The 115,343-nt window shown below is 51.5% G+C and carries 82 protein-coding genes and 2 pseudogenes (1 of these 84 running past the window's edge); 61 read left to right on the top strand and 23 right to left on the bottom strand.

Features of this window, described 5'->3' with window-relative positions; translation table 11 throughout:
* Nucleotides 1-82: the final stretch of an MFS transporter gene (locus M1D61_RS17495; protein ID WP_458119889.1), read on the top strand. The gene continues 1,148 nt to the left of window position 1, outside the view; only the last 82 of its 1,230 coding nucleotides appear in the window; its start codon lies off the left edge, out of view; it ends in the stop codon at nucleotides 80-82.
* Nucleotides 83-160: 78 nt separating this feature from the next.
* Nucleotides 161-844: a ribonuclease H gene (gene rnhA / locus M1D61_RS17490; RefSeq protein WP_458119888.1), complete on the top strand. Its 684-nt coding sequence runs from the start codon at nucleotides 161-163 to the stop codon at nucleotides 842-844.
* A 200-nt stretch (nucleotides 845-1,044) separates the two neighbouring features.
* Here the strand turns inward: rnhA and M1D61_RS17485 are convergent, their stop codons facing one another.
* Nucleotides 1,045-1,317: a hypothetical protein gene (locus M1D61_RS17485; RefSeq protein WP_046213219.1), complete on the bottom strand. Its 273-nt coding sequence runs from the start codon at nucleotides 1,315-1,317 to the stop codon at nucleotides 1,045-1,047.
* A gap of 388 nt (nucleotides 1,318-1,705) precedes the next feature.
* Between M1D61_RS17485 and M1D61_RS17480 the strand changes: the two genes are divergently transcribed.
* The 4 genes from M1D61_RS17480 to M1D61_RS17465 all read left to right on the top strand — a co-directional run bounded on the left by M1D61_RS17480 (nucleotide 1,706) and on the right by M1D61_RS17465 (nucleotide 7,305).
* Complete coding sequence (locus M1D61_RS17480; RefSeq protein ID WP_458119887.1) at nucleotides 1,706-3,589, top strand: ATP-binding protein; 1,884 nt, start codon at nucleotides 1,706-1,708, stop codon at nucleotides 3,587-3,589.
* A 296-nt stretch (nucleotides 3,590-3,885) separates the two neighbouring features.
* Nucleotides 3,886-4,755 (top strand): ABC transporter permease, encoded by an 870-nt coding sequence (locus M1D61_RS17475; protein WP_458122548.1) that lies wholly within the window; start codon nucleotides 3,886-3,888, stop codon nucleotides 4,753-4,755.
* A 13-nt stretch (nucleotides 4,756-4,768) separates the two neighbouring features.
* The gene (locus M1D61_RS17470; RefSeq protein ID WP_052723616.1) at nucleotides 4,769-5,710 is read left to right on the top strand and encodes a carbohydrate ABC transporter permease; all 942 of its coding nucleotides are present in this window, start codon (nucleotides 4,769-4,771) and stop codon (nucleotides 5,708-5,710) included.
* A 50-nt stretch (nucleotides 5,711-5,760) separates the two neighbouring features.
* The gene (locus tag M1D61_RS17465) at nucleotides 5,761-7,305 is read left to right on the top strand and encodes an ABC transporter substrate-binding protein (protein WP_458119886.1); all 1,545 of its coding nucleotides are present in this window, start codon (nucleotides 5,761-5,763) and stop codon (nucleotides 7,303-7,305) included.
* 294 nt (nucleotides 7,306-7,599) lie between these two features.
* Here M1D61_RS17465 and M1D61_RS17460 read toward each other — a convergent pair whose 3' ends face one another.
* Nucleotides 7,600-8,661: a LacI family DNA-binding transcriptional regulator gene (locus M1D61_RS17460; protein WP_458119885.1), complete on the bottom strand. Its 1,062-nt coding sequence runs from the start codon at nucleotides 8,659-8,661 to the stop codon at nucleotides 7,600-7,602.
* Between the two features lie 346 nt (nucleotides 8,662-9,007).
* Here M1D61_RS17460 and M1D61_RS17455 point away from each other — a divergent pair, with 346 nt between their 5' ends.
* The 5 genes from M1D61_RS17455 (at nucleotide 9,008) to M1D61_RS17435 (ending at nucleotide 16,351) form a co-directional block, all read left to right on the top strand.
* Nucleotides 9,008-9,979, top strand: coding sequence for an ABC transporter permease (locus tag M1D61_RS17455; RefSeq protein WP_458119884.1), 972 nt, complete (start codon nucleotides 9,008-9,010; stop codon nucleotides 9,977-9,979).
* A 54-nt stretch (nucleotides 9,980-10,033) separates the two neighbouring features.
* Nucleotides 10,034-10,915 (top strand): carbohydrate ABC transporter permease, encoded by an 882-nt coding sequence (locus M1D61_RS17450; RefSeq protein WP_458122547.1) that lies wholly within the window; start codon nucleotides 10,034-10,036, stop codon nucleotides 10,913-10,915.
* Between the two features lie 123 nt (nucleotides 10,916-11,038).
* Complete coding sequence (locus M1D61_RS17445; RefSeq protein ID WP_458119883.1) at nucleotides 11,039-12,667, top strand: ABC transporter substrate-binding protein; 1,629 nt, start codon at nucleotides 11,039-11,041, stop codon at nucleotides 12,665-12,667.
* Between the two features lie 4 nt (nucleotides 12,668-12,671).
* The gene (locus M1D61_RS17440) at nucleotides 12,672-14,138 is read left to right on the top strand and encodes a glycoside hydrolase family 32 protein (RefSeq protein ID WP_458119882.1); all 1,467 of its coding nucleotides are present in this window, start codon (nucleotides 12,672-12,674) and stop codon (nucleotides 14,136-14,138) included.
* Nucleotides 14,139-14,173: 35 nt separating this feature from the next.
* Nucleotides 14,174-16,351, top strand: coding sequence for a GH32 C-terminal domain-containing protein (locus M1D61_RS17435; protein ID WP_458119881.1), 2,178 nt, complete (start codon nucleotides 14,174-14,176; stop codon nucleotides 16,349-16,351).
* Nucleotides 16,352-16,406: 55 nt separating this feature from the next.
* Here M1D61_RS17435 and M1D61_RS17430 read toward each other — a convergent pair whose 3' ends face one another.
* The 3 genes from M1D61_RS17430 to M1D61_RS17420 form a co-directional block, all read right to left on the bottom strand.
* Entirely contained in the window at nucleotides 16,407-17,189 is a 783-nt protein-coding gene (locus M1D61_RS17430; RefSeq protein ID WP_458119880.1) for a helix-turn-helix domain-containing protein, read from the bottom strand.
* A 212-nt stretch (nucleotides 17,190-17,401) separates the two neighbouring features.
* Entirely contained in the window at nucleotides 17,402-17,644 is a 243-nt protein-coding gene (locus M1D61_RS17425) for an NHLP leader peptide family RiPP precursor (protein WP_458119879.1), read from the bottom strand.
* A gap of 66 nt (nucleotides 17,645-17,710) precedes the next feature.
* Nucleotides 17,711-18,730 carry a hypothetical protein gene (locus tag M1D61_RS17420; protein ID WP_458119878.1) on the bottom strand — a complete coding sequence of 340 codons (1,020 nt, stop codon included), beginning with the start codon at nucleotides 18,728-18,730 and terminating at the stop codon, nucleotides 17,711-17,713.
* A gap of 255 nt (nucleotides 18,731-18,985) precedes the next feature.
* Between M1D61_RS17420 and M1D61_RS17415 the strand changes: the two genes are divergently transcribed.
* From M1D61_RS17415 to M1D61_RS17380, 8 genes are all read left to right on the top strand, one after another.
* A complete protein-coding gene (locus M1D61_RS17415; protein WP_458119877.1) occupies nucleotides 18,986-19,495 on the top strand; it encodes a sigma-70 family RNA polymerase sigma factor in 510 nt (169 codons plus the stop codon).
* A 336-nt stretch (nucleotides 19,496-19,831) separates the two neighbouring features.
* Nucleotides 19,832-20,794, top strand: coding sequence for a hypothetical protein (locus M1D61_RS17410; protein WP_458119876.1), 963 nt, complete (start codon nucleotides 19,832-19,834; stop codon nucleotides 20,792-20,794).
* Nucleotides 20,791-21,780, top strand: a complete 990-nt coding sequence (locus M1D61_RS17405) for an ABC transporter ATP-binding protein (RefSeq protein ID WP_458119875.1) — start codon at nucleotides 20,791-20,793, stop codon at nucleotides 21,778-21,780. Before M1D61_RS17410 ends, M1D61_RS17405 begins: the two co-directional genes overlap by 4 nt.
* Nucleotides 21,777-22,652, top strand: coding sequence for an ABC transporter permease (locus tag M1D61_RS17400; protein WP_458119874.1), 876 nt, complete (start codon nucleotides 21,777-21,779; stop codon nucleotides 22,650-22,652). Before M1D61_RS17405 ends, M1D61_RS17400 begins: the two co-directional genes overlap by 4 nt.
* A 146-nt stretch (nucleotides 22,653-22,798) precedes the next feature.
* Nucleotides 22,799-23,251: an OsmC family protein gene (locus M1D61_RS17395; protein ID WP_458119873.1), complete on the top strand. Its 453-nt coding sequence runs from the start codon at nucleotides 22,799-22,801 to the stop codon at nucleotides 23,249-23,251.
* 62 nt (nucleotides 23,252-23,313) lie between these two features.
* A complete protein-coding gene (locus tag M1D61_RS17390; RefSeq protein WP_458119872.1) occupies nucleotides 23,314-23,772 on the top strand; it encodes a cupin domain-containing protein in 459 nt (152 codons plus the stop codon).
* 34 nt (nucleotides 23,773-23,806) lie between these two features.
* On the top strand, nucleotides 23,807-24,106 hold the full coding sequence (locus tag M1D61_RS17385) for a hypothetical protein (protein ID WP_458119871.1): 300 nt from the start codon (nucleotides 23,807-23,809) through the stop codon (nucleotides 24,104-24,106).
* 463 nt (nucleotides 24,107-24,569) lie between these two features.
* Entirely contained in the window at nucleotides 24,570-26,306 is a 1,737-nt protein-coding gene (locus tag M1D61_RS17380) for a sensor histidine kinase (RefSeq protein WP_458119870.1), read from the top strand.
* A gap of 139 nt (nucleotides 26,307-26,445) precedes the next feature.
* Here the strand turns inward: M1D61_RS17380 and M1D61_RS17375 are convergent, their stop codons facing one another.
* A complete protein-coding gene (locus M1D61_RS17375) occupies nucleotides 26,446-27,645 on the bottom strand; it encodes an acyltransferase (RefSeq protein WP_458119869.1) in 1,200 nt (399 codons plus the stop codon).
* A 954-nt stretch (nucleotides 27,646-28,599) separates the two neighbouring features.
* Between M1D61_RS17375 and M1D61_RS17370 the strand changes: the two are divergent.
* From M1D61_RS17370 to nikE, 9 genes and pseudogenes are all read left to right on the top strand, one after another.
* Nucleotides 28,600-29,146, top strand: a pseudogene (locus M1D61_RS17370) (DNA polymerase beta superfamily protein).
* Nucleotides 29,147-29,281: 135 nt separating this feature from the next.
* Entirely contained in the window at nucleotides 29,282-30,712 is a 1,431-nt protein-coding gene (locus M1D61_RS17365) for an RtcB family protein (protein ID WP_458119868.1), read from the top strand.
* Nucleotides 30,713-30,949: 237 nt separating this feature from the next.
* Nucleotides 30,950-32,179, top strand: coding sequence for an AAA family ATPase (locus M1D61_RS17360; RefSeq protein WP_458122546.1), 1,230 nt, complete (start codon nucleotides 30,950-30,952; stop codon nucleotides 32,177-32,179).
* Between the two features lie 89 nt (nucleotides 32,180-32,268).
* The gene (locus M1D61_RS17355; RefSeq protein WP_046213196.1) at nucleotides 32,269-33,000 is read left to right on the top strand and encodes a nucleoside phosphorylase; all 732 of its coding nucleotides are present in this window, start codon (nucleotides 32,269-32,271) and stop codon (nucleotides 32,998-33,000) included.
* 347 nt (nucleotides 33,001-33,347) lie between these two features.
* Nucleotides 33,348-34,982, top strand: coding sequence for a nickel ABC transporter substrate-binding protein (gene nikA / locus M1D61_RS17350; RefSeq protein WP_458119867.1), 1,635 nt, complete (start codon nucleotides 33,348-33,350; stop codon nucleotides 34,980-34,982).
* A 43-nt stretch (nucleotides 34,983-35,025) separates the two neighbouring features.
* On the top strand, nucleotides 35,026-35,970 hold the full coding sequence (gene nikB, locus M1D61_RS17345) for a nickel ABC transporter permease subunit NikB (RefSeq protein WP_458119866.1): 945 nt from the start codon (nucleotides 35,026-35,028) through the stop codon (nucleotides 35,968-35,970).
* A gap of 2 nt (nucleotides 35,971-35,972) precedes the next feature.
* Nucleotides 35,973-36,797 carry a nickel ABC transporter permease subunit NikC gene (gene nikC / locus M1D61_RS17340; RefSeq protein ID WP_458122545.1) on the top strand — a complete coding sequence of 275 codons (825 nt, stop codon included), beginning with the start codon at nucleotides 35,973-35,975 and terminating at the stop codon, nucleotides 36,795-36,797.
* Between the two features lie 40 nt (nucleotides 36,798-36,837).
* Nucleotides 36,838-37,671 (top strand): nickel import ATP-binding protein NikD, encoded by an 834-nt coding sequence (gene nikD / locus M1D61_RS17335; protein ID WP_458119865.1) that lies wholly within the window; start codon nucleotides 36,838-36,840, stop codon nucleotides 37,669-37,671.
* Nucleotides 37,655-38,512 (top strand): nickel import ATP-binding protein NikE, encoded by an 858-nt coding sequence (gene nikE / locus M1D61_RS17330; RefSeq protein ID WP_458119864.1) that lies wholly within the window; start codon nucleotides 37,655-37,657, stop codon nucleotides 38,510-38,512. Before nikD ends, nikE begins: the two co-directional genes overlap by 17 nt.
* A gap of 24 nt (nucleotides 38,513-38,536) precedes the next feature.
* Here nikE and M1D61_RS17325 read toward each other — a convergent pair whose 3' ends face one another.
* Nucleotides 38,537-38,668, bottom strand: a complete 132-nt coding sequence (locus M1D61_RS17325; RefSeq protein WP_458119863.1) for a hypothetical protein — start codon at nucleotides 38,666-38,668, stop codon at nucleotides 38,537-38,539.
* A gap of 159 nt (nucleotides 38,669-38,827) precedes the next feature.
* On the opposite strand from M1D61_RS17325, the gene M1D61_RS17320 reads away from it, so the two are divergent.
* The 10 genes from M1D61_RS17320 to bioB all read left to right on the top strand — a co-directional run bounded on the left by M1D61_RS17320 (nucleotide 38,828) and on the right by bioB (nucleotide 50,757).
* Nucleotides 38,828-39,853, top strand: a complete 1,026-nt coding sequence (locus M1D61_RS17320) for a substrate-binding domain-containing protein (protein ID WP_458119862.1) — start codon at nucleotides 38,828-38,830, stop codon at nucleotides 39,851-39,853.
* A complete protein-coding gene (locus tag M1D61_RS17315) occupies nucleotides 39,843-41,813 on the top strand; it encodes a cache domain-containing sensor histidine kinase (RefSeq protein WP_458119861.1) in 1,971 nt (656 codons plus the stop codon). The genes M1D61_RS17320 and M1D61_RS17315 overlap by 11 nt, the downstream gene beginning before the upstream one ends.
* Nucleotides 41,810-43,045, top strand: coding sequence for a response regulator transcription factor (locus tag M1D61_RS17310; protein ID WP_458119860.1), 1,236 nt, complete (start codon nucleotides 41,810-41,812; stop codon nucleotides 43,043-43,045). The genes M1D61_RS17315 and M1D61_RS17310 overlap by 4 nt, the downstream gene beginning before the upstream one ends.
* 370 nt (nucleotides 43,046-43,415) lie before the next feature.
* On the top strand, nucleotides 43,416-46,346 hold the full coding sequence (locus tag M1D61_RS17305; RefSeq protein ID WP_458119859.1) for a Na+/H+ antiporter subunit A: 2,931 nt from the start codon (nucleotides 43,416-43,418) through the stop codon (nucleotides 46,344-46,346).
* Nucleotide 46,347: 1 nt separating this feature from the next.
* A complete protein-coding gene (locus tag M1D61_RS17300) occupies nucleotides 46,348-46,686 on the top strand; it encodes a Na(+)/H(+) antiporter subunit C (RefSeq protein ID WP_046213188.1) in 339 nt (112 codons plus the stop codon).
* Nucleotides 46,676-48,265 carry a Na+/H+ antiporter subunit D gene (locus M1D61_RS17295; RefSeq protein WP_458119858.1) on the top strand — a complete coding sequence of 530 codons (1,590 nt, stop codon included), beginning with the start codon at nucleotides 46,676-46,678 and terminating at the stop codon, nucleotides 48,263-48,265. The genes M1D61_RS17300 and M1D61_RS17295 overlap by 11 nt, the downstream gene beginning before the upstream one ends.
* Complete coding sequence (locus tag M1D61_RS17290) at nucleotides 48,266-48,742, top strand: Na+/H+ antiporter subunit E (RefSeq protein WP_458119857.1); 477 nt, start codon at nucleotides 48,266-48,268, stop codon at nucleotides 48,740-48,742.
* Nucleotides 48,742-49,056: a Na(+)/H(+) antiporter subunit F1 gene (locus M1D61_RS17285; RefSeq protein WP_458119856.1), complete on the top strand. Its 315-nt coding sequence runs from the start codon at nucleotides 48,742-48,744 to the stop codon at nucleotides 49,054-49,056. The genes M1D61_RS17290 and M1D61_RS17285 overlap by 1 nt, the downstream gene beginning before the upstream one ends.
* The gene (gene mnhG / locus M1D61_RS17280) at nucleotides 49,028-49,423 is read left to right on the top strand and encodes a monovalent cation/H(+) antiporter subunit G (RefSeq protein WP_458119855.1); all 396 of its coding nucleotides are present in this window, start codon (nucleotides 49,028-49,030) and stop codon (nucleotides 49,421-49,423) included. The genes M1D61_RS17285 and mnhG overlap by 29 nt, the downstream gene beginning before the upstream one ends.
* A 332-nt stretch (nucleotides 49,424-49,755) precedes the next feature.
* A complete protein-coding gene (bioB, locus tag M1D61_RS17275; protein WP_458119854.1) occupies nucleotides 49,756-50,757 on the top strand; it encodes a biotin synthase BioB in 1,002 nt (333 codons plus the stop codon).
* A 162-nt stretch (nucleotides 50,758-50,919) separates the two neighbouring features.
* Here bioB and M1D61_RS17270 read toward each other — a convergent pair whose 3' ends face one another.
* Complete coding sequence (locus tag M1D61_RS17270; RefSeq protein WP_458119853.1) at nucleotides 50,920-51,315, bottom strand: carboxymuconolactone decarboxylase family protein; 396 nt, start codon at nucleotides 51,313-51,315, stop codon at nucleotides 50,920-50,922.
* A gap of 231 nt (nucleotides 51,316-51,546) precedes the next feature.
* Between M1D61_RS17270 and M1D61_RS17265 the strand changes: the two genes are divergently transcribed.
* The 9 genes from M1D61_RS17265 (at nucleotide 51,547) to M1D61_RS17225 (ending at nucleotide 64,116) form a co-directional block, all read left to right on the top strand.
* Nucleotides 51,547-51,903 (top strand): MerR family transcriptional regulator, encoded by a 357-nt coding sequence (locus tag M1D61_RS17265; RefSeq protein ID WP_458119852.1) that lies wholly within the window; start codon nucleotides 51,547-51,549, stop codon nucleotides 51,901-51,903.
* Nucleotides 51,904-52,006: 103 nt separating this feature from the next.
* Nucleotides 52,007-52,927, top strand: a complete 921-nt coding sequence (cysK, locus tag M1D61_RS17260; protein ID WP_458119851.1) for a cysteine synthase A — start codon at nucleotides 52,007-52,009, stop codon at nucleotides 52,925-52,927.
* Between the two features lie 152 nt (nucleotides 52,928-53,079).
* Entirely contained in the window at nucleotides 53,080-54,063 is a 984-nt protein-coding gene (locus tag M1D61_RS17255) for an aldo/keto reductase (RefSeq protein ID WP_458119850.1), read from the top strand.
* Between the two features lie 368 nt (nucleotides 54,064-54,431).
* Nucleotides 54,432-55,532, top strand: a complete 1,101-nt coding sequence (chvE, locus tag M1D61_RS17250) for a multiple monosaccharide ABC transporter substrate-binding protein (protein ID WP_458119849.1) — start codon at nucleotides 54,432-54,434, stop codon at nucleotides 55,530-55,532.
* A 390-nt stretch (nucleotides 55,533-55,922) separates the two neighbouring features.
* Nucleotides 55,923-57,458 carry a multiple monosaccharide ABC transporter ATP-binding protein gene (gene mmsA, locus M1D61_RS17245; RefSeq protein ID WP_458119848.1) on the top strand — a complete coding sequence of 512 codons (1,536 nt, stop codon included), beginning with the start codon at nucleotides 55,923-55,925 and terminating at the stop codon, nucleotides 57,456-57,458.
* Nucleotides 57,459-57,581: 123 nt separating this feature from the next.
* Complete coding sequence (mmsB, locus tag M1D61_RS17240) at nucleotides 57,582-58,796, top strand: multiple monosaccharide ABC transporter permease (RefSeq protein ID WP_458119847.1); 1,215 nt, start codon at nucleotides 57,582-57,584, stop codon at nucleotides 58,794-58,796.
* Nucleotides 58,797-59,942: 1,146 nt separating this feature from the next.
* Entirely contained in the window at nucleotides 59,943-60,851 is a 909-nt protein-coding gene (locus M1D61_RS17235; protein WP_235338290.1) for an ABC transporter permease, read from the top strand.
* A 676-nt stretch (nucleotides 60,852-61,527) separates the two neighbouring features.
* Nucleotides 61,528-62,415, top strand: a complete 888-nt coding sequence (locus tag M1D61_RS17230; protein WP_458119846.1) for a carbohydrate ABC transporter permease — start codon at nucleotides 61,528-61,530, stop codon at nucleotides 62,413-62,415.
* A gap of 36 nt (nucleotides 62,416-62,451) precedes the next feature.
* Nucleotides 62,452-64,116, top strand: coding sequence for an extracellular solute-binding protein (locus M1D61_RS17225; RefSeq protein WP_458119845.1), 1,665 nt, complete (start codon nucleotides 62,452-62,454; stop codon nucleotides 64,114-64,116).
* Nucleotides 64,117-64,234: 118 nt separating this feature from the next.
* Here M1D61_RS17225 and M1D61_RS17220 read toward each other — a convergent pair whose 3' ends face one another.
* Together M1D61_RS17220 and M1D61_RS17215 are read right to left on the bottom strand one after the other, a co-directional pair.
* A complete protein-coding gene (locus tag M1D61_RS17220; protein WP_458119844.1) occupies nucleotides 64,235-65,275 on the bottom strand; it encodes a ketopantoate reductase family protein in 1,041 nt (346 codons plus the stop codon).
* 13 nt (nucleotides 65,276-65,288) lie between these two features.
* A pseudogene (locus tag M1D61_RS17215) lies at nucleotides 65,289-65,582 on the bottom strand (acetoacetate decarboxylase family protein); the annotation flags it as partial.
* Nucleotides 65,583-65,833: 251 nt separating this feature from the next.
* On the opposite strand from M1D61_RS17215, the gene M1D61_RS17210 reads away from it, so the two are divergent.
* From M1D61_RS17210 to M1D61_RS17195, 4 genes are all read left to right on the top strand, one after another.
* Nucleotides 65,834-67,723, top strand: a complete 1,890-nt coding sequence (locus M1D61_RS17210) for a cache domain-containing sensor histidine kinase (RefSeq protein WP_458119843.1) — start codon at nucleotides 65,834-65,836, stop codon at nucleotides 67,721-67,723.
* Nucleotide 67,724: 1 nt separating this feature from the next.
* Nucleotides 67,725-69,296, top strand: a complete 1,572-nt coding sequence (locus M1D61_RS17205; protein ID WP_458119842.1) for a response regulator transcription factor — start codon at nucleotides 67,725-67,727, stop codon at nucleotides 69,294-69,296.
* Between the two features lie 175 nt (nucleotides 69,297-69,471).
* Nucleotides 69,472-72,345, top strand: coding sequence for a CHASE3 domain-containing protein (locus M1D61_RS17200; protein ID WP_458119841.1), 2,874 nt, complete (start codon nucleotides 69,472-69,474; stop codon nucleotides 72,343-72,345).
* Nucleotides 72,346-72,683: 338 nt separating this feature from the next.
* Nucleotides 72,684-73,697 (top strand): hypothetical protein, encoded by a 1,014-nt coding sequence (locus M1D61_RS17195; protein WP_458119840.1) that lies wholly within the window; start codon nucleotides 72,684-72,686, stop codon nucleotides 73,695-73,697.
* A 125-nt stretch (nucleotides 73,698-73,822) separates the two neighbouring features.
* On the opposite strand, the gene M1D61_RS17190 is transcribed toward M1D61_RS17195, so the two are convergent.
* The 6 genes from M1D61_RS17190 to pruA all read right to left on the bottom strand — a co-directional run bounded on the left by M1D61_RS17190 (nucleotide 73,823) and on the right by pruA (nucleotide 85,738).
* Entirely contained in the window at nucleotides 73,823-75,622 is a 1,800-nt protein-coding gene (locus M1D61_RS17190; RefSeq protein WP_458119839.1) for an ABC transporter ATP-binding protein, read from the bottom strand.
* The gene (locus M1D61_RS17185; RefSeq protein ID WP_458119838.1) at nucleotides 75,619-77,358 is read right to left on the bottom strand and encodes an ABC transporter ATP-binding protein; all 1,740 of its coding nucleotides are present in this window, start codon (nucleotides 77,356-77,358) and stop codon (nucleotides 75,619-75,621) included. The genes M1D61_RS17190 and M1D61_RS17185 overlap by 4 nt, the downstream gene beginning before the upstream one ends.
* A gap of 295 nt (nucleotides 77,359-77,653) precedes the next feature.
* A complete protein-coding gene (locus M1D61_RS17180) occupies nucleotides 77,654-78,802 on the bottom strand; it encodes a GNAT family N-acetyltransferase (RefSeq protein WP_458119837.1) in 1,149 nt (382 codons plus the stop codon).
* 263 nt (nucleotides 78,803-79,065) lie between these two features.
* A complete protein-coding gene (locus tag M1D61_RS17175) occupies nucleotides 79,066-81,222 on the bottom strand; it encodes a molybdopterin oxidoreductase family protein (protein ID WP_458119836.1) in 2,157 nt (718 codons plus the stop codon).
* A complete protein-coding gene (gene nirB, locus M1D61_RS17170; RefSeq protein ID WP_458119835.1) occupies nucleotides 81,176-83,347 on the bottom strand; it encodes a nitrite reductase large subunit NirB in 2,172 nt (723 codons plus the stop codon). Before nirB ends, M1D61_RS17175 begins: the two co-directional genes overlap by 47 nt.
* Nucleotides 83,348-84,169: 822 nt before the next feature.
* Nucleotides 84,170-85,738, bottom strand: a complete 1,569-nt coding sequence (pruA, locus tag M1D61_RS17165) for an L-glutamate gamma-semialdehyde dehydrogenase (RefSeq protein WP_458119834.1) — start codon at nucleotides 85,736-85,738, stop codon at nucleotides 84,170-84,172.
* Nucleotides 85,739-86,147: 409 nt separating this feature from the next.
* Here pruA and M1D61_RS17160 point away from each other — a divergent pair, with 409 nt between their 5' ends.
* Nucleotides 86,148-87,890, top strand: a complete 1,743-nt coding sequence (locus tag M1D61_RS17160; protein ID WP_458119833.1) for a sigma-54 interaction domain-containing protein — start codon at nucleotides 86,148-86,150, stop codon at nucleotides 87,888-87,890.
* Between the two features lie 109 nt (nucleotides 87,891-87,999).
* Here the strand turns inward: M1D61_RS17160 and M1D61_RS17155 are convergent, their stop codons facing one another.
* Entirely contained in the window at nucleotides 88,000-88,914 is a 915-nt protein-coding gene (locus M1D61_RS17155) for a proline dehydrogenase family protein (protein WP_458119832.1), read from the bottom strand.
* Nucleotides 88,915-89,547: 633 nt separating this feature from the next.
* On the opposite strand from M1D61_RS17155, the gene M1D61_RS17150 reads away from it, so the two are divergent.
* Nucleotides 89,548-90,771: a nitrate/nitrite transporter gene (locus M1D61_RS17150; protein ID WP_458119831.1), complete on the top strand. Its 1,224-nt coding sequence runs from the start codon at nucleotides 89,548-89,550 to the stop codon at nucleotides 90,769-90,771.
* A 225-nt stretch (nucleotides 90,772-90,996) separates the two neighbouring features.
* Here the strand turns inward: M1D61_RS17150 and M1D61_RS17145 are convergent, their stop codons facing one another.
* Complete coding sequence (locus M1D61_RS17145; RefSeq protein ID WP_458119830.1) at nucleotides 90,997-92,544, bottom strand: methyl-accepting chemotaxis protein; 1,548 nt, start codon at nucleotides 92,542-92,544, stop codon at nucleotides 90,997-90,999.
* A 321-nt stretch (nucleotides 92,545-92,865) separates the two neighbouring features.
* Between M1D61_RS17145 and M1D61_RS17140 the strand changes: the two genes are divergently transcribed.
* The 6 genes from M1D61_RS17140 to M1D61_RS17115 all read left to right on the top strand — a co-directional run bounded on the left by M1D61_RS17140 (nucleotide 92,866) and on the right by M1D61_RS17115 (nucleotide 103,994).
* The gene (locus tag M1D61_RS17140) at nucleotides 92,866-94,101 is read left to right on the top strand and encodes an aminopeptidase (protein WP_458119829.1); all 1,236 of its coding nucleotides are present in this window, start codon (nucleotides 92,866-92,868) and stop codon (nucleotides 94,099-94,101) included.
* Nucleotides 94,102-94,478: 377 nt separating this feature from the next.
* Nucleotides 94,479-96,788 (top strand): glycoside hydrolase family 3 N-terminal domain-containing protein, encoded by a 2,310-nt coding sequence (locus tag M1D61_RS17135; RefSeq protein WP_458119828.1) that lies wholly within the window; start codon nucleotides 94,479-94,481, stop codon nucleotides 96,786-96,788.
* A gap of 207 nt (nucleotides 96,789-96,995) precedes the next feature.
* The gene (locus M1D61_RS17130) at nucleotides 96,996-100,694 is read left to right on the top strand and encodes an alpha-mannosidase (protein WP_458119827.1); all 3,699 of its coding nucleotides are present in this window, start codon (nucleotides 96,996-96,998) and stop codon (nucleotides 100,692-100,694) included.
* Entirely contained in the window at nucleotides 100,691-102,055 is a 1,365-nt protein-coding gene (locus tag M1D61_RS17125; protein ID WP_458119826.1) for a glycoside hydrolase family 125 protein, read from the top strand. The genes M1D61_RS17130 and M1D61_RS17125 overlap by 4 nt, the downstream gene beginning before the upstream one ends.
* Nucleotides 102,048-103,466, top strand: a complete 1,419-nt coding sequence (locus M1D61_RS17120) for an alpha-L-fucosidase (RefSeq protein ID WP_458119825.1) — start codon at nucleotides 102,048-102,050, stop codon at nucleotides 103,464-103,466. The genes M1D61_RS17125 and M1D61_RS17120 overlap by 8 nt, the downstream gene beginning before the upstream one ends.
* 99 nt (nucleotides 103,467-103,565) lie before the next feature.
* Nucleotides 103,566-103,994: a DivIVA domain-containing protein gene (locus M1D61_RS17115; protein ID WP_046213153.1), complete on the top strand. Its 429-nt coding sequence runs from the start codon at nucleotides 103,566-103,568 to the stop codon at nucleotides 103,992-103,994.
* Between the two features lie 282 nt (nucleotides 103,995-104,276).
* Here M1D61_RS17115 and M1D61_RS17110 read toward each other — a convergent pair whose 3' ends face one another.
* From M1D61_RS17110 to M1D61_RS17100, 3 genes are all read right to left on the bottom strand, one after another.
* On the bottom strand, nucleotides 104,277-105,164 hold the full coding sequence (locus tag M1D61_RS17110; protein ID WP_458119824.1) for a TetR/AcrR family transcriptional regulator: 888 nt from the start codon (nucleotides 105,162-105,164) through the stop codon (nucleotides 104,277-104,279).
* Nucleotides 105,165-105,310: 146 nt separating this feature from the next.
* Entirely contained in the window at nucleotides 105,311-108,433 is a 3,123-nt protein-coding gene (locus M1D61_RS17105) for an efflux RND transporter permease subunit (protein WP_458119823.1), read from the bottom strand.
* A complete protein-coding gene (locus M1D61_RS17100; RefSeq protein WP_458119822.1) occupies nucleotides 108,426-109,913 on the bottom strand; it encodes an efflux RND transporter periplasmic adaptor subunit in 1,488 nt (495 codons plus the stop codon). The genes M1D61_RS17105 and M1D61_RS17100 overlap by 8 nt, the downstream gene beginning before the upstream one ends.
* Before the next feature lie 323 nt (nucleotides 109,914-110,236).
* Between M1D61_RS17100 and M1D61_RS17095 the strand changes: the two genes are divergently transcribed.
* Nucleotides 110,237-110,395, top strand: a complete 159-nt coding sequence (locus M1D61_RS17095) for a hypothetical protein (protein ID WP_458119821.1) — start codon at nucleotides 110,237-110,239, stop codon at nucleotides 110,393-110,395.
* 315 nt (nucleotides 110,396-110,710) lie between these two features.
* Nucleotides 110,711-111,985 (top strand): TolC family protein, encoded by a 1,275-nt coding sequence (locus M1D61_RS17090; RefSeq protein WP_458119820.1) that lies wholly within the window; start codon nucleotides 110,711-110,713, stop codon nucleotides 111,983-111,985.
* Nucleotides 111,986-112,181: 196 nt separating this feature from the next.
* Here the strand turns inward: M1D61_RS17090 and M1D61_RS17085 are convergent, their stop codons facing one another.
* Both M1D61_RS17085 and M1D61_RS17080 read right to left on the bottom strand, forming a co-directional pair.
* Complete coding sequence (locus tag M1D61_RS17085; protein ID WP_458119819.1) at nucleotides 112,182-113,444, bottom strand: MFS transporter; 1,263 nt, start codon at nucleotides 113,442-113,444, stop codon at nucleotides 112,182-112,184.
* 372 nt (nucleotides 113,445-113,816) lie between these two features.
* Complete coding sequence (locus M1D61_RS17080) at nucleotides 113,817-114,782, bottom strand: S8 family peptidase (protein ID WP_458119818.1); 966 nt, start codon at nucleotides 114,780-114,782, stop codon at nucleotides 113,817-113,819.
* Nucleotides 114,783-115,343 lie beyond the last annotated feature (561 nt).

Raw genomic sequence — 115,343 nt, 5'->3', positions numbered from 1 at the left:
TATGGTAACGCGGCGCAGCTGGGAGCTGCCTGCTCATCCGGCGGCCGAACCGGTTGCCAAAGTACGTACCGACCAGCCATAATGGAGGGTACATAAAACGTACATGCTTTGTACAAGAACAGCCTGCCAGGGGCTGAGGCAATGGAGGCATACAAAAGATATGGCAAAGTCAAAATATTATGTAGTATGGGAAGGCCACAAGCCGGGCGTATATACGTCCTGGCCGGAATGCCAGAAGCAGACAAGCGGATACAAGGATGCCAAATACAAATCCTATGAATCCCGCATCGACGCGGACAAGGCCTACAGTGAAGGCTGGAAAAAGCATTGGGGACAGGGCAAATCCGGCGGTACAGGCGGCTCGTCGTCATCCGGGAGTTCCAAAGCAGGACGCTATGGCGGACGTACAGCGGCTGCGACAAATATACCGATGGACCAGATTGATTACGATAGCATCTCGGTCGATGTCGGCACAAGGGGAAACCCGGGGCCGGTTGAATATAAAGGGGTGGACACACGCACTGGACAGGTACTTTTCACCTGCGGTCCGATTGCCAAGGGAACCAACAATATGGGAGAATTTCTGGCGATTGTGCATGCGCTCGCCTATCTGAAGCGCCAGGGCAGCAGCAAAACGGTCTATAGCGATTCCGAGAATGCCCTCAAATGGGTCCGGCAGAAAAAGGCAGCCTCGACACTTGTGCGCGATGCTTCCACCGCCGAAATCTGGGAGCTGGTCGACCGTGCAGAACAGTGGCTGCGTACCAACACGTACAGCAACAAGCTGCTCAAATGGGAGACCCGCAGCTGGGGCGAGATCAAAGCTGACTACGGGCGGAAGTAATTCTTTTACGAGGCGAGTCATTCATATTCGGTATCGAACAATAAGCAGTACCGATAAGCATCACCAAAAAGCCGTAAGCGATGAATACATACCCATCGCTTACGGCTTTTATACATTTACAAAAGGATACAGCTCCAGAAGGATACTGCAAAAACATCCGGTCAGCGTTGTGCCGACCGGATGATCTATATATGGCCTGCTTATTTACCCTCATCCTGATCTTCTTCACGGGCAAGTGCCGCATCGGACTGAATGTCCTCGGGATCAGCCTGGGGATGTTTGCCGGCATCTTCTTCATCAGCGATGCTCTCATATTCCCGAGGGTCCATCCGCTCCGGATGGATTACGGCAAGCTCTGCATCTCTGGGTAATTCCACTTCGGTCTCTTCCCCAGCCAGCTGCGAATCCTCATCATCGATCAGTGAATTTCTTGTTTTCCAGAATACATCATCATAGTGTTTGTTGTCCGTCATACTCATCATCTCCTTCGGAATAGTGTTCCAGAGGAAATCGGTCCCCTTATGGGAGCTTACCCTTGTTGCTGCCGGGCCAAACACCGCCAGCCGTGACCAACTGTGTAGACAGCAGGGAGGGGAGGGCTGTTTTTGGCGAGAAGCAGTGGGTATTGGCGCAACTTACGCTCGCATACTTTTCATAATCCGTATGAATTTTACTGATTCTTCCGTAATTTATGTGTCTCAGAAATGCATGAACAAGTATAATAGTAGTTATGAGATTCCGCTATATAAGGTACAATAGGGAAATATACATATTTATCATAATTAAGTTCGTTCTGCTAACAATGAAGTATATTGGTATGACCAGGAAAGTATATGAATAATGAGGTGCACTATGAAGATCATGCCCAAAGCCTTAATTCTATTCCTACTCTTCATTATCATGGCTATGCTAGGGCTGTCTTTGTCTGCGAATGCCAGACAAGACCAGAAGTTCCAGCGTATCGATTATTGGCAGGTTCGCTGGCAGGCACAGAACAGCTTTACCTCCAAGCCCTGGAATGATGATCAGAACAGCTACTGGACATCTTCCCAGCTGATGAAGGACGGCAAGCCGGTAAACAGCTCTTCCGCATGGATACGAATTCCGCTGCCGGAGCTGAACTGGAACACTTCCGGTCTGCTGATCCGGGAGTTGCAGGGCAAGCATGTCATCGTCTATCTCGATGATAACAAAATCTATGAATCACGGCGTGGATACGCCTATGAACAGAATCAGCTGCTGCTGCCCCTGAACCGGCAGGATTCCTACAAGATGATCTATATCTGGGTCGAGTCGGCGCGCGAGAAGATTGGTCTGACCAACGGCATCTTGATCGGGGATTACCAGGAGATACTAACTACCTATGTCAGCTCGGACATGGTGGATGTGGTTATTGGGTTTTCATTTATTTTTGTGGCGTTTATTATGGCGTTTTGTTCGGTCTTTCTGGCAGGACGTTCTCGCAAGATGTGGGTCAGTCTCTGCATTGTGATTCTGGCTCTGGGCAGCGTGATTGTTACGTATTCACCGTTTCTGTTTACTTTTTATCCTGCCGGGGACAGATTGTATGCGCTCGGGTTTGATATCAGCCTGTTCGTGCTAGTACCCGCGTTTTACGAATTTTTCGAGAGTGTATTCGGCCGGGGCTACCGGGGGATGATCCACAAGCTGAAGCGGGTACAGTATTTTTATTCCGGATTCTGCGTGCTGGCTTTGATCGCCAATATGCTGACCCATGACCGGTATTTCAAAATTTATTATGTGATCTCGGTTCTTGTTCTCGGATTATTCATACTGGTAGGGCTAATCCTGTTTATGATCCTGGCGATCCGCTATGCCCTGCAGAAAAATCGGGCGGCTATTATTTTTGCTTCCGGGTTTACGACCTTTGCCCTGATTACCGCCAGCGAACTCATCTGGTTTTATCTGGAGGATGGCGATTACAAGCTGATGCTGTGGAAATGGGGAGTCATCTTCTTCGTCATCTCACTTATCGCCATCATGGGCAGGGTATTCGCGGAGAACCAGCGGCAGGTGCTGCAATATTCCCAGCAGCTGGAGCTGTTCAACAATGAACTGCAGCGCTCCGAGAAGATGGACATGATCAGCGAACTGGCCGCTTCGGTAGCGCATGAAGTACGCAATCCGCTGCAGGTGACCCGCGGCTTCCTGCAGCTGACGCAGATGAATACGGATGACAAAGGCCGGGAACATCTGAAAATGGCGTTGGATGAACTGGATCGTGCGGCCAATATTATTACGGATTTTCTCACCTTTGCCAAACCGCAGTTCGAGAAGACCGAGACGCTCAATTTGTATGAAGAATTCCAGCATATCGAGAATATTATGCGTCCGCTGGCCAGTCTGCAGGGCAGTGTACTGCAGATTCAGGTGCCGCAGCATCTGCTGATTCGGGGCAATTCTTCCAAGTTCAAGCAGGCCTGCATCAATATTATCAAGAACAGCATCGAAGCCGTGCAAAAGGAAGGTTACGTCAGGGTGTGGACGCTAGAGCATGAAAATCATATCGAGCTGCATATCAAGGATAACGGTTCGGGCATGGATGAAGAAGAACTGGCCCGGCTGGGGGAACCTTATTTCTCCAACAAAACCAAGGGTACCGGACTTGGCCTGATGGTCACCTTCCGCATTATTGAGGCGATGGATGGGAGTCTGGAGTTTTGCAGCAAAAAAGGTGAAGGCACCGAAGCCATTCTAACCTTCCCGATCGCGGCACGGAGCTGATGCGTGCCGCCGGCGGGAAAGTCAGGATGGCTTTTTCGCATGTCGTGCCGCAGGAAGGTTCAAACACAGCAGAATATTGAAAGGGTACAGCAGAATAGTGAAATAAAAAAGATAAAGAAAACGCTTACAATAAAAGAGCGAACCATACAGCTGCCTGCTGGTCCATTTTACACCTGACTCCATGAGCCAGAGTACAAAGGAGGAATCATTCATTGGATACCGCAAAATCAATCCCTGCCGTGCGTGTCAAGCGTTCCCGGCGCAAGCAGTTTCATAATAGCCGTGTACTCTTGCTGATGTGCTGTCCGGCCGTTATTTTTTTCTGTATATTTGCGTATTTACCAATGCCCGGCCTGTATCTGGCATTTGTTAAATACAACTATACGGACGGTATTTTCGGCAGTCCCTTTGTCGGGTGGGATAACTTCAAGTTCCTCATTATGACCGGTGACCTGTGGCGGCTGACCTTTAACACGATTGCGTATAATCTGGCGTTTATCCTGCTTGGCAATATCGCGCAGATTACGGTGGCGATCTTACTGAATGAAATTTGCAAGAAATGGTTCAAAAAAGTATCACAGACGCTCATGTTTCTCCCTTATTTTATCTCGGCTGTACTGGTTGGATTGCTGGCCTACAATATCCTCAGCTATGACTATGGTCTGCTGAACGGCATTCTCGGCGCACTCGGCATGGACCCGGTCAAAGCCTACTCGGAGCCGCATCTGTGGCCATTTATCATTATTATTACCTACCTCTGGCAGACGACGGGGTACGGTTCGATCATCTACTTTGCCGCTATTATGGGGCTGGATACGGAGATTGTGGAAGCGGCGGAGATTGACGGGGCCAATGCATTCCAGCGGATTATCCATATCGTTATTCCGTGGCTCAAGCCCACTTTCATTATTCTGTTGCTGTTCTCGCTCGGCGGCATTCTGAAAGGTAATTTTGGATTATTCTTCAACCTGGTCGGTGCCAATAACACGGCATTGTACGCCAGCACGGATATTATCGAGACTTATGTATTCCGCTCGCTGATGACCAACTTTAACTTCTCGATGGGCAGCGCGGTCAGCCTGTATCAGTCGATCTTCGGCTTTATCGTCGTCCTGACAGCCAACTGGATCGTCAAAAAAGTCTCCCCGGAAAACTCATTATTCTAGGAGGTGTACAGCGATGGATATCAACAGCAAAATGGATCTGATCGGCAGCAATCCTCCGCGGCCTGCGCGTATCCGCCAGGATAAGAGTGAAATTATTGTCCGCTGGGTTGGTTATATCGTCATCAGCCTGTTTGCCGTCTCCTGTCTGCTGCCGTTTCTGCTTATTCTGGGCACATCCTTTACGAGCGAGAGTGCGGTCAAGCAGCATGGCTTTAATATCTGGCCGCATGAATTCAGTACTTTTGCCTATCAGATTGTATTTGAGAATCCCAAGCTGATTATCGGTTCGTATCTGGTCACGATGGGCATCACGATTGTGGGTACGATTGTGGGATTGTTTATCGTAGCGATGACCGGATATGCGCTGCAGCGGCCGGATTTCTCCTACCGGAATGGAATCTCGTTTTTTATTTACTTTACCACCCTGTTCTCCGGTGGGCTGGTACCGTTCTATCTGCTGATTACCCAATACCTGGATCTCAAGGACAACTATCTGGCGGTACTGCTGCCGGGATTGCTGACCCCATTTCTGATTATTATGATGAAAAGCTTTGTCCGCTCCATTCCGCACGCGATTACCGAATCGGCCAAAATCGACGGAGCGGGTGATTTTACGATCTTCCTGCGTCTGATCCTGCCAATGTCCACACCTGCGCTGGCGACGATCGGTCTGTTTATCGCACTCGGCTACTGGAACGAATGGTACCATGCGATGCTGTTTCTGTCTCCGGATATGGATTATCGTCCGCTGCAGCTGTTCCTGTACAACGTTGTCACCAGCGCCGACTTTATCCGCAATTCGGCGGCTTCCTCCAATGTGGCGATGAGCGATGTACCGCTGGAGACGATGAAGATGGCAACCGCAGTAGTCGCGACCGGACCGGTCATTTTGTTTTACCCGTTTGTACAACGTTACTTTATCAAAGGAATCACGGTTGGTGCGGTCAAGGGTTGAATGGATGTTCATCATCTCATTTTGGTAACGATTCTAAAGGGGGCCAATATATGTGGAAATTCCGTAAGTTGATCTCGGCACTGCTGGTGGCTGTTATCGTATTATCGCTGGCTGCTTGCGGCGGCAGCAAATCTGGCGCCGGAGACGACAAATCGCAGTTCGTAACTGTCACTTTCGTCGCACTGGGTGACAAGCCCAAAAACGGACAGTTTGAAAAAGTAATGGAAAAGATCAATGCGATCATGAAGCAGAAGATCAACGCCGAAGTGAAGTGGAAATGGGTGGAGTGGGCAGACTGGCAGACCAAGTACAATTTGCTGCTCGCTTCCGGCGAGCCGGTTGATCTGATTACAATCGGTACGGACTGGCTGGATACATGGTCCAATGCGCAGCGCGGCGCCTTTATGCCGCTGGATGATCTGCTGCCCAAATATGCACCCGAAACATGGAAATCGATCCCGGCCGAAGATTGGGACCAGAGCAAATATAATGGCAAAATCGTCCTCATTCCCGAAAATGATTATACCCAGTGGATCAACCACGGCTTCTTTTATCGCGGTGACTGGGCCAAGCAGGCAGGCATCACCGAGCCGATCAAAGATTGGGATACAATCGGCAAATATCTGCAGTGGATCAAGGATAACAAACCTGGCGTGATTCCATGGGATGCACAGTCCAGCACCAGCATCTTTGGCGGCTGGGTACAGGCGCATACTTCGTATCTGGAACTGCCGATCTCGACCGGTTATCTGCCGGTATTTAATACCAAATCGTATGATGATCGCTATACCGTGGTCAGTCCGGTCTTCGAGGATACGTTCCTTGATTTCGCCACCACGATGAAGCAGTGGGCGGATAAAGGCTACTGGCGCGAAGATGTACTGAACAACAAAAATGATACCCGTGTTGCGCTGCAGGCTGGTCAGACCGGTATGGATCAGCATCATACCCAGACGTTCTCCGGTCTGCGTGTACAGATGGACAAAAAACAGCCGGGATCGGAACTGCAAATGTTCCCGTTCTCCCGCCAGAGCGGCAATCTGGTGGAAATGCCGATTACCCACGGCGGCGTATCCCTGGGCGCCCACAGCCAGAATCCGGAGCGTGCCCTGATGGCTTATGATCTGATGCGTAACGACAAGGAAATCTACCAGCTGATCAACTACGGCATGGAAGGGGTACAATACGAGATCAAGGATGGCAAGCGTGTGCTGCCAGCGAATTATAACGAGACCAATGATGCGTTCTATTCGGACTTCTGGGCCGGTCGGATGGACAAATTCGAGATTCCGAGCGATACGACATGGGACAAAATCGATACTCTGTACAGCGAATATGACAAAATCAAAAAGCCGTATCCATATGGACAATTCGTATTTGACAAAACCGCAGTCGAATCCGAGCTAACCGCTATTTCCCAGGTGACCGCAGAAATGGGCCCGGCGATCACCTACGGCAAAGCCGGTGATCCGGCGCAGGCAGTGCAGGATTTCCGCGACAAGCTGAAAGTGGCCGGTTATGACAAGGTTATGGCCGAACTGCAGCGCCAGCTGGATGCCTACAAAACGCAGATTGAAGCTGATGGTACGAAATGATCCTTGACCGGGTCTGGAACTGCATTTCAATTAAAGATGCAAAGTGACAGTCAGCAAGCCTGTTCAACAGTGTTACCATGTTATTCAGTCTGAAAAGCAGTAAATGAAATTTTTCGGAGAAAGACAGGGATCTGTATACAAAAAAACAAAAAACTGAACCGGACGGCAAGTACATTGCTGTTCGGTTCAGTTTTTTTGCGATGCATCCGGCTATGGAAATAACCTATCCCTCCATAGCCATTATCTATCAGTCAACAGACAGCATGAACATGCGTAAGCCTCAAATAACAGAGTTTACGCGTGCAGCACCGAAGAGGAAGAGGCATGATGCGCGGAGTCACGCAGCAGCGGCCGGGTCTGCACATGCACCACCTGATACGGCTGATCGGGATAACGAATCCGGGTGAGCAGCATCTCTGCGGCCTTGATTCCCATTTCACTGCTGTAAATATGTACGGTCGTCAGATGCGGTTCGACGATTCTCGATTCGGTAGCGTTATCAAAACCGGTCACGCCAATCTCTTCGGGAATGGACAGTCCTTTGGATTTGAGCGCTTTCATTAGACGGACGGCGATAAAATCATTGGCACATACAAAGGCATCCGGCAGTTCATCCAGCTGCTCCAGCCGCTTTTCCATCCAGTCTGTCTCGAACAGGAAAAAGCGGTCCTCGTCGAGGATCGAGAGAGAAGGGGATGCTGGTATACCATTTTCCAGCAGCGCACGGTTATAACCCATCCACCGCTCGCCAAAGCTTTTGCAATGTCTGTAATCGCCGACAAAGCCGATCCGATGGTACCCGTTATCCAGCAGATTCCGGGTCAGGTGGTAGATACTGTGCTCATTTTCCATCAGCAGAATATCTGCCTGGAAGCTGGAAAAGTCGATATCGAATGCGCAATCGACAAAGATCACCGGGATCTTCAAGCTGGTCAGCAGCTCGCTGTATTCCCGGTCAAACAGCTCAATACATACAATGCCATCCACCGCAGCCGCGTCAAAGTTATTTGGCAGCCGCCTGGCAGCACGTTCATCTTCCCGCACGATATGGATGGACAGATTATAGCCTTCCGCACTGATCCGCTTCTCCAGTCCGCTGATGACCGGCGAACCAAAGTGCGAGCTATCCGGCATATTGGTCGTCAGCAGGGCGATATTGCCGGTCTTGCGCGGAATCAGACCCTCGCTCTCCATATAGGCAAACTGTTTGTATTTGAGTTCAATGGCTTTGCGGATGACTTTACTGCGAGTCTCATCCGGGATGCCTTCATTTCCGTTCAGCGCTTTGGAAGCGGTATTGCGCGAGATACCGAGAGCATCGGCAATATGCTGAATCGTTACTTTTTCCTTGGTCATGGATGAAATCCACCTTTATGCTGTCGGATTTGCAGTCCTGTCGGACAGGACAGGTGCAGGGCAGCCTGATAATGCTGCATATACCTAAAATATAAAGGAGATGAGACGTAAAAGCAATCGCAAGTGTGCAAATGTAATATTATATTTGTGCAAAACAAACATTGTTCTAAATAAATGCACTATTTTTGTTTACAAAATATATTGACATATGAACAACCAGTCGTTTAAATTGTAAAGGAACAGGCTTACAAATGAAAATGTAAGCACTTACTTTTTACGCGGTCAACCAGCTGACCGGTACAACCGGCAAGCAAAAGCAGGGAAATAGCGAAATGGAGGGACGATTATGGAAGGTTCAGCCAAAGCCGGCAGACGCAGTGCCCATTCTGCAAATATGCAGAAGCAGCGGATCAGCCGTATACGCGGGGGGCAGATCAAGAAAAACAGCTTTTTGTATATTCTGCTGGCCCCGGCGCTGATCTTGACGCTGCTGTTCAAGTATGTGCCGATGTATGGGGCGATTATCGCCTTTAAGGATTTTAGTCCGATCCGGGGCATCATGAACAGTGACTGGGTGGGGTTCAAGCATTTCGAGAAATTTCTGACTTCACCCAATTTTGAAGTGATTTTTATGAATACGCTCAAATTGAGCGCGTTCGGTCTGATATGCGAATTTCCGATCCCGATTCTGCTGGCACTTATGCTGAATCAGGTCCGCCGCAAAGGAATCAAGAAAAATATCCAGCTATTCTTGTATGCGCCCAATTTTGTATCGGTCATTGTTATCGCCGGGATGCTGTTTATTTTCTTGTCACCTACCGGGCCGATCAATCAGATTGTCAGCTGGATCAGCGGTCAGCCGCTGATGTTTATGACCGATCCGGAATATTTTCGCTGGGTGTATATTTTGTCGGATATCTGGGCAACCGCTGGCTGGGCCTCGATTATCTATGTAGCGGCCCTCGCCAATGTGGACCCGGAGCTGCATAATGCAGCCAGTCTGGATGGAGCGAGCCTGCTGCGGCGAATCTGGCATATCGATCTGCCGACGATCAAGCCGATTATGGCGATTGTATTCATCCTGGCGGCGGGAGGTATTATGTCGATCGGTTTTGAAAAGGCTTACCTGCTGCAGACCTCGATGAATTTGCCTTCGTCGGAGATCATTGCCACCTATGTATACAAAATGGGTCTGCAGTCCGGGGATTATGCGTATTCGGCTGCTGTCGGACTGTTCAACTCACTTATTAATGTCATTTTGCTGCTTGGTGTGAATTTTATCGTCAAGAAACTCAATGACAATCAGGGATTGTACTAAACAGCGCGTGGTGCAAAGCAAGCAGCGCATGATGTGAAGAAAGGACTGAACTGCATGGTTGCCAAAAATTCTCCGTTTGACCGTTTCCTGCTGGTGCTGAACGGGCTGTTTCTCGGTCTGGGTGTACTGATCGTTGTCATTCCGTTTGGCTATATTATCGTGGCTTCATTTATGGACCCGACCGTGCTGCTGAACCGCGGGCTTTCTTTCCAGCCGGCGGACTGGAGCCTGGAAGGCTACCGCAAAATAATGGGCAATGAAGCGATGATTCGCGGCTTTTTCAACTCCGTACTGTATGCGACAGGCTTCTCGATTATTACGGTACTCGTATCGATCTGTGCCGGATATGCATTGGCAGAAGATTCGCTTGTCGGACGAAAATGGTTTATGACCCTGTTTATTGTGACCCTGTTTTTCAGCGGCGGTCTGATTCCGACATACCTGCTGGTAAGACAGCTGGATATGCTGAATACGCCGTGGGCGCTCATTATTCCGGGTGCAATCAATGTATGGAATATTATTCTGGCCCGTACGTTTTTCAAAGGTATCTCCAGGGAACTGAAGGAAGCTGCCAATGTGGACGGAGCGACCGAATGGACCATTTTCACCCGGATTGTCGTTCCATTATCCAAGCCGATCATGTTTGTGCTGGCGCTGTATGCCTTTGTCGGACAGTGGAATTCTTACTTTGATGCGATGATCTATCTGGATGATCCCAAGCTGTTTCCGCTGCAGCTCGTACTGCGCTCTATCCTGATCCAGAATCAGGCGGCCCCGGGCATGATTGGCGACCAGCAGGCGATGGCCGAGCTGAAGCGTCTATCCGAGATGATCAAATATTCTTCCATTGTCATCTCCAGTCTGCCGCTGATCGTGATGTACCCGTTCTTCCAGAAATATTTTGAAAAAGGCGTCATGGTCGGTTCACTCAAATAAATTCAGGCTCACTCTGCTGTTCCGTATTTCGGTCCATATCCCATTTTAATAACAGCGGTTCTCCAATCCGGCAGAAGCTCGCTCGCTGATCAAGCCGGAATATATGATTCGGGAGGGAATATAATGCGTAAAATCATCGGTCATTCAAAGGTACGTAAGGCTGCTATCGCATCGGCCCTGTCCGTCACTCTGCTGGCAGTGACAGGCTGCGGAGACGGCGGCAATGAACCGCAAAAAACAGCAGACGGCAAGCCCATTCTGCATATTATGACATCCAGTTCACCACTGGCCCCGGCAGATCCCAATGACAAGCTGATCCTGCAAAGGCTGGAACAGAAAACCGGCGTTCATGTGGAATGGAAAAGTTATACCACAGATGTATTCGCGGAGAAGCGCAATCTGGCGGTCGCGAGTGGCGATCTGCCCGATGCGATCTTCGCGGCGGAATACAGCGATTATGATCTGCTCAAGCTGGCCAAAGATGGAGCGATCGTGCCGCTCGAAGACATGATCGATCAGTATATGCCCAATTTCAAAAAAGTGCTGACCGAACGGCCGGAATACAAGGCGATGATCACTGCGCCGGACGGACATATTTATTCCTTTCCATGGATCGAAGAGCTGGGCACGGACAAGGAACGCATTCAATCCGTCGATGACATGCCCTGGATCAATGTAAAATGGCTCAAAAAGCTGGGCCTGTCCATGCCGACAACGACCGATGAACTCAAGCAGGTACTGACGGCGTTCAAGACGCAGGACCCGAACGGCAACGGCAAGGCTGACGAGATACCGCTGTCCTTTATCGACAAGCCGGGCGGAGAGAATCTGACCTTTCTGTTCGCTTCCTTTGGCCTCGGGGACAATCCCGATCATACGGTCGTGACCAATGACGGCAAAGTACTGTTCACCGGCAATCAGGAGGGCTACCGGGAAGCGGTCAAGTATGTGCATGATCTGTACAGCAGCGGACTGATTGATATTGAATCGTTCCAGCAGGACTGGAACACCTATCTTGCCAAAGGCAAGGATCAGCGCTACGGGCTGTATTTTACCTGGGACAAAGCGAATATTACCGGTATGAACGAGGATTATGAGCTGATGCCGCCGCTGGCCGGACCGGACGGAGAGGTCAATGTCACCCGCAACAATGCACTCGGCTTTATGCGGGGCAGCATGGTTGTCATGAGCAGCAACCAGCAGCTGGAACAGACCGCCAAATGGGTCGACCAGATGTATGACCCGCTGCAGTCTGTTCAGAATAACTGGGGAACCTACGGTGATACGAACCAGCAGAATATTTTCAAATATGATGAATCTAAAAAGATGCTGAAGCATCTGCCCCTGGAAGGTTCGGCGCCGGTAGAGGTACGCCAGAAGACGAGCGTAGGCGGTCCGCTGGCAGTGTTGAGTGATTACTTTGGCAAATATACAACGATGCCGGATGATGCCAAGTGGCGGATGGATCTGATGAAAAAGGTACTCGTACCGCATATGAAGGCAGAGCACACGTATCCGAATGTATTTTTCAGTATCGAGGAACTGGATCGTCTGTCGACGATTGAAGCGGATCTGTTCCCGTATATGCTGCGCAAGCGGACCGAATGGTACCAGAATGGACAGGCAGATCAGGAATGGACAGCTTATCTGCAGGAGCTGGATCGGCTCGGTCTGCAGGAATGGCTGAAGATCAGGCAGGACGGTTACGACCGCAGCAAGCAGCAGATGGCTGAACAGACGACAGGAGGCTAATCCAATGTCATTACAATTAAAACCCGATTACCGGGGAGCCTATCATTTCTCCCCATCACGCTGCTGGATGAACGATCCGAACGGAATGGTATATCTGGATGGCGAGTATCATTTATTTTTCCAGCATCATCCGTTTGGCGAGACCTGGGGACCGATGCACTGGGGACATGCGATTACCCGCGATCTGGTGCACTGGGAGGAGCTTCCGATTGCGCTGGAACCGGATGAGCATGGTACGATTTTCTCGGGCAGCGCGGTCGTGGACTGGCACAATACGACCGGATTTTTCCCGGAAGAGCCGGGGTTGGTCGCCATTTTCACCCATCATGACGAACAGCCGGATCATCCGGTACGGCAGAGTCAGAGTCTGGCTTACAGTCATGATCGCGGCAGAACCTGGCACAAGTATACAGGCAATCCGGTACTGAATGGAGAGGGGCAACCTGATTTCCGCGATCCCAAGGTATTCTGGCATGCAGCGTGCAGCCGGTGGGTAATGGTGCTCGCCTGCGGCCAGACGATTGCCCTGTATCATTCCTCTGATCTGAAAAACTGGACGGAAGGCAGTATATTTGGAGCAGACATCGGCTGTCATGATGGAGTATGGGAATGTCCGGATCTGTTCGAACTGCCTGTACAGGGTGCACCAGGACTCAGCCGCTGGGTGATGCTGGTCAGCATCGGTGATGCCGGCAAAGGGCGAGAAGGATCGCGTACCCAGTATTTTACCGGGCATTTTGACGGAAATGTCTTCCTGCCGGACGAAGCTTCGCGGCAGGTGCGCTGGCTGGATCATGGACGTGATAATTATGCCGGAGTGAGCTGGTCGGATATTCCGCAGCAGGATGGACGCAGACTGTACCTCGGCTGGATGAGCAACTGGCGTTACGCCAATGTGACGCCGACCGGCAGCTGGAGAGGAGCGATGACGATCGCCCGCGAGCTGCTGCTGGAGATGACGAATACAGGAACGCAGCTGCGGCAGCTTCCGGTCGCTGAACTGCAATCCGCGCGCCGGCCGGTACTGATCCTGGAACAGGCACCGCTGGAGCAGGTGCAGCAGGCGATGCAGGCACTGCGGCTGGACAGTTATGAACTGCTGCTTCAGGCAGGTCGGGATGTATCGCTTGAGCTGCAGGTACGTATCGGTGCATCATGCTGTACACGCATCGGTATGGATGCGAGAACGGATGAGCTGTATATAGACCGGACCGCTTCCGGGCAAAGTGCCTTTCATGAGCATTTTGCGGATCGGCATCACGCGACGCTTTACCCGATTCAGGGCAAGCGGGAGCTGCGGATTTTGGTGGATCGTGCATCGGTCGAGGTATTTGCCGATCAGGGGCGTACGGTAATGACAGATCTTATTTTCCCGGAACCGGATGCCGACCGGCTGATGCTGACTGCAGCGGATGGAGATACCGGGCTGTACACTATAGAAGTATATGATTTGTCCGGCAGGGAAGAGTAAATGTATCTCAAATCCGTTCATCAGGAGGAATGAAGATGCCATCCCGATTATTCAGGTTCACGGCTGCTACCCTTGTACTGCTGTTGGCAGGAGACATGTATGCTCCTGCCAACAGTATGGAGGCCGCCGGGCAAGCTGTCAGTAGACCACCCGTAGAGGAGAACAACATGAAGGAAAAGGACACCGATGACAACAGCGCAGACACAACAACCGGCACACCGATCGTCTGGAACAGCAATCTGACCGGCGAGCGTACCCATGGCACCGCGGTCTGGGCAATGGACCAACGCGGCATCCACGGGACTGCCGATGGGACAGCATCCGGCATACGGACCTATACGCTCCCCGGCGAACAGGGGGATGCCGTGATCATGACCGATCTGATGCCGGCAGAGGAACAGACAGAGGCTGGTTTATTTTTCCATGGTACGGCTGACGGTCAGCAGGGATATATCGCGCTGCTGATCCGTCAGGATGACCGGGTCCGGGTCAGGCTGCAGCAGGTCGATGGTACGGTACTGGCGACTTCGGCAGCCGATTATTACAGTGAAGATGGAGTGAGGCACCGGCTGGAGATTCATACGAAGGGCAGCCATATTCGCCTGTTCCTGGATGGCTATGCAGAGCCGGCGCTGGAGAGCGATGGAGTCGGCAGATATGGTAATGCAGCAGGAATCGCAATCCTGCAGGGAGCGGCTTCCTTTCAGGATACGTATGTGATAGCTGCCGGAGAATTCTATGGCGAGCCGCATCGTCCGGACTATCATTATTCTGCCCTGCGCGGCTGGGCCAGTGATCCGAACGGGCTGATCTATTACAAAGGTGAATATCATCTGTTCCACCAGGACGGCGGGCGCTGGGCCCATGCGGTCAGCGACGATCTGCTGCACTGGAAGAACCTGCCTTTTGCCCTGGAATGGAATGAACTCGGACATATCTGGTCCGGCTCTGCGATTGCCGATGAAGATAATGTGTCCGGTTTCTTTGATGACTCGGCGGAGGGAGGCGGACTGATTGCCTATTATACCTCCTACACACCGGATCGTCCGAACGGCAACCAGAAGATCGGGATTGCCTACAGTATGGATCGGGGCCGTACCTGGCATTACCCCGAGGATCGTCCTGTCGTCATTCCGAATCCGGGTCAGACGCCGGATGATCCCGGCAGCTGGGACTTCCGTGATCCCAAGATTGTCCGCGATGAAGCGCGGAATCGCTGGGTAATGGTCGTATCCGGCGGAGATCATGTACGATTGTTCACCTCGACCAATCTGCTTGACTGGAAGCTGACGGACAATTTTGGCTATGGCGATTATATTCGCGGCGGAGTATGGGAATGTCCCGATCTGTTTCAGCTGCCGGTAGAGGGCACCGATGAGAGCAAATGGGTGCTGATGATCAGCACGGGTGCGCACCCGGATACCGGCGGTTCGGATGCCGAGTATTTTATCGGACAGCTGAGTGACGAGGGGCGATTCATGAACGACAATCCGCCGGGGCAGGTGCTCAAGACCGATTGGGGCAAGGAATTTTATGCTTCCATGTCATTTGCGGGACTGCCCGATAAGCGCCGGATCGTGATGGCCTGGATGACCAACTGGGATTACGCCTTTGATCTTCCGACCGTTGATTGGAAAGGAATACTAAGCACTCCAAGAGAGCTTTCCCTGATCGATACGGCAGCAGGTACCCGTCTCGCACAGACACCGGCCAGGGAACTGGATACACTGCGCACCGGTTTGCGCAGCATCCGTTCAGCCGTAGTGAACGAATCTTCAGCCAATGTACTGGCAGGTCTTGTTTCCGGCAGTTATGAGATTGAAGCCGAGGTGGAGCTGCCCGCGCATCAGCCTGCGACCGAATTTGGCTTCCGGCTGCGGACGAACGAGAGCGGCAGCCAATTCACCGAGGTCGGTTACCACGTAGCTTCCGGACAGCTATTTCTGGATCGTACCGCTTCCGGGATAACTGATTTCTCCGACAAATTCAGTACCCGGCATGCGACCGATCTGCAGCCGAACCATCGTCGGGTCAAGCTGCGGATTCTGGTGGATGAGTCTACAGTCGAGATCTTCGCAGCTGACGGCCAGAAAGTGTTCTCCAATGTGATCTTCCCGGATGCCGGGAGTAAGGGCATGTCTTTTTATGTACATGGCGGCCAGGTGAAACTGTTGTCGATGGATGTATACCAGCTGTCTAGTGTATGGAAATAGCCCGCTGTCAGTCGACAGCTGCTTTGCACCGATGTCCATCTGGAGTCGTCGGCACTCAGGAATAACTGCAGGGCTTTGGCTCATAAAAGCTGCTGCGATACAGGGAGGGACTGACGCCGAAATGGCGGGTGAACTTGCAGGTGAAATAGGTCTGCGAATTAAAGCCGACTTCATAGGCGATCTCACCGATATAACGGGTCGTAAAGCAGAGCAGATGCTTGGCCTGCTCCAGTCTTAGCCGCAGTACAGTATCCATAATCGTCTCGCCGGTCTGCTCCTTGTACAAATGGGACAGATGCGATGGCGAGAGGCATACATGCTGGGCTAGATGTTCGATGCGGATATCGCTTGTATAGTGGATGTACAGATACTGCAGTACTTCATCGATACGCGGATCGGCAGGATACAGACCGAGACGGGCACCGACAGCGAGCAGCAGCAGCAGTTCACTTAGCAAATGGTAGGAAAGCTTACGATAATACGTTTTATGCGGCTGGGTACCGTATTCCTGCATACGCTCCAAAATATACTCGATCTGCCGGCACAGTGCTGCATCTTCCAGCCGAAGAGGGCGATCCGGCTGCCCGGTCTGCAGCTTGTGAAGCAAAAGCGTCCACTGGGAATGCGCAGTGAATTGGCAGCAAACACCTGTCAGCGGAAGCAAATGTAAATATAATGAGATTTTTCCGGGAGGCAGCAGGTAAATCTGTGCTGTCGTACCTTGAATAGCGCCAGCGCTCATGGAAGCATACAGCAGCATCCATTTGTGAGGATGTAGATTAGAATGGACTGGGAAGCTGAGATCAATATCGTGTTCAATCATAAATTCAGCATTCATCAAAGGCCTCCTTTTCATCAGACAAATACGACTGGCGATCCAACAGGATAATAATGTAAGCGCTTTATTAATAGGATAATCAAATGCTCTCCTGCCGACAAGGCAGGAAAGACGCAGTCACATATAAAAAAAGCGCAATCCCCTTTGTCAGAGGATTGTGCTTTTTCCGTGTTCTGCGTATGAATGGTCAATAAAATCGATGCCTGAATCCGTTACCAGGCTGCTTTGACATTAATTCCGGCTGAGGCAACCATTTCGGAAGGCTTGGGCGGAATGACCAGATAAATCTCTTCGGCAGTTTCCTGAATCGTCTTCAGTTGTACATTCTCCGGAAGTGTAATTCCCATCATATCATACAGTGCTTTTTTGGGATCGCTTTTCAGCAATTCCATGAAATTCGGATCTTCCCATGCTTTTTGAATGACCTGCGAGTGTAAAAGGGCTTGGCTGGACATGACCATCAATCCTTTCGCAAAATGGTTATATTTTCCTATTAGTCTAGCACGGTATAATGGAAAAATCTATAACAAATTAGGGTTGTTGGCATAGTAAAAAAGACTTCCCTGCTGAAGCAGCAGATTGCGGCTTGCTTCTATCGTATCGGCGAGCTGGTCGAGCTGCTGCACCAGATCATCGCAAAATTGCAGCAGGTCGATACTGTCTTCCGGATCATCCGGCCGGGCAGCTCGCTGGGCGTGGGCGAGATTGGCATAGTGCCGTAATATATTCCTGTCGTAGATGTAATGTCGTATGGATGGTTCATCAAGTATGTAAAAAGATCCAGGTGCTATAGGGGCGGCAGGATTGGCTTCATGGTGGATCAGGGACAGCAGACAGTTGTAGTTGTGCAGCCGCAGGTCTTCCGGCCAATCAGCGGCATCATCATTCATCTGCAGCAGCAGCAGTGCCAGATCCAACTGCTGCAGGATCCCGGGCAGCCGCGCGGGGAGATCGGCTTCCAGCAGCATGACGACAGCCGACAGTCGGAGAGGGCTGGCTCTACCTGTGATCAGCGGGATGTTATCGAGGAAATGGCCGGTATGCTGCTCATGATAGACCGATCGTGCCCAATCATACGTGTACTGACGGCGGGACAGCCAATATTCCGGTCGGTGTCCGGCGATGCGAGAGAGGATGCCGGTATATTCCGCCTGCAGCAGCTCACTTAGCGGAAGCAGTCTACGCAGGTCCTGCATCAGTGCTGCTCCATGATCTTCGGCAGCTGTAGATGATGCATCCATCAGATCATCCTGGATAAAATAATGCAGCATGCCCATAATATTGGCTGTAGCGACCTGCCGGGCCGTCTGCGACAAATGCTTCTGCAGATCAGGATGCAGATGGGGACGGCTCATCCGTTCCAGCCAGAAAGGCAGCAGGTAGCAGATATAGTTATGGATGCCGCTTTGCAGCCGGATATCGAATCCGGTCAGATACTCCATCCCCTCCTTGTTCAGTGGAGCCGGAAATTGACGAATTCGCTGTGCCGCTTCCTCGAATGCTGCATGTATATGCCGGTCAAAATCATTCAGCCAGTGCATATGCTCACGCTCCCTCAGGATTTTACCTCCATTATAACTATCCATTTATTGGATGACTAATAAAAATAATGGATTTGTCCGGTGAGTACGGTATATCCAGCCCGAGCAGCTGTTCTGGCTGGTTTTTTGACTGATTATACCCGATGATAAACAAGATTTATCTGCACGTTATTAATATTTTTTTGCCAAATGTGATATAAAAATTCAAACAGGCGCGTCTTTCTTATAGCTGCAGCGGAAAGGAGCATGCAATACATGAACAACCCGGAACCGGAACAGTTCAAACAGATATTTTATGAGCATTACCCGACCGTTAAACGAAAATTAACTGCGCTTTTGCGTGATCAGGCGACCGCAGATGATCTGGCCCAGGAGGTGTTTCTCCGGCTGTATCGCAATCCCCCGGATAATCCGGAAGCAATCGGTGCCTGGCTGCACCGTGTACTGACACGAATCGCTTATGACTATATGGATAAAAAAGCGCGCGAGCGCCGATTGCAGGACAAGCAGGAGCAGTACTACGATCTGGAAGGTCATTCCCCGCCAACGGGGGAGGAGATTATGATCCAGCAGCTGGAGCAGGATGAAGTGCACAAGCTGCTGGATCAGCTGCCTCAGCGCGACCGGCAGGCACTGTTGATGCGATACTCGGGATACAGTTACGCAGAGATCGCCGAGCAGCTTCATCTCAGGCCGCCGCTGGTAGGAACGCTTCTGCACCGGGCAACCAACAAATTAAAGAAAAAGATGCTGAAGTCGACCTGAACCGCCTAAAAGCCACAGGGCAAAACAGGCCATACAATCATGCAGCATTAGCCGGAGAATGGAACAGTTTCAAGCAAAAGGAGGATATTACACGTGACCCGACATCCGCTGGATCCCACCGACCAAAGGGAACACCCACAGGCAATGAATACAGCATTAGACCCGAATAGAGAAGACAGTCTTCAGTCGACAGATAGCGCCTGGCAGAAAATGCAATCCCTGCTGGAACAGGAAACACCACATCCCAACTGGGGAAAATGGTCTGACCCTGCATTTCAATCCAAGACAAATCAAGCGTCCCATTCAATATCCAATCTGAAAGGAATGAATACAACCATGAATTCAAATCCATCCAATCATCATCAAGAGCCAAACCGTCAGGAAATCCCTGCTGCAAAGTCTGCCAAAAACCGCAAGAAAATGAACCCTGCACGCCGCAGATGGGTAACCGGTATCGCTGCCTGCGCCATTGCCGGTGTCGTGATCACCACACCATTTGGCAATAATGCACTGGCTTCTCTGCTGAACCAGTTCCGTATGCAGGAAGTGACTGCCGTTAATGACAAGGACCTCGATCAGATGTTCAGTCATTACAAGGAGAGTGGCGTCACCGAAGGAGATATGAATCGTTTTGGATCATTTACTGATTCGGCCGGCAAGATTGAAGGAACGTATTCGGCGAAGAAAGCGACAGACATGCTGGGATACAGCTATATCGCCGCAGCTGTAGAAGACAAAGATTCCAAAGTAACTATTGATTCTTCCAAAACCCAGACGCTGCGCATGAATGTACATGAAGTCAATAAAGCGATTGAGCAGCTGGGTGGAGATACATTGCTGCCGGAATCAATGGATCAGAAGCCGATTACCCTGACGATGCCGGAGACAGTCATGTATCCGCTTGGTAAGGATGATAACGGCGGTATGCTGTATCAGTCCGGCCTGCCTGAAATCAAATTCGATTCTTCCATCAATACGGAGGAAGCTTTCAAGGCAATCGTCAACCTGCCGTTCCTGCCGAACAATGTGAAGGGTATGCTGCAAAAAGAGAAAGTGCTCACAGGCGAGCTTCCTTTACCGGTAGTCTCCAACTATCCGACTGAGCGCGTTACCATTGACGGAGTACCGGTCATTATTGAAGCCCGGACCTATACGATCCAGGATGGGACAGAGCTGACAGAACAGCCGGAATACACGGCTTACTGGACCAAGGACAATCAGCTGTTTACCATGGAAGGCCAGATGTTTGATACCCGTGAGAAAATGATCGATCAGGTGGAAGAGCTGATTCAGTCATGACAACTGCGGCAATCGATATTCAGAACCTAACCAAGGAATACAGTAATGGTAAAGGTTGCCGGAATGTAACGATCACAATTGGAGAAGGGGAAGCCTTTGGCTTCCTCGGCCCCAATGGTGCCGGCAAAAGTACACTTGTCAAAATGCTGGTTGGATTGATTATGCCAACCGATGGTCAGGCCCGACTGTTTGGTGATCCGATCGGTTCGGTAGCGGCAAGAAAGCATATCGGTTATTTGCCGGAGCTGTACCGTTACCAGGAATGGCTGACAGGCAAAGAAGTCATAGAACTCCATGGCCGGTTATGCGGCATGACGAAGGAAGAAGCCCATGCACGAATTCCGATGCTGCTGGACCGTGTAGGTCTCGGAAGTCGTGGCAAGGACAGAGTCAAACATTATTCCAAAGGCATGCAGCAGCGTCTTGGTCTTGCCTGTGCGCTGGTCAACGATCCGCCTATACTATTTCTGGATGAGCCTTCCTCGGCACTCGATCCGGTAGGACGGATGGACGTACGCCGTCTATTGCAGGAGCTCAAGCAGGAAGGCAAGACGATATTTCTCAATTCCCATCTGCTGGAAGAAGTAGAGACGATCTGTGACCGAATCGCGTTGCTCAACAATGGTGTTATTTTGCGGCACGGACAGGTTCATGAAGTGCTTTATGCGCAGACACGCTGGCGCTTCAAGATTGGCGGCTTTACGCCCGAGATTCTTCCATGGCTGGTGGAGACGAGCGGTATCCCGCTTCAGCTGTCTATCCCTGACGCTGCCCATACAGACACTGAATCCTATAGTGCAGAGCCTTCACTGGATACGGTCTGGCTGGAAGCGATTATCGACAATGAAGAGCAGGTGGGCTTCATCACTACACTGATTGTGAATCAGGGCATGACCCTGTATCAGGTACAGCCTGTCCGGGAACGTCTGGAAGAGTGGTTTATGGAGGCTGTATCCGGGCTCAGTCACAGGGGGGAACACGAATGACAGCTGTAATCGGAATGACATGGAAAGAACTGCTGCGCAAAAAAGTATTGCTGATGACGGTATTGATGACCGTTTTATTTTTGATCGTATTCTGGTTTATCGCCCGCACGATCGGGGCTTCGGAGATGATGAACAGTTCGCCTTCGGCCCAGCTGGTCGAACAGTTTGCCCAGGGAGCCGCTCTGCTGACACTCGGATTTTTCTTTGGCAGCTTTATTCTGGCGTTTCTGGTCATTTTCAGTTCGTTCTCGGCTATTTCAGGTGAGGCGGAGACCGGGATTATGCAATCGATGCTGACCCGTCCGATTCCCCGCTGGAAATGGTATCTGGGCAGATGGCTGGGTTATGCGCTGTTTGGTATCCTTTATGCATTAATCCTGTATATTTCGATTGTGGTCATTGCGGATATCCACGCGAATGTACCAAAAGATATTTGGGTACATATCCAGTCGTATCTGTTGTTTGCCTTGACCGTGCCGGTACTGGTCACGCTCAGTCTGCTTGGATCGACCAGCTTCTCGGCCATCGGCAACGGTGTATTTATGACTATGCTGTACGGTGCAGGCTGGCTGGGCGGTATGGTGGAAAAGGTTACGTCCTCCATGCAGATGGACCCTGAAGTGCTGAAGACACTGTACAATATTACCGGATTGATCTCGCTCATTATGCCGGTCGATGCGATCCAGCGCAAAATGCTTGCGTTGCTGCTGGGGCTGCAGGATCTGGCAGGCATGCTGGACATGAGCGGATCGATAACTGCGGGCTTCGGACTGGGACAGATTCCTTCCGCTTCATTTGTTGTCTATGCTGTGATCTACACGCTGATCCTGCTGGCCTGGGGAACACGCCGCTTTTACAAAAAAGACTTTTAATCCAAAAAACGCTGCAATGTTACAGATGTCTATCTGTAGTGCAGTGTTTTTTGCTGTCCGGGGCAATGCCTGCGGACAGGCGGCAAAAGCGGCAGGAATATGATAAACTAGCGTTGATTGTGATTGTACTGCAAGGAGTGATCTTTATGATTCATGAATTTATACTGGATGTCGACTGGAAAGGCGGACGCAACAGCGAAGGTACCATTTCCACCGGCAATCTGAATACCGTTATCTCGATCCCGCAGCCGATGGGCGGTCCCGGCACAGGCACCAATCCCGATGAAATGCTGCTCGGTGCGGCAGCGACCTGTTATATCATCACACTGGCAGCCATGCTGGAACGCTCGAATATTGCCGTAGACCGGCTGACGATGCGTTCCGAGGGGCATGTGGATGTAACGAATAATATTTTCACCTACCAGCAGATTATTCACCGGCCGCAGATTGTACTGGCTGCAAGTGCTGGAGAACGCGAACGGGAAAAGGCACTAATGCTGGCCCACAAAGCCGAGCAGTCCTGCATGATCTCACGTGCAGTCGCCGGTAATGTGCAGCTGTCCACCGAACCGGATATCCAGGTTACCGAAGCACACTGATCCGCTTGTTTTCATCAGCATTCATCCCATTGTTCACTATTACAGAAAGAAGGTATTTGACCATGACCACCAAATTACCCGTGTCCCCTATCGTAGCTGCGCTTGGACTGAAGCCCCATGAAGAAGGCGGCTGGTACAAGGAAATGTGGAAAGCTTCCTTTGAGATTCCACAGTCCATTTTGCCTGCGCAGTATTCGGGTCCGCGCTTCTCGGCGACATCGATTTACTTTTTGCTGCATGCCGATGAGATCTCGGACTGGCATGTTGTTCATTCGGACGAACTGTGGCTGATCCATTCCGGCAGCCCGCTGGAACTGACACTCGGCGGCAGCGGTGACAAGCCGGAAGAAGGCGAGAAATTCATCCTCGGTCTGGATCTCGAAGCCGGACAGCTGCCGCAGGTGCTGATTCCTGCTGGTGTATGGCAGATGGCCCGTCCGCTGGGCGATGAGCCTGTATTCGTATCGTGTGTAGTCGCTCCTGGCTTCCATTATGATGATTTCAAGCTGATCGAACGTTAAAAGTTCCTGCCGGACGGCTGCAGAGTGAGGTGAGATGATGAACTGGTACACGCTCGGACAGATGCTGTCCGCTATTCGGCTCGGTCAGAAAGCTCGTACGATGGACAGTATGCGTACCGTAATCCGGACGACGGACGGGCTGCTATGGGCCGAAGGACGCCAGATCGGACAGCGTGTGAGCCTGCAGGATTATCTGTTCACCGACCTGTGGACGATCTATGAAGACGAGGATACAGCAATATGGCTGCCGCTGCGAGATTCCCATGAACAGCGTGAACGTGAGATGCTGGAGAACCAGTATATGGAGTGGCGCGCCCAGCGCAGATTTCCATAAAGTTATATCATCATCCGGCAAATGAACGGGTTGTCCGGTGACCGATGACGGTTGTTCAGTTCTGTCTGATAGTCGAATATGACCCGATGTAGACAAGAGACCCTGATGCGCCATGAGGCAGAATCAGGGTCTTTCTTGAATGGATTTATTTCAGCAGCTTTAGTACAATAAATATTAGGTAACTTTTCCATAAATTAATAGGATTGTTTATACATTTATTATGGATTTTTTTAGGGAAATCCGATGTGGTTCTATAGAGTTCATGGTATGATACAGAGAATACAATCGAACTTTGTCGATAAATTAAATGCAGCAACAACGAACAGATGACAAGTGAAGCCAGAAGAGGTATTATTGCTAAGGCTGATCCGGCCGACAGATCAAATAGCACGGAAAAACGAGGTAACTATTGCAGCTTATTCTTTGAAAAAGCGCTGATATAGATGGGGGTAAATTTGCTAATATGAAACAACGCAAGAGCCTGTTGCCCAAACCGTTCCCGGTAACTGTATATATACTGGCTGTGATGGCTATCGTGCTGATTATCGTAAATACAACGTATTACGTATCCACACGCCGGGCCCTTATCTCTGTCCAAGAGCAAAATATGCGAGTTATTGCAGATCAGGTCCGTTCCTCGATCAAGCTGTCTCAAAGTGGTGAGACTTTTGTAGAGAATCTGACCGGAGAAAATCTAAGAATGGCTGCACAGGCGGTCAAATCGTCGCTGGGACCAACACTCAGCGAGATTACGAATAAACAATTGTCCGATATGAAGACCCGGGTAGGAGTCGATCATATTACACTACTCCGGGCAGACAGCGACTATCTTGTACCGGTTAAATCATCCGATCCGGCAGAGCTGAACAGCAATGAATCATGGCGTCCGGAATGGCTCAAAGCGATCCAGCAGCTGCTGCGCGGACAGCGACCGGATGTAGGGGTTGGTCAGGCACTGCCTAATTTCTGGGGAGCACCCATGATCGGGGCCGATGATATCAACGTACCCGGCAGCGAGAAGTGGGGCTTCTATTATGATGGCACTACCGATTATATTATCGGTGTGTATACGAATGATGAAGCGGTACGCGCCTATCGGGAAGATACGGGGGTGGAAGCGGTCATCCGCGAGATTCTGAATGGGGAGACCAACCGCCAGACGCTGGGGATATCAATCTTTAACCCGCCGATTTTTCTGGATCAGGCTAACCAGTACAATTCACGCGGCGTGATCTGGTATGATGAGAACCAGACACTGAACAATGATTATTCCTACAAAAATGAGACTGACCGCGATAATATCCGGCAGGCGAGCCGAACAGGCCGCATGATTTCACTGACCGAGGAATACAAGGAAATGCCGATACTCAAGACATTTATACCGGTACAGCTTAATTATCCGGCGGTCATCCTGATCGTATCGGATCTGACAGGTGTGCAGCAGACGCTCAATGATCAGCTCGTTCGTCTGACCCTGACCATTTTTGCCTGCTCGCTGGTCATTATTGGCCTGGTCCTCGGCATGATCGCCCTCTGGAATCGTCGCACCGAAGCGGTGGCGCAGAGTGTGCAGAATGTCTACCTGGAGAATATCGATGCCCTGTTCAACTCGATCAAGGAACAGCGGCATGATTTCAACAACCATGTCAATACGATTCAACTGCTCGTCAAGATGAAAAAATATGATGATTTGTCGGAATATACCGCTGAACTGGTCGGTGAATCGATTGCGATGAACCAGATTATCAACATTAACCTGCCGGCGCTATCGGCGCTGATTCAGGCCAAGACAACACAGGCCTATGATCGCAAAATCAAATTCGAATACGAGATTGCCAATCTCAAATCCGTGCAGTTCGGAACCGTAAAATCCACCGAGCTGGTCAAAATCGTCAGCAATCTGGTTGATAATGCATTTGATGCGGTAATGGAGACGGATCGTCCAGAGAAAATTGTCCGGGTAACCGGCCAGATTCGCGGCGAACAGCTGACCTTTACGGTTGGCAACAATGGCAACCCGATTCCCGAGAAGCTGAAGCAGCAGATTTTCGAAGCCGGGTTCAGCACCAAGCCGCTGAACCGCAAAAACTCCGGACTGGGCCTCGCCATTGTCACGAAGATTCTGAAGAAGCATCGTGGGATCATCCTCGTGGAGAGCGACGAGCACTGGACCGAATTCTCGGTTCGTCTGCCGCTGTAAGGATGCCGGATCCTGCTGTACGACATGCCAAAAAAACAAAAACCGTCCCTTCCTGTATTGCAGGAAGGGACGGTTTTTTTGTGGTCGATTTATTAAATCATGCAAAGATGATTACGACATATCCATATCATTAGCACAGTTAGTGAAGGGGGGTGTCCGGTATTGCAGCGCTGTCTGGAGGAGCATTACGTTTGCGGGATTTTTTGCCTGCCGAGCCGGTTAGCCATTGTCCACCAGGCAATCGGGAGATCAGGCTGGTCAGCAGAATCGCTGCCGGAGCGACGAAGGCAAAGCTCAGCAGAGTAACCGGCAGATGCATTCCTGTCAATACGAGCGGCCGTGTCAGCGAAGCAACACCGGCCAGGATCAGTGCGTGGGACAGATAACCGCCGAATGAGTACCGCCCACACCATTTCAGGAACCGGACGAGCACATGATTTTGCCGGGAAAGCAGCAGTGCCAGTCCATAAATGAGCAGCATATGCGATACGACGATCACAAATGTCGTCGGCTTCAAGTAAGTGGACACGTTGAGGTTCACTGCTTCTGTCGAATGCCGCAGCAGATCATAGCCCAGCCAGATATACATCACCAGAAATATGATCGTGCTCCAGGGCAGCAGCCGGATGACCATGTCACGCCAGCGCTGAATGGCAGAACCGCATACCCCGCCCAGAATAAAGTAAAAGAAATAAAACGGAAACTCGCTCGTCCGGTGCTCCAGCAGTGTCTGCCAGATGCCCTGCAGGCTCCAGCCGGGCATTGCATAATAGCACGCCCACATCAGCCAGCCGTACACGATAGCGAGCAACAGCAGCATTCTGATCACAATCTGCTGCTGCCGGTCCACTGTCCGGCCTTCCAGCCAGTGGCTGCTGAACTGCCGGGACAAACGGCGGAACAGCGGGAACAGCAGATAGAACTGGAAGATCATAATCACAAACCATAGATGATAGCCGTTGGTTGGTGCGAACAGCTGGGTCAGTATATTTTGCCAAGTTCCCGGTCCGAATAGCGGATGATGGTCGGCCAGCTGGACGACCACCCAGTAAATGAGTGTCCATAACACAAATGGTACATAAATATCACCGATTCTACGTGCCAGTGCCGAACGGTACGAACGCCCGTCGCCATACTGGTAAAACAGGATCGCCCCTGCCAGAAAGACAAACGTCAATGTACCGAAACGGGTGAAATGATACACCATTCCCAGCATAATCGAATCCGCTGGAACAATATCGCTCCGGTAAATATATTCTCCAATGCAGTGCTGCATAACTACCGCGAGAAAGCATAATCCCCGCAGCAGTGCCCACTCATCAATCTGTTCTCTTGTCATGTATTCACCTCTGCCTTCAATAACGAAGAATAGTAGCCAGTGAAACATTATATCAGAGTAATGTGAAGAGAGTATGAAAACCCGGTAATTGGCTGTCCTTTATTTTTTTCTGGAACGATTGCAGTATCTGTCTCCAGGTCTGTGTGCGCTTCTCGCATTATAACGCGTCTATCCAAGACCAAAGTACCATTTTCTTGAGGTCTATTTGACAATTGGAAATTCATGTAGTTATCATTAAGTCATATTAACAAGAAGGGAGGTTGGAAATGATGACCCTGGGCAGCGATAGAATGGACAATCAGCAGATCACATACACGATTATTGATAACAAGCGCCAACAGACAGGCTTTTTGACAATTCCATATGCTTGCTCCATATTTTCCAGCCTCTTACGGACGACATAATCTTTAGTCAAAAGAATCGTACAGCAGTTCAGGCCGCTTTGTAGTCTGTGCTTCTGACAGGAAAAGGGATCAGGTGCTTATGTACCTGGTCCCTTTTGTGGGTCGTATAACTGCTCGCCATTATCGTTGAACCTGCATCCTTATTACAGGTACAGCATTGGCGGCAGAGCCTCTACAATATGAACAACTTCATATTCAGCCGGTGTACGGTTCGCGATTCTTTTTTCCAGAGATCATGTCCATATACCGCAGCTGCAGGAATAACCGGATTAAAGTGTCCAGAAGACTTAGCTGGGCATAAAGATGCTCAAGGGATTTAGCTTGGCACTAAGATGCCCAGAAATTCAGCTTGTGCATCATCCCGGTTATTCTCCATCAACCAGCCGCAGACCGTAATTCAGGGTCTGCGGCTTTTCTGTATTTTCGCGCGGACTAACGATAAACCATTGATGGTATGAAAATATACCGTATCGATAGCGTCAACGATAGGCTGCTGGACCCAATAAAGCGGCAGCTAAATATACCAGACTAAGACAAAGGAGTGATACCCATGCAAGTCAGCCAGGAGATCACGCAGAACATTCAAAATGAATTGAAAAAAATCGAACAGGAGCAGCAGGTCAAAATTCTGTACGCCTGTGAGTCGGGCAGCCGAGCATGGGGATTTCCTTCCCGGGACAGCGACTATGATGTGCGGTTTATCTATGTGCATCCACCGGAATGGTATCTGTCCATCTTTGACCGGAGAGATGTAATCGAATATCCGATCAGCGACCAGCTGGATATTAACGGCTGGGATTCTCGCCTGCTATTGGATCGAACAAAAAGGCACCATGCCACCGATGGAATTCCAGCAGCTGGTCGCCGAACTGCTGCCGGATGGTCAGCTGCGCGAGGATATCCATCATCTGCTGGAACGCAAAATGGCAGGAGACGAACTGAATCTGGAATCACCGATTCCATCTATTCATCACTACCTGGAACATTCCATTGCCGATCTGGAAGCCAAAGTATCATTGCAGCCGGCTTCAGCACAGAATCTGGATGAGACACTGGACCAGCTGTTCCGCGATACACTGCGGCAGGTATGGTCATAATGATAACGGTCAGCCAGCCAATCCGGGTCTCAGCTGCCTGCAAGCCTGTGATGATGATACAAACAAGCTTGCCGCAACCCAAATAAATTAACAAATAAAAGTATGATTTTTATATGAAAGAGGTTTAATCACTTTATGATACAGAATACCAATCCTTATATACACCAGGTCAAACTGCCAGCGGGAGATGTACATGTATACGCTAATCCCGAGCTGTTTGCCGGCCTGGACTACAAAGTGTTCGCCATGGCCAATAACAATCTGCAGATTCCCGGCATTCGCTATATGGGCTACACGCCAGATGTGCATGTTGGCGTCGGTACCTGCATCGGCACCACTGCCGTATGGGGCGGCGAAGACGGCTATGTATCGCCTTCCATCGTCGGCAGCGATATTGGCTGCGGCATGCGGGTGCATCTGACCAATCTGCACCGCGACGATCTCAAAGAGGTCAAACTGCGCCGCAAACTGGTCAAAACGATCGAGAAATACCTGCCGATGGAGTCCCAGCAGCGCGGTCATTTCTCTGACCTGCGGCTTGAAAATGTCGTCAGTAAAGGACTGCACGGGCTGCAGGGTAAATATGTCCCTGACAGCTATACTCCGAAAAAGTCGACTTCTCTGACCCATGTGGAAGAGAGCCGGTTCAAGTTTGATGAAAATGTACTGAACAATGTGAGCGACCGCGCCTGGCATCGAGGTCATCGGCAGCTCGGCACGCTGGGCGGTGGCAATCATTTTGCCGAGATTCAGGCGCTGGAGATTGCGGAGGAGAATCGCGATATTGCTGAAAGCTGGGGCATGTATGATGGACAGATTGCCGTCATGATCCATTCCGGTTCCCGTTCCTGGGGCGGCGGCATCAGCCAGGAAAGCAATCCGGCGATGATTGCGGCTATGCACCGGCTCGGACTCGGCACGGCAGATCCCAAGCTGGCGTTCCTGCCGCTGTCCCATCCGGAATCCCGGCATTACGTGAATCTAATGTACTCGGCGCTGAACTATGCCACGGTGAACCGGCATCTGATCGCCTATGCGATCCGGGAAGCGCTGCGCGATGTATTCGGCAGCCAGTGCGAGCTGCGCACACTGTATGATCTGATGCACAACTATGCCTGGTCGGAATACCGGGGAGAAGATACTGTGTTCGTTCACCGCAAGGGAGCGACCCGAGCTCTGCCGGCCGGACATCCCGGCAATCCCGAGCCATACATGAAGACCGGTCATCCGGCGCTGATCCCCGGCTCGATGGGTACATCCTCGTACATTATGGTCGGACTGCCCGGTGGAGAGGATAATTATTACTCGATCTGCCATGGAGCCGGACGGGCACGCTCCCGTTCCGCGACGAAACGGCTGGTCAAAGTCGATGAATTTGCCAGCTCCATGAAAGTCGGTACAGATGACGAAATTGTCGTGAACCAGCGCTCACTGGAGAGTATACTGGATGAGTCGCCGCAGGCCTACAAGGATGTGGATCAGATTATCGAGAGTGTCACCGGCGCCGGACTGGCTGCCGTCGTAGCCAAATGTCAGCCACTGGCTGCGATCAAAGGAACAAATTAAACATTTGTCTCGTTAAAGAGTAGAATGGAATAGAAGGAAGAAAAACGGAAGGCCTGTTTCCGGTGAAACGGGACCGGGTCTTCCGTTTCGATATCATATCAAAGAACAAACAATGAACCGATAACAGAGGGGGATAACGGATTGGATTCTATCTACCGTACCAAAGATGATTCAATACAGGCAGCAGCATCTATTCAGAAACCTGCCATTATTGTATATAACAAAGAAGAAAAAGGGATGCCTTCCCAGTATGCGGATTATGCACGTGTCATCCAAGGAATCGCGGCCAAGCTGCAGGAACGTTATGGCGTCGAATACCGGCTGTATGCCAGTGACGATCCGAATATTGAATACTGGGATCTGCTCGAAGATGATCTGCGTTCCGGCAAATCCGCTGTTGAGCATGTGGCCAGCATTTATGATCGATTGGAAGAATGGACATTTGTCTATGACGGTGACAAACCGGAGCCTGATTACGGAGTACATCGTTCGATGAAAAATAACGTCTTTGCCTATCCGGAAGCCGGAGTAGCGATGGCGCGGATGCCGGTTTTCCGGGATCACGGCATCAGTAACGATGATCTGGTGTTCGCGGTCAGCGATGAAGCACTGCTGGCTTTTCTGGGTGAAGTGCGCATCCGCCAGCGGGAACAAAGCCTGCGCCGGGTAACGGTATTTACGGATGGCAGACACGGCATCAACCGTCAGCTGGAGCCTGTCAGCCGAGCGGTATCCCGTGAAGATGTCATTATGCCGAATGAGATCAAGCAGGATATTTACCGCTCGCTGGATCGCTTTTTTGCCGAAGACCGCAGCTTTTACCAGAAATATGATGTGCCTTACAAGCGGGGGATTCTGCTGTACGGCCACCCCGGTAATGGCAAAACGACGCTCGTCAAATCGATTGCGGGCAGTGTGCCCGGACCGGTCGCCTACTGGCAGATTACCGAGTATACGAATAGCGAATCGATTGAGGAAGTATTCGAGGCAGCCGGACGCATGGCACCGATGGTGCTGGTGATCGAGGATATCGATTCCATGCCTACGGAATCGCGTTCCTTTTTCCTGAATACGCTGGATGGTGCAACGTCCAAAGAGGGAATCTTCCTGATTGGTACGACCAACTATCCGGAGAAGATTGATCCGGGTCTGATGAACCGTGCCGGACGATTCGACCGTGCCTACGAGATTAACCTGCCCAATGAAGATCTGCGTTTGGAATATTTCCATCGTAAGCGGCTGCACGAATTTGCCGGGGAAGAAGTGGTCGTGGAAGCGGCGCGCCTGACCGAAGGATTCACCTTTGCCCAGCTGGGTGAACTGTATGTCTCGGCAGCGCTGCGCTGGCACGAAGAAGGCAGTCTGGATATGCGCGAAGTCATTCAGGGTCTGCGCGGCGAGCTGGACAAGAGCCGCAAGGGTGTGTGGCTGCATAACAGCGACGGACGCGTCGGATTTCATTTCTGATCCGAATGCCGATGGATACAGGGCTGTGAGAAATTCGCTGCCGCTGGTATAATAAACGGAAATGGATAAAAAGGAGTTCGATCAAGCCCATGTTGATGCCTATTTTGCAAGTGAACAGTGAAGATATCCCGGAATACGCCATTGTCTGTGGCGATCCGAAGCGGGCGGCAGGCATTGCAGCCCAGCTGGACAATCCGCGTGAGCTGGCGTTCAGCCGCGAATACCGCAGCTTCGTCGGTACCAGAGACGGCGTGGAGATTGCCGTAGTCAGTCATGGTGTCGGTTCACCGGGAGCGGCGGTATGCTTTGAAGAGCTGATCCGCGCTGGCGTGAAGACGCTGATCCGTGTCGGTACAGCCGGTTCCTATTCGGCCGATCATCCGGCAGGCAGTCTGATCGTCAGTACGGCAGCAGTACGTACGGACGGACTGACCCGTCAGCTTGTACCGGAAGGATTCCCTGCCGTAGCGGACAGCGAGATTGTCGAAGCACTGTACGAAGCCGCTCGTCAGAGCGAAGGGATTGTGCAAAAAGGCATCACCGTGACGCTGGATGTATTCTTTAACGGCGTCGAAGAATTCCCGCACAAAAAGTTCAAGCAGGCAGGTGCACTTGCTGTAGAGATGGAGATCTCCGCACTGTATATCATCGCAGCACTGCGCGGTGTACGCGCCGGAGCGATCGTGGCTCTCGATGGTTATGCGGACGCGGATCTGGCTGCCGAATACGACCCGAACACCAATGTGGTCGCCGATGCGGTGCAGCGTGAGATTGAAGCTGCGATTACGGCAGTTGTCACACTGGCCAAGCGTCATGGATGAGAGGAATAGCCGGTTGTTTTGCCTGTGATATAATGCTGTTTGTGTATCAATATACATTGATAATGCGTTAAAACCCTGACCTTTTTGGTAGCAGATTACTGCATTCATTCTCCGGCCAAACAGTATTTGTAATAGAAGTCTGTTCCGTGCTATCGGAGCAGATTTTTGTTATATTTTTGCTGTATTTTGCTGTACAAGTGTAGTTTTTAGCTGGCTATGCCGCTGTCATGGTACAGCTCAAATGCAGGAAATGATGATTTATGTTGACAAAAGACGAACTCCTACCTATTCTAATGAGTGAATATGATAATCATTATCACCAATAGAGAAAAGGGGTTATATCATTCATGTCATATCACCGTCAAAGGTCTTTTATTCCGGTATTGGCAACAATACTGGCTGTACTGCTTCTGCTCGCAGGTTGCAGTAATACAGGCAGCGATACTGCATCTTCCAATGCTTCCGATGCGGCAGCTTCTGCCAAATCCATTACCATGTCATGGCCTCGTGATATCGGGACCATGAATCCTCATACATACAATCCATCGCAGCTGTTCGCCCAGTCGATGATTTATGAGCCGCTGGTTAGCTATGAAAAGGATGGCAAGCTGGCCCCGGGTCTCGCACAATCGTGGAAAATCTCCGACGATGGCAAAGTCTATACGTTCAACCTGCGCCAGAATGTAAAATTCTCGGACGGCAGTGACTTTAACGCCGAAATTGTCAAAAAGAACTTTGACGCGGTAATGAAGCACAAGGATACCCACAGCTGGCTGGGCATTGTCAGCGTGATCGACAAAACCGAAGTGGTGGATGATCATACGTTCCGCCTGACACTGACCAAGCCCTATTATCCGGTACTGCAGGATCTGTCTGTTGTTCGTCCGTTCCGCTTCCTTGGTGCAGCCGGATTCCCGGATAACGGCGACACTTCCGAAGGCGTCAAGGAGTCGGTTGGTACCGGCCCTTGGATGCTGTCTGATTACAAGCAGGACGAATACGCCGTATTCAAGCGCAATCCGAACTACTGGGGCAAAGCTCCGGCGATCGATCAGGTCACCGTCAAGATTATTCCTGATGCGGAGACCCGTGTTGCTGCTTTTGAGAAAGGTGAACTTGATCTGATCTATGGAGAAGGCGTGATCAGTCTGGATGCCTTTACCCAGCTTCAGGCCAACGATGAATATGTCACCAAACTGTCCGATCCTGTAGGAACGCGCAGCCTGCTGCTCAATTCCTCCAATCCCAAACTGGCTGATGTCAGAGTGCGCATGGCGCTGCATGAAGGATTCAACAAGCAGGCGATGGTTCAGGGCATTACGTCCGGCCTCGAACAACCGGCCGATTCCGTACTGTCCAAAAACTATCCGTACACCAATATTGATTTGAAGCCAATTCCGTATAACGTGCAGCAGTCGATGGCACTGCTGGATGAAGCGGGCTGGAAACTGCCTGCCGGTGGAACGGTGCGCGAGAAGGATGGCCAGCCGCTCGAATTTGATATGATTTTCGACAAAACCGATCCGATCCAGAAAGCGATGGCAGAGACGATTCAGGCAGAGTGGAGTGCACTCGGTGTGAAAGTAAATCTGACCGGTCTGGAACTGACTGTGCAGATCAAGCGCCTGAAAGCGAACGATTTTGACCTGTATTTCTGGTACAACTATGGTGCACCGTATGATCCGCATTCGTTCATCAATGTCGTGGCAAGCCCAGGCTTTGGCATCTCGGAGACACTGAGTGCAATCCCGACGAAAAAACAGCTGGATGAGCAGGTACGTCAGGCTCTGTCCTCTACCGATGAGACCAAGCGTCAGGAGCTGTATCGCTCCATTCTGACAACACTGCAGGAACAATCGGCGATTATCCCGATTTCCTATATCAAGAAAACGGCAGTGCACCAGAAGAAAATTACCAACTTTGAATTCCCGGCGAGCCGTGATGACAATCCGTTCGCAGGTATTCAGGTGACTGCACCTTAAATCCGATTTCGCTTTATAACGCATGTTCAGGAGGAGAAGATTAATGATTGGCTATATCGCTAAACGGATGATTGCCATCATTCCGATCGTCTTCATCGCTACACTGGTTACTTTTGGACTGATTCACCTGTCTCCGGTCGATCCGGCGGAAGCGTATTTGACAGCTGCTCATATTTATCCGACCCCGGAAGTGCTGGAGCAGAAGCGCCATGAGTTCGGGCTGGATCAGCCGCTGTGGACGCAGTATATGCATACTCTGCAAAAAATCGCCCGGCTGGACTTTGGTACATCGTATCTGACCAATCAGCCGGTCTGGAATGAAGTCGTATCGAGAATGCCGGCGACTATTGAACTGGCGCTGTGGAGCATGTTGTTCTCGGTGATCGTCAGTGTTCCGCTGGGCATTCTGGCGGCAATCTACCGTAACAGCTGGATCGATATGGTAAGCCGGGCAATCTCCTATCTGGGAGCTTCGATTCCGCAGTTCTGGCTCGGCTATCTGCTGATCTTCTTTTTCTCGGTCAAGCTGGATCTGCTGCCGGTTGAAGGACGCGGAAGCTGGCAGAATCTGGTGCTGCCGACAGTAACGCTCTCGCTGGTGCTGATCGCCGTCTATACCCGACTGCTGCGGTCGAGCATGCTGGAACAGATGCAGGAGACGTATGTGCAGTATGCCCGTATGCGCGGTCTGCGCGAACGGACGATTATGCTCAAGCATGTGCTGAAGCTGGCGATTACCCCGCTGATTACCGGTATGGGCATCAATCTGGGCAAGCTGCTGACAGGCACGATTATCGTGGAGCAGGTATTCTCATGGCCCGGCTTTGGACGATATTTTGTGGATGCGATATTTAACAGGGATATTCCCGTGATCCAGTGTTATGTCTTTCTGGCGGCGTGTTTGTTTATCCTGTGTAATTTGCTTGTTGATCTGGTACAGCTGTACATGGATCCGCGGATCTCATCGAAAGGACGGGCAGAGCATTGAATATGAAATGGCGTGCAGCCTTTAAAGGACAGCGGATGATCTTTATCTGTTCGCTGGCAGTGCTGGTGTTCTTCGGTGTTGCACTGCTGGCGCCGTGGATCGCTCCTCATAATCCGGTAAAGGTCGATCTGCTGCAAAAGCTCAAAGGCCCGTCGATGGATCACTGGCTGGGTACGGATCATCTCGGACGGGACCAGTTGTCCAGGCTTATCTATGGAGCAAGAATATCGCTTGGCTTCGCGGCGATGATCTTTGTCTCCTCGCTGCTGATCGGTATTGTGGTCGGAGCGGTCGCCGGTTATGTGGGCGGCTGGGTCGACAGCATATTGATGCGGCTGTGTGAAGGCATTATGGCCTTTCCGAATCTGGTACTGGTGCTGGGAATTGTCGGTATTTTCGGACCGGGTCTGATGCAGGTGCTGCTGGCACTTATGATGGTGCAGTGGGTATATTATGCGCGGATATGCCGGAATATGGTGGTTAGTCTCAAGGAACGGAATTTTATTGCCGCAGCGCGGATTAGCGGTTCTTCCACCTGGAGTATTATCCGGCGGCATATTATCCCCAATGTACAGCGTCCGATTGTCGTGATCGGGACGCTTGAGATGGGCTGGGCGATTATGGATATCTCGGCGCTGTCCTTTCTCGGTCTGGGCATTCAGCCGCCCAATGCGGAATGGGGCGCAATGATTCACGAAGGCACCAGTTATATCCGCAGTCATCCGGAATTGATGATTTATCCGGGTCTGCTGATTCTGATCGTAGTAATGGTATTCAATATTCTCGGCGAAGCACTGTCCGACAAATACGGCATTGCCAAACGTTAGCAGCAGCCAAGCAAAGCGGAATGGATGGGAGGGGTTAAGCATGACAGCTGAACTGCCAAATGTACTGGAAGTCCGGGATCTGCATATCCGGCTGAGAACGGACAACGAACCGGTGACACTGCTGGAACCGGTCAATCTGACGCTGGCACCGGGCCGTGTACTCGGTATTGTCGGAGAGAGCGGCAGCGGCAAGTCGCTGACATGCAGCGCCATCCTGCAAATGCTGGACCCCCGCAGAATGGATGTGTCCGGTACGGTCCGGCTGCAGGGACGTGAATTGAACGCGATGTCTGCCGGGGAAATGCAGCGCATCCGGGGCAGGGAAATCGGCTGCATTATGCAGAATCCGATGAATGCTTTTACACCGGTCTATACGATCGGTGCCCAGTTCGTAGAGACGCTGCGTACCCATACCGATCTGTCCAGGCGTCAGGCCAAAGAGCAGGCTGTTGCTGCGCTAACCCGCATGAATCTGCCGGAGCCGGCCAGTCTGATGCGCAAGTATCCATTTCAACTGAGCGGCGGTATGCTGCAGCGGGTGATGATTGCGATCTCGATGTGTCTGCGTCCGGCGCTGCTCATTGCGGATGAGCCGACGACAGCGCTGGACGTGGTCAATCAGCTGCGGGTACTACGGGAACTGGATCGGCTGCGTACGGAATGTGGAACGTCCATTTTATTGATTTCCCATGATCTCGGAGTTATTTCCCAGCTGGCGGATGAAGTGGCTGTTATGCAAAAGGGACGTATCGTGGAACAGGCGGATGTTTACGAGCTGTTCGATCAGCCTGTGCATGAGTATACACGTCTGCTGCTGCAGGCCCGTCCACATCCGCTGCGACAAAAGGAGGATCACTGTGCTGCAGGTGAATAATGTAAGTCACAGCTACGGCAGGCGCAGCTGGCTATCCCGCTCCGGAACATCTCCCAGGGTGCTGATAGACATCTCGCTGGAAATCGGTGAAGGCTGCTGCCTTGGACTGCTCGGTACGAGCGGAGCGGGCAAGAGCACGCTGGGCAGAATTATACTCGGACTGGAGCGTCCGGCCCGGGGACAGGTGATTTTCCAGGGTCATGATCTGTATCACACGGATCGTACCACGCTCCGCAAGTTGAGACGTGATCTGCAGGTGGTCTTTCAGGACTGCTATTCGGCAGTCAATCCGCTGATGACCACTGCCCAGATCATTGGTGAGCCCCTGCGCAATTACGAGCGGTCGTCACCGGCCGAACAGCAGCATCGGATCGGCGAGCTGCTGGAACAGGTGGGACTCACGGCAAAAGATGCCAGCAAGCAGCCGCATCAGTTCAGCGGCGGGCAGCTGCAACGCGTCAATATCGCAAGAGCGATTGCGCTGAAGCCCCGAATGATCGTGCTCGATGAATCGGTCAGCAGCCTGGATATGGTAAACCAGAGTCATATACTGAATCTGCTGGCCGAGCTGAAATCGGTGCATCAGCTGTCCTATCTGTTTATCACCCACGATATCCGGGCAGCCCTGACGCTGTGCGACCGCATGGTCGTCATGGATCAAGGAAAGATCGTGCATGAAGCCGATACGGGAGAGTCCATTCTGGCATCGAAACATCCTGCGGTTAGACAGCTGGCTGCTGCGGTACTGCCGGAACACCCATCCCGGCGAATCGCATGGGATCGATTGGATGAAACACAGCAACAATCTGCGGACGAATACTCATCATTCGGACGTAAATAATTCAGACGTAAATATCAAAATTAATCAGAGCAGACAGTCTGTTCTGCCAAGGTCATACAGCGGGCAGATGCTCTGTTCTGCAGAGCTGATCAAACAAGCGGCGATCTTTTCCGGCATCCGACGGGAAGAGATCGCCGCTTTTTCGTCTGAATTCATTATGGCCCCGTTCATTTGAAGCGATTCGCGCTTCCATATATAGAATGCAATACCCCTGCTTGCAATTAAAGCGTTTTCTTGGCAAAGGATTTGCGTTATATTAAATGATGTTCACTATATCATTACTATTTAGAAACAGGATCTGAAGGGAAGGCCGTTATGCGCAAAATGTTAGGGGTATATGCTGTGCTGGTCGTGGCCCTGATCATTTACATTGTACAGTATCAGGTGCAGGAGACTTCATCGGCCTGGAATGAGCAGGGGATGAAGGGGGATATTAACGAGAAATATGTCATGATCACCTTCCAGTCCGGGATTGAATACTGGAAGAGCGGTCTTAAAGGATTCGAAGATGCTGCAGGCGCGCTGGATGTGTCGGTCGAATACCAGGGTTCCACCCGGTATGATGCACGCGAGCAGGCGATGATCGTGGAACAGGCGATTGCCAAAAAGCCTGCCGGTATCGCTATCTCTGCCATTGATTCCCCGCTGCTCGTACAGGCGGTAGGGAAAGCGGTGGATGCGGGCATCCCGGTTGTCATGTTCGATGCAGAGGCGCCGGGCAGCAAGTCGTATTCCTTTCTCGCGACAGATAACCATAATGCTGGCGTGATCGCCGCCGAGCAGATGGCCGAGCGTACCGGCGGCAGCGGACAGATTGCCATCATTACACTGGGCAACCAGCAGAATCACAAGGACCGCAGCGGTGGATTTGAACAGGCAATCCGCGAAAAGTATCCGCAGATGAGCGTGATTGCTGTGGAGAATGATAATGGTGATGCCGTGCTGGCCGAGCAGCTGACAGCCGATCTGCTGCGCAAATATCCGCAGTTAAAAGGCATTTTCATTACCGAAGCGACCGGTGCCTATGGTGTCGGCTCGGCTGTCGAGAAGCAGATGCAGTCCACTGCCACTGGCGCCAAGAAACACAAACCGGTCATTATCAGTTTTGATACAAACAAGGAAACGCTGGATATGATCCGCTCCGGCACCATCGACGCGACCATCGCCCAGGGGACATGGAATATGGGCTACTGGTCGCTGCAGTATCTGTTCCATCTGCATCATGGACTGACCGTTCCCTCTCCATCACTGAGCGGAATCGTCTCGCCGGTGCCGGTGCGTGTGGATACCGGCGTCTCTGTGGTGACCCGTGAGAATGTAGAGGATTATTATGCGAAATAAGGACAATCCGGGCCGGCTGCGCAGCTGGATGCAGCAGGACTGGCGCAGATGGCATCCGGAGAATCTGCCGCTGCGCGATCAGCTGATTGCCCTGTTCCTGCTCGTTGGTATTCTGCCGTCGATTCTGCTGGGCATCATGGTGAACTGGACATCGGACCGGATTATTGAGCGCCAGGTGACGGACAATACATTCCAGCTGATCAGCAAGGTGAATCAGACGATCGATACGTATATGGAGCATATGCAGAGCATTACCTACCTGATCAGCTTTGATTCCAAGGTGAATTCATTTATAAATGGCGGCATGGATGCTCGGCGTACAGAGGAGGCATCTCTACCGAAAAGCAAAACGGCAGCAGCTTCCTCCGATCCTGGGAGTGAGCTGGCTGCCGCTGATAATGGACCGCTATCCGGTACGTCGGTCTATCAGATCCGCCAGTTTCTGCAGGGCTTTACCACCGTATACCCGGAAATTGCCGGGATTCTGATCGTGAACAGCAGCGGCGATTATATCAGCAATGAAATGTATGCCCGTTATCCGCGGAATCTCACACAGGAACAATGGTACAAGCAGGCGGTGGAGCATAAAGGCATTTTCACTATTATAGGTCATCCTTCCGGACGCAATGTCACGAGTCATACCAATTACCGGGACAACGATGTGGTGTCGGTTGTCCGTTCCCTGAATGATCCGGCCACCGGACAGGTCAAAGGCGTCGTCCTGATCGACCTCAAGCTGCGTGTTATCGCGCAGGCGGCCAAGGACGTCACGCTGGGCAAGACAGGTTATCTGATGGTGACCGATTCCGGCGGACGGATGATTTATGCGCCGGAAGGACCTTTTCAGCAGGCTGTACCGGCCCGGCTGGCGACGTCGCTGGCAGCCGGACAGCAGAATGTATTTACCGAAGAGATTCAGGGACAGCAGCTGCAGTTCGTATATACCACATCCAGTTATACCGGCTGGAAAACGGTCGGTGTATTCCGCTTCAGCGAATCGGTCGCCGAATCACGGGCGATCCGCTTTTACGTGGTCATCTTCCTGTTCTTTGTCTGTATACTGGGTGTTACCGCTTCTTATGGACTGTCACGCTCCATTTCACGGCCGATCTACCGGCTGTCTTCCCTGATGCAAAAGGCCGAAGCCGGAGACATGACGGCCCGCTATATGAGCCGCCGTCAGGATGAGGTGGGTATGCTCGGCCGCAGCTTCAACCGGATGATTAACGAAATCCGTAATCTGATCCGGCTGAACAAGCAGCAGGAGCAGCAGAAAAGGGAAGCCGAGCTGCGCAGTCTGCAGGCGCATATCCGGCCGCATTTTCTGTATAATACGCTGGATACGATCCAGTGGATGGCCCGCAAAAAAGGAGCGGAGGATATATCCGGAATGATCGATTCCCTGTCCAAGCTGTTCCGGATCGGACTGAGCCGGGGCAGTGACATTATTACCCTGTCCGAAGAAGAACAGCATATTCGCAGTTATCTGCTGATTCAGAAAACCCGCTACCGGGACCGGCTGAACTATGAGATGGATGTCGATGAGTCGATTCGTAATGTATATGTGATCAAGCTGCTGCTGCAGCCGATCGTCGAGAATGCCATCTATCACGGCATCAAGGCAAGGCGGGGTCCCGGCATGATCCGGATACGGGCGGAGCAGCGTGAGGACAAGCTGATCTACACGGTGGAAGACGATGGAGCCGGTATTACGGAAGAACGATTACTCTGGCTGAGAGCGCAACTGGAACAGCCGCTGGAAGTACTCGGCACCCAGGGACCGGAGCCGGCAGGCAGCTATGGACTATTGAATATTCAGGCCCGCATCCATCTGGCCTATGGAACACGTTATGGACTGACGATGGATCACCGGGAAGGCGGGGGTATGATTGTACAGGTCACCCAGCCGCTGCTATGGCAGTTCCCGACATCCCTAATTCGCCAAGGAGATGAAGAATGATGAGTGCATTGCTGAATGTAATGATTGCCGATGACGAGCCGATTATCCGCGAAGGCATACGGGATGCGGTAGATTGGGATAGTCTGGGCATGATTGTGGCGGCGGAGGCGGAAGATGGCGAGGAAGCGCTGGAGATTGCACTGCAGCAGGATATTCACATTTTGCTGGTCGATATGAATATGCCTTTCATGAACGGCATTGCGCTGATGAAACGGCTGCGGGAGGAACGTCCGAGCTGCCGGTTTGTGATTATTACCGGTCATGATGAGTTCAGCTATGCCCAGGAAGCGATCCGGTTGGGGGTCAAGGATTATATTCTCAAACCGGTTGACCCGGTTCATTTGCAGGAAGTGCTGGATCATATTCGCACCGAGCTGAACGGTGATCAGCAGCAGGAGGAATATCTCAAGCTGGCGACCGACCAGATTCAGCGCAATATCCCGCTGCTGCGCGAGCAGTTCTGCCTGGAATGGCTGCATGGGCGGCTGCGCGAGGAGGAGATCCGGCGTCAGCAGGAATTCCTTGGTCTGCCGTCTGCCCACCCGTCGGCACTAACGCTGATTCGCTGGTCGGGACAGGCTGAAGGACGCCCGATGCTCAAGGAACAGGATCGTCAGCTGCTGCTGTTTGCGATTGGCAATATTGCTGCAGAGCTGCTGTCCGACATTCCTCTGGTGATCTGCAGGGAAGATTCAGGCACGATTGTACTCTGCCTCTGGGAGGTGCCGGAAGCCTATAGGGAAGAGCAGATTATCGCTGCAGTTCGTGACCATATCGGTTTGCATGTGCAGGTCTATATGCAGCCGGTCATTGAGGAGGTATACAGGGAGGATGTGCAGTGGTCGGAGCGGCTGCATGCGACCTACCGACAGCTGAGACAGGAGCTTAAGGGACAGACCGGCCTGTCTCCGCTAGTACGGCGGGCGCGCAGCTATATCCTGCAGCATTATGCCGATCCACAGCTGACCCTGGAGCAGCTGGCCGAAGCGCAGCAGGTGTCGCCGACCTATCTCAGCAGGGTAATGAAAAAGGAGCTGGGACAGTCCTTTATCCATGTGCTGGTGCAGGCGCGTATGCAGCGGGCCGCCCAGCTGCTCCAGGAAAGCGACCGCCCGATTCTGGAAGTGGCTGAGGAAGTGGGGTATGAATCCCAGCACTATTTCAGTACAGCATTCAAAAAAGTGATGGGTGTCTCGCCGAATCGCTATCGTCGTGATCTTTCTTCCGACTGAAAAGTGCTGTTTTGCTTGCTGTTGGTCCACAGGTATAGTATAATAGAACAGGTCTTGCAGCTGATGCTCGGCTGCATGCTGTTATATCGCAAGATGCATAATATTCCTTTTTATAATTTAATACTATGGAAATACCGGAGGAGCCTGTCATTGCAGGCTCCTCTTTGTCTTTTTTTGGACATTGGGGTTTAGATTACCGGTAATTCGCACAGGCCTGTTTATGGGTATTAGTATGAAGACGAAGGTCTGCAAGCTCTGCAAAGGGCGGCAGAGTCTGGCGCTCTATGGATAGGAGGAATGCTTGTCTCGCGGTAGTCGTACTGCGAAACAGGCTGATATATACATTATATAGTTGGGGGTGCTTACAAGAGTGTACTTACTGCATGCTGCTATTCTGGCTCCATTTGTGCTGGCTGCACTGGTGCCGGCGATCCGCAAAGGTACCAAAAAAATACACACCGGCTGGATTGTACTGATACTGCCGGTGCTGCTGTTTCTGAATTTTCTGCGTTATCTTCCGGTGGTGCGTACGGATGTGACGCAGACGGTCTCGCTGCCGTGGATTCCTTCGCTGGGAATTGACTTTACGGTTTATCTGGATGGGCTGGGCTTGTTATTTGCCCTGCTGATTACAGGTATTGGTGCGCTGGTCGTACTGTATTCCATTTTTTATCTGGACCCGGAGCAGGAAGCGATTCACCGATTCTATCTGTATCTGCTGCTGTTTATGGGAGCGATGCTGGGAATTGTACTGTCGGATAATATGATCGTGCTCTATACGTTCTGGGAATTGACGAGTATATCGTCGTTCCTGCTGATTGCTTTCTGGTATGAACGTGACCGTTCGCGCTATGGGGCACTCAAGTCAATGCTGATTACGGTATTTGGCGGCTTTGCGATGCTGGCCGGCTTTATCGTGCTGCACGGCATGACCGGTACGTGGAGTATTCGTGAGACGATTGCGATGCTCGATCATGTACAGGGGCAGCCGCTGTTTTTGCTGGCGATGATTCTGATTTTGCTGGGTGCCTTTACCAAGTCGGCCCAGTTTCCGTTTCATATCTGGCTGCCGGATGCGATGGAGGCACCGACCCCGGTCAGTGCCTATCTGCACTCGGCAACCATGGTTAAAGCGGGGATCTATCTGGTGGCCCGCTTCACTCCGGTATTTGCCGGTCAGGCGGAATGGTTCTGGATCGTCTCGCTGGTCGGTATCATTACGATGTGCTACGGATCGATTCTGGCAGTTAAGCAGACCGATCTCAAGGCACTGCTCGCGTATTCGACCATTTCGCAGCTCGGTCTGATCATGTCGCTGTTCGGCGCAGGTTCGGCAGCAGTGTATTACGGGTATGGCGAAGAATCGCTGCTGTATACCGCGGCGACAACCGCAGCCATTTTCCATCTGATCAATCATGCGACCTTCAAGGGTGCGCTGTTTATGGTGGCCGGGATTGTGGATCATGAGACAGGGACAAGGGATATACGGCGGCTCGGCGGTCTGATCTCGCTGATGCCGATTACCTTTACCGTTGCATGTATCAGCGGATTCTCTATGGCGGGTGTACCGCCATTTAACGGTTATCTGAGTAAGGAAATGTTCCTGGAAGCGATGGTGGAACTGACCCATCTGCATATCTTTGATCTGGGTACATGGGGAGTGCTGTTCCCGATACTGGCCTTCCTGGGAAGCGTATTTACCTTTGTGTACAGCATGATTCTGATCTTCAAAACATTCCGCGGACCACTGCAAAAGGAAAAGCTTGGTGTGACGCCGCATGAAGCGCCAGCCGGCATGCTCGTTGCCCCGGTCATTCTGGCGGTGTGTGTCGTACTGCTCGGGCTGTTCCCTAATGTATTGTCCTACAGCATTATCGAGCCGGCGATGCGTTCGGTACTGCCTTCGTTGGTGGCTCCGGGTGAGCATTTTGAGGTGCATATTGCGTTCTGGCACGGATTCACCCCGGCCCTGTTCATGACGCTAGGCGTCATTGGACTCGGGACGGTATTGTATCTGCTTCTGGGCCGTTGGAAAGGAATCTATGGACTGTATCCGGAGAAGCTGACCTGGAATCATGTATATGACAGCCTGCTGCGTTATGGAGAGAAAGCATCCCATGCGCTGACAGATGCCTATATGAACCGGTCGGCCCGCAATTATCTGGTCTATATTTTCGGATTCATGGTTATCGTGCTTGGCGTAGCACTGTGGCGTGCAGACGTATTATCCCTGCTAACTACCGATACAGCGCCGATCAATATGTATGAGATTGTGCTGATCGCAATGCTGGTGATCTCGGCGGTTGCTGTGCCTTTTGCCCGCCAGCGGCTGATCGCTGTCATTATGACCGGAGCGGTTGGTTATCTGGTTACGCTGTTCTTCGTCCTGTTCCGTGCGCCGGATCTGGCGCTGACGCAGATGATTATCGAGACGGTATCCGTCGTATTGTTCCTTCTGTGCTTCTACCATATGCCAGAGCTGCGGCGTGAAGTGAATACACGCAGGTACCGCTTGCTGAATATTGTCATCTCGGTTGGTGTCGGGGTGGTCGTAACCCTGATTGCACTCAGTGCGAGCGGAAGCAGCAGCTTTGAGAGTATCGCGGATTATTTTGTGAAAAACAGTCATGATCTGGGCGGCGGCGATAACGTGGTTAACGTCATTCTGGTGGACTTCCGCGGATTCGATACACTGCTGGAAATTACGGTGCTCGGCATTGCCTCGCTGGGGATCTACTCGATGATCCAGCTGCAGCTGCAGGGCAAGGATGCCGGTGCACGAATTCTGTATCTGCACCGGAAAGTAACACTTGCACCGAAAGTACCTATTGGCCGTACCCGCAAGGAGACGCCAACCGTGGCCAAAAATATGAAGCAGTTCAAGAGCAATGATGTCATTCTGGAGACGAGCACAAAAGTGATTGTATTTATTATTTTGACTTTTGCGCTCTACCTGTTCTTTGCCGGACATAATAATCCGGGCGGGGGGTTCGTCGGCGGCCTGATGGCGGCATCGGCGCTGGTACTGCTGGCATTGGCCTTTAATGCGGAGACGGTGAGACGGGTACTGCCGCTCGATTACCGCGATATTATGGCAGCCGGGCTGTCTGTGGCTTATCTGACAGCGATGGGATCCTTTGTATTTGGTGCACCTTTCCTCAGTCAAGCGTTTGGTTATTTCGAGATTCCGTTCCTCGGGAAGACGGAACTGGCAACGGCACTGATCTTTGACCTGGGCGTGTTCCTGACGGTACTTGGAGTGACGATGACGATTATTTTACAGATAGGAGAGGATCGCTGATATGGAAATATGGATGTCTGTCGCTATCGGCATACTGTTTGCTGTAGCCGTGTATCTCATTCTATCCCGCAGCCTGCTGCGCATTATTCTTGGTACATCGATTCTGACGCATGGGGTACATCTGCTGCTGTTAACCATGTCAAGGCTGAAGACCGGTGCACCGCCGCTGCTCGGCGAAGAATCGGGTACCTATGTGGATCCGCTGCCGCAGGCGCTGATTCTGACCTCCATCGTAATCAACTTTGGAGTAACTGCTTTTTTCTTTGTACTGGCGTATCGTTCCTATATACGTCTGAAGACGGACGATATGGAGGAGGTGAAGCGCAAAGGTGGCCAATAACCTGTTAATTTTCCCACTGCTGATTCCACTGTTGGCGGCAGTGATACAAATATTTTGCCGGAACCACATGGCTGTGCAGCGTCTGGTCGGAGCCATTGCGGTGCTGGCCAATGTCGGCATCGCCGTCTGGCTGGTCGCAACCGTGCAGATGCACGGCATTCAGCTGTTGCCGATGGGCGGCTGGGCGGCACCTTACGGGATCATATTTGTTGCCGATATGTTCGCTGCGCTGCTCATCCTGACGACTGCGATTCTCGGTGCGGTTTGTCTGTTTTATGCCTTTGCCAGTATAGGAGAGGAACGAGAAAAGTATCACTTTTATCCGTTCTTTCAATTTCTGCTGGTCGGCGTGTATGGCTCGTTCCTGACAGGTGATCTGTTCAACCTGTTTGTCTGCTTTGAAGTCATGCTGATCTCCTCGTATGCGCTGATTGTATTGGGAGGAACGCGCATACAGCTGCGGGAGACACTTAAATACATTCTAATCAATATCATCTCGTCTTCGTTTTTTGTCGCTTCGCTGGCGTATCTGTACGGAGCGACCGGGACGCTGAATATGGCGCATCTGTCGCAGCGGATTGCCGAAGTCGGGCAGACCGGCATTCTGAGCGTCATCGCCTTTTTGTTCCTGATTGTCTTTAGCCTCAAGGCCGGCATGTTCCTGTTCTTCTGGCTGCCGGGTTCCTATGCGGCGCCGCCGTCGGTTATTACGGCGATCTTTGCCGGACTGCTGACCAAGGTTGGACTGTACGCGATTCTGCGTACCTTTACGCTGATCTTCTATCACGATACCGGGTTCCTCTATACGCTGATTGGCTGGATGGGCATCGCGACGATGATCCTCGGCGTGATCGGAGCGGTAGCATACCGGGATGTGAACAAGATTCTGGTCTACAATGTGGTCGCCGGTGTGGGACTGATCGGATTCGGACTGGCAGCTGCCAATACGGCAGGTCTCGAAGGAGCCATCTTCTACATGCTGCATGACATGATTCTCAAAGCGCTGCTGTTCCTGCTCGCCGGTGTAATGATCGGAGCAGCCGGCACATCCAAACTGACCCAGATGAGCGGGCTGATCAAACGTATTCCGGCTACCGGCTGGATGTTCTTCGTGGCCGGACTTGCGCTGGCCGGTGTGCCGCCGCTGAGCGGATTTGCCGGCAAGCTGCTTATTGTACAGGGCGGAATGGAGCGCGGCTGGTATGTAATGACACTGATCAGTCTGGCAGCCAGTCTGCTGATGCTGTACTCGGTCATGCGCATTTTCATGCTGGGCTTCTGGGGCAAGGATCGCCCGCTGGCCGATGAACGCAAAGAGCTGTCGGATGACATTTACCATGAATGGGCGTCGGAGGAAGGCCATCCCGATTTCCTGCCGGATGACCGGTCTGAACTGCTTGATTACCGCTGGTCGGCATTCCATCCGAAGCGTCTGGTCGGCGCAGCCTCGGTACTGTTTATCCTGGTGATCCTGATCGGTCTGGGTTCCGGGTGGGTGCATACGTATGTGACGGAAGCCGCTTATGTTCTGCAGAATCCATCCGTGTATATTCAGGCTGTACTGGGAGGCGGTGAATAGATGGCTTTTCAAATTATACTGAATCTGCTGATCGCCGTTGTCTGGATGTCGCTGAATACGACATGGGACCCGCTGAATTTTGTAATCGGGTATATTATCGGATTGCTGCTCATCTTCGCTTTCAAGCGGTTTTTCCCGCATGACTTTTACGGTCATAAATTATGGGCGGTATTCAAGCTGCTGCTGCTGTTCTTCTCGGAATTGATCAAGTCCAGTATTGTGGTGCTGCGTCATATCGTCTCGCCGCGGCTGAATATTAATCCGGGCATTCTGACGCATCGTACCGATCTGACATCCGATTGGGAGCTGACGCTGCTGTCCACGCTGGTCACGCTTACCCCGGGAACGGTACTGATCGAAGTCTCCCGGGAGCAGCATCTGGTCTACATCCATGCGATCGATATTCAGGACGAGGACAAGATGTCCCAAGACATTCGTAATACATTTGAAAAAGCGATCAAGGAGGTGACGCGATAATGCTGCAAATATCACTGTTTATCGCGCTGATCCTCCTGTCGATTGCCGTTGTAGGCTGCATGTACCGGGTGCTGCGCGGTCCGTCGATGGCAGACCGGATTACCGCACTGGATACGGTCGGTATCAACATTATTGCGATCATTATCGTGCTGTCGATGATGCTGGATACACAGGCATATCTGGAAGTGATGCTGCTCGTTGGTATTCTGGCATTTATCGGTACGGTTGCTTTTGCCAAATATATTGAGAGAGGGGTGGTGATTGAGCATGAAGGAGAAGACAGAGATGATATCGATGATTCAGACGATCGGTGAGCCGGTAATTGCCATACTGGTGCTGATCGGCGCGGTATTAAGTGTATTGAGCGCATTTGGCATTATCCGCTTCCCGGATGTGTATCTGCGGGCGCATGCCGCTACGAAGAGTGCGACACTTGGAGTGCTGTGTGTGCTGCTTGGTGGATTCCTGTTCTTCTGGATCTTCGATGGGTATCCGAGTATGCGGATTCTGCTAGGGATCGTGTTCGTGTTCATTACCGCTCCGGTCGCCGGTCACCTGAACGCCCGGGCCGCTTACCGGACAGGCGTACCGCTCTGGAAGCTGGCCAAGGATGAACTGAAGCCGGCACTCAAGAAAAAGGGGATCGACCGGGAAAAGGCGGAAAAGGAACCGCTGAATTAGAAGCGGTGCTGCTTGTATCTCTGTATAAGGAAAGCGGAAAACAGGCTTTTGTAAAAATAGCAATATAAGCAGTATTAACAGCATCAACAAAGCATAGTGGCAAAGGGGAAATGAAGTTCTCCGGCTGCTATGCTTTTTTTATGCTGTTGTGCTTTTTACTATTTTGCTGTTTGAAGGGTAATCATTCACTGGATGAGGTAGCTTTTAGAGCAGAGCAGCTTTATTTTTCGGAAAATAAGCGGGATTGGAATAGGCGGAAAAGTTCTGCTATAATCCAATTGTTAACCAATATAATATAATTAGGTTAACAATAAAAATAGCGAAGGTGACTCATGATCAATCAAATGTCTGCTCTACAATGGAATGAACTGGCAGCACAAGCCGTACATAAACAGCCCATCTCTCATGAACAGGCCCTGCAGGTGCTGCTGGCAGAAGACAGTCAGTTGCTGCCGCTGCTGCATGCTGCCTATGAGGTACGCCATCATTTTTACGGGAACAAGGTTAAGCTCAATATGATCATCAATGCCAAAAGCGGACTATGTCCGGAAGACTGCGGATACTGTTCGCAATCGATCGTCTCCACCGCCCCTGTCAGCAAGTACAGCCTGCTGGACAAAGAGACGCTGCTGGCCGGTGCGCGGGAAGCGATGAACCGTCAGGCGGGAACCTACTGTATCGTCGCTTCCGGCAGAGGACCGTCCCGCCGCGAACTGGATCAGGTGGTTGAAGCTGTCCGGGAAATCCGGGAGACGATGCCGCTCAAGATCTGCGCCTGCCTCGGATTGTTGAAGGAAGACCAGGCCCGCCGGTTGGCGGAAGCGGGTGTCCACCGGTATAATCACAATCTCAATACGAGCAGTGAGCACTATGCCTCCATTACGACGACTCACACCTACGAACAGCGGATCAGTACGATCGAGCAGGTCAAGAGCAGCGGCATGTCTCCCTGTTCCGGTGTCATTATCGGTATGGGCGAGACGGACGAGCAGATTGTGGAAATGGCCTGTGCGCTGCATGAGCTGGACGCAGATTCTATTCCGGTTAATTTCCTCAATCCGATCTCTGGTACGCCGCTCGCCGGGCAGCAGCGGACGAATGCACGCAAGGCGCTGAAAGTACTGGCGCTGCTGCGATTCATTTGCCCGGACAAGGAGATCCGGGTGGCTGGCGGCCGTGAGCTGAATCTGCGCACGCTTCAGCCATTGGCGTTGTACGCGGCCAATTCGATCTTTGTCGGTGACTATCTGACGACGCCAGGGCAGGAGGCTGCACTGGATTACCAGATGATAGAGGATCTTGGTTTTGAGATCGAGCATAATGCGCTGACCTAACGGACATTGGCGCAAGTGTCAGGGGTTGTGGAAATAGCCTCCTGTCTATTTCAGAGCAGCTGGTATGTATAAGCTGCGCTGTGGTAGGCTAGGAGGCTGTTATTTGTATGTTGATCTTCCTGTATCTTTTTCTGATTGTTCTGGAGGTTCCTCTACGAGTTTTTACAACCCTTCCACCTGCAGACCTCTCTCCTCAAAAATTCGCTTGGCAACAAACACAGCATTCAGCACGCGGGGGAATCCGGTATACGGCACACAGTGCATGATCGCTTCGACGATCTCCAGTGGAGTCAGTCCCACATTCAGCGAAGCGTTAATATGCACATTCAGCTGCGGCTCGCAGCCTCCCTGTGTCGTCAGGGAAGAGAGGGTAATCAGCTGCCGCTGCCGGGCATCCAGTCCGGGACGTGTATAGATATCTCCAAAGGCAAATTCAATAATATACCGCCCCAGATCCGGGGCAATCTGCTGCAGCGATTGTATTACCCGCTCACCCGCATGACCGTCAATCTCTCCAAGTCTGGCCCAGCCTTTTTCATAACGTGTTGCAGTATCCATTAGTATTTCCTCCTCGATATAGGTATGAACATTGTCCTGTGTGGCATACAGCTGATCTTATCTGCTGCGTCTATCAACGGCCAGGATCAGCTTAGCGCTTAGAGCGCGCTCAAAGGCAAGACTTATTTTGGACAAGCAGAGCGTTGAGGTGAATCCGGTGTATTCGGAGATAGATAGAATGATATAATAACCTCTATGGAAAATACGTATACCATTCAGCAAATTGCCGTTATGACAGGACTAAGCCCCCATACTTTGAGATATTATGAACGGATCGGACTGCTGCATCCGATCAGCCGCGATTCGATCGGATACCGTTATTACACCGACAGGGATATTGCATGGATCGAATTCCTGATGCGCCTTCGCCAGACCGGGATGCCGATCAGCGAAATGAAGCAGTTCTCCGATCTGCGCAGCCAGGGCGATCATACCGCCGGACAGCGCCGTGAGCTGCTGGAGCAGCACCGCATCCATATCCGCGAGCAGATGAGCAGGCTGCAGCAAGATCTGCATCACATGGATGAGAAGATCGAATACTATGGGTTGTTGGAAGCGAAGCAAAAGCAATTACCAACGACTCCATAACAGAACAGTGTATGAGAGATCACAGAGATATATGGAAAATAACAGAACAATACAGGGAAAATCATACTGCGAATACCATACAGCACACCGGGAGGACAGAATAATGAGTGGAAAAGTAGTCAATCACATCAGCGAACTGGTCGGGGATACACCGGTTGTCCAGCTTCACCGACTGACAGAACCGGACAGCGCTGCAGTCTATGTGAAGCTGGAATATTTTAACCCGAGCGGCAGCGTCAAAGATCGTGCAGCACTGAACCTGATCGTGCAGGCCGAGCAGGATGGTCATCTGCAGCCCGGCAGTACAATTATCGAGCCGACGAGCGGCAATACCGGCATCGGTCTGGCGATGAACGCCGCCGCGAGAGGATACGGTGCGATTATGGTCATGCCGGACAATATGTCACAGGAACGGATCAGCATTCTGCAGGCCTACGGCGCACAGGTAGTACTCACGCCGGCTGCGGAGAAAATGCCGGGAGCTATCCGCAAAGCCGAACAGCTGCTGACGGAAATCCCGCGCAGCTACATGCCGCGTCAGTTCGATAACCCGGCCAACGCCGACGCACACCGCCGGACGACGGCGCTGGAAATTCTGGAACAGATGGAAGGAAAGCTGGATACATTTGTCGCTTCATCCGGAACCGGCGGTACGATCACCGGCACGGGCGAGACGCTGAAGCAGCATTTGCCGGATCTGCGCATTCTGGTTGTCGAACCGAAGGGCTCCCCGGTACTGTCCGGCGGCCAGCCCGGCTCGCACAAGCTGGTCGGTACGAGTCCGGGATTCATTCCCTTCATCCTGAACACATCGATCTATGACGAGATTGTGCAGGTAGCCGATGAGGACGCCATTTCCACGATGCGTCAGCTCGCCGCAGTGGAAGGTATACTGGTCGGTCCTTCTTCCGCGGCCACCGTCTGGACAGCAATGCAGGAAGCGAAGCGGCTGGGTTCCGGTCACAAAGTACTCTGTATCGCACCGGATAACGGTGAACGTTATCTGAGCATGAACCTGCTGTAACCGGCTGCATGAATCACCAAATCCGCAGCTGACTGATTCATCAATCAACAGATAAATGAACAGTAATGGAATAAAGATAGCGCATACATGCTTTTGTCTGCTACAATATTGCCGCTGGAAAATAATATGGCATCACGAGGGAGGCAACATCTATGAACAAACGTCCGCTTGGCAAAACAGGACTGCAGGTCAGTGAAGTCAGCTTTGGTACATGGGCTATCGGGGGATCATGGGGACAGACCGATGAAGCGGAATCCCTGCGCGCGCTGGACAAGGCAATGGATGAAGGTGTGAACTTTTTTGATACTGCCGATGTATACGGCGATGGCAAAAGCGAACGATTGCTCGCCCGCGCCACCAAAGGCAAAGAAGACCGGATCCATATCGCTACCAAGTTCTGCCGTCAGGGAGATATCTCCGATCCGCATACCTATTCGGAGCAGCAGGTCCGCCAGTGGTGCGAAGACAGCCTTCGCCGGCTGGAACGCGATACGATCGATCTGTATCAGATCCACTGCGCGCCATTCGAGATTCTGAAGCAGGGCGCCGTCTTCGAGGTGCTGGACAAGCTGCAGCAGGAAGGCAAGATTCGTGCGTATGGAGTAAGTGTGGAGACGGTGGAAGAAGGATTGTTCTGTCTGGAACAGTCCGGCGTACAGGCGCTGCAGATTATTTTTAACATTTTCCGTCAAAAGCCAATCGCCGAGCTACTGCCGCGTGCCGCCGAGCGAGGTGTCGGACTGCTCGTTCGTCTGCCTCTCGCCAGCGGTCTTCTGACCGGCAAATTCTCCGCAGATACCCAGTTCGAAGCGGAAGATCATCGCAACTTCAACCAGAATGGCGAAGCGTTCAATGTAGGCGAGACATTCGCCGGACTGCCTTTCCGCAAAGGAGTGGAACTGGCCTCCCAACTCGAATGGATCGCCGAAGGCCGCGGCAATATGACTCGTGCTGCCCTGCGCTGGCTGCTTGATTTCCCGGAGATCACCGCTGTTATTCCGGGTTTCAAAAATGTACGCCAGGTGGAAGACAATCTCGGCGTACTGTCTGCCAAGCCGTTCAGCCCGGAAGAGCATGAGCGGTTGCGGAAGTTCTATGATGAGCAGATTCATGAGCATATTCGCGGGGCGTATTAATTTCATTTGTGATGATTGTTTTGTAATCATACCGTATAGATGATAAAGAAAAAGCAGGCGGGCTCTCCGGAGTCCGTCTTTTTGTGGTACCATACGATGCTGTCTCCACAGGAGATGTTTTTCAAATACATGTCATGTTTCATAAGTACATGAGGCTCTTCTTTAGTCCATACTTTTGCTACCGCCGGCTGCAAATTTATATTTTTTAGCATATCCATTTTCAAAACTAAGTCGGATTTTTATAAAAAAGGTCGCATAAGTGAAAAGACGACGACCTCCCGGCAGTGCTATTATGCTTAAAGAAAGCGTTATCAATACAATTTTAACCAAATCATATTCATCGTAATGGACAGAAAGGAGCGTCTGTAATGAAACGGGGAATTATGCTGATATTGGTCACCCTGATGGTATTTACCCTGAGTGCCTGCAACCTGGCAGAGAGCAGCAGCGGCAGCAGTGACAAGGGTTATGTCGGTATTGCGATGCCGACCAAATCCTCTGCACGCTGGGTCGCGGACGGACAAAATATGGTGAAGCTGTTCCAGTCCAAAGGATACAAGACGGATTTGCAATATGCGGAGGACGTCGTCGAGAACCAGATTTCGCAGATTGAGAACATGATCACCAAGGGCGTCGATGTAATTGTTATTGCGGCGATTGACGGCAATACGCTGACCGACGTCATCGGCAAGGCACATGCTGAGGGTATAGAGGTCATCTCCTATGACCGACTGATCATGAACACGGCAAATTTAAGCTATTATGCGACCTTCGATAACTTTAAGGTCGGCGTACTGCAGGCTTCCTACATTGAGGAGAAGCTAGGCCTGAAAAAAGGTGAAGGCCCGTTCAACATCGAACTGTTCGGCGGCTCGCCGGATGATAACAACGCCTACTTCTTCTTCAACGGAGCAATGTCGGTGCTGCAACCTTACATAGACTCCGGCAAACTGGTCGTTCAGAGCAAACAGACCACCATGGCCCAGATCGCCACGCTGCGCTGGGACGGATCACTCGCCCAGGCCCGGATGGATAACCTGCTGAGCGCTTACTACGGCAGCGAGAAACTCGACGCCGTCCTGTCCCCATATGACGGCATCAGCATCGGGATCATCTCATCCCTCAAAGGCGTAGGCTACGGCTCTGCCGACAAACCGCTGCCCGTCATCACCGGACAGGATGCCGAACTCGCTTCGATCAAGTCCATCGTATCTGGCGAACAGACCCAGACCGTATTCAAGGACACCCGCAAACTGGCCGAGAAAACCGTCGGCATGGTCGACAGCATTCTCAAAGGCGAAAAAGCCGAAGTCAACGATACCAAGTCCTACAACAACAACGTCATGGTCGTTCCTGCTTACCTGCTGGACCCTGTATCCGTCGACAAAGCCAACGTCAAAAAAGAAATCATCGAGGGCGGCTACTACACCGAACAAGAAGTCTACGGCGACGAAGCCCCACCCCAGTAACTTAAAGGTATTAGAACCGTCGCACACACTTACATGATTTTCAAACCATCACGAACCAATAATCTTTATTTTACAAATACCAATCCTGTAATCTTATAAATTTCCAATTCCTAATCCTTAATCCTGAGATCACTAAATCTCTATTCTCTAAATCTCAAAGGTTTTAAATCTTTAAAATTACCCAGCGCAGAACTCCAGGTGGATGTATTTGCACGGAGCGGAGGGAAGGGAATTGGGGAAAAGGACGACATTTAAGCCTGGATATCCACCGCTTTATCCCATTTGAGGATATCCAGGCTTAACCGGAGTCCGTTCCCCAATCCCTTCCCGCAGCGTTCCCTGCAACAGCACCCACCCCACAGTTCAAGCCACACAAGGGAGCTGTTCCAATTGTCCGATATCATTCTGGAGATGAAAGGCATTACCAAAACATTTCCCGGCGTCAAAGCCCTGGAAAACGTCAACCTCAAAGTACGAAAAGGCGAAATCCACGCCCTGTGCGGCGAAAACGGTGCAGGCAAATCCACGCTGATGAAAGTGCTCAGCGGCGTATACGGCCACGGTACCTACGAAGGCGATATTATTTTCGAAGGCAAGACCTGTGAGTTCAAAGACATCAAAGACAGCGAGGAGCTCGGGATCGTCATTATCCACCAGGAGCTCGCATTGATCCCGTACCTGTCGATTGCCGAAAATATTTTCCTCGGCAATGAGCGGCAAAAAGGCGGTATTATCGACTGGAATGAGACCCTCCAGCGCACCCAGGGACTGCTTGACAAAGTGGGTCTCAGTGAATCCCCGAATACGCTCGTAACGAATATCGGGGTCGGCAAGCAGCAGCTGGTCGAGATCGCCAAAGCCTTTTCCAAACGGGTTAAGCTGCTCATTCTTGATGAGCCGACCGCTGCACTGAACGAAGATGACAGCGAGAACCTGCTGGAACTGATGCTGGGCTTCAAGAGCCAGGGCATCTCCTGCATTATCATTTCCCACAAACTGAATGAAATTGCCAAAGTCGCCGATTCCGTCACCATCCTGCGGGATGGACAGACGATCGAGACGCTCGATATGCACAAAGATTCCGTCACCGAAGACCGCATTATCAGCGGTATGGTTGGCCGTGATCTGACACACCGCTATCCGGAGCGCAAGCCCAAGATCGGCGAAGTCACATTGGAGGTCAAGAATTGGAACGTCTACCATGAGCATCATGCCGACCGCAAAATGATCGACAACGTCAACCTGAACCTGCGCCGCGGAGAAATTGTCGGCATCGCCGGACTGATGGGCTCGGGACGAACCGAGCTGGCGATGAGTATCTTTGGCAAATCGTATGGCAAAAATATCAGCGGCACACTGATCAAGGACGGCAAGGAAATCCGCAACAACGACGTCACCCAGGCGATCAAGAACGGATTTGCCTATGTGACCGAGGATCGCAAAAACTACGGTCTGATCCTGTTAGACGATATCAAGCGCAATATTTCGCTCACCGGTCTCGACAAGCTGACCAAATCCACTGTCGTGAATGAACATGAAGAGGTGCTGGTAGCGGAAGATATGCGCAAACAGATGAAGATCAAGACACCGAATATTTTGCAAAAAACGAGCAATCTGAGCGGCGGCAACCAGCAGAAGGTCGTACTGGGCAAATGGATATTCTCCGGCCCGGACATCCTTATTCTCGATGAACCGACCCGCGGGATCGACGTGGGCGCCAAATACGAGATCTACACGATCATTAACCGACTCGCAGACGAAGGCAAAAGCATCCTGGTCATCTCTTCCGAACTGCCCGAGATCCTCGGCATCTGTGACCGCATCTACGTCATGAACGCCGGCCAGATCACCGGCGAAGTCGAACGCGCCGAAGCCACCCAGGAGAAACTGATGACCTACATGACCAAACACAAAGCCAAGGTATAACTGCTAATCATTAATTACCATTACCATTACCAACCAAGGTTTCGATCTGCTCCATCCCGAACTCCCCGCATGCAGCACGGAGCAGATCCACCCACCAATCCATTTGAAAGGGGCTAACCCAGCATGTCCAGCATAACCAAGCCGGTAAAAGGCAGCGATAAAGACAAAGGCAGCGTGTTCAGCAGGCTGTTCAAAGGAAACATCCGTCAGTACGGTATGATCATTGCACTCGTATTCATCATGCTGCTTTTCGAAATTTTAACAGGAGGTCTGCTGCTCAAGCCGATCAACATCACCAACCTGATCTTGCAAAACAGTTACATACTGGTGCTGGCCATCGGTATGGTGCTGGTTATTATCACCGGACATATTGATCTGTCGGTCGGTTCCATTGCCGCCTTTGTCGGCGCGGTCTCCGCGATCTTTATGGTCAACTGGCAGATGAATCCGGTGCTGGCTGTGATTCTGTCCATCGTGATCGGCGGACTGATCGGCGCATGGCAGGGCTTCTGGGTGGCGTATGTGCGGATTCCCGCCTTTATCGTTACGCTCGCCGGGATGCTGCTGTTCCGCGGTCTGACGATGGTCGTGCTGGAAGGGCAGTCCATCTCGCCTTTCCCGAACGGCTTCCAGAAGATCAGCTCCGGCTTTGTCCCTGACTTTACCAATGCGGCTACCAATATCGTCGCAATTATCGCCGGTATTGCACTGTCCGTACTGTACATTGTGACCGAGCTGCGCAACCGTGCTTCCCAGCGCAAATACAACTTTGCGACAGGTTCACAAGGATTGTTCATTGCCAAATTGATCGCTGTTGTCGCGATCATCAACCTGTTTACCTTTGTACTGGCAAGTTATTCAGGAATTCCAACGATTCTCGTCCTGCTGTTCCTGCTTATTATCATCTATTCCTTTGTCATGAATAAAACCGTGATGGGCCGCCATGTATATGCAATCGGTGGTAACGAGAAAGCGGCCGGATTGTCCGGTGTCAAAACGAAAAAAGTGACGTTCTGGGTATTCGTTAACATGGGCGTACTCGCAGCCATCTCCGGTCTGATCTTCGCCGCGCGTCTGAATGCAGCAACGCCAAGAGCGGGTACCAACTTTGAGCTGGATGCCATCGCAGCCTGCTTTATCGGCGGCGCATCCGCTTCCGGCGGGATCGGAACCGTATTCGGAGCGATCATCGGCGGTCTCGTTATGGGCGTACTGAACAATGGTATGTCTCTGGTCGGTCTCGGTATTGACTGGCAGCAAGGTATCAAAGGTCTGGTACTGCTGCTCGCGGTAGCATTCGATATTTACAACAAGAACAAAGGCAATACTGCATCCTGATCAGGCATTACGGATGTACTGCTGAATGCAGAGTAGTGGAGAGAGTACCTGATTTGAACCGGAATTGAAAAGGAACCAGAGAAATAAATACAGAGCAGTACGGGTGAATATAAAGTAAACCTGCTCCTGTAAATCGAAAAAGGACTTCAGTTGCTGAATAAGCTTAGTATGATCCCTGGTATTATCCCCTCAAGGCAGACAGTGAAAAAAGACCTCATGGTACAATGAGATCAACACTGAAGACCGGAGGGGATTTTTTATGGCCAAAAAAGGACAGAGATTTAACTGATTTGCTAAATCTTATACGATTTTTACAACTATAAGTCAAGCAACACGCGTTCATTTTATCTTTATTGCTTACTGTAGTACTGTATTATAAAATGAACGTTGCTTTACAATGAAAGGAGTATGAGGTATGTCTGAACATATAGTATCTTCTGATTCCATGTACATTGGAACATCATTTTTATCCTATTTGCCCTTTATTCAATGGATTGTCTACTTCATTATGCTTGTTATAGGTTTTATTTTTTTATTGAAGATCAGTCATAGATTGGTTAAATATCTTGATTTGTTAATTGAAGAAAAGAAGGCCAACAAAAATGATCCTACTATACAAAGGCATTGAGCGGCATAGGATATTTGATGAAAGAACCGTTATGTTCCTTGAAGAAATTTGTATTATCCCCTCAAGTAGCCAGTGAAAAAAGATCTCATAATACAATGAGATCAACACTGAAGACCGGAGGGGATTTTTTTATGGCCAAACTAAGCCCGTCACTGACACGCTTGAAAAGCCGGGCCAAAAGATAGGGTACTGCATTCAGACCAAGGATTTCAATACACGACAAAAAGTTATGCTTATTTCCTGCAGGCCCAAGAACTGACAGGCAGTAACTTCAGATGAGGCAACTGTTTTCACAACGCCTATGTAGAGTCATTTTCTATATTATTTACATACTACCCGAAAAATGAGACACCCAATACGAAATATGGAACCTTATAACCTCTTCATCATCCCGGTATAATTAAACCCATAAATGTAATCGCTTACATAATTTTGGGAGGAGAGGATCTATTATGGAGACAGAGGTGAAGACCGGCTCGGATGCCAAGCGCAAGACAGGCACCTCCACATCCGGGAGAATGCGCAGATGGTTTCGCCGTCTCTACACCCAGCGGCATTTGCAGGTGATGGCACTGCTCGGCGTCGTCTGGATGCTCGTATTCAACTACATCCCGATGTACGGCATCATTATCGCGTTCAAGGAATTTAATATCGTCGAAAGTATCGCAGATGCGCCTTGGGTGGGGCTGGAACATTTCCGTGCCTTTATGGAAGATGAGAATCTGCCGGATGTCATTCGCAATACACTCGGCATCAGCCTGATCAAGCTGTTTATCGGATTCCCGCTGCCCATCCTGTTCGCGCTGTTTCTGAACGAACTGCGCTCGGTCCGGTTCAAAAAGTCCGTGCAGACAATCTCGTATCTGCCGCACTTTCTGTCCTGGGTCATCCTGGGCGGCATCCTGACCACCTGGCTGGCAGATGTCGGTGTGATCAACAATGTGCTGCTGGCACTGAATCTGATCGACCAGCCGATCTCCTATCTGGCCGAGCCGCAGTACTTCTGGGCGATCGTCATCATCTCGGATATCTGGAAAGAACTCGGCTGGTCCGCGATCATCTACCTGGCCGCAATGTCGAGCGTATCGCCGGAAATGTACGAAGCTGCCACCATCGACGGCGCTGGACGATTCCAGAAAATGTGGTACATCACCCTGCCGGGTATCCAGAGCACGATCGCCATCCTGTTTATCCTGGCTGTCAGCGGCGTACTGAATTCCAACTTTGACCAGATTCTCGTCCTGCGCAATTCGCTGAACGAAAGCGCCAGCAACGTGATCGACATTTACGTCTACCAGACGGGTCTGCTGTCCGGACGATTCTCCTATTCCACAGCGATCGGATTGATCAAGTCCATTATCGCGCTGATTCTGCTGGTGATTGCAAATCAGGTGACCAAGCGGCTCAACAATACTTCGTTGTTCTGAGTTGTATGCTGGAACTGAGCGGATCAGTTGTAAATGTTGGCTGTGGAGGTTGATGTTGTGCAGAGCAGGTAGTGCTCCCGAGGGCAAGCGCTTCGAAATTGGATTTGTCTTCTGCCCTCCGTTAAGATCAGATATCCCTGAATTCCGCTTACGCGGAGGATATCCGATCTTAAATGAGGCCGCTTCGCTGCTGAATACAAATTCCAATTCCTCCGCTCCCTGCGTGGAGAGAATGATTGGGTAGTCAGGCTCCAATTTAAAACCTGTTCAACCATGAATGGATGACATGTCTACTAAATGAAGTATTAATCAAGCTGCCAACTGCAAATTAGAGCCAATTCAGCATAACCAATATTGTCATAAGAGCCACCCATCAATCCCTGTAACTCCACCTGTTTCCAAATGTACCACCCAAAAAAAAAGCTTGCAGAAGCCTTTGCGGAGTGGATGCGGGTGGGGTGAGGCACGGAGCGGAGGGAAGGGAATTGGGGAAAAGGGCGATATTTAAGCCTGGATATCCACCGCTTTACCCCAATTCAGGATATCCAGGCTTAACCGGAGCCCGTTCCCCAATCCCTTCCCGCAGCGCTCCCCCTCACCCCAGCCAACCGCCACTCCCCCTCCACCCCGCAACAGCACCGAAAGCATCTCCCCCCAAAGAAAGGAGTAAGTGACGATGTTAAATGCAGCCCGTCGCACACGCGGCGAAGCGATATTCGATACCTGTAACATGATTTTGATGCTGGCGATCTGCTTTTTGACCCTGTATCCCATCTGGTATGTGCTGATCAATGCGCTCAATGAAGGCACCGATGCGATGCGGGGAGGGATTTACTGGTGGCCGCGTATATTCAGCCTGGAGAGTTTCCGGGCAGTATTCCAGAGTGAGGGCATCATGCAGGCGATGTGGATCACGGTCGCCAAGACGCTGATCGGTACGGTTATCCATGTGTTCTTTACCGCCATGGTCGCTTATGCGCTGTCCCGGCGTGGATTGATTGGCGGCAAGGTGTATATCTGGCTCGGTACGGTCACGCTGTTTTTCAGCGGCGGACTGATTCCGACGTTCCTGCTGATGAAGGATCTCAATCTGCTGGATAACTTTCTGGTATACATCATTCCGGCGATGTTCAGCTTTTTTGACCTTATTATCTTTATGACGTTTTTCCGCGAGATTCCGGAAGGGCTGGAAGAGGCGGCACGGATCGACGGGGCCAATGATTGGGCGATTTTCCTCAAGGTTGTCCTGCCTGTCTCGATGCCGGTAATCGCCACGATCGCGCTGTTCCATGGGGTATACCAGTGGAATGATTACTTCACCGGCATGATCTACATGAACGATACGACCCTGCAGCCGATCCAGACGTATCTGTACCGCGTCGTCGCCGAGTCCAGCTCCAACCAGATGCTGGCGGCAGTCCCGGGCGGCATCAACCGGTCGGTGACCTCGCAGTCGATCAAGCTGGCGACGATGGTTGTCACGACACTGCCGATCGTATTCGTCTATCCGTTCCTGCAGAAATATTTTGTCAAAGGGATGATGATCGGTTCAATCAAAGGCTGATGTACACAGATTGCACGAACAGAGAGGGGTAAAGATATGAATATCAAAGCACGCAAATGGTACAAACCGGCGCTGGCAGTCGTAACAGCCAGCCTGCTCACACTGACGACGGCCTGCTCCTATTTTGGCGGCAGCAAAGGGGCGAGCGACAATGCCAACCCGGTACCGGTGCAGCAGGCTTCGGCCAATGAGCCGGGCTGGAAAGTCGATACGTCTCCGATTACCTTTGACTGGTATATGAACTTCTCCTGGTACACCGGCAGCGATTGGGGCAAAGATCCAACGAGCCAGTATATTACCAAAAAGACTGGTGTCAGCCTGAACTTTATCGTTCCGGCGGGTAATGAGAACGAGAAGCTCAATACGATGATCGCGTCCGGCAAGCTGCCCGATTTTATTACACTTGGCTGGAGCGAGGATGCGGTCAAAAAGATGATCGAGGGCAAACTCGTACTGCCGCTGAATGAGCTGGCCAAAGAGTATGATCCTTATTTCTTCAAAGTAACCGATCCGGCCAAGCTGGCCTGGTACACCCAACCGGACGGCAATGTGTACGGTTATCCGAATGCGTCTTCTTCGCCGGCGGACTTTGCCAAGTATGGCGAGAACTATGTATCCAACCAGGTATTCGTCGTGCGCAAGGATATGTACGAAGCGCTGGGCAAGCCGGATATGCGCACCCCGGAGGGCTTCCTGAATGCACTGAAAATGGCCAAGGAGAAATTTCCGCAGGTGAACGGCCAGCCGCTGATTCCGCTCGGACTGCATGAATTTACCGAGAACGGCAACTACTCGCTGGAAGGTTATCTGCAGAACTTCCTGGCTCTGCCGATGGAAAAAGACGGCAAGCTGTATGACCGGACGACCGATCCGGAATATGTACGCTGGCTGAAGACGCTGCGCCAGGCCAATCAGGAAGGTCTGCTGGCCAAGGATATCTTTATCGATAAGCGGGCACAAATGGAAGAGAAAATTGCGCAGGGACGCTACTTTGCGATGCTGTACCAGCGCAGCGACTTTAACACCCAGCAGAATGCGCTGTATGCGAATGACCCGGACTCTGTCTATATTGCGGTCGACGGGCCTTCCAATGCTCAGCTGGATCAGCCGGTACTGAGCGGGCCGGTCATCTCCGGCTGGACCCTGACCCTGATCTCCAAGGACGTCAAGGACAAGGCACGTGCGATCCGTTTCCTCGAATATATGATCAGTGAAGAAGGACAGAAGGATATGTATATGGGTGAAGAAGGCGTAACGTACGATATGGTGGACGGCAAGCCGCAGTTCAAACCGGAAGTGCTCAAGACGCTCAACACCGACCGTTCGGCCTTTGATACCAAGTACGGCGCTTCCCACAAGTACTGGATGCAGATGAATACAAATATTACCGACCAGTGGAAGCCGGAAAGTGTCGAGCCGTTCAAGCAGATGGAAGACTGGACCAAAGGCAAAACGGTGAGCCGCTCCGAATTTGACCAGCTGAATCCGACAGGCAATTCACCGGAAGGCATTATCAACACCAAGATTACCCAGCTGTGGGGCAAAACACTGCCGCAGCTGCTGCTGGCATCCTCGGATGCCGAGTTCGACCAGATTTTTCAGGATTACCTGAGCAAGCGCGAAGAGTACGGCCTGGCCAAAGTACAGGCATACCAGCAGACCGAATACGAGAAGAATCTGACCAAGCTCAAAGCGCAGTAATATGATCCCAATCAAAAGACCGCCGAAGGAGCCAGAATCGCAGCTTCGGCGGTCTTTGTTGTAGGTACATTTATCGTGATCAAGCAGGTTCCCTGTATACAGACGGTTTACATTACAATTACATCACGTGCCGGGTTTGCAGCAGCTGTTCAAATGCCTTGATATTGGTATCAAAATCAGGCACGGTTTGCGCGGCTTCCGCAGACTGCACCAGCTGTACGACTAGATCGTTAAATGGGGTAGCGATGCTTTTGCCGGTGGGCATATTGGGAACCACACCGTTGATGTACCGGATTTCGGTTTTGCGTTTCTTTTCCAGATCCTGCAGCATGCTTGCTTTGAGCAGTCGGGACGGTTCCATGACCATTCGCAGCGTACGGATGCGGTCCGGAATATCGCTTTCCGAGTGCAGTTCCAGGGAGGCAATATCGAATTCGCTCATTTTGGAAAATTCGATACCATTGGCATGACCGACCTTGATTGTCTCATCGGCGATATGAACAGCACTGATAATGCCGATCTCGTTATCCAGAATATCTCCGTATTCTCCATTCAATGCGGCGGACAGACCGCTGAATGCGTTGTTGATCAGCAGTTTGGACCATTTGGTGCCCACCAGATTGTCGGAGACGTGGGTTCCGCCGACCCATTCCAGTACGGATTGGATCTGCCGGATTCTGTCTGTGCTCTCCCCGTTCAGTTCACCAATCTGAAAAGCATAATTTTTGAACTGGGTATACTCGGTGGTCAGCCGGGATACACCCGGTTCCATAAAAGTAGCCCCAAATTCAACCGAACCGGCAATAACACGATGCTCGCCAACAATTGCAGCGACATTTTGCTCGGGAATACCATTCTGCAGCGAACAGACGACGCTATCCTCTGTTAGAAACGGCAGCAGTTCCCGCAGTACCGAGTCGTTATACAATTGCTTGGTCAGCAGCAGCACCAGATCGTATTTTCCCGATTTGTTCTGCGGAAGGATTGCTTTGACTGTAGAGGAGAACTCCATGGTGCCGACCACTTTGGCCCCTTTGGTATTCAGTACATCCACATGGGCCTCATACGTGTCGATTAATTCCACATCCATGCCGCCAGCGCTCAGATAGGCACCGACGATCGTTCCGAGGGAGCCTGCTCCCAAAACAGCGATTCTCATCGTAAAAACCTCCTTATTGTTCTTCCAGATAGTTATGGACAGGCTCTGCGGCATTCAGCGTCAGTAAGGTAAGGATATGGGATGCCGAGACGACTTCCAATACAGGCAAATCGGCCAGAGGCGCAAGGGCATGTTCGAACAGCTGCAGTCGTGCCGGACCACCCAGGCTCCTTTGACGTTAATATCCGTAATCTGCGTGCGTACCAGATCACAGTTGCGTGAAGCCCATTGTAGCATTGGCTACACGCAGACTGTCGTAGTCCAGCGTGCCAACGAGTGTATCCGAATCGATATCCAGCTTGGGGCTTCGCTTGCGGACAACAAGGAATACAGCGAATTTATCCATCATATTTGTAAACAGGCCGGGTTTGTCCCGAACAGCATTTTTGAGGTCGATTCCTACCTTCTTACAGAGATTATCCAGTACTAGCGGGATCACCATGATATATTTAAACTTCATGGAGAATCTTCATAATTACTTACTCTTTTTACAATATATTGAGTTACAATACAATTATAATGTAAGCGCTTATATTGCAAAGGAAGGAAGCTGCGGGTTTGAATCGATTGCAGAGTGGGATACGGGAGCTGTTCAGGCGTCTTAATGGAATATCGCTGCAGAGCAGGCTGATTATTGCCTATATCGTTGTTATTTTACTGCCCACGGCAGGTATCTCCTATTATTCCTATCAGCAGATCAATACGACCTATATACAGGATACGCGGCTCAAAAGCATTAATACCCTGCAAAATGAAAAGCAGACCATTCAGACGCAGATCGAGACGATGGAACGAGCGGCGCAGCTGGCGGTGTCGGACAAGTCGGTGATCCAGTATCTGACGGAGGATGAGGATACACCGACAGCGGAGCTGCTTGAATTCAATACGAGTTCTTATGCCCGGCTCGCTCAGATCCAGATCAATAACCCATCGATCCTACATTTGCGGCTGTACAGCAACAGTACGAACACGTACGAGATCTGGCCGATTATTCTGCATGAGGAACGGACCGCCGATGCTCCATGGTATGGTCTGGCCAGGGGACTGGGTGACCGGGAAGCCTGGTATATGCAGCGCAGTGATCTGTCACAAAGTGGAACAGACAACAGCCGGGCGCTGGAACCTGACCCGCCCAAGCTGTCTCTGCTGCGTGAACTGGAACTGCCCAAAGGGCATCATGCTGGCATGATCCAGGTGGATATGCGGCTGTCCGATCTGGCGCCGCTGACCTTTGGCCAGAGTCAGGAGGACAGTTCACGGATGCTGCTGCTGGATGCAGGCGGAGGGAATGTATCCTCCTATACGGAACAGAATCTGCACACCCGGCTGGCGGATCGTTTGCTCAGCAGTGCTGGCGATTCGGAGCGTCTTGCTGCCGGTGAACTGTCCGCCCAGTACCGGGCAGATGGGCAATCCTATCTGCTCACCAGCATCCCGGTAGAGCGGCTCGGTGCCCGGCTCGTGCATGTGACTTCGCTGGAGAAGATGCTGCAGGATACCGGACGGGCGCGCAATCTAATTATTCTGGCGACGGTAGGATTTATCGTACTCGTCTCGCTGATTACGTATGTAGCCAACTCGTTAATTCTCAAAAACCTGCGCAAGCTGACCCAGGCGATGAAGCAGATGCGCCGGGGGGAGTTCCCGTCGGTCGTTCAGGTGGCTGGCGGTGGAGAGATCGGTGAGCTGGTCTATCATTTTAACCGGATGAACGGAACGATCAATGAACTGATCGCCCAGGCTGTCCGCAAGCAGGCATTGATGAAGGAAGCGGAACTGCGGACGCTGTACAGCCAGATTGATGCCCATTTTCTGTACAATACGCTGGAAAATATCAAAATGCTGGCCGAGATCGAAGATCAGCGGCAGATCTCGGATGCGCTCACTTCGCTCGGCGGCATGATGCGCTATAACTTCAAGTGGACCGGCGAATATGTGAAACTGGAGGAAGAGCTGCGCCATATCCGCAATTATATAGATGTAATGAATATCCGCTACGAGGAGCCGGTCGAGCTGGAAATGGATATTGCACCGCTTGATCTGGAGCTGACACTGCTCAAGATGTCCCTGCAGCCGCTGGTGGAAAATGCCTTCAAGCATGCCTGGGAGGAGTCCGCACCGGTTTGTCATCTGCTGATCTGCTCTGCCGAACGGGAGGACGGGGTCATGACGATCACGGTACAGGACAATGGGAGAGGCATTCCGGAGCCGGAGCTGGAGCAATTGCGTGCACGTATTCGCGAGGCCGGTATCCGGCAGGAAGAGCTTCATGATGAACCGGCAGGATATGCACCGGGCACGACAGGTATCGGTCTGCAAAATGTGGAACGGCGGATACGATTATTTTATGGAGAACAATATGGAATACAGATCCACAGTAAAGTCGGACTGGGCACACAGGTGGAACTGATTATCCCCAAACGGATTCAGGCAGGAGGAGGTAGCTGACATGAGACAGTTGTTAATCGTGGATGACGAGAAGAATATCCGACAGGGGCTGCAGGTGATGATTGAACGCGAATTCCCCGGCCAGTATGAGATGCATGGTGTCCGTAACGGTCAGGAAGCGTTGGAGCGGCTGCAGGCACAGCCGGCGGATATCCTGATTACGGATATTCGTATGCCGGTACTGGATGGAATCGGCATGCTGGAACAGCTGCGCGCTATGAGACCGTCCACCGTGCAGCCCTGTGTGATTGTACTGAGCGGTTATGATGATTTTGAATATGCCAAGGCGGCGATCCGGTATCAGGTGCGCGAATATCTGCTCAAGCCGATCCGTCGGGAAGATTTGTTCGAAGCGCTGCAGCGGATTGGCGAGGAACTGCAGCAGCAGGATCTGGTCGGCCACCAGCTGGAAGAGGCTGCCCGGTATCGACAGCGGCAGCAGGAAGAGCAGCTGTGCGCTCTGCTGTATGAGCATCCTGCCGGAAACAGCTCATCCGCTGAATCCGCTGCAGCTGCGCATATGCTGCCAGCGGATTACCATGTCTGCGTATTCCAGTACAGGGATATCCATGGACAGCCGGTCAGCCGTCAGGAGCTGCGGCTGCTGCTGGAACGACTGACTGCACAGCCTTTGTGCACTATAGTGGAACTGCATGACCGGGAGGATCGGCTGGTCTGGATTGTGCCGGAGCAGGGGCAGATGCTGCTGTCACTCGCTGAAGCGGCTGCCCGCAGAGAGGTGTCCGGATTGCAGTTTGGTGTGAGTACGAGAGGACAGAGTGCCGGGCAGCTGGCGCATTTTTACCGGGAGGCCTGTACGGCGCTGGAGCAAGGGTTTTTCCATCCCGGGATGTACCTGCTGAATCATGAACCTGCCGCGGCAGCTGAGATTCGCTCTGAACTCGAACTGCCGGAGGAGCAGATCCGTCTGCTGGGCAACATCCTGGGCACCGGGCGTACTCAGGAGATCAGCAGAAGGCTGCAAGAGATTTTCCATGAGGATGATCTGTCCAGACTGACCGTCCACTATGTAGAGGAAGTATCCCGGCTGATAAACGAATCAATTATGGATGAGGTGTTCCGTCATTACGGAGAACCTTCCATTGAAATTATACGGCTGTACCAGCGGACATGCAGTTTGCAGCATTATCGGTATTTCCGGGAATATTACCGGGAGCTGGAGAGTCTGCTGATTTGCCTGGATGACTATATCGGCCAGCTCCGGCTTGTGCACAGTGAGCACCGCCAGCTGCGGGAAGCGGTGAAGTTTATTCACACCCATTATGACCGGCCGCTGAATATGGCGATGGTCAGCAATCATGTATCGCTGAATTACTCGTATTTCAGTGAAGCGTTCAAAGCGTATACCGGGGAGAATTTTGTACTGTATCTCAAAAAGGTACGCATCGGCAAAGCCAAGGAACTGCTGGCAGACAGCCCCTGGAAGCTGGCGGATATTAGCGAAATGGTCGGTTTTGAGAACAATCGGCATTTTTCCCGCGTGTTCCGTGAGCTGGAAGGGATCTCTCCGCAGGACTATAGGGCCAAAATGCAGATGCGCTCTACAATATAACAAGGATTAATCGACATAGTAGTTACATTAGACTAGGAATATATGGGAAATAAAATACTTATCGATTATCCGTTTGCAATATGAATAATTTGAAGTAAAATAGTTGGGTAACCAACATAATCACCTCTGTAAGTGGCAGAGTGAGGAATATTCAAAATATACTGGAGGCGTTCTTGTGCTTAGAAGCGCAAAGTGGAGTATACGCACCAAGATTGTAGCCGGTTATATTGTCATTATCCTGTGTCTCGGTCTTGTATTAACGATGATGTCCAGCCGGATGAGCCAGCTGGAGGCAGAGAATCGTTACATTAATGATCATGATCTGGAAGTGCATAATCTGACGAACGCCCTGGAAAAGCATGTGCTGGACATGGAGACCGGCCAGCGTGGATACGCGCTGACAGGTGATGATAATTACCTCGTGCCCTACAATGATGCTGCGGTGCAGTGGGAATCGGATTATAACAAGCTATATTCACTGGTAGCGGACAACTCTCTGCAGCAGAGCAATCTGAATACCATCAAGGCAGGTATTCAGAAATGGATTAATGAAGCCGGCAACAAGGTCATTGATCTCAAACGTGAAGGAAACAATGCCGGAGTAACCGCCTTTTTTGCCAGTGATCCCGGCAAACAGCAGATCGATCAGCTGCGGACGGAGCTGGATGCATTCCGTACCAGCGAAAAAGCGCTAACCGCCGCACGGATTGAAGCTATGGCGGCGAGCAATGAACAACTGCTGAATATTATGATGCTGCTGTGGGCTGCACTGGCTGCCGTATCGATTGCGACAGCTGTTCTAATCTCCAACCGGATTGTGAGAACAATCAAGGATGTGACGGAGACGGTTCGCGATATTGCAGCAGGCGGCAATCTGAACAAGCGTGTCGAGATCAAGACGGCTGACGAGGTCGGTGACCTGGGTGAAGCGGCCAACGGTCTCCTGGATCATGTACAGCATGAGAACTGGGTCAAAGACCAGATCGCTACAGCAGCCACTAAGTTCCAGGAGTCGACCGACATTCATGTACTGTCCTCGGTGCTGCTGACCAAAATGAACAAATGGTTTAACGCACCATACGGTGTAGTGTATGTCGATCAGGGCAAGGAAGACTGGAACAAAACCGCTTCCTTTGCAGCAGAGAGCCATGATGTGGAGATCGCACAGGAGCGTATCCGCAAAGGAGAAGGACTTGCCGGCCAGTGTATTACCGAGCGTCGTGTGCTGGAACTGCATCCTTTGCCTGCCGGTTATACCAAAATCCTCAGCTCCGGGCTCGGCAGTACCGAGCTGCAGGCGATGATCGCGGCTCCAATTATTTTTGAAGGTAAAGTGATCGCGGTAGCCGAATTTGCCCTGATGAAACCTTTTACCCGTGAAGAACATTTGCTGCTGCAGCAGCTGATTGATATTTTTGCTGTCACTCTTAATTCGGTCAAAGTACGGATGGAAGTGGAACAGCTGTACAGAGAATCCCAATCGCTCAACCACGAACTGCAGGTACAGTCGGAGGAGCTGCAGGTGCAATCCGAAGAACTGCAGGCCCAGACCGAAGAGCTGCAAATGCAGGCAGAAGAACAGCAAATACTCAACGAACGTCTCGAACAGGGCAAGCTGGCTGCGGAAAGTACAGCGATCGAGCTGGACAAATACGCCCAACAGCTCCAGATCAGCTCGCGTTACAAGTCGGAATTTCTGGCGAATATGTCGCATGAACTGCGTACCCCGCTGAACAGCATGCTGATTCTGTCCCAGATTCTGTCGGAGAATAGCAGCAATACGCTGACAGCCAAGGAACAGGAATACGCTTCGATCATTCACTCTTCCGGCAAGGATCTGCTGAACCTGATCAATGATATCCTGGACCTGTCCAAAGTGGAAGCCGGCAAAATGCAGATCGAGATCAATCCGATCAGTATCAGCTCCATGGCGGAACAGATGGAGCGCAGCTTCAAAGAAACCGCATCCCTGCGAGATCTGTATTTCAAAGTACAGGTCGAGGACAATGTGCCGGATATCATCTATTCGGATGAACTGCGCATTCAGCAGGTGCTGCGTAACCTGTTGTCCAACGCATTCAAGTTTACCCAGACTGGCGGCGTGACCATGAAGATTGAAAAGGTGGGACGGGTGCAGACCGCCGAGTATCAGAGCAGTCAGCCAATGATTGCATTCAGTGTCAGCGATACCGGTATCGGTATTTCCTCCGAGAATCGCCAGGTTATTTTCGAAGCCTTCCGTCAGGCTGACGGCGCAACTGCCCGCAAGTATGGCGGTACCGGTCTCGGGTTGTCGATCTCTTCCCAGCTCGCTCATCTGCTCGGTGGAGAGATCAACGTGGAGAGCAAGCTGAACGAAGGCAGTACATTCACCTTCTATATCCCGTGTGCAGTGACAGATCCACTTACGGAAAATGCCATGTTTGACCTGAATGAACCGCTGCATTTGAACCGAACGGTATTTATGGAAGAAGGCAACGTGGTCCCGACCGATTCTTATGAGAATTATACATTTACGTATGAATCGGATCGAATGGAAGAAGAACTCATCGAAGAAGAAATGACACTCGCCGAGCGTCCCACCACCTTGGAATTCGTACAGGATTTGCTGACACCTCAGCAGCCTCAGGTACCGGAAACACAGGAGATTCTTACCGGCAAGAAAATTCTGATTGTCGACGATGATATCCGTAATGTATACGCGCTGACCAGCATGTTGGAACGCTACAATATGAATATAGTCATTTCCCAGAACGGCCGGGATGCACTGGAGATCCTGCATATGGATCAGCATATCGACCTGATTCTAATGGATATTATGATGCCGGAGATGGACGGTTATGAGACGATGAAGACGGTCCGCAACCTGTACGGATACGCGAACGTACCAATTATTGTGCTTACGGCCAAAGCAATGAAGGAAGACCGTGAGAAGAGCATTCAGGCGGGAGCGACCGATTATATGAGCAAACCGCTGCAGATGCAGGAAGTGCTGCAGCGAATTCGCTACTGGCTTCACCAGACGAATGTGCGGTTCTCTTCACGCTAAGAATACAAGACAGGAAACCTGTTATAATTGCTTTATTCCAAACGAAGTCTGCATGATCTTATAATTCGCAGACTTCGTTTTTTTGTAGACTTTTATTAAAAATTCGTGCTAAATATATAAATAAATTAGTTATTTATTAAGAATATGAGTTATCATCCGATAATAATCTTATAGGTCTAAATACCCTATAAAATATAAATGGAGTAGTATGAATAGACTATTCTGTGGAAGCGGATAGTACAGACCGGGCTCTTCAGGATCGAAACAGGGGTTACGTGACTGGAATGAGCGGAGAGGGGAACCGCTTCCGACCAATCATAACGAAAGGAAGAAGAGGTATGAATATTAGCTCAGCCGTTAATTATCCATCTTCCGGCACATCATCTTACTATCCCAAAAGCACGACCATTCCTGACCCGCAAACGGATGCTGTAAGCGAAGCAGCATACGACCCGCAGGTGGAGGCCGAGAAGGCCAAAGAACAAAGAGCCAGAGATCGTAAGATTGAGGATCAGAAGAACCAGGATAGACAGGCCGAAGAACAAAAGCTCGAAAAACAGGAACGCTATAAGAAAGAAGATCGGGCCAAAGAGATTAGAAAAGAAGATACCGACAAGTTCCTGCAGACTCAGCAAAAGCAAAACCTGGAAACCAGCGAGATTGCTGCCGATATGGTCGCACAAAGCAGCTATCTGCAAATGAGTATTCAAACCAATCTGCCGATCACCAAAGACAACTATGAATCTGCTGTTAAAAACCTGGTCTCCCGCGGATTTCAGGTGAGTGCAGATGAAGACAAGCTGATGATCTCTTCCAAAGTGCATCAGCTCAGGCTGGAGATCAGCAAGGAATCATATGAACAATATGTGAAAACTATCTCCGCTCAGGTAACAGAAGTACAGTCAGATAACAGACGTACTGCAGATGTTTCGTCATCATCCGCTTCACCAGAGCTTACAGGCGACAGCACACCGATGCCTGTACCGTCCGGAAGCTCGGCAGCCGATAATGGTACATCTACAGGTTCTGACAGTCCTTCACCAGAAGCTCAGCCTGAATCCGGCAGTGCCGCAGCAGAGCCGGATTCAGTGACACCAGCTCCGCAGCAGCCGGTAAGTGATCCTGATCCACAGCCTGCAGATTACACAGCGGATCAGCAGGATACTGCTTCAGCTCCATCCGACTCATCAACTACTTCGACAGCAGCCCCATCTTCAACAGAGTCCACTTCGGGAACAGGTACAGCCAGCGATCCTGCCCCGGCGAGTACAGGCAATGAGGTGACCAATACAGGTGCTTCAACAGGGACAGCCAGCAGTGGTAATCCTGCATTGATACAGGGACTCATATAATCATAGTCAATATTCGCTACCCAGCCTCATGATTGTCCCCAGTTGGACAGCATGAGGCTTTTATCATATGAAGTGGCTTTGATCTTCAGCATGGCAATTAAATCAATTATTCGTATCTATCTTTATCAGGCTTTAGCAACATCATGCCCTGCCTGTCTGGCATGGCGGTAGAGTTCGGCATAGATACCACCCTGTGCAAGCAGCTTGGCATGTGTACCCTGCTCAATAATCTCTCCATGCTCCATCACCAGGATGCGATCAGCATGCATAATGGTAGACAAGCGGTGAGCGATTACTATCGTTGTGCGTCCTTCGGATACAGTCTGCAGCGCCTGCTGGACGAGCTGCTCGGTATGGGAATCCAGATTGGCGGTTGCTTCATCCAGAATCAGCACTCGCGGCTTGAAGACGACGATCCGGGCAAAGGAGATCAGCTGCCGTTCCCCGGCCGATAATCCGCTGCCCCGCTCGGACATGCGGGTATCGTACTGCTGCGGCAGCTTTAGGATCATCTCATGCGCACCGACAAAGCGGCAGGCTTCAATGACCTCCTCACGGCTGACATCATCCTGGAACAGCCGCACATTATCGATAATCGAGCCGGAGAACAGGAACGGTTCCTGCTGGATCAGTCCGACGATCCGGTGCAGCTGCTGCTGTGGAATGCAGCGCAGATCCTGATCATCGATCGTAATCGATCCACTCTGGACGTCGTAGAATCGGTTGAGCAGCGCGATCAGCGTACTTTTGCCAGCACCGGTCGTACCGACGACACCGATCATTTCACCCGGACGAATATGCAGATCCAGATCCGGCAGAATGGTCTGTCCTTCGGTATAACCGAATGTAATATGGTTAAAGTCGACCTTGCCTTTGACCTGCTCAGGTACGATGGCTGCTGTCTGTTCAGGCTCTGGATCACGAATCTCCGGTTGAATGCGCAGGATACGCCAGATGCGGTCCATCGATACCATGGTGGACTGGAATGTATTCCACTGCATGGTGATCTGGTTGATCGGCTGGAAGAACTGGCGGATATAACTGATAAAAGCGTACAGCACACCGACTTCAATCTGCTTGTTGAATACGGCGACACCACCGAGCCAGACCATCAGCACAAGCGCAATATTACCGAGCACATCAAAGGTACGGTTGAACAATACATTGGACTTGAGCTGCTGCACATTGGCCTGCCAGTAGTCGCTGTTGAACTCGGTGAACCGGCGGGTCTGTTCCTTTTCCTGATGGAAAATCTGGATCAGCCCCATACCCGACAGATTCTCGGCAGTAAAAGCGACCAGGCGGGACAAGCGGCTGCGGGCGTATTGATACACTTCGCGCAGCCGCTTGCGGAACAGGATCGCCAGCGTAGCGATTACCGGCAATGTCAGCATGGAGTACCAGGCCAGCGTCGTATCGAGCCGGAACATGAAATAAATAATAAACACCAGCATCATGCCGTCACGGATCAGGCTGAGCAGCACCTGGGTGAAAAACTGGCTGATCGTCTCCGTATCGCTCGATACATTGGTGACGAGCCCGCCGCTGCTTGAACGGTCGAAGAAGCTCATCGACAGTTTGGATATATGACCGAACAGGTCTTTACGAATACTGGCGACAATATGCTGTCCGGCATACTGGAGCAGATTGCTCTGAATGTAGGTGAAAATCAGGCTGATCACAGCCAGCCCCAGATAGATCAGGGCCATGCGGGTCAGAAAGGGCAGTCCGCTCTCACCGACAGCAATATGCTCATCGATCACGATGCTGACCAGATACGGCTGCACCAGATCGGCAGCAATAGCGAGTATGGTGGCAAAGAAAATGCCGACAAACGTCAGTCGGTGCGGCCGGGCATACCGCAGAATTGCCCGTAATGCTTCGTAGCGGGAGGAATCCGGCGAACCGGAAGGTAATTTGCTCATGAATGCAGACCTTCTTCCTGTAACTGATACATGGAGGCGTAGATGCCCTGTTCATTCAGCAGCTGGCGGTGGGTGCCCTGCTGCACGATGCGGCCTTCATCCATCACGACGATCCAGTCGGCCTGCTTGACCGCACTGATCCGGTGCGCGATGATAATGGTCGTGCGGTTCTGCCGCTCCTGAACCAGATTCTCCAGAATACCGGCTTCGGTAACCGCATCGACAGCGCTCATGCTGTCATCCAGAATGAGGATCGGTCCGGTCTTGGCGAGTCCGCGTGCCAGACTTGTCCGCTGGCGCTGCCCGCCGGAGAGCGTAATACCGCGCTCCCCCAACCGGGTCTCGAACTGTTCCGGGAAGCGGGTAATCGGCTCGTAGATCATCGCCTGACGGGCGTGATTTTCCACCTTTTCCAGCGGGATATCCCGGTCGCTGAAGGCGATGTTGTCACGGATCGTTGTGCTGAACAGGAATCCGTCCTGCGGCACATAGGCAATCCGGGAGCGCAAGCTGTTGATGGAGATGCGGCGTACATCCGTGCCGCCGAGCAGAATCGTACCTGCAGGCGGATCATAGATGCGCAGCAGCAGTTTGACAAGTGTGGTCTTGCCGCTGCCGGTCTTGCCAACGATTCCGACCGTTTGTCCGCTGACAATATGCATGTTCAGATCGGATAATGCAGGACGTTCATTGCCCGGATAGGTGAAGGTCAGATTACGCAGTTCCAGATCCGGTGAGGCCGCCAGAGGCAGCGCATGTTCATCGTCCTGAATATCCGGCTGTTCCCCTAGGAGATGATTGACCCGATCCAGGGAAGCGCTGGAACGCTGCATCATATTGATCACGTTACCAATCTGCTGCAGCGGCCCGGACATGATGCGCAGATAGAGCGTCAATGCGATAAAGTTACCGACCGTAATACTGCCCTGGATCGCCAGATAACCGCCATACATAAGTGAGATGACCAGCGATAATGCTCCTAGAAAAGGCACAGCCGCCTGGAAAAGGGAAGACATGCGCACCAGATGCAGCTGGTTGTCCCGAATCTGGTCGACCGTGCTGCCAAACCGCTGTCTCGCGGTCGGTTCAATCGCAAATGTCTTGGTCACGCGAATGCCGCGCAGCTGTTCCTCTGCCGACTCGGTCATAACGGCCAGCGATTCCTGTACGCTCATCGACCGTTTACGAATACGGGGTCCGAAATACACGACCAGAAACGGAATCGCGACCATCGGCACAATGCTGACCAGAATCAGATAAAGCGGAATATGACTGAGCAGCATCATGACGAGGCAGGAGAGGAACAGGAAGACCGCATTGGTCGTGGTGGTTACTCCGTTGGAGATCGATTCACGCACCGAGGTAACATCATTGGTCATCGAGCTGAGCAGCTTGCCGGTACCCTGACGGGAAAAGTAATGCTCACTCAGCGTGGCGAACTTGCGGAACAGACTCTGCCGCATCGCAAATTCGAATTTCCGGCCGAGCCGCATCACCGTGAACTGCCCTGCTCCGAACAGCAGATTGTAGGCGATCCCGATCCCTGCCAGAATAAGGCTGTAGCGGACAATCATCTCATACTGGATGTTGCCGGCGAGCAGCGCATCCGTAAATTGCCCCAGCACCCGGGGCAGCGCAGCCTGCGAAATATTGGACAGGATGATCAGCACCACTGCCATCAGATAGTAGTGCCAGTGTTCACGTACATAATCCGTAAGTATACTTCGATCCTTCATAGGCTTCCTTCTTTCTGCGAGCTTATCCAGTTACCTTTCTCTATTCATTTAAACCAAAAAGAGCTGGGAGATTGCAGTTTTTCCATATTGGGAAAGGTGCTTGCTGGCGTTATCCGGTACGAAAAGGAATAGGGACGCTTCTGCCGGTTAAGCATAGAGATCCTGAATAACCGCTTGCAGCGGTCGATCTCCATGTTTAACAGTCGTCGGCTGTCCCTATTCCTTTTCTTCGCTCTGTGGATAATCATCCTGCGGTACATGGTGCATTCTTTTTTTATGAGGTGGGATGTTCGCGTTATATAAAATACAGTCCGTACATATAAGGCAGAGTGACGGCAGGGCTTGGGATATTCTGGTTTTGCAATAATGATGAAGATGGATCGAACAGCAGGGAGCACAGTTCCGCATCTCCATCGACCGGGCAGGTGCCCTGCGGCGTATGGAGGATGTACTGGTTATTGGATTCAACCGAGAATCGCACCGGCGCATCCGGAGCTAGATCATCGAGCAGTTCGATCTGCGAGATCAGGGCGCTGCCGCTGGCGATCATGACGGTTCCACCGTTGGGGATGATGGACAGGGCTGCACCGGATTCTTTTACAGCTTGGATCAGGGATGTTTCCTGCCAGGGAATGGGGGCAGTCAGGGATGCAAGGGCATAGACTGATACGGCATCCTGCCAGAGTGCCATGACCGCATCGTGTGGACCCGCCCATTCCAGTGCCTGTCCGCTGCGTTCTGGTATGGAATCACCCAGCTCCGTAGAATGAGATGGTTCCTCAGGAATGGAGAAGATGCTGACAGCCTCGATGCTCCTCTGTCCGGGGACGGTGGCTACACGGATATGCAGATGCTGTCCGCGAATATGTGCCATTGGCGCAGCTTCGATCATCTGCTGCAGTTCGGCCAGACTCATCTGTACATACGCCGGTCTGGATTGCAGCAGCGCATGAACGGCAAAAATATCTTCTGCCCGCATATCACGCATTTCCCATGAAAAGGGCCCCCAGGAAGAGAGAGTGTTCGAAGACATGGCCGCTTGATGGATCTGACCGAAAAACTGGCTGCCTGCACGCGTATACAGCGAACGGTCACCGGAAATAAACATCAGTGAAGCGCCCGATTCAGTCGCATGCTGACGGCAGCGCTCCAGCAGCTGTCCGGCCAACCGCTGACCGCGATAATCCGGATGGGTGCATACCGCTCCGATCGAGAAAGCCGATAGAATCTGCTGTCCGCTCCGAATCTTCACCGGAACCAGTCCCATAAAGGATACAAGTCGATTCTGCTCGGTAAACGCGCCGTAGGAATGGCTGATGCCCGGATGGAACAGGGTAGGGAATGACGTCTCCATATGCCGATACTCCTGCTCGCAGAAAATATCATTGGCCAGCTCGGCAGCCTGCGCCAATTCATGGGTATGTACTCTTCTAATCTGTATCATCGTGTGACCTCCTGATTATCGGTAGTAGGGAATGACATGCCAGCTTATGACAGTTAAATGTTAAAGCGCTATAATTCCAGCATACCTTAGATGAAACAGGAATACGATGGAGTCAGTGAAGTTTGAACATAGAGTTTACAAAATACAATATATAAAAGATACAAAACACAAAACATAAAACAAAAACACAAAAATCATCCTGTATTCCTCCGGCAGGGAGAGAACAGGATGATTTTGTCGTTCAAGTTAGGTGCGCTCCACACTCAGCGCTGCATAGACTGATACTGCCGCTGTGCAGCACCGGCATGTACAGGCCGGATCGTCACAGCAGTTACTTTGAAGCCGGGCATTTTGCAGTAAGGGTCCAGCTCGGGAGAGGTTGCTTCATTGACGTTCTGGGTGCCGCCCCAGTGCATCGGCACGAATAGTGTATCCGGGCGAATATTCTCGCTGATCCGGCAGCGTACGAAAAAGCGGCCATGTGCAGACTGTATCTCGGTCCATTCTCCATCCTGCAGATGATGCTGGCGGGCGGTCAGCGGGTGGATTTCGACGAAGTTTTCCAGCTCACGGGCAGCCAGTGCAGCGCTGCGCCGGGTCTGCACACCGGTCAGATAATGAGCCAGCACCCGGCCATTGGTCAGGATCAGCGGATATACCGGTGAAGGCTGTTCTCGTACCGCATGATGGGGAGTCGCGGTAAAGCTGGCTCTGCCATCCGCATGGGCAAACTGCTCGGTGAACATCATGGGTACGCCCTGGTGCTCCGGCGAAGGACAGGGCCAGTAGATCCCTTCTTCCCGGCGCAGCCGCTCATAGGTGATCCCGTAATAATCCGCAAGTCCGCCGCGGCTGGCTATCCGCAGTTCCTCGAAGATCTCTTCGGCTGTCTGAAAAGGAAAGTACTGCCCCCGTCCCAGCCTGTCGGCCAGATCGCACAGAATACGCCAGTCATCCCGTACTTCGCCAGGCGCAGGGAGTGCCGCTTCACGCAGCAGTACCCGGCCTTCCAGATTGGTGAGCGTACCGGCATTCTCAAGATACGAAGTGACAGGCAGCACCACATCGGCCATCCGGGCGGTTTCCGACAGGAACATGTCCGCCACGATCAGCATATCCAGCCCTTCCAGTGCAGACCGGACGAGTGGAATATTCGGGTTGGACACAACCGGATTGGAGCCCATGACGAGCAGTGTGCGGATATCCCGGCGGGCAGCCAGTTCCATCATTTCGTAGGCAGACACGCCTTTGCCGGGGATATTGGCCGGATCTACCTGCCAGACCGAAGCGATATATTCACGATCCGCAGCATTCTCGATTGAACGGTAGCCAGGCAGCTGGTCGGCTTTTTGTCCGTGTTCCCGTCCGCCCTGGCCGTTGCCCTGACCGGTGACTGCACCATAGCCGCAGCCGGGCCGACCGATTTTTCCGGTAGCCAGCACCAGATTGATCAGATACCTCACTGCGAGATGACCATCGGTCTGCTGTTCTACCCCGCGAGCGGTAAAGATAATGCCGGTCTCGGCAAGTCCATACCAGCTGGCCGCCTGCCGGATCTGTTCGGCGGGGATGCCGCATAACTGTGCGACATCTTCCGTCTCGATACCATCCAGCAGGGCGGTGAGATCTTCATATCTACCGGTACGCTGCTGGATGAATTCCTCATCGATCCAGCCTTCCTGTACGAGGATCTTCAGCATCGCCAGCGCCAGCATCGCATCGGTTCCCGGACGGATCTGCAGATGAAGATCGGCGATCGCTGCTGTCGATGTTCGCCGGGGATCGATAACGATGATTCTGGCTCCATTTGCCCGGGCTTGGTTAAAATAGGGCAGCAGCGTCGGCTGGCACTCGGCAATATTCGTTCCCGCCAGAATAATACAGCGGGCGAGCGGGATATCTTCGAGCCGGCAGGTCATTCCGCGATCCAGGCCGAACACTTTGCTGCCTGCCGAAGCAGCTGCCGACATGCAAAAGCGTCCATTGTAGTCGATATACCGCGTTCCCAGCCCGATACGGGCGAATTTGCCGAGCAGATAGGCAGTTTCGTTCGTCAGCGAACCGCCGCCGTATACGCCGATGGAACCTGCACCCTGCTGGCTGATTGCGGTTTGGAAATGGCTGACGATTCGCTCCATGGCTTCTTCCCAGGTTGCTCTGACGAGCGCACCATTACGGCGGACCAGCGGGAACATCAGCCGTTCCCGATTCATCGCATGCTGGTGGGCATTCATGCCTTTGACACAGATCCGGCCCTGAGAGGCGGCATTGGGTGCGCCTTTAGCCTGCCAGCTGCTGTAGCGGCTCGCGCTGTGTATCTCGGCAGATGGGGGAGCGGGCATCATACCGGATTCTGTGCGATGCAGCGAGATCTTACACTGTACGCTGCAAAATGGACACTGTGTCTGCATCATGTTCATGTCTGATTTCCCCTTCCTGTACCGGGTCACCGGTCTGCTCGTAATAACGGTTCAGTACCTGTTCACGGATGGTCAGCAGGCTTGTACGCTCCAGCCACTGCCAGACCGGTTCGCCGTAATAGGCCTGTTCATGGTATTGGCTGATGCAGAACGATAATAGATGGATCGCATCCTGCAGGGAATCGGTCTGGGCGATGAGCTGCGCTCTGCGCAAAGAGCCGGTGGAACTGCCGCCAGCATGGATCTCCCAGCCTGCCGGAGAGCCGCATACTACCAGATCGTGCAGCAGCAGACCGGCCGGGCTGTCTGCATCAACCGAAGCAGTGATATGCAAAGGAACGGCCGGGATCATATTCTGCCACCTGTTGTACAGCTGCTCCAGCAGATAACCGGCATTCGGATACTGTTCCAGCAGCAGAGGATCGGCATGAATCAGCAGTGCAGCATAGGATGCTGGCAAAAAGATCGACCCGGCAGTCTGCAACGGATCAAGGGTACCTATATAATACTGAAGCGCCGGCTGGCACAATGGACAGCCATCCGAATTGACCCAATCCAGCTGCTGCATCACTTCGGCAGCTGTCTGCCAGCGATGCTCACGAATTAGATCACGCAGCAGTTCATGAGTGAGGGACGTGCAGCCGCAGATGGAAGGCATCTGTGCCGCTGCAGGTACATGTTCCGAAGCGGTAGAGGGAGCCGCCGATGCTGTCATCCCCACGGCATGACAGCGAACGAGTGCTTCTACAGTAGGACGACAGCCGCCGCAGGAACCGGAGGCACGGGTATGTTCCCTGACCTGATCTGCTGTCTTCAATTGCAGCGCGGTCATGGTGTCCAGAATGGTGCACTTGGTGACCGCATTGCAGGCACATACGACCGACTCCGGGGAGAGGGCGATCGCTGTGGCATCTGCCGGATTATCATTGGTCTGCGAATGAGCGATGCTGTCTGCCAGCCACTGCTCAGCCGGCTGTCCGCGGCGTACCATCTCGACGAGAGCTGTTCCTTCGGCCGTCTCGCCGTACAGCACGGCGCCGCTGATTTTTCCTTGAGTAGCCAGGATTCTCCGATACGTTTTTTGCACGCCATCGTACTGCTGCACAATATCTTCTGCCTCCACAGCTTGAACATTGCCGACCGAGAAAACATGCACCCCGGAAATTTTCAGCTGGGAATACGGAATGGAACCTTGATAACCGGTTGTCTGCTGTTCACACAGATGTGCAGCCAGCACCAGAGCCTGTTCATACAGAGGGGCGACCAGACCGTAGGAGATACCGCGATGTTCCGCACATTCACCGACCGCATAGATTCCCGGCAGACTGGTCTGCATATGGTCATCCACCTGAATGGCGCGGCCGGTGCGAATCCCCGCTTGTTCTGCCAGCCGGATATTGGGACGAATCCCGACCGCCATCACGATCAGATCGGCAGCCAGTCGTTCTCCATTATCAAAACGCAGTCCCTGCGCACGGGTGGTCCCTGTAATTTTGAGTGTATTGCGGTTCAGATGGAAGATCATGCCCTGCTGCTCCAGTTCCTTTTGCAGCATGCCTGCCGACAGTGCGTCCAGCTGGCGGTTCATCAGATAGGAGGCATTGTGCACCACATGTGCTTCCATGCCGAGATGCAGCAGTCCCCGCGCCGCTTCCAATCCGAGCAGTCCGCCGCCGATGACCGCTGCCCGGCTGTACTGGCTGGCATACTCGGTCATCCGCTGACAATCCTCGATGCTGCGAAAGGAAATCACCCCCTTCTTGTCCGAACCGGGCAGCGGAGGGATGTAAGGCACCGACCCGGTTGCCAGAATCAACACATCATATTGTGCCTGCATCCCGGAAGCCGTATAGACCGTACGCTGATCCGGATCAATTCGTACCACCTGCTCCCCGGTATGCAGCCGAATTCCATTCTCCTCATACCAGTCCAGCGAATGCAGTACAATATCTTCAAACCGGCTCTCTCCCTGCAGCACTTTGGATAACAGAATCCGATTATAATTCGGCCGCGGCTCATCTCCAAACACCGTAATATGAAAATGTCCTGCCCGCCGCTTCACCATCTCCTCCACACAACGCATCCCCGCCATCCCATTCCCAATAACGACCAACCGTGAGGGCATACGATTTCCTCCTTTTATCCATCCTAATATCTGTCTCTGTTTTAAATGAATCCACCCAATATCCCGATGTATCGAAATTCACATCGAATCATTTTTACGTAACTAAACAGAAAAAGCCCTTTTCTGCTGACTTATCAACAGGAAAAGGGCATCATTGCCACCATTTCAGATCACACGTCTTTGTGTGAAAGTTATAAAATAACAGTAAAGGATTCTGAAATTTATGTCAATATAATTGACGTATTATAAGAGAGGAGAATTATTTATCGATTATAAGTTAATTATTGTAACATTTAATCAGGCTATAACGCTGGTTGGATACGATTGATGTTAATTATATTCACCGAAGCAAGACTATATACTGGCAATATATTGAAAACAAACGCTGCAAGATTTGTATTTATAAAAAAGTTATTCCAGTTGAAAAAAGCGAGTAGAGTACGCGAGCAGACTACAAAGATGTCCAAGCACAGAACGCAAGAAAGGAAATAAGAGCAAAGGACGGCCTTTAAGCGTGGAGATCTTCATTCCCTCCTAATATAAAAGATCTCCACGCTTAACCGGAGGACGTGCTCTTATTCCTTTCTGGAGTGGTTGATGCCAGCCAGACTCCAGACTAAGGCTCTGCTATACTGCGCTCCCCGAAGCGTTCTTACAAACGGAGCAGCATACACATACACGACGCAATATGCAGCGAAAGCCCCTGTATCCATTCATACAGAGGCTTCCAATAGCATATTCTCAATACAATACCATCTGTCCAGCACCACAACGCTTACAGGTACAAATTCAGTCTACTGTAACTCCAACACAGCTGAACCCTTACAGCTTGCGCGAAGTCAATTTCGCTTGGGTAAACAGCAGTAGATAATCATGTCCCCCAGCCTTCGAATCCGTCCCCGACATGTTAAATCCGCCAAACGGCTGCGCCCCTACAAGCGCCCCGGTACATTTGCGATTCACATACAGATTGCCGCAGTGCATCGTCTCCAGCGCTTCGCTGATCCGCTCCTCATTGGTGGAAAAGAACGCCCCGGTCAGTCCGAATTCCGTATCATTGTAGATCTCGATCGCTTCCTTGTAATCTTTGGCCGGACAGAGAGCGAGAACCGGACCGAAGATCTCTTCCTGCATAATGCGCGCTTTGCGGTCGACATCCGCGAACACGGTCGGCTGGATATAGTAGCCGTTGCCTTCGGCCTTACTGCCGCCTGCGACCAGACGACCTTCGGTTTTGCCGATTTCGATATAATCCAGAATCTTGTCATAGGAACCCTGGTCGATAACGGGTCCGGATGGATAGTTCTGCTCCGGCAAACCGATGGACAGGCGTCCGGTCAGCTCGGCCACTTTTTCCACGATTTGCGGATAGACGGATTCCACGATTACGGCGCGGGAGCCAGCCGAACATTTCTGACCCTGGAAGCCAAAGGCCGAAGCGACGATCGCCTGGGCAGCCGCGTCTACATCTGCCGTCTCATCGACTACGATGCCGTCCTTGCCGCCCATTTCAGCGACCAGACGTTTCATCCAGATCTGGCCTTCCGCTGTATCGGCAGCGAGGCGGCTGATGCGCAGTCCCACTTCCTTGGAACCAGTGAAGCTGATAAAACGGGTCTTTGGATGGCTGGTCAGATAATCGCCAATCTCGGACCCGCTGCCCGGCACAAAGTTGATCACACCCGCTGGCAGTCCGATCTCTTCCATAAGAGCGACAAACTTGTGAGCGATTACCGGTGTGGTGGAAGCTGGCTTGAGCAGTACCGTATTGCCGGATACGACTGCAGCTGTAGTCATGCCGACACAGATGGCCAGCGGAAAGTTCCACGGCGGGATCACGATGCCGACGCCGAGTGGAATGTAGGTAAGGCGGTTGTCTTCACCGGGAATCGGTGTCAGCGGCTGGGTCTCATTAATCTGATCGAGACGCAGCATCTCACGGGCGTAGAATTCCATAAAGTCGATCGCTTCCGCTGTATCAGCATCTGCCTCGGCATAATTTTTACCGGCTTCCAGCACCATCAGGGCTGAGAATTCATGCTTGCGTTCCCGCATCAGGGCAGCGGCTTTGAACAGATAATCGGCGCGGATACGGGCGGGAACCTTTTTCCATGTCTCAAAAGTCTGCAGGGCGACTTGCATCGCTTGTTCGGCCAGCTCCTGGTTGGCTTTGCTCATGTAGCCGATAACTTCATCCGTATTGGCAGGGTTGATGGAACGAATTTTGTCTTCAGTTACAATCTTCTGATCTCCAATATGCAGCGGAAGGGTCTGACCGAGTTCGGCTCTGACACGGGCAATCGCTTTCTCCATCGCTTCACGGTTGTCCGGCTGGTTGAAATCAACAAAAGGCTCATTGGCAAAAGGGCGGATATTCGTCATTTTACTCATTAATAGATCTCCTCTCATAATGGAAACGGAAATGGAAGCATGAATGGTAAAGTTATACATTTATTTGAATTATACACTTTTAAATGATTTTGTGTATAATTTGAACAAAATTATTTATTTACATGTTTAATAATGAACAAATTGCCTGTGAGAATAAGCAGAATGTTTACAAATTTAATAATTCTATTAAATCCAATAAATATTATTTATCCCTGGTTGTCTATTATGCGAGTACTGTAGGAAGTGAATCGATCTGCTGTCTGGAATGCCTGTTGTTTAAAATTCATTTTGGAGTGAATCAATTTGCTTGTTGATTTACTGACAGGGAATAGGAAATCGGTAAGACGGTTGTCAGTAGAGGGGCGGACATGTTAAATTGTTACTAAATTACATGGAGTGAGAGATTATCATGTTCAATAATGAACAATTACAATTAAACGAAAATATAACTGAGCTGTCCGCCCGGGAAGATGCTCAAAAGATCGCACAATTGCTGCATCAGGGTCAGGCAGTATATATATCGCATCAACAGCAGGCTTATCTGTTTACCGATGACGATCTGCCGTTCTGGCAGCAGGCAGCGGACAAGATTGAGCGATCACTGGATCGGTATGCCCCTTCACCTGTCGTCAAAAAGGAAGCTGTTGATCCAGTCGGAACATGGGTGGAGCGATTGCCATCGTCGCTCAGCCGCCCGGTTGTGTTTGTTCAGCCGGATGGAGATCCTGCAGGGTTTCTCAGTCCAGGCGAGCTGCTGAGACAGCTGCACCGCCAGAAAAGCAAAGCCGAGATGTATCTGAACGGACTGCTCGATACCGTGACCGATGCGGTAACAGCCGTCGATCAGGATGGGACCGTTATTTGCTGGAATGAGGCAGCCGCACAGATATACAGCATTCCGCATGAGCGCATTATGGGGCAGACGATCGGAGAGCATTTTGATCCGGAATCGATCATGTTGCTGCGCGTGCTGGATGAAGGACGCAAAGTGCGTAACATGTACCACAAATCCTCCGAAGGCACCCATGTGCTGATCAACGCTTCTCCGGTGCTTGATCCGGCAGGCCGTGTCGTGGGCGGGCTGGCTTCCGAGCAGGATATTACCCATCTGGTCAAATTGAACAAAGAGCTGTCCCATGCCCAGGCAAGCATCCTCGATACGATGCCCCGCCGCAGCGATCCGTTTACTCTCATGGATGGACAGAGTCACAGCATCAGCAAAGTCGTCCGTATCGGCAAAAAGATCGCCGAGCTGAACACGCCGGCACTGTTGTACGGCGAAGCGGGTTCCGGCAAGGAGCAGCTCGCCCGGGCGATTCATCTGGCTGGCGCTCATGCAGAGTCGCCATTTCTGTCCCTGAACTGCGGCGCGGTGCCGCCTGGTATGCTGGATAGTGAATTGTTCGGATTTATCGGCGGTACGTATTCCGGTCAGGATATTCAGGAAGCCGGCAAGCTGGAGCAGGCGGGAGACGGTACTCTCTTCCTCAACGAGATCGACAAACTGCCGCCGGATATGCAGAATAAGTTATACCGTGCGATCAAGACGCGTTCGTTCCGTCGGTATGGAGGGCAGGAGGATATCCCGCTGCATGCGCGCATTATCGCTGCCACGCGGACCGCATTGGATCAGCGGGTGGCGGATCAGCAGTTCAGCTCCGAGCTCTATTACGCGCTGGGTGTCGTGACGATTACGGTTCCTCCGCTGCGCGAACGCAGGGAAGATCTGTCGATCCTGGTGCATATGTATCTGCGCGAATTTGCGGTGCATTACCAGAAGCCGGTGCCGCGTGTAGCACCGGAAGTGATGCTGGCCTTTGCCCGTTATGACTGGCCGGGCAATATTGCCGAATTGCGAGCGGTCATCGAGCGCTGCGTGATCCTGAGTGAAGGCGATTCCCTGCTGCTGGAGCATCTGCCGGAGCATTTGCAGGGCGATCAGCCGCCTTTATTCAGCCGGGAAAAGGAAGACCTTCCCGCTGCCGAACTAGCTGCTTCCCCGGGTCTCAAAGCCCGTGTCACCGAGGAAGAGGAAAAGCAGCGCATTGAAGAAGCAATGCGAAAAGCCGCAGGCAACAAAAGTATCGCCGCCCGGATGCTGGGCATCTCCAGAGGCACGTTGTACAACAAAATGACCAAGCACCAGCTGTAAAAGGCTGCTATCAACCGCAATGGGCTGCGCATGCGCAGTCAGCTGTGAACATGGCAAACATCAGGCTTGTCTGAAGGGCGTTATCGCTCACAGGCAAGCCTGTTGGGGGTTAGCGGAACAGATTTTTGAGTACAAACCATACATTGGCGGGGCGCTCAGCCAGGCGGCGCATATTGTAGCCAAACCAGTCCCGTCCATAAGGCACGTACACCCGGACTTTGTAACCGTCCTGTACGAGCCGCTTCTGCAAATCTTCGCAGATGCCGTACAGCATCTGGAACTCAAACTGCTGGAGCGGAATATCCTGACGGACCACTTCTTCGCGTACATAACGGACGATTGCCTCATCATGGGTAGCGATGGCGGTATAGTTGCCGTTGGCCAGATGCTGGCTGATAATTTTGCGGTAATTGCTGTCGACATCTTCCTTGGCTGGAAATGCGACGGATGAAGGTTCCTTGTATGCGCCTTTGACCAATCGCAGGTTGGCGCGATATTCATTCAAATCCTCGATATCCTGGCTCGTGCGGTACAAATACGCCTGCAGCACAATTCCTACATTGTCAAACTGCTTACGCAGTTCGCGGTAGATATCAATCGACATCTGGCAGTGGGCATAATCCTCCATATCGATACGGACAAAGTTGCCGTAGCTGCGGGCGCGCTCCAGAATGGTCGTCATATTGTTGATACAGAGCTGGCGGTCAATATCAAGTCCGAGTGAAGTCATTTTGAGAGACAGGTTGGACTGTACCCCGCTGCGGGAGATGGCATCCAGCGTCTGCAGACACATCTGGGTCGACTCCATCGCTTCTTCGCGTGTAGAGATAAATTCGCCGAGATGATCCAGTGTTGCCAGCCGGCCATCCTGATTGAGTCTGCGCACCGCTTGCACCGCTTCCTCAATCGTGACCCCGGCGACAAAACGTCTCGCGCCAAAGCGCAAACCATACTTTTTAGCCATTTTATTGGCGGAAGGATTCTTGGCCAGTGACTGAAACAAATTGCGAAGCACGGTCTCCATGCTACCCCTCTTTTCATGAGAACTGGTTGAATATGTAATTATTCTAATCAATGCAGCATGGAATGTATATACAAAACGTATATTTTTGTACAATATATTTTTAATATTAGCTAATATTCAGATATATTGTTCAATAATGAACAATAGAAGAGACAGGGAATGGAGTAATGAGAATGATGTAAAGAGAAAAAGAGCCATGACGATAGCAGGAACATCAAAAGCAGCAACTGCCTTTGACAAAGGATGATTTTGGTTGCAAAAGTGATCAAGTTGGAGGGAGAAATCAAACGATGAATAGTAGACAGTTTGCTATTAATAGTCAAGACATATCTTTGTCGATCCGAATACCCAATAAATTAATGTAAAATAAAATAACATATCAGTTTATTTAAATTTAATTTTGTTAATATAATTGACATATGGGAAATATATTCTTATAATTTGAAACAAATTCACTATCCGGTGATCCATAAGTTTACATACCCAAGCACAATGCTGTGCTGAATGCAGGCAATGAAGCCGCAATTTTGTTCTTTTATTCAAAGGACGAGTTGCGGCTTTTTGCGTGGACTTATGAAAAAGAGAGTGATCCCGGGTATCACAACCATTACTGATTACAGAGGAGCGAGAGCTATGGAGAGCAAAAGTTTCTGGCAGAGCGGGCATAAGCCTACGTTATTTGGTTCTTTTTTATACTTTGATATCAGCTTTATGATCTGGGGATTGATCGGCCCGCTCAGTGTAGTCATTGCCCAGGATTATCCGATGGACCCTGTGCAAAAGGCGCAGCTGGTTGCTCTGCCGGTATTGGGCGGATCGATTCTGCGGCTGCTGCTTGGTTTTCTGTCTGATTATATCGGTCCCAAGCTGACCGCTCAGCTGGGCATGATCGTTACACTGGTGCCGCTCTATCTGGGCTGGCAGTGGGTGCAGTCGCTGGATCAGCTGTATGTGGTTGCCCTGCTGCTCGGCATTGCCGGTGCTTCCTTTGCTGCAGCACTGCCGCTGGCGAGCCAGTGGTATCCCAAGGAACACCAGGGGCTGGCGATGGGCATCGCTGGCGCCGGCAACAGTGGTACGGTGCTGGCGACATTGTTTGCCAACCGTCTGGCCCAGTCTTTTGGCAGCTGGGAAGTCGTATTTGGTATCGCCATGATCCCGATTGTGATCGTATTTATCTACTTTAGTATTTTCGCCAAAAATAGTCCCGAGCGTCCGGCACCGAAAAAGCTATCCCAGTACGCCTCGGTACTGAGCCAGCGGGATGCATGGGTGTTCTGTGCCTTTTATTGTGTGACCTTTGGCGGTTTTGTCGGTCTGGCTAACTATTTGACCATTTTCTTCAATACCCAGTATGGACTGTCAGCGGTACATGCGGCTGATATTACGACGATCTGTGTTATTGCGGGCAGCTTTTTTCGTCCGGTCGGCGGTTATCTGGCGGACAAGATCGGCGGCACCCGGATGCTGATGTATCTGTATACCGGTGCCGGAGCGATGCTGCTGTGTGTTTCTTTCCTGCCGCCACTGCCGGTCGTGGTCGTACTGCTGTTTGCCGGCATGATGTGCCTGGGAGCGGGCAATGGATCGGTATTCCAGCTTGTGCCGCAGCGTTTTGGCAATGAGATCGGTCTGGTAACGGGAATCGTCGGTGCTGCCGGTGGGCTGGGCGGTTATGCACTGCCGCTTATTCTCGGTAATCTGTACCAGTCGGCAGGATCGTATACACCGGGTTTTATCGTCCTGGGGATTATCGCATTCTGTTCACTCGTACTGCTCGTCGTGATGCAGACCCGGTGGCGGGGCAGCTGGCTGCGCAGTGCAGCCATTGGTGAATCGGCACGTCAGGCGGGATAATGATGCAATGATATGAATGATATAAATGATATGCAGGATTGAGGCGGAGAACTATCGTATTTGCTACAGTCTGAATACAGGTCATGATTCTAATGCGAAAAAGGCTGATGTTTCTTCTCGAATGAAGAAATATCAGCCTTTTAGGTATTGTGGATAATCGAGATATCATCGCTTCAGGTTGAGGCAAAGCTGTCTGATGGGGCAATTAAAGCTTTTATTATCCTGTTACTTTTTGGAAGAGTCTTTGTTGCTGAAATTCCGTACCAGTTCATTCAACTGATCACCCATCTGGTGCAGCTGTTGTGCTGCATCGTTAACCGAGTGGCTGTGCTGCAGCTGTTCTTCAATCGTCGCGCCTACCGATTGCTGGCTGATAACGGCCTCTTCGATCATCCGGGTAACATAGTGGGTCGCTTCGTTAACCGTCCGAGTATGCTCATTCAGTTCAGTAGTACGTGAAGTAATATTGCTGACATGTTGGCCGGTGATTTCAGCAGATTCCAAAATCTGATCAAATGTTACAGAAGTCTGGTGGGTATCAGCCAGGGTCTCCTGCATTTTTGACGTCCCGCGTTCGGAGGTTTGCAGAGCAGCTCCGGTAGAGCGAGTGAATTGATGAATGATGGAAGACATCATTTTCAGGGCGTCGGCTGTTTCGATAGAGAGCTTTTTCACCTGCTGGGCGACGACACCAAAGCTCTGTCCATGTTCACCGGCACGTGCTGCTTCAATAGAAGCATTCAGGGCCAGCAGATTGGTCTCTTCAGCGAGATGGGCAATAATCTCGATAAAGCGCGAGATTTCATTGGCATGATCGTTAATATTGTGGATACCGGCAGCCATTTCATTGACATCCTGCTGCAATGCTTCGATCCGGGCAGTGATATGAGTGAGCGATTCACGACCGTTTTTGGCTTTGCCAATCGACATCAGAGAGGCATCATGGAGCTGTTCCAGAGAACCGGTAATCTCATGAATAACGGCTGTAATCTGATCGAGCTTTTGTTCACTTCCTTTTTGGGAAGGCAGCAGTTCTGTAGTAGCCCGTTGACTGATCGTTTGAACAGAAGTGGCGATCTCTTCGGATAGTGCCACCAGAGACTGCGAGTTTCTCTGTAAGGAAGAAGAAGATTGTTCCATATATTGTCCGCTCTGCTGCAGCTGGATGACAGCAGTCTCATTCAGGGCTTCCGACTGCTGTTTCTTGGCTTCCAATGCTTGCGTGGAGCGCTGTTTGGCAATGATGAGCAGCATGGCTGCGCCGCTCGTAAGCAGCAGGAAGACCGCATGGATAAGCAGCAGAGAGAAAGAGTACTCATGCTGACCGCAGATCAATACCGGGAACAGGAAGAATCCAGCCAGATGATGTACGGCGAAAATAACAGTCGTGAGCAGTACCAGTGCCAGTGAATCATAAAAGACGACAAATGCGACGACCATAAATACAGAGAAGTGATATTCTACCAGTCCGTCTCCAGCTGCGATGAGCGCGATACTGCCCAGCGTAAGAATCAATGTATTCATTATAGGGAGATAGGAATGCTGAGAACTGCGGCTAAATAAAAGAAGGGAGCTGATGAGCAGCAGCAGAGGAACAGCCAGCAGGATATAGCGGACAACATCCACTGAGGATCCTGTAGCAGCTGATTGTGTATGAGCTGCTGTCATCAGGTCAGGAATAAGACTGGTATATTGGTGAAGAGCGAATACGATAAACGATAAAGCGACAGTAACAAAACACAGTATATTCATTACTTTGTTTTTTTCATACATGGTTGACGACGCTCCTTTGGATGTACGGTAAATATCATTGTTCAATTGGATCATGCTAATAGTGTAGGTTGCAGAATAAAGGAGTATAATAAATAAAATCTGTATTATCTATATGATTAAATTCATCGCATTCTTGCTTTTTTTAATGAATTATAAACTTAGTTGCTTAACTTACCACTATTAAAATATTTGTCGGAATTTGTTACAATTTAGTTTATAGGCATTCGGAGAAAATACAGACTTTGTTGGTACGAAACTTAAATTTTGCGAATTTATGTAAAACCAACGGATTACATAAGTTATGAAAAGGAGCTGAGCACAATGAATTCATTTACAACCATGCTGCAAAAATATGCTGAACTGGTCATCCAGGTAGGCGTGAACATCCAGCCGGGCCAGGTGCTGATTGTCAATGCACCACTGGAGACGGCGGAACTGACAAGATTGATCGTAGCCAAAGCCTACGATGCCGGTGCCAAATATGTAATTGTCGACTGGGATGATGAGCAGGTGACCCGCATCCGTTATGAGCATGCGGCGGATGATACATTTGAATACTATCCACAGTGGCATGCCGAGATGATGGAGAAGTTTGCCGAAGAGGGCGGAGCGATTCTGCGCATCAAGGTGCCCAATCCGGAGCTGTTTAACGGCATTGATTCGTGGAAAGTATCCGCTTCTGTCAAAGCGACCGCAATCGCCAATGAGAAGTACAGCGTCTACACGCGCAACAGCCGCATCAGCTGGTCGCTGACCAAGGCGCCAACGGCTGCCTGGGCAAACAAAGTATATGCCGATCTGCCGGAAGAAGAGCGTATTCCGGCGATGTGGGAAGCGATCTTCATGATGAACCGGGTGACAGTGGATAATGATCCGGTCGCTGCGTGGCGCGAGCATATTGAACATTTACGCCAGGGCAAAAATCTGCTCAATGGCAAAAAGTACAAAAGCCTGCATTACCGCGCTCCGGGAACCGATCTGCATGTGCAGCTGCCGGAAGGTCATATCTGGCGCAGCGGCGGCGGGGAGAACGAAGCGGGTACCTATTTTGTCGCCAATATGCCAACCGAGGAAGTGTACTCGATGCCGCACCGTACCGGCGTCAATGGTACCGTGAAGAGCACGATGCCGCTCAATCTGAACGGTCGTCTGGTTGATGGCATTACGCTGACTTTCCAGGATGGCAAAGTGGTGGAATATGATGCGGAATCCGGGCGCGAGTATCTGACCGATCTGCTGGCTACCGATGAAGGAGCTTCCTATCTCGGCGAGATTGCACTCGTTCCGCATGATTCGCCAATCTCCAGACTGAACCGTATTTTCTACAACACCGGTATTGATGAGAATGCATCCTGTCACTTTGCACTGGGCAGCGCCTATCCGACCAATATCGAAGATGGTACCCGGCTGAGCAAGGAAGAACTGGTACAGCGCGGTGCCAATGTCAGTCTGACGCACGTGGACTTTATGGTTGGCTCGGCAGAGCTGGATATTGACGGTGAACTGCCGGACGGCACGATTGAGCCGGTGTTCCGTCAGGGCAACTGGGCGTTCTGATTATTTGCAGCTATTCGGTGTATTCATTTTGTTATAAGCATCACGATCAGGCGGGATCATCGTATCCCGTCTTTTTTTGTTGTACATGGAGGTGCCTTTTCTTCAGGTCGATAAATTTGGCTGAAATCAGCATCTAACAGGGTATATGTGATACTGCTTTTTTATTTGAAGAGAAATAATGAAGATTTAAATAATTTTTTATGACATAAAGTAAAACTTTTAATCATTTATAGACAGGTATCCCTTCATCAAAGCAGAAGTACTAACACAACACCATTGCCAAACCTCCAATAAATCAGACATTCTTTGCCAAAAGCCGACACGGCCAGTTCACTTCAGTCATGATCTCAACCAACGAGTAAAGGGTGATTACCATCATGATCTACAAAGACGCTTCCTATCCGCTGCAGGAGAGGGTACAGGATTTGTTGTCACGAATGACCAGGGAAGAAAAGGTAGGGCAGCTGGTGCAGATATTCGGCTGGCAGACCTTTGACCGAAATGAAGACGGTACGATTACGCTGACCGATCCATTTCGGCAGCAGATTGCTGAAGGCCGTGTAGGTGCGCTGTATGCGGCGCTGCGGGCAGACCCGTGGACCGAAGTCACACTGGAGACGGGATTGTCTCCGCGTGAAGGAGCAGCCGCGCTGAATGAGATTCAAAAATATGTCCTCGAACACTCCCGGCTCGGCATTCCGCTGATGTTTGGCGAGGAATGCTCGCATGGACATATGGCGATCGGCGCTACTGTTTATCCGGTGCCGCTGCTGGCGGCGAGTACGTGGAATACGGAACTGTATGAAGCGATGTGCCATGCGGTTGCGATCGAGACGCGCAGCCAGGGCGGAGTGGCTACCTATTCGCCTGTGCTGGATATCGTACGCGATCCGCGCTGGGGACGGACCGAGGAGACATATGGCGAAGATCCGTATCTGGCGGGAGAGCTGGCGGCGGCTGCCGTGCGAGGCCTGCAAGGCCGCGGGCTGGATGCGCCGGACAGTGTGATCGCTACGCTCAAGCATTTTGCAGGCTATGGGGCTTCGGAGGGCGGACGCAATGCAGCGCCTGTACATATGGGAATGAAGGAACTGAACGAGATCGATCTGCTGCCGTTCCGCAAAGCGGTGGAGGCGGGAGCGGTATCCGTCATGACCGCTTATAACGAAATCGACGGTGTGCCATGCACATCGAGTGAATATTTGCTGGAAGACGTGCTGCGCAAACAGTGGGGCTTCAGAGGCTTCGTGATCACGGATGCCAGTGCGATGAATATGCTCGTGCACGGCTACAATATTGTTGAGAACGGCGAGCAGGCGACTGCTCTGGCACTCAGGGCAGGCATCGATCTGGAGATGTCTGGTGCCATGTTCAGCCGGTATCTGGATTCGGCACTGGAGCAGGGAATAGCCGATGAAGCTCATCTGGACCAGGCGGTTCGCCGTCTGCTGGAGATCAAGTTCCGGCTCGGCCTGTTCGATCATCCGTATGTGGACCCGGACCAGGCTGTCCGTCTGATTCATTCGGAGGAGCATATCCAGTTGGCCCGTGAGGTTGCCCGTCAGGGCATTATTTTACTGAAAAATAAAGAGAATGCGCTTCCACTTCATCCTGCCTCATCTGGCAAAGTCGCCGTGATCGGTCCCAATGCCAATACGCCGTACAACCAGCTGGGCGATTATACTTCCCCGCAGCCGGACGGCAAAGTGATTACCGTACTGGAAGGCATCCGTCAGCATCTGGCCGCCCGGGGAATGGAGGAGAAGCTACTGTATGCACCCGGCTGCCGGGTCAGGGACGAGTCGCGGGAAGGCTTTGACTATGCGCTGGAAGTGGCCGGGCAGGCAGAGACGGTCATCCTCGTACTCGGTGGATCAAGTGCACGGGACTTTGGCGAGGGAACGGTCGATCTGCGTACCGGTCAGTCGCTGGTGCATGATTCCGGCGGAGCGAGCGAGATGGAGAGTGGGGAAGGCATTGACCGGGTCGATCTGCATCTGACCGGTGTACAGCTGGAGCTGTGTCAGGCTATTCATGCACTCGGCAGGAAGTTGGTCGTCATTTACATTAATGGCCGTCCGGTCGCCGAGCCATGGATCGATGAACATGCAGATGCCATTATTGAAGCCTGGTATCCGGGACAGGAAGGTGGCCATGCGCTGGCCGAGATTCTGTACGGCGACGTGAATCCTTCGGGACGTCTGACCATCTCCGTGCCCCGTCATGTCGGCCAGCTGCCGGTCTACTACAACGGCAAGCGGACACGGGGCAAGCGCTATCTGGAAATGGATCTGCAGCCCGCCTATCCGTTTGGTTATGGGCTGAGCTATACGACCTTTACCTATGGTGATCCGTTGGTAACGCCGCAGACGATCCGGGCAGATGAATCGGCACAGGTCACGGTGAGCATCACCAACACTGGCAGCCGGGCAGGCTGGGAAGTGGCTCAGCTGTACCTTACCGATCTGGTATCTTCGGTGACCCGCCCGGAAAAGGAGCTCAAAGGCTTCCGCAAAATATGGCTGGAGCCGGGTGAGAGCGGCACGGTTACCTTTACCCTGACGCCCGAACATCTGGAACTTGTAACCGCCCGGCTGGATCGTGTGATCGAACCTGGCGAATTCTCCTTGCAGATCGGCAGCAGCTCGGTAGAGGGTCTTACCGCTGTACTGACAGTCACGCCGTGACCAGGTAATCCGGCTCCGGCTTGGAAGATCACCAAGTGGGAAAGCCCAAAAATCGAACGCCGGAAATGGCTGTCCGTTTTCCCGTCTGCTGCTCCTGTCATTGTATCCACTGTCTGCCAATATGGACGCATCCCCTTATTATAGAAGTCTACCGCTCAAGGATCTGCACACAATCCAAGCAGTTTTGCTCAAGGAGGCCCAATCACCATGCATCGAATGGAACGATTTGTAAAGCATCTTGCCGGACGACAATGGCTGGAACAGATAGGCTTGACGGACTGGACGATTGAAGAAGTACGCTATATTACCGCCGGACGCTATGAGACGCTGTCGCCCCGCCGTCAGAGCGACATGACGCTGCAGGGCAAGCATGGCATTACCTATCTGCTGGAAGCAAAGGGTGCTCTGCCGGCGTCCTGGTCGGAACACCCGGCCGGGCTGCTGTTCAGCGCTGGCGGAGGGGAAGGACTGCTCCGTATCAATGGAGAGTTCTACCACGGACTGGATCGAAATCATACCTTTGTGCCGCTGCGTCCGGAGCATGCCGGACAGACAATCCAGCTGGGGATTGAATTGTATGATCCAATTCCCGAACCTCATGATCCACTGAATGGACAGCCGGAAAAGGTAATGCCATTGACCGGATTTACCGCAAGTCTGGTCAGTGTCAATGCCGGTTTGCGCAGCCTGGGATGCAGCCTGCGTCTGCTGCTGGATGCGGTTCGCCGTCTGCCGGAGGGGGAAATGCGCCGGATGCGCATTCAGGAAGCACTGGAACAGTGCATGACTGCAGCCTACGAACTGCCGGAAGATTCCTGGCAAATGGAAGAACCATGGCTTCAGCTGGAAGAGCTGCTGCGTGAACAGGTTGGTCCGTACGCTTCAACTGAGGAATACAATGGACGCATGATCATGGTCGGTCAGTCGCATATCGATATCGCCTGGCTGTGGCCGATCCGCGAGACGGTGCGCAAGACGAGTCGGACGTTCTCGACGATGTGTACGCTGCTGGAGCAGTATCCGGAGTTCATTTATACCCAGAGCCAGCCGCAGCTGTTTGCCTATGTGAAGGATCATTATCCCGATCTGTATGCCAAAGTAAAAGCCTACATCGCCGAAGGACGCTGGGAGCTGGTCGGCGGCATGTGGGTGGAGCCGGATCTGAACATCCCGAGCGGTGAATCGCTGGCCCGGCAGCTGCTCTATGGACAGCGCTTTTACCGGGAGGAGTTCGGGGTGACCTCGACGATCGAGTGGCTGCCGGATACGTTTGGTTATGCGGCGTCCCTGCCCCAGCTGCTGCGGCAGGCGGGCATTGATTATTTTATGACGACCAAGCTGAACTGGAATGATACGAACATTTTCCCGTACGATCTGTTCCAGTGGGTCGGCATTGACGGGACGCCCGTGCTGTCCTATCTGAACCACGGGGTCAATGAATCGACAAGTGTCAAAGATATCGACGAACACTGGCGATCCTACCGGCAAAAAGACATCCATCCCGAGCAGATGCTGCTGTACGGTCACGGAGATGGAGGAGGCGGCGTCACCCTCGATATGGTGGAGTACGTGCAGCACTCGGAGATGATGATCGGTCAGCCGCAGACCGCATTCGGGACAGCCAGGGAATTTTTTGACCATACTATGGAAAAGGCAGACGAGCTGCCGATCTGGCGCGGTGATCTGTATCTGGAACTTCACCGCGGCACCTATACGACCCAGGCATGGAACAAGCGTTATAACCGTAAGGCGGAAGCATTATACCGGGAAGCGGAAATCTGGGAGCGGCTCGCAGCGATGCAGCTGAACCGTTCCAGCCTGCCTGCACAGCAGAGCGATACAGCCGGGGAGAACAGGGAAGAAGCAATCCCGGCTCCATCCCTGTCCCGGCCTATGGATTCTTTGTCCGGTCAGGATGCAGATCCATCCGGCACAGCCCCTGTCCCTGCCGATTATTCGGTCAGTCCATTGATCTGGAACAACAGCCGTGAGTCGGCAGGAGCGGTCATTACTGCTGAACGGTTCAAGCAGGGCTGGATCGGCATTATGCTCAATCAGTTCCATGATATTGTGCCGGGTTCGGCAATTACCGAGGTATACGATACATCAGAAGTGGAATACGAGGAGATTCTGCGGATCGGTCAGGGGGCGTTGGATCAGGCGCTGGATGTATGGATGGATGTGCTGGATCTGTCCGGCGAAGGCACTGCCTGTGTGGTGTTCAATAGTCTGGGCTGGGAGCGCGGCGAATGGCTGGAGATCGAGGGAGGCGATGAGCTGCAGGGAATAGCCGTCTATGATCAGGACGGACAGCAGCTGCGCAGTGATATCGTACCGCTGGAAATGACAGAGCCGCCAGCAGAGGCTGCTGCACCGCCGCTGCGGTTCACTGCTGCCCGCAAGCGCCTGCCCGGTCTCGTTCCGCTCACAGCTCCGTCTGGAGCGAATGGACGGGCGTCCGGGTCCGGCCAGGCAGCAGATGGAGAGTCGGCAGAACGCCAACCATCCCGTAGGCCGGAAAAGGAACAAGGAACCGAAGCTGCCTATCTGCTTCGAGTATACGTTCCGTCCATTCCCGCTTTTGGCTGCCGGGTGCTCCGGCTTCGTCCGCAGCAGGGCGACATGGCGGACCCATTGGCAGCAAGCGTGGATGTTGCAGGTGAATATGAGCATGAAGATGATGTGAGACATCCGGCAGATATCATGCTCGGCGGTGCCATACCACCGGTCTGGGAGACTTCGCTATACCGAATTGGCTTTAATGAGCGGGGCGAGATTCATTCCCTGTATGATCTGCGGTATGAGCGGGAGCTGATTCAAGCAGGGCATACCGGCAATGCTTTTGGTTATTATCATGATCGTCCGACGCTGTGGGATGCGTGGGATATTGATCCGCTGTTCGCCCGGCAGCCAGCCGGCAAGGCGCAGCTGTTATTTTCCAGAGTCATTATGCATGGTCATACCGGGGATATTCTGCGATTCGGCTGGCAGATCGGACAGTCGGAGATTACCCAGGATATATATCTGTATAATGATCACCCGCGCATCGACTTCAAGACCCGGGTACAGTGGCAGGAAAGTCATAAGCTGCTCAAAGTGAATTTCCCGGTCGATATGGTAGCATCCTCCGCCACCTACGAGATTCCATTTGGCGCACTGGAGCGGACGATGAACAGCAATACATCGTGGGAACAGGCCCAGTTCGAAGTATGCGGGCACCGCTGGGCGGATATCTCCGAGGGCGACTATGGTGTCAGCCTGCTGAATGATTGCAAGTACGGCTATGATATCAAAAACGGGCATATGCGCCTGTCCCTGCTGCGTGCGTCCAAGTGGCCGGATGAGCAGGCGGATCAGGGAGATCATGAATTTACGTATTCCCTGCTGCCGCATGATGGCAATTGGCGGCAGGCCCATATCGTGCGTGCGGCCATGGAGCTTAACCAGCCCGCACATTACCGATTTGCCGATGATCATACGGCAAAGGCAGAAGGTCTTGAGCCGGCAGGAGGTTCACTGCTGAATTATGAAGGTGGTCATATTATTCTGGAGACGATCAAGCCAGCCGAGGATGGGGACGGTACCACTATGCGGCTCTATGAATCCTCCGGCAGCCGCGGCACAGCGCAGATCAGTTGGCCTGTGTTAAATGGAAAAAGTGAAACAAACCAAGCCGTTAACGATGTTTATTCCCGCCCAGGCAGCAGTCCTGGAGCAGGGGAACATGGTAGTGCCGAACATCACCATATCATCCCAACTGAAGCATCTTCCGGCGATCAGGTCGTGCTGACCAATCTGCTGGAAGATGAGCTGGAGAGCATCCCTGTCACCGATGGTCGTATCACATTGTCCTTCCGTCCCTACGAAATTAAAACGCTGAAATGGAAGCGAGGTACCCTGTCATGAAACATGAGCTGGAAACTCTGAAAATGTCCGCGTTTGAACTACCGCCTGCTGTCCGTGAAGTGCTGGCCGAGGCAGAGCAGCGGCTGTGTCATCGTCCACGGCTGGCCCGGCAGTTCCGTAACTGCTTTCCCAATACATTGGAGACGACGACCAAGCTGCTGGATGATGGGACGACTTTTGTTATTACCGGTGATATTCCGGCGCTCTGGCTGCGCGATTCAGTGGAGCAGCTGATGCATTATGTGCCGCTCTGTGCCGAGGATAAGCAGCTGCAGCGCATCATCAGCGGATTGATCCGCCGTCATATGCTGTACCTGTCAATTGATCCTTATGCCAATGCCTTTAACGAGACGGCCAATGACTGGCACTGGGACCCGGCAGACGAGACGGACATGGGACCATGGGTATGGGAGCGCAAGTTTGAGCTGGATTCGCTTTGTTTTACCGTCCGGCTGGCTTATCATTACTGGAAAACGAGCGGCAGCACCGATATTTTTGATGCCGGATTCAAGCAGGGGCTGCGTAGCATCTATGAGCTGTGGCGGACCGAGCAGCGGCATATGGAGGAGTCGCCGTACCGGTTCACCCGGTGGAACTGTCCACCGATTGATACGATCCGCAATCAGGGGCTCGGAATGCCGGTCGGCTATACCGGAATGATCTGGTCCGGCTTCCGTCCGAGCGATGATGCCTGCGAGCTGCATTACAATATCCCGTCCAATATGTTTGCCGTTGTCTGTCTGCAGCAGATGCAGGAGATGGTGCGGGTAGTCTACCGCGATCTGGCTTTCTGTGAGGAACTCGCCCGGATGGAGGAGGAAGTGCAGCATGGGATCGAATTGTACGGGATTTATCGTCATCCGGTGCATGGACCGATCTATGCGTATGAGACGGATGGCTATGGCAACCATTGTCTGATGGACGATGCGGGGACACCGAGCTTGCTATCGATGCCTTATCTCGGGTATTGTGCAGTGGATGATCCGATGTATTTGCGCACCCGGCGCTTTATTCTCAGTACAGAGAACCCGTTTTATTTCTCGGGGCAGGCAGCCAGCGGTATGGGCAGTCCGCATACCCCGCCGGATTATGTTTGGCCGATGGGATTATCCATGCAGGGCCTGACGGCGAGTACGGATGAGGAGATGCTGGCGATGATCGATATGCTGGAAGCGACCGATGCAGGGACCGGTTATATGCACGAGGGCTTCCACGCCGATGATCCGGCGATATTTACAAGACCATGGTTCGCCTGGTCCAATAGTCTGTTCTCCCGGCTCGTCTATGTAACGATGCAAAAAGGTCTGTTGGATGAGGTTGTCTCTTCATCGCCGCAGACAGGAGGTGCAGTCCATGAGTGATCCATCCGTTAACCCGCAGCAGCCTGAAGAAACGGCAGCAGAGATCGAGAGCGGTGTGCATAACTACAGCAGTGAAGACAGCTGGGTACAGCCGGACAATCCGTATCTGCTGGAACGGCTGGACTGGTTCAGGGACCAGAAGCTGGGGCTGATGATGCACTGGGGACCGTATTCGCAGCTGGGCATCGTCGAATCATGGGCACTCAGCGATGACGATGCAGATTGGTCCAGAGAAGGCATCGACTGGCAGCCGGATGCAGAGAAGCTGAAGCGGGAATATTTTGATCTGAACAAGACATTCAATCCGCTCCGCTTCCAGCCGGAGGAATGGGCCGATCTGGCACTGGAAGGTGGGTTCCGCTATCTGAACTTTACGACCAAGCATCATGACGGATTCTGCATGTGGAATACCGGTACAACCGACTACCGGATTACCGGGCCGGATACGCCATTTCATCGTCATCGGTATGCGGATATTACGGGTCATCTGTTTGAGGCTTTTCGGGAAAGGGGGCTTGCGATCTCGGCCTACTTTTCCAAAGCGGACTGGCATACTCCCTATTACTGGGCCAAAGGCATGGAGCGCGGCAGCACCTGGCGCGGTCCCAGCTACGATCCGCATGAGTATCCCGGACTGTGGGAACAATTTGTTCAATTCACCCATGAGCAGATGATGGAGCTGCTGACCCGGTATGGACGGATCGATGTGCTGTGGCTGGATGCCGGCTGGGTCCGACCGGGCAAAGGCGGACAGGATATCCGGCTGGAGGAAGTCGTCGAACGGGCCAGAAAAACGCAGCCCTGGCTGCTGGCGGCCGACCGTACTGTAGGAGGACCATATGAGAATATCGTAACGCCCGAACAGACCGTCCCGGCCGAGCCGATGTCGATTCCATGGGAAAGCTGTGTGACGATGGGGACTTCTTTTTCGTTCCGGTATGAAGATAAGTACAAGTCTGTGCGCGAGCTGGTGCATCTGCTGCTGGAGATTGTCTCCAAGGGAGGCAATCTGGCACTCAATGTCGGCCCCCAGCCGGACGGACGCTTGCCAGAGGGCGCAATCGAGCGAATCCGGGGACTGGGTGCATGGCTGAATGTATACGGCGAAGCGATATATGAAACCCGCAGCATAGCGCCTGCTTTTACCGGCGAGTGGGCATTCACAGCCAAGCTGGCAGAGGGAGTCGTCTATGCAGCCTACCTGTACCCTGAGGAGACAGGGGAGGTGCCGGCGACTCTGCATATTCCCTATGACGGGGACATTGTCAGTCTGGATTTGCTCGGAGAGACGGTCGTGCAGGGACTGTCCTTTACCGATTATCCGGACGGAATCAATGCGGTACTGCCGGACGAAGCCCGGGCAGGCGGTATGACGCCGATCGCCCACGTGTTCCGGCTGGTGCTCCGCTGAGATTGTTTTGCGGACTTTATTTTCCCTTACCTGTTCTTTATGGTACATTTATAGACAGATAAAGTACTTGTGCGAACAGGGATGAGGGGAATGATGAACATGGCTGTAGATGAGAATTATCAGCGCAAGCTGGAGGACCAGAAGCGGTTATTCAAGCAGCTGGGGATCAAGTTTGATGCTTTGACGATTCATGAAAAGGATTTTACGACCAAGATGAGAGGATACTCGCAGGAAGAAGTGGATTTCTTTCTGGATGATGTCATCCTCGACTATGAGCGCTTTTACAAGATCATTACGGATCTGCTCGATAAATACAATGAGCTTCAACGCCGTCAAACGTATGAAAAAGAGCGTGTTATGGCAGAGAAGGAACGCATCCATGAAGAAAAGGAACGCGCCTTTGCCAGAGCTCAGGCACTGGAGAACGGTGTGGATAAGAGCGTGGTGACCGAAGCGATCCTCAGTCTGGAACGCACGATTGCCCAGATGCGTGCCCGCCTGCAGGAAGACCGTTCGGATAAATACTGAATACCGGTGCAAGGCGGCACTTCCACTGCGGATGGCATGGAACTGCACATAGAGTCTTAAGCTGCAGATGTCGGCATTGCTGCTGTGCGCAGTATATCAGTGTATTCCAAAAGAAAGCTGTATTCCTCTAAGGGAATACAGCTTTTTGGCGTATCACATCGGATTTCATGTGAGATAGATGTTGGATAGGTGAATGGTGTCCAATATGCCCGGCGGTCTGTTTATCGACGATGCGGTCCGACGACAGACGTTATGCATTGGCCTCCTGCCGACTACTGGCGATCAGACAGCCAGTATTTTCTTCAATCTGGCGCAGTCTTCTGCAAATACAGGCTGTTGCTCCAGAAACTGCAGCATTGCCTTGATCAGTCCGGAGCGGAGGCGTTCAGCGGTAATCTCCTGCTCCAGAGTGGATAAAACCTGCCAGGTTTCTTCTTTTTCCTCATCCGGCAGATGAAGATGATGCAGACTGCGCTTGAGACTGAGCAGCAGTTCGTGAATCATGATTCCTTTGAAAACCGGGCTGTCCTGAATGTCCTGCTGTCCGATCTGCATTTCCTGGCAGTTCCAGATCGGCTTGTATCCATGATCGAACATGCTCGCAGCCATCCAGTCGACCATTCTCGCCAGGTAGCCGGAGAGTTCGGATTGATCGAGATTCGATTTGACACCGATAACCGGAAGGAACATATACTGCATGAGCAGTCCGCGAATCAGGAAAATGATATCGTACACATAAGGTTTGACCTTGTCGCCGTATATATCCACCAGACAATCGGTGCTCCATTGATTCAGGCGAAACTCCAGTCGCAGGCATTCCTCCAGCAGCTTTTCATTTTGCAGAATACTTTTATCATGCACGGACATCATGACCGAGTGAATTTTGCTTTCGAGGGTGCTTTCCATATGCACCTGAATAAATCTGGCGATTTTCTGCAGCGGCTCTACCTCTGCAGAAGCATAAAAACGGAAAATATGTTCTTCCACAATCTGCGAATGTGCTTTTACCGTCGCGATCAGGACATCTTCCTTGCTCTGAAAAAACTTGTAAAAAGAAGCTTTGGCCATTCCGCTTTCTTTGGCGATTTCGTCAACAGATGTTGCCGTATATCCTTTTTCGGAAAAAAGTCGAACCGCTGCCTCGATGATGTCTTCTTCTTTGCTTTTCAAGGGCGCTTCTCCTTTCACATATAATAAGCCTGTAAAATACAGAAAACGGACCCTTGCTGTAGCAGTCCGTTTTCGATCCGGTAGAGCCGGCGTATACGTTCGGCTCCTTCCGTTTACTATTTTGGAATGGTACCCGTCAATCGGAATTATACTTTGGGTGCAGCATTCAGTTTTTCCAGCCGTCTTTGTTTGCGTTCCATTTTACGTGCCTGGCGCTTGTCTTTGGAACGAGCGACAACCATATAGAGAGATGGAACAACGAACAGGGTCAGGATAGTCGAGAAGATCAGACCAAAAATAATAACAACCCCGAGCGGGCGGAACAGCAGCTCGCCGACTGTTGCAATCGGAATCATACCGACAATCGCTGTCAGGGAAGTCAGCAGGATCGGACGGAAACGGGCAGAGGCCGCCTGGATAATCGCTTCCTTCAGTTCCATGCCTTCATGTCTGGCATCCTCGATAAACTCGATCAGTACGATACCGTTCCGCACGACGATACCCGCGAGGGCGATAATCCCCATGACTGACATAAAGCCGATTGGTGTACGTGTCAGGAACAAACCGAGAATACCACCGGCTGCTGCCAGATACACTGTCGTCATAATGATGAGCGGAATCGACAGGGAGTAGAACTGAATTACAATGAGAATAAAGATCAGGAAGACGGCAACAACGAACAGTTTACCCAGGTCACCGAATGTATCTGCCTGGTTGGATGTTTCACCGCCAATTTCCCATGTGTAACCTTCAGGGAAATTTATCTGCTGCAGCTTTGGCTGGATCTCCTGCATAACTTCGGTAGCCGTACGTCCGTTAACGTCAGCTTCGATCGTGTTGACGCGCTGCAGATCATAACGGTCAATCTGCTGGATGGAGAACGCTGGTTTCATGCTGACGATCTGGGACAGCGGAATCTGTACGCCTGCTGAGTTGGTAATGTTTACCTGCTGCAGCAGTGTGGTCGGGCTGACGGATTGCGAGCCCTTCATGTACAATTTCATATCTACCAGATCTTCACCATTATCAAAGTCACCAATACTCATCCCGCTGCCCATCATGAGAAGGGTCTGGGTCAGATTGCTGTAAGTTACTTTGTAGCGGTCCATCGCCTGTTTGTTTACGACAAAATCAAGTGCATAGTTATCGATACCCATTGTATCGGTAATACCATAAGTACCTGGTGTGTTACCTATAATTTGCTTGATCTGATCCGTCAGACTACGGATCTCTTCCAGATCATCTCCGAGAATACGAATGGATACCGGTTTACCGACAGATACCCCCAGATCGGTTCCGCTAACGGATGTCTGGATGCCCGGATAATCTTTTTTGAGTGCATCTGCCCACTCGTCGGTCGTCTGGTTGATGTTCATGCCATGCTTACCGGTAATGAGAATCTGTCCGGCATTGGCACTGCCGCCGCCAAGTCCACTCAGGTTGGTGAACAGCTGGGGAGCCGCGCCGCCGGAAGCATACGCCATATTTTCAACTTCAGGCTGCTTTTTGAGCCATGCGGCCATACCCTGGACGATCCGGTCTGTTTCCTGCAGCGATGTACCGGAAGGCAGATTCACATTGATCGTAATTTGTGGATCTTCGGATGTCGGGAACAGCTCCACCGGAGTGAAGGCTGCGAGTCCATAAGCGAATGTACTGACGACCAGACCAATCAGACCGATCAGCAGTGGACGTTTTAATACTTTTGGCATCAGGCGGTGTGCGTAGCCATTGCTTACTGCCTGAATCTGCTTGCCGAGCAGACCGGCAGGCTTGTCTACATGGCGTTTGCCGCGTTCGATCTGACGTTCTTCATACCACTGGCGGAAGATCGGGATGATCGTCAGGGACATGATCATCGAGGCCAGCATACAGAGCGAGATAACGGTCGGGATCGGACGGATAAAGGCGCCCATATCACCCTGCAGTACCATTAGCGGCAGGAAGGCCGAGATCGTTGCCAGTGTAGCGGTGATGATGGAAATGGCCACTTCCTTGGTTCCCTTGATCGAGGCATCGGTCGGATTCTCTCCGAGTGTGGACAACCTTCGTTCAATATTATCATTGACGACGACAGCATCATCGACCAGAATCCCGAGTACGATGATCAGACCGACAATCGTGATCTGGTTCAGCGTAATGCCGAGTCCCGGCAGGAAGATCAGGCCTAGCGCAATCGAGACCGGAATGGCAAGTGCCACAAAGCCGGCAGTCAGCAGGTTCATCCCGAGCATACAGATCAGGATAACCGCTGCGATGGCGATCAGCATTTCCTTGATCAGACCACCGAAGATCCGGTCCACTTCGTCATTCTGTGCGAACAGGGAGACGATTTTGACATTGGCCGGCAGCGTCTTTTTGAGAGAATTCATTTTCTCGGTCAAGCGTTCGTTCATCGTCGGTACGTCAGAGCCGGTCTGGCTGCTGATATCCAGTGAAATGGAAGGAACACCATTATAGTAGCTTAAGTAGGATTCGGTTTGCTTGAGTAATTGTACATCGGCTACATCCTTGAGGTAGACAGGGATGCCTGCTTCAGTCTGGAAGACTACGATGTCTTTTAATGCATTATAGTCGGTTGCTTTATCAACAGTCAGTTGATAGGAACGATCCTCATAGGTGATGTTACCTGTAGGCACCCGGTTGTTCTCGGACTGGATGGCCTGTCGTATCGTTTCCCAGGAGATATTGTATTGCTGCAGTTTGGCCATATCGAGATCGATACGTACCTGCTGATCCGGAATCCCCTGAATCTCAACACTGGTAATCCCCGGTACGGAACGAAGCTGGTCGCGCCAGGTATTCATCAGGTCACTGAGACCGTAGATATCCTCTTTCGTTTTGCCGTAGATGGCAAACGACTGTACAAAGGTAGAGGTCAGGTTGTCATTGACGACCGGTGTATCGGCATCGGCAGGCAGTTCGGCCTGGGCATCCTCGACTTTGCGTCGTAATTCATTCCATGTATCCTTGGCATCGGCATCATCCTCGGCCTGTATGGTAATGTTCGAAATCCCGTTACCCGAGGTAGAGGCGATGGTTTTGAGATTGGTAACTTCCTTGATCTTCTGTTCGAGCACTTCGGTCACGGTCTGTTCCATCAGTTCCGGTGTAGCCCCGGCGTAAGTGGTAGTGACGAGTGCCGTTTTGACGACGATATCCGGCATGAGCTGCTTCGGCATTTGGGACAACTGCGTGACACCGAACAAGATCAGCATAACAAAGAAAAGAAGGGTGATTTTACGCTTGCGGACAAAGTAATTAATCATTAGCCTGGGCCCCGCTGTTCGCATTGTTGGCGGCAGAAGCAGCTTTGTTGTCCTGTGCTTTGCCCACTGTCAGATCATCTCCATCAAAGAGACGGTCTGCACCGCGGGTAACGACTTTATCGCCCACCTTCAGCCCGCTGACGATTTCGTAGCGGTTATTGTAGAGATTGCCGAGTTTGACCGTCGTTTTGACAGCTTTGCTGTTGACTTCCTTAAATACATACGGATCACTACCCGAGCTGATCACCGCTTCAACCGGCAGCAGGAGCCCCTGTTTGGAGGAGGCCTGGCGGGAAGCACTTACAACCTGACCGGGCTTCCAGTCTGAATTTGGATTGCTGATAGCGACTTCCACATTGATGGAACCGGTGCTTTCATTAGTCTGCGGATACAGTTTGGACACTTTGCCGGTACGAACTTCATCGTACAGACTGATGCTCACTTCCTGTCCGACTTTCCACTCTGTAATCTCGCTGTCCGGAATGGGCAGCAGTACTTTGAGGCGGTTCATTTCACCGATAGTGAATACTTCTGTACCGGCACTCACCGTCTGGCCTTCGGAAAGCTGCTTAGTTAGAATAACGCCGGAAGCAGGGGCTTTCAGGTTGGCACGGGTCAGTTTGAGCTTCGCCGTATTGAGAGCAATCACAGCCTGATCATAGCTGGCCTGGGATTGTTCCACACCGGCCTGTGCCTGCTCGACAGCAGCATTGGCCTGTGCGACGCTGGCCTGTGCATTTTCAATGCCAACCTGTGCCTGTTTGACAGCGGCAGCGGCAGAAGCGCGATCCGACTGGCTGGCGCCTTCGAGAATGAGGGACAGCTGTTCCTGTGCATCCTTGAGGCTTTCGCTTGCGTTGGCCAATGTAGTCTGCGCCTGCTCGTTCTCCTGCTGGGTTAACAGCCCGTTATCGAAAAGGGTCTGTGCGCGAGCAGCGGCCGTTTTGGCTTGATCATAAGCGGTTTGAGCTTTGGTTACTGCATTTTGTGCCTGTGCCTTTTCCTGTGGGCGTTTGCCGGACAGTACACCCTGTTCACTGGCACGGGCACTTTCGACCTGTGCTTGTGCAGAAGCAACGCCAGCAGCCGCCGCCTGCTGACCTGCTCTGGCATTGGTCATTGAGGCGCGTGCGCTGGAGAGTGCAGCCTGTGCAGCAGCAACGGATTGATTGGCATTTTCGACTTCAAGCTGAATATCTGCCGTATCCAGCTGTGCCATTACAGAGCCCTTATTGACACGATCTCCCACATCGCCATTTACAGCGGAGACGGTTCCATTAATCTGAAAGGAAACAGGTGTCTCATCGTAAGCAGCGAGGGTACCGGACAGATCATAGACTGCATCCAGTGATTCCTGTTTGACAGTGGCAACCTGAACCATACTGGTTGCCGGTTCCACTGCAGCATTCTCGGTTGAACAAGCAGTCAGACTGACTGCCAGCAGAAGTGCTGTAAAGGCCATTGGCCAGCTCTTCCTCATAATTTCAGTATCCTCCTCTAAACTCTCCGGTTTTTTTTGTACTCTCTAGTTCATGGGTGAATTATAGAATCAATCCACACTACTTGTCAATTGTATCAACAGCCATTTTTTATGTACTCAATCCCGGGATGTAGATTAAAACTATCAAAAATACGTCCTCGAACCGATGTTAAAATAAAAGCACTTCCATACATAAAGAAAGAAAAAAATGCAATTCTGCCTTTTAATGAAAGAAGCAGGAATGAATATTGTGAATATTGTGTGACTGCAGGTAAGTTTATTGTATAATCGAGATACAAAATATGGAAGGAAGGGTGTTGCACATGAGACCTGATGAAGATCGGAACAGACAGCATGACGGCGAGGAGCAACCTCAGTACCTGGCTGTAAAGCCGCCCATATTACGTGAACGGATGCAATTACTGAGCGCAGCAGCGCTGCTTGTGGCTGTTGTTATCATGCTTATCGAGTGGCAGTGGTAGCGCTGACAGGGAATATTTATCATTTTCATAACCAAGCAGGAATCTGGAACTACAGCAGAATCCTGCTTTTTTTGTAGTGTGCAGCAGCAGTGGAATGGACAGAACAAGAAGCGGCTCCGAGTGGTCTGACCCGCTAAATCGAGCTATATTAATAGGTGGGCCTTTTAAAAGTTTAACCCATTTATCACAATTATGGTTGATTTATTTCGTTAGGAATGCTAAATTAATTTTATTAGGAATACTAAGTTTTTTTGGTTTTCTCACAAAATTAGTGATGTTATTGAGATGAAATATAGGAAAGAAGGTTATTGGTATATGAAAAAAGCAATGGTAGGTGCTTCTGTGTTTGCAATGCTGCTTGCTGCAGCGCAGCCGGCAGTACTTGTACATGCAGCAGACAGCACAGCTGCAACCACAACAACGGACGGAACAACAGCTGCAGCAGATAGCGCTACAGCCCAGCAACCAAAATCCCAGATCTCCGGTGTAAGAGAACCGAAAAAGGTAGACAGCCTGAATCTGGAAAAAGTGATTGATCTGGCGATCAATGACTCCTACAATCTGCAACTGCTGCAATTGAAATATAAAGTACTGGATCAGCAAAATGCCAGTCTGGGTATCGACTATGTTGATTATGTGAATGCATCTCCGGGTCTGACATACACACCTAAAAAAGGAAGCAACGAAGTTGAACTCTCACAGGGTTCCCAGACCGGTCAGACCCTGGAAGACAATCTGCGTGATCTGGACACCCAGAAGCTGAACACTCAGCTGCAGGTGGATGAAGCCAAAGAAGGTACAAGACTGGCCATGACCGGTCAATATGTACAGCTGCTTTCCTACCAGAAACAAATTTCTCTGTCCCAGGAACACATTCAGGTACTGACTCGTGATCTGCAGCGTGCACAAACTCTGCAATCCCTTGGTTCTGGTACACAGGAAGATATCGACACAGCAGACCGTGCGCTCAAAACAGAGCAGGATAACCTGACAACCCTGAAAGATACGTACCAAAAAACACTGGCAACCCTGTGCTACGATCTGGGTATTGTATATGATCCGAATCTCAAGCTGGACCCTATCCAGGTAACACTGGAGCCGGCTCCTACAGTGGATGCAGATTCACTGCTGAGCAAATCTTATCAAATCCAGTCTCTGGGTAACAGCGTAGCCAAAGCCCGTACGGATGAAGACAAAAAAATTACCGGTAACAGCTTTGACGAGCAGGCGCTGAAAGCGACCACTCAAATTGCCGAGCAGCAGCTGGAACAGGGTAAAGTGACTTATGCCAAAGCGATTCAAACCAATCTGCAGGATATGGACACAGCGTTCAAAGATGTTCAGACTTCCCAGCGTCTGGCACAGGATGCCAATGTAGATGGAGTGAACATGCAGATCCGCTACAATGCCGGTGTGACGACCAAGTACGATATGGAAAAACACCAGTATCAGGTACATGCAGCACAAGCCAAAGCCGAACTGACACTGATGCAGTACTTTGTGCAGCAGGCTAAAGTTAAAGCGATGAGCAATGGCTATATCGCCAACAGCAGCGCTTCTGCTGGAGCATCAGCTTCTGCGGGAAGCTAAGCATCATTTCTCTTGACCTAAGGTATATGAAGAGAACTATGTAATGGAAAACACCTGTCCGATGGACAGGTGTTTTTTGCGTGGTACCCTTATTAATCTTGTAATCTTTGTTATGCATGTACATGTATATGCCTTAATCCGTATAATGCCCGTTCTCATAAACAGGCTGGCTCAGGAGCAAGGTAGAACAGCCTGTTTATGCCGAGGCACCATTTGTCCATTCATTGAGTTTGCGATCCGAAGGCAGCAGGAAAGTCAGCGCACCAAGCAGTGGCAGGAAGCTGCAAATCTGCATCACCGGCGAGATCCCAATCGAATCGATCCAGCTGCCGAGTACGAGTGCCCCGATACCCCCCAATCCAAAAGCAAGTCCGGTAATCAGACCGGATACAGTACCGATCCGGCCGGGTACCAGCATCTGTGCATAGACTACGGTCACGGAAAAGCTGGACGTGATAATAAAACCGATAATAGCGAGCAGGATGCCGGTCCAGAACAGATTCGCATAAGGCAGCAGCAGCGCCAGTGGTACCGCTCCGGCCATCGACAGGAAGATTAGATTCCGTTTACCAAACCGATCTGCCAGAGGACCGCCAAAAAAGGTGCCTACTGCCCCTGCAGCGAGAAACAGAAATACATACAGCTGGGCATCCCCAACGCCCAATCCGAATTGCTCGATCAGGTTAAAGCTGTAATAGCTGCCGATCGAGGAGACATACCAGGAACGAACGAATACGAGCAGAATCAGGATGACCATAGCAAAAGCAATTCGGCTGCGCATCTCGGGACGAATCTTTTCGGCCGTCTGGCGCTTTTTGTGCAGATTTTCATTTTGCAGGGCACCGCCATACCAGCGGGCGATAAACAGCTGTACCAGAATACCGATCGCAGCCACACCGGTAAAGCCGATCGCTCCAAATTGGCCATAAGGCACAAAGATCAGCGTAGTCAGCAGCGGAGCGAGAGACTGCCCGGCATTGCCGCCTACCTGAAAGATAGATTGGGCGAGGCCGCGGCGGTTACCGGCGGCCAGATGGGAGACTTTGGAGCCTTCCGGGTGAAAGGTAGCCGATCCCAATCCGACAAATACGACAGCGACCAGCACGGCTGTATACGAGCCGGCCAGTGCGAGCAGCAGCATTCCGGTAAATGTAAACGCCATACCGATCGGCAGCAGTGCCGGGGTAGGTCGTTTATCCGAGAAGAGGCCGATAAACGGCTGCATGATTGAAGCGGTAAAATTAATCGTAAAGGCAATCCAGCCAATCTGGGTATAGTTGAGATTCATCGTCTCCTTGAGAATCGGGAAAATGGCCGGAATAACAGACTGCATGGAATCATTGAACAAATGAACAAGCGAAATGGCGAGCAGTACGCCAAATATCGTCTGATTGGCAGAAGGCGGTATATTCCGCTTTTTTGCTTTGGCGGCAGAAGAGGACGCCGTTGATAAGGCCACAGGACAGGACTCCTTTTAAATAAAATAATATGTAGATGGAGAAGGGGGAATATTCTTTACCCCACGTCAAATCTGTATTTTAGTATATCAGAATTTGATCCATTCTTGAGTGCCGAAAGAAAAATACTTTGTGTGACAAGTAAAATAGTGGTGAGGTTTTCAAAGCTACCTTGAAGGATAAAGATACGGGAGAACAATAGCCTGTCCACCAAATATAATTGGCTGTCTGAGGATGCAGTCCAAAAAGCGCACCTGGATGCAGAAAGGCACCGGATGCGCTGAATACAGTTGAATAGATAGGTGAAGCCGTCTTTGTTCCAAAATGCGGAGAATACATCAATTGGAGGATAGATTCTATGGTGCTGACAGCGGTCAAGAACGATTCAGCATCTTCACAATCGCTTCAGACTTGAGCACCCCGGCCAACTCATCCAGTGCGGTTAAATATAAAAATCCATTACCTTCCGCACGGGCTGAATAGCCAAGAGGAATCGTCCGGCGAACCAGCTGGGCATACAGCTCCGGCTCTGTCAGTTCCCGTTCAAAGCTGCGATTGGCAATGATTTTGATCAGCGCCATCGCTCCCGATACATGAGGGGTAGCCATGGAGGTACCGCTCAGCGTAGCATATTTGCCATCCGGGTAGGTAGACAGAATATCTTCGCCCGGTGCTACCAGATCAACCTCGGTATTGGTATTGGAGAAGTCGGAAGATTGTCTGGACAGATCGACCGAACCGACGCTGATCACTTCATTATAGTAACCCGGATAGCCATATTCATCGGTTGCTTCGTTATTATCTCCCTCATTGCCGGCAGCGCAGATAACCAGAATATTCTGTTCTACTGCTTGTTGAATCGCTTTATGCATAGCAGGTACATCTTCAGGACCGCCGAGCGACATGGAGATAATATCGACCTTTTGCTGAACGGCATAGTTGATGCCATCGATAATCCATTCATACTGTCCAGAACCTTGGCGATCCAGCACTTTGAGGATCAGCAGATTCGCCTCCGGTGCCACTCCGACTACGCCCGAGTCATTGGATATTCCGGCAATCGTGCCAGCCACATGGGTACCATGACCATTATAGTCCTCGTAAATATCCGGATTTCCGTCATCATCTCCAGTAAAATTGCGTCCTCCCCGAATCCTGCCCTGCAGATCCGGATGATCGGTATCACATCCGGTATCCAGAATAGCAATCGTAATCCCTTCTCCGCGACTCTGTTCCCATACCTGGGGAGCCTGAATCAGCGCAACTCCCTGCGGAGTCTCGTGTACCTGTTCTGCCTGAGCGACCACTTTGTAAGGAATAACTCTCATTTGACCTGCCATTTCGCTTCCTCCTATCGATAATCGAGATGATGGAGCAATGGAGCAACCAAGTGTGCGGGCTTACAGACGGTAATGAGCCAAGAGCAGCACGGTAGTGATCATGAAGTTGACATGATCGTTAAGTCGTGTTTGGTATATTTTAACAGTCGTGGCTTTAGTAATCTATAAGCAGTTGTCGTTTTTGTGTTCATTTGGGTGGTTGCTGGGAGTAGGAAAAGTTGAAAGATTGCCGGGTGGAGTTTGACCGATGCGAAAAGAGATTCTGCCGCTGGCAGAATTCTCTTTTCTCCGCTTTGTGGAGCGACATACTTGAAGTGTTACTTTGCGACGGATTGCTTTTGGAGACCTCGAAAATGAAACATCAAAATATAAATTCTTAGAATAACTGCATAAAATTATGTTAGTTTATATTACATAAAATTAGATGATGATAGATTTAGATTTATAAAAAGCAAATTATTAGTCATAATAGATAACATAATATAAAAATTTAGCAGTATATACAAAGGTGAATACCTCTTTTAGTGCACGAAAATAGAAAAAAATACGAATTGTGTTATA

It is taken from the genome of Paenibacillus sp. Z6-24, from assembly GCF_054161335.1.
The sequence above is the reverse complement of the archived record's forward strand: the minus strand, read 5'-3'. Positions and strand labels throughout refer to the sequence as shown.

What these genes read in the sequence shown, in the direction of transcription:
- nikA (WP_458119867.1), top strand. Translation starts at nt 33,348, where the DNA reads ATGTCATATCACCGTCAAAGGTCTTTTATTCCGGTATTGGCAACAATA.
- M1D61_RS17300 (WP_046213188.1), top strand. Translation starts at nt 46,348, where the DNA reads ATGGAAATATGGATGTCTGTCGCTATCGGCATACTGTTTGCTGTAGCC.
- M1D61_RS17190 (WP_458119839.1), bottom strand. Translation starts at nt 75,622, where the DNA reads ATGAGCAAATTACCTTCCGGTTCGCCGGATTCCTCCCGCTACGAAGCA.
- M1D61_RS17320 (WP_458119862.1), top strand. Translation starts at nt 38,828, where the DNA reads ATGCGCAAAATGTTAGGGGTATATGCTGTGCTGGTCGTGGCCCTGATC.
- M1D61_RS17080 (WP_458119818.1), bottom strand. Translation starts at nt 114,782, where the DNA reads ATGGCAGGTCAAATGAGAGTTATTCCTTACAAAGTGGTCGCTCAGGCA.
- M1D61_RS17145 (WP_458119830.1), bottom strand. Translation starts at nt 92,544, where the DNA reads ATGTATGAAAAAAACAAAGTAATGAATATACTGTGTTTTGTTACTGTC.
- M1D61_RS17230 (WP_458119846.1), top strand. Translation starts at nt 61,528, where the DNA reads ATGTTAAATGCAGCCCGTCGCACACGCGGCGAAGCGATATTCGATACC.
- M1D61_RS17140 (WP_458119829.1), top strand. Translation starts at nt 92,866, where the DNA reads ATGAATTCATTTACAACCATGCTGCAAAAATATGCTGAACTGGTCATC.
- M1D61_RS17325 (WP_458119863.1), bottom strand. Translation starts at nt 38,668, where the DNA reads ATGAATTCAGACGAAAAAGCGGCGATCTCTTCCCGTCGGATGCCGGAA.
- M1D61_RS17440 (WP_458119882.1), top strand. Translation starts at nt 12,672, where the DNA reads ATGTCATTACAATTAAAACCCGATTACCGGGGAGCCTATCATTTCTCC.
- M1D61_RS17410 (WP_458119876.1), top strand. Translation starts at nt 19,832, where the DNA reads ATGAATTCAAATCCATCCAATCATCATCAAGAGCCAAACCGTCAGGAA.
- M1D61_RS17445 (WP_458119883.1), top strand. Translation starts at nt 11,039, where the DNA reads ATGCGTAAAATCATCGGTCATTCAAAGGTACGTAAGGCTGCTATCGCA.
- M1D61_RS17195 (WP_458119840.1), top strand. Translation starts at nt 72,684, where the DNA reads ATGAATATTAGCTCAGCCGTTAATTATCCATCTTCCGGCACATCATCT.
- M1D61_RS17365 (WP_458119868.1), top strand. Translation starts at nt 29,282, where the DNA reads ATGATACAGAATACCAATCCTTATATACACCAGGTCAAACTGCCAGCG.
- M1D61_RS17235 (WP_235338290.1), top strand. Translation starts at nt 59,943, where the DNA reads ATGCGCAGATGGTTTCGCCGTCTCTACACCCAGCGGCATTTGCAGGTG.
- nikC (WP_458122545.1), top strand. Translation starts at nt 35,973, where the DNA reads ATGAAATGGCGTGCAGCCTTTAAAGGACAGCGGATGATCTTTATCTGT.
- M1D61_RS17135 (WP_458119828.1), top strand. Translation starts at nt 94,479, where the DNA reads ATGATCTACAAAGACGCTTCCTATCCGCTGCAGGAGAGGGTACAGGAT.
- nirB (WP_458119835.1), bottom strand. Translation starts at nt 83,347, where the DNA reads ATGCCCTCACGGTTGGTCGTTATTGGGAATGGGATGGCGGGGATGCGT.
- M1D61_RS17375 (WP_458119869.1), bottom strand. Translation starts at nt 27,645, where the DNA reads ATGACAAGAGAACAGATTGATGAGTGGGCACTGCTGCGGGGATTATGC.
- M1D61_RS17265 (WP_458119852.1), top strand. Translation starts at nt 51,547, where the DNA reads ATGACAGGACTAAGCCCCCATACTTTGAGATATTATGAACGGATCGGA.
- M1D61_RS17485 (WP_046213219.1), bottom strand. Translation starts at nt 1,317, where the DNA reads ATGACGGACAACAAACACTATGATGATGTATTCTGGAAAACAAGAAAT.
- M1D61_RS17270 (WP_458119853.1), bottom strand. Translation starts at nt 51,315, where the DNA reads ATGGATACTGCAACACGTTATGAAAAAGGCTGGGCCAGACTTGGAGAG.
- cysK (WP_458119851.1), top strand. Translation starts at nt 52,007, where the DNA reads ATGAGTGGAAAAGTAGTCAATCACATCAGCGAACTGGTCGGGGATACA.
- M1D61_RS17130 (WP_458119827.1), top strand. Translation starts at nt 96,996, where the DNA reads ATGCATCGAATGGAACGATTTGTAAAGCATCTTGCCGGACGACAATGG.
- M1D61_RS17315 (WP_458119861.1), top strand. Translation starts at nt 39,843, where the DNA reads ATGCGAAATAAGGACAATCCGGGCCGGCTGCGCAGCTGGATGCAGCAG.
- M1D61_RS17100 (WP_458119822.1), bottom strand. Translation starts at nt 109,913, where the DNA reads ATGAGGAAGAGCTGGCCAATGGCCTTTACAGCACTTCTGCTGGCAGTC.
- M1D61_RS17475 (WP_458122548.1), top strand. Translation starts at nt 3,886, where the DNA reads ATGTGCTGTCCGGCCGTTATTTTTTTCTGTATATTTGCGTATTTACCA.
- M1D61_RS17390 (WP_458119872.1), top strand. Translation starts at nt 23,314, where the DNA reads ATGACCACCAAATTACCCGTGTCCCCTATCGTAGCTGCGCTTGGACTG.
- chvE (WP_458119849.1), top strand. Translation starts at nt 54,432, where the DNA reads ATGAAACGGGGAATTATGCTGATATTGGTCACCCTGATGGTATTTACC.
- nikB (WP_458119866.1), top strand. Translation starts at nt 35,026, where the DNA reads ATGATTGGCTATATCGCTAAACGGATGATTGCCATCATTCCGATCGTC.
- M1D61_RS17150 (WP_458119831.1), top strand. Translation starts at nt 89,548, where the DNA reads ATGGAGAGCAAAAGTTTCTGGCAGAGCGGGCATAAGCCTACGTTATTT.
- M1D61_RS17120 (WP_458119825.1), top strand. Translation starts at nt 102,048, where the DNA reads ATGAGTGATCCATCCGTTAACCCGCAGCAGCCTGAAGAAACGGCAGCA.
- M1D61_RS17105 (WP_458119823.1), bottom strand. Translation starts at nt 108,433, where the DNA reads ATGATTAATTACTTTGTCCGCAAGCGTAAAATCACCCTTCTTTTCTTT.
- M1D61_RS17255 (WP_458119850.1), top strand. Translation starts at nt 53,080, where the DNA reads ATGAACAAACGTCCGCTTGGCAAAACAGGACTGCAGGTCAGTGAAGTC.
- M1D61_RS17220 (WP_458119844.1), bottom strand. Translation starts at nt 65,275, where the DNA reads ATGAGAATCGCTGTTTTGGGAGCAGGCTCCCTCGGAACGATCGTCGGT.
- M1D61_RS17470 (WP_052723616.1), top strand. Translation starts at nt 4,769, where the DNA reads ATGGATATCAACAGCAAAATGGATCTGATCGGCAGCAATCCTCCGCGG.
- M1D61_RS17380 (WP_458119870.1), top strand. Translation starts at nt 24,570, where the DNA reads ATGAAACAACGCAAGAGCCTGTTGCCCAAACCGTTCCCGGTAACTGTA.
- M1D61_RS17205 (WP_458119842.1), top strand. Translation starts at nt 67,725, where the DNA reads ATGAGACAGTTGTTAATCGTGGATGACGAGAAGAATATCCGACAGGGG.
- M1D61_RS17125 (WP_458119826.1), top strand. Translation starts at nt 100,691, where the DNA reads ATGAAACATGAGCTGGAAACTCTGAAAATGTCCGCGTTTGAACTACCG.
- M1D61_RS17465 (WP_458119886.1), top strand. Translation starts at nt 5,761, where the DNA reads ATGTGGAAATTCCGTAAGTTGATCTCGGCACTGCTGGTGGCTGTTATC.
- M1D61_RS17360 (WP_458122546.1), top strand. Translation starts at nt 30,950, where the DNA reads ATGCCTTCCCAGTATGCGGATTATGCACGTGTCATCCAAGGAATCGCG.
- pruA (WP_458119834.1), bottom strand. Translation starts at nt 85,738, where the DNA reads ATGAGTAAAATGACGAATATCCGCCCTTTTGCCAATGAGCCTTTTGTT.
- M1D61_RS17405 (WP_458119875.1), top strand. Translation starts at nt 20,791, where the DNA reads ATGACAACTGCGGCAATCGATATTCAGAACCTAACCAAGGAATACAGT.
- M1D61_RS17175 (WP_458119836.1), bottom strand. Translation starts at nt 81,222, where the DNA reads ATGAACATGATGCAGACACAGTGTCCATTTTGCAGCGTACAGTGTAAG.
- M1D61_RS17395 (WP_458119873.1), top strand. Translation starts at nt 22,799, where the DNA reads ATGATTCATGAATTTATACTGGATGTCGACTGGAAAGGCGGACGCAAC.
- M1D61_RS17285 (WP_458119856.1), top strand. Translation starts at nt 48,742, where the DNA reads ATGCTGCAAATATCACTGTTTATCGCGCTGATCCTCCTGTCGATTGCC.
- M1D61_RS17460 (WP_458119885.1), bottom strand. Translation starts at nt 8,661, where the DNA reads ATGACCAAGGAAAAAGTAACGATTCAGCATATTGCCGATGCTCTCGGT.
- M1D61_RS17455 (WP_458119884.1), top strand. Translation starts at nt 9,008, where the DNA reads ATGGAAGGTTCAGCCAAAGCCGGCAGACGCAGTGCCCATTCTGCAAAT.
- M1D61_RS17115 (WP_046213153.1), top strand. Translation starts at nt 103,566, where the DNA reads ATGGCTGTAGATGAGAATTATCAGCGCAAGCTGGAGGACCAGAAGCGG.
- M1D61_RS17435 (WP_458119881.1), top strand. Translation starts at nt 14,174, where the DNA reads ATGCCATCCCGATTATTCAGGTTCACGGCTGCTACCCTTGTACTGCTG.
- M1D61_RS17480 (WP_458119887.1), top strand. Translation starts at nt 1,706, where the DNA reads ATGCCCAAAGCCTTAATTCTATTCCTACTCTTCATTATCATGGCTATG.
- M1D61_RS17160 (WP_458119833.1), top strand. Translation starts at nt 86,148, where the DNA reads ATGTTCAATAATGAACAATTACAATTAAACGAAAATATAACTGAGCTG.
- M1D61_RS17450 (WP_458122547.1), top strand. Translation starts at nt 10,034, where the DNA reads ATGGTTGCCAAAAATTCTCCGTTTGACCGTTTCCTGCTGGTGCTGAAC.
- M1D61_RS17400 (WP_458119874.1), top strand. Translation starts at nt 21,777, where the DNA reads ATGACAGCTGTAATCGGAATGACATGGAAAGAACTGCTGCGCAAAAAA.
- M1D61_RS17425 (WP_458119879.1), bottom strand. Translation starts at nt 17,644, where the DNA reads ATGTCCAGCCAAGCCCTTTTACACTCGCAGGTCATTCAAAAAGCATGG.
- M1D61_RS17420 (WP_458119878.1), bottom strand. Translation starts at nt 18,730, where the DNA reads ATGCACTGGCTGAATGATTTTGACCGGCATATACATGCAGCATTCGAG.
- mnhG (WP_458119855.1), top strand. Translation starts at nt 49,028, where the DNA reads ATGATATCGATGATTCAGACGATCGGTGAGCCGGTAATTGCCATACTG.
- rnhA (WP_458119888.1), top strand. Translation starts at nt 161, where the DNA reads ATGGCAAAGTCAAAATATTATGTAGTATGGGAAGGCCACAAGCCGGGC.
- M1D61_RS17415 (WP_458119877.1), top strand. Translation starts at nt 18,986, where the DNA reads ATGAACAACCCGGAACCGGAACAGTTCAAACAGATATTTTATGAGCAT.
- M1D61_RS17310 (WP_458119860.1), top strand. Translation starts at nt 41,810, where the DNA reads ATGATGAGTGCATTGCTGAATGTAATGATTGCCGATGACGAGCCGATT.
- M1D61_RS17155 (WP_458119832.1), bottom strand. Translation starts at nt 88,914, where the DNA reads ATGGAGACCGTGCTTCGCAATTTGTTTCAGTCACTGGCCAAGAATCCT.
- M1D61_RS17185 (WP_458119838.1), bottom strand. Translation starts at nt 77,358, where the DNA reads ATGAAGGATCGAAGTATACTTACGGATTATGTACGTGAACACTGGCAC.
- nikD (WP_458119865.1), top strand. Translation starts at nt 36,838, where the DNA reads ATGACAGCTGAACTGCCAAATGTACTGGAAGTCCGGGATCTGCATATC.
- M1D61_RS17290 (WP_458119857.1), top strand. Translation starts at nt 48,266, where the DNA reads ATGGCTTTTCAAATTATACTGAATCTGCTGATCGCCGTTGTCTGGATG.
- M1D61_RS17385 (WP_458119871.1), top strand. Translation starts at nt 23,807, where the DNA reads ATGATGAACTGGTACACGCTCGGACAGATGCTGTCCGCTATTCGGCTC.
- mmsB (WP_458119847.1), top strand. Translation starts at nt 57,582, where the DNA reads ATGTCCAGCATAACCAAGCCGGTAAAAGGCAGCGATAAAGACAAAGGC.
- M1D61_RS17090 (WP_458119820.1), top strand. Translation starts at nt 110,711, where the DNA reads ATGAAAAAAGCAATGGTAGGTGCTTCTGTGTTTGCAATGCTGCTTGCT.
- M1D61_RS17430 (WP_458119880.1), bottom strand. Translation starts at nt 17,189, where the DNA reads ATGAATGCTGAATTTATGATTGAACACGATATTGATCTCAGCTTCCCA.
- M1D61_RS17095 (WP_458119821.1), top strand. Translation starts at nt 110,237, where the DNA reads ATGAGACCTGATGAAGATCGGAACAGACAGCATGACGGCGAGGAGCAA.
- M1D61_RS17225 (WP_458119845.1), top strand. Translation starts at nt 62,452, where the DNA reads ATGAATATCAAAGCACGCAAATGGTACAAACCGGCGCTGGCAGTCGTA.
- M1D61_RS17355 (WP_046213196.1), top strand. Translation starts at nt 32,269, where the DNA reads ATGTTGATGCCTATTTTGCAAGTGAACAGTGAAGATATCCCGGAATAC.
- bioB (WP_458119854.1), top strand. Translation starts at nt 49,756, where the DNA reads ATGATCAATCAAATGTCTGCTCTACAATGGAATGAACTGGCAGCACAA.
- M1D61_RS17180 (WP_458119837.1), bottom strand. Translation starts at nt 78,802, where the DNA reads ATGATACAGATTAGAAGAGTACATACCCATGAATTGGCGCAGGCTGCC.